Source organism: Marinobacter sp. EVN1 (assembly GCF_000475375.1).
Lineage (GTDB): Bacteria > Pseudomonadota > Gammaproteobacteria > Pseudomonadales > Oleiphilaceae > Marinobacter > Marinobacter nauticus.
On record NZ_AXCB01000045.1, the window covers coordinates 286970 to 399999 of the forward strand.

The following is a 113030-nucleotide window of genomic DNA, read 5'->3' on the forward strand; positions in this document are numbered from 1 at the left end:
GCTGGGATGTTGTCTACAGCCGGTCACGCCGGCACCGTGCTGGTTCCCGGGCCTGCCGGGGATGTTCCGGTGTCTGTCACCAGTTTTCAGAATCAGCGATTCTCGGCTGTGTTCCAGCAGGAATACGATTTCAGCTGTGGCTCGGCGGCACTGGCATCGCTGTTGTCTTTTCACTATGGCGATGAGGTCAGTGAGCAGGAAGTGTTTGAAGGTATGTGGACTCTGGCGGATCAGGACAAAGTCCGTCAGCAGGGCTTTTCCATGCTGGATATGAAACGTTATCTGGAGTCCGAAGGTTATCTGGCGGACGGATTTCGCATGCCGCTGGCCGGTCTCAGGGACCAGGTTCGCGTGCCGGTGATTGCCCTGGTAACGCTGGGTGGCTACCGGCATTTTGTGGTGATCAAGGGCATCAGTGATCAGGAAGTGCTGGTGGGCGATCCGGCCCGGGGGCTTAAAGCCTACAGTTGGGCAGAATTCCAGGAGCATTGGGATGGCTCCGCCTTCGTGATACGCAGCCATCTCGATATGGGGCGAGCCAGTTTTCTGGACCGGGACGACTGGCCGGGCCTGGCCCGGGCGCCTCTGTTCAAGGGCCTCGGCTCGCCGGCACTGGGCCATACGCTGCCATACTGGCCCAGCACACAGGAGTGGTAAGGCCATGGTTAAACGATACGCTTTTCTGATCTCCCTGAGTCTGCTAGCCGGGCCGGTTCACGCTGATCTGCGGTTACCGGTCACCAGTCTGGCGGATGCCGAGCTGGATCAGCTCCGGGGCGGCTTTGTGATGAACAATCTGGAGATCTCCATCGGCCTTGAGCAGGTACTGGCCGTGAACGGTCAGACCCTGGTGGTGAACCGCCTGACCATTCCGAATCTGAATGATCCCATGGCCGCAGACAGACTCAGTACCCAGTTGGCATCCATTCAGGGAGCCTGGGAGAGCGGAGCAGGGCAACTGGCGCTTGATACCGCAGTGGCCGGCACGGGCGGCTGGATGACGGTCATCCAGAACAGCCTGAACGGAACCACCATCCAGAACATCCGGCAACTGAATATTGAACTGAACAACCTCGGTGGCGCCTATCGGTTGCCTCGGGATTTCAGTCTGCCCATGTTGCCGTGATCAGCCTCAGAGATTGATCGGCAGCTTGAGGGTGATCTCGCTGTTTGGAGCATTGTCGGTGACTCCCACCGCCACGGTGAGGCTCATGGTGGTTGAGGGCGATAGCCGGTGCGACAGCCCAAAGGACAAGGAGCCCACCTGAATTCGGTCGAAGTTGGACGAGAACAGGTCGTTGCCATGTTCAAAGGTGGTTTTGCGAATGACCGAATGATCGTAGCCCAGGCTGAACGAAGTGCGTTCGTTAAATGCAAAGCCCATTCCGAAGCCGAATCGCACCACGTCACCGGGGTCGACGGTGCCGCCGTTTTCAAAGCCCTGCTCTTCCTTGATGGTCCAGGCGTAACTCAGGTTTCCGAACAGAACTGCCGGGTCGCTCGGGTAGATAAAGGAAAGTCCCGGTTCCACCGCCCAGAAGCCTGAACCGGTGGGGCGGTTGGCCAGCTCTACCCCGATGGGGTTGCCGCTGCTGTCGGTAATGATTCGCTGGTCGACATCGTAGGGGCCTTCGCCGGTGGGCGCCCGGGCCCGGAAAGTACCGATCAGATAAGGCCAGCCATCGAGGCCATCGTTGAGCTGGTAACGTATCGACAACTCGGCATCACCGATGCCATCACCGGACGATTCCCGCACGGTATCGACTGGCGTTCCCTGAAACACTTCCCGTTCCCGAAGGTCTTCCCGAATGCTCAGGTAGGGCACCCGCAGGCTACCTTCCAGCCGGCTGGTGAAACCGTATTTCAGGGACAGCGCGCTGACAAAGATATCGCGCTGGATCTCGGAGATATTGATCAAACCCACCAACAGGGCCGGAATGACTGTGTAACCCTCAACCGCCACGCGGGTGGCGTTGCTGTGGGCATGGGAAAACGATGGCTCGATGGTAAATCGCCCGGGCCGGGTGACGATACCCCGGTCTGCGGTAATGGAGGCAATCGTGGTTGCGCTGTCCTGGGCCGCCGCTTCCCTCTGCTCAGTGGTTCCGGCGGTGCGTTCATCCGGAGCAGGAGGTTCGGCCAGGGCAAGCGGGGTAAGGCATAGGCTGAAGCTGAACAGGGCCAGACGTTTCATGACAGATCTCCATGATCGCGTTTCTTGGGAAGGCCGTGGTTCGACGGTGGTTGCAGCTGGTGTTTTTCCAGCAGTCGGTAAAACGACACTCGGGAAATATTCAGTAGCCTCGCCGCCGCCGAGATGTTGTGATGCGTCAGGGCAAGGCTGGTCGCAATGGCTTCCTGGTCGGCTCGGGCGCGATAGGCCTCCAGGCTGAACTGGTCGATGTGTGTGGGTAATGTGGCCGGGGGCAAGCCCAGGTCTTCGGGTTGGATATTCAATTGCCGGGCAAGCAGGACGGCTTGCCGGAGTCGGTTCTGGAGCTCCCGCAGGTTGCCCGGCCAGGAATGTGCGGCCATGGCCAGCAAGGTGGCGTTGCCAAGCCGGTAGTGTTCTCCCTCCGATGCGCCCAGGGCCCGCCGGGCCAGATACGGCAGGTCTTCCAGACGTTCCCTGAGTGGTGGCAGGGTCACCGTGAGGTTACCAAGCCGGTAGAAAACGTCGCTTCTGAAACTGCCCTGGGTCACTTTCTGGTCGAGCTGGGTATTGCAGGTGGCGATTACCCGTACATCCACCTGCACGGCATGGTTCGAGCCCACGGGTTCGATAGTGCCTTCCTCAAGAAAACGCAGGATGGCCGATTGCTGCATAAGCCCCAGTTCGTCGGCACCCAGTAGCACCAGAGAGCCGCCATTGGCGGCTTCGATACGGCCTTTTCTGGATTTCAGAGCGTGCGTGAAGGCACCCCGCTCATGGCCGAACAGTTCGCTCTGGGTCAGGGACTCTGGTAACGCGGCGCAGTTGATGACAACCAGAGGCCCGTGATGGCGCGGAGAGTGTTCATGGATAAACCGGGCCGCTGCCTCCTTGCCGGTGCCATTCTCCCCGTAAACGATGACGGGTTCATGGGTCGCTGCAAAGCGTCGCAACAGGCTGCGAGCCTGACGAATGGCCGGCGATGGGCCATCCAGTACATAGTCCTGATAACTGAGCAGTTCCGGTCCTGTCAGGTGCGTACTCAGGGAATGCATGCCCCACATGTGGCCCAGACTGTTGATCAGTCGTTGGTGGTCCAGTGGGAGGGTATGGTAATCCTGGCAGTAGTCGCGGATCAGGCGACAGACCGCCGCGTCATTCAGTTGCCGTCGCCTGACCACGGCCAGCCAGGAGGTTTCCGGAAGCATCTCCAGCCAGCCTCTGATGGTCTCCAGGGCGGCCGGATCCTGGTCAGCCAGAAAACAGACCCCAACGGGTTTGCCAAGATAGTCGGGCATCGGCAGTACGGGGGCATGCCGACTACTGATGACGGTCAGATGCCACCCGGGAAGGCTTGGCTGCCTTGTATTTTCAGCATCAGAGGCCGCCGACAACCAGACAAGCGGTCGTTTCTGTTCCATAGCTTTGCTCCGGCAAAGGGACTGAACAACCGACAACGCTGTATTCAAAAACGAGAGGGCACTACTGCGGGAACTGCTATAGTCGACCACGACCCTGTGACCTGCCTGGGCTTCCATGCAGGTAATATCTCAGGTGATCGATAGCAGGTTTTGCACCAGAATCGGGTAATCCCGTTAATACAGATGCTTGCTGATGGTTCCGGAGCCAGCGCAGGCTCGATCTGTAAAACTTATTGACGGTTATGGAGGATGTCGAGGGGCATGGTAGCGGATCTCTGGATCGTGTTTGCCGTTCTGTTTGTCACCCTGGCTGCGTTTATCTGGAACCGGTTGCGGTTTGATGTTGTTGCCATGCTGGCGCTGCTGGCGGTGGCCATCGCGGGACTGGTGCCGGTTGACAGCGTATTCTCCGGTTTCGGGCACCCGGCCGTGATTACCGTGGCGGCGGTGCTGGTTATCAGCCAGGGGCTGGTGAACGGTGGTGTGGTGGACCAGGTGGCGCGGCTGCTGGCCCGGGCAGGGAACAACGCCATGATTCAGGTACTGACCCTGACCCTCGTGGTGGCCGTGTGCTCGGCATTTATCAATAATGTGGGGGCGCTGGCGCTTCTGATGCCGGTCGCCATCTGGATGTCCCGGGAAGCCGGGCGTTCGCCGTCACTGCTGCTCATGCCGCTGGCGTTCGGGTCGCTGCTGGGCGGCACCATTACGCTGATCGGTACCCCGCCCAACATCATCATCGCCAGCTATCGTGAGGCCGGAGCCTTCGGGCTGTTCGACTTTGCTCCCGTGGGGCTGGCAATTACTCTGGCGGGCATCGTCTTTATCGGGCTGATCGGCTGGCGCCTGACACCTAAGCGGGAGGATCCTGCCGCCGGCGACAAACTGTTCAGCGTGGGCGATTACCTGACTGAACTGAAACTGCCCGAAGGCTCTGACTTTGCAGGAGGAACCCTGCACAACCTCCTGACGGCCGGAGACAGCCAGAACAATCTGGTGGTGCTGTCTTTGATCCGCGATGACAAAACAACGCCGGCACCGTCAACCTTTACCATTCTTCGTGAAAATGATGTTCTGCTGGTGGAAGCCGATACCGAGAGTCTGGGCGAGTTTCTTGAGATCACCGGTCTGGCTCTGGCCTCGGGTGCTCCCGACGAGGAAACAGAAGAGAATGACACGGGGGACGAAGGGCGGCGACAGCAGGCGGAGAAAGAGCTGGTTGCCGGCGATGCCCGGTTGATCGAGGCGGTTGTGACGCCCGGTTCCCAACTGGTCGGCCGCACCGCAAACCGACTGAATCTTCGGGAGCGCTACAGTGTCAACGTGGTGGCCGTCGCCCGGCAGGGCCACCGTCTCAAACAGCGGCTGGCGGATATCCGTTTCCGTTCTGGTGATATCCTCCTGGTGCAGGGCTTCGAGGAGACGCTTCCGGGTAACCTGAGGACGCTGGGCTGCCTGCCGCTGGCTGAACGGGGGCTGGCGTTTGGCCGGGAAAAACGCCTTGGGCTGGCCGGCGGGCTGTTTGCAGTTGCCATCGTCAGTATTGTCGCCGGCTGGGTGACGCCTCCCGTTGCTCTGGTGGCCTGCGCCGTTGCCATGGTGCTGGCCGGACTGCTGGAGGCCAGTGATGCCTACAAGGCCATCGACTGGTCGGTGGTGGTATTGCTGGCGGCAATGATTCCGGTGGGGCAGGCTCTGGAAACCACCGGCGGAGCCGACCTTATTGCCAGTCAGATTCTGGCCATCAGTGAGGGGCAGGCGCCCTGGCTGGTGCTGTCCATTATTCTTGTCGGCACTATGTTGCTGTCCAATGTGGTGAACAATGCCGCGGCAGCGATTCTGGTCGCACCGATTGCGCTGGGCGTTGCCGGTCAGTTGGGGCTGTCGTCGGATGCCACACTGATGGCCGTCGCCATTGGCGCATCCTGCGCGTTTCTGACGCCGATAGGGCATCAATCCAATGCGCTGGTCATGGAACCCGCGGGTTACCGGTTCGGCGATTATTGGCGCCTGGGGTTGCCACTGTCTGTGGTGGTCACCGCCACGGCGGTGCCGGTTATTCTCTGGGTATGGGGCTGACTGGAGCTCAGGCTTCCGGCTCACCCAGCAGACCACTGAAAACGGTTTCCACCAGTATCGGTGCAACCTCGGCCAGCGGAAGGCGCTCAGGTTTGGCCAGCCAGTCGAAAAATAGTCCCAGCATCTGGGTATGCACCAGATAGCCCGCCAGTTCCGGGCTCAGGCCCGGACGCAGTTTTTTCGCGTTTTCAGGACTGCGGAAAATGTCGGTCACAAAGGCAATTCCCTCTTCCGCAAGCTCCCGGTGTTTGTTCAGCGCCTGATCAGATTCGTTGCGGTGGAAGAGGATGTAGTACACCCGGAAGTACTGTTCGTCTTCGGCCAGCTTGCTGAGAGCGATAACGCAGAGATGCTTCAGGTTGGTCAGGCTGTCCTGGCTGATGGCGGCTTCATCGAGCATTTCGCCGAGGGGCGCGCGAACCCGCTCCAGCATGGCATCCAGGATGTCCTGCTTGTTGCGGAAATGCCAGTACACCGCGCCCCGCGTAACACCGGCGGTACGGGCGATTTCCTCCAGCGACGCCCTGGCGACGCCTTTCTCCATGAATACGCTTTCGGCTGCATCGAGAAGGGATTCGCGGGTGGCTTCCGCCTCGGCTTTGGTCTTTCTCGCCATGATGAAGTCTTCCGGTGGTGTGTTGCGCCGGCTTGGTCCGGCCCCGTCAGGATATGAACCGTCTGCGGGGAAGTACGTAAGTATACCCGAAAGCAGTTTACATACATACATGGATGAATGTATCTTGCCTCATCTTCCCGATTGCCATTCCGGGCTGGCTTGCCCGGACACAAATACATAATTGATGACACGATCTGTTTCGGTGTTCAGGAGACCGCGCCATGCCCGTTGAAATGTATCATCGCCCTAATGCCCGCAAGGGGCTGCTTTTTGCTGGTTTGTCTACGTTGCTGATGCTAGCGGGGTGCAGCACTGAGGATGGCGAGGGCCAGCAGGCTGGGGCGGGCGGTATGCCACCGGCGGCGGTTGTGGTGCAACAGGTGGAGCCTGTTGACATCACCGTGCGACAGGATTATGCCGGTCGTGCCCGCGGTGCCCGGGAGGTGGAAGTCCGGGCCCGCATCAGCGGCATTCTGGAAGAACGGTTGTATGAGGAAGGCCAGATGGTGCGTGAAGGAGACGCCCTGTTCCGAATCGATCGAAAACCTGCCGCAGCGGCATTGCAGCGAGCCAGGGCTCAGCGCCAGGTGGCTGAGGCCGACGTTCAACAGGCCGAGCGTGAATGGAAGCGAATTTCCTCACTGTTCGAGCGCAATGCCGTCAGCGAACGGGATCGTGATTCGGCTCAGTCCGCACTGGAGCTGGCCCGGGCCAACCTGGCTGTGGCCAATGCGGGTGTGGCCCAGGCGGAACTGGATCTCGGGTACACCGATGTAACCGCACCGATCAGCGGTGTGACCAGTCTGGAGGATTTTCCGGAGGGCAGCCTGATTGATACCGGTACCCTGCTGACCACTATTGTTCAGCTGGATCCGGTCCACGTTCGCTTTGCGCTTCCGGAAAACGACGCCAACATTCGCCGTGCCGCCCGTGAGGGCATGGCGCGGGCAGACCAGGAACAGAATGTCTCGGCGCGTCTGATTCTGGCCGATGGCAGTGAATACGACCTTGATGGTCGCATCGATTTCACCGCTTCAACCCTCGATCCCCGTACCGGCACGGTGTCGGCCCGTGCCGTGTTCCCGAATCCGGAGCATGTGATTGTACCGGGACAGTTTGTCAGGGTGCGGGTGGAGCTGCAGAGTTTTGACGATGCGATTGCCGTGCCCGAGAAGGCGGTAACTCAGGGGCAGAATGGCCCCGTGGTCTATGTGGTTGATGGAGACAATAAGGCCTCGGTCCGGCAGGTGGAGCTTGGGCCGGTGAGTGATGGCCGGCAGATCCTCCTGAGCGGCCTGCAAGCGGGCGATCGCTTAATCGTCAGTGGCTTGGTGAACCTCCGTGATGGCGCCGCCGTCAACGTCACCAACCCGGATAGCCCGGAGGAGGCCAACTGATGCTGCGAACATTCATCGACCGGCCGATTTTCGCCTCGGTTATCTCGATCATCATTACCCTTGGTGGTGCGCTGGCCCTGCTGGGTTTGCCGGTAGAACAGTACCCCAACGTGGTGCCGCCTCAGGTGGTGGTGGACGGCCGCTTCCCGGGAGCCAGTGCCGATGTGATTTCCGATTCGGTGGTGGCGCCGCTTGAGCAGGAAATCAACGGCGTGGACGACATGATCTACATGGAATCCAGTGCGACCGACTCCGGCAGCTTTCGGGTGACGGTGTCGTTTGAAATCGGCACCGATCCGGACCAGGCTACGATCAACGTCAACAACCGTGTGCAGCAGGCTTTGGCCCGGTTGCCTCAGACCGTCCGGGACCAGGGTCTGAAGGTGGAATCCCGTTCCACCTCAATCCTGCAGGTGATTACCCTGTCCTCACCGGACAACTCCATGGATGTGGTGGAGATTTCCAACTACGCGTTGCTGAACGTGCTGGATGAGCTGGTGCGCCTGCCCGGCATCGGGGACGCCTCTTTGTTTGGCGCCCAGGATTACTCCATGCGTATCTGGCTGCGCCCGGACAAACTGGCCCAGTTCGAGCTGACACCCGCGGATGTGGCTGGCGCCCTTCGGGCCCAGAATGCCCAGTTTGCAGCTGGCCGGATCGGGGCAGAGCCGGCGCCGGAAGGCCAGGCGTTCACCTTCAGCGTGTCCGCTCCGGGCCGGCTCACCAGCCCGGAAGAATTTGGCGAAGTGATTCTTCGCAGTGATGATCAGGGCGCGTCGTTGCGCCTGAAAGATGTGGCACGGATAGAGCTGGGCGCCCAGAACTATGATTTCGCCGCCATCTATAACGGCGGAGCCACGGTGCCGATGGGTGTGTATCTGCAGCCGGGCGCCAATGCACTGGATGCTGCGGAAGCGGTGAACGAAGCCATGAAGGAAATTGCCGACCGTTTCCCGGAAGGCCTCGAATACAATGTACCCTACGACACCACCCGCTTCATTGATATCTCCATTCAGGAGGTGATCTCCACCTTCATCGTGGCGGTGCTGCTGGTGGTTGTGGTGACCTTCCTGTTCCTGCAGCATTTCAACGCCACGCTGATTCCGTTGATCGCCATTCCGGTGTCCCTGGTGGGCACCTTTGCCGGCATGCAGGCCATGGGGTTCTCGGTCAACCTGCTGACCCTGTTTGGCTTGATACTGGCCATCGGTGTGGTGGTGGATAACGCCATTATCATCATGGAAAACGCAGAACGGCTGATCAAGGAAGAGGGCATGTCGCCTTACAATGCCGCCGTGACTACGGTTAGCCAGGTATCCGGGGCCGTGGTGGCGTCCACGCTGGTGCTGGTGGCGGTGTTTGCACCGGTTGCGTTCCTGGGTGGGCTCAGTGGTGAACTCTATCGGCAGTTTGCTATCACCATTGCGGTATCTGTGGTGATCTCCGGTGTCGTCGCCCTGACGCTGACGCCTGCCATGTGCGCCCTGTTGCTCGGCCATGAAGGCAAACAGCTCACCGTATTCCGCTGGTTCGATACCGGTTTCGACAAGGTCACCAACGGTTTTTCGGCGGTTGTGGACTGGCTACTGCGCCACGCCGTGATCGGCGTACTGCTGTTCGCAGCCATGCTCGGTGGCACCGTTTTCCTGCTCAACAAGATGCCGTCCGGGCTGGTCCCCCAGGAGGACCAGGGCTTTGTGCTGACGGCTTATTCATTACCGGCTACCTCTTCCCTCAGCCGCACCGAAGCCACCCGGGACGAGCTGGCGCAGAACATGCTGCAGCTGCCTGAGGTGAAAGACGTTGTCGCCTTTGCCGGTTTTGACATTATTTCCAGTGCCTTGCGCACCAACAGCGGTGTCGCGTTCGTCACGCTGGAGGACTGGGCTGAGAGGGAAGGCGAAGGCCAGGGCGCGGCCGACATTGCCAACAAGATTATGGGTATCGGGTTTGGTATGCCCGAAGCCTTTGTCATTGCCTTTACCCCGCCACCGATCCAGGGGCTGTCGACCACCGGCGGTGTGGAAGGTTACATCCAGGCCCGTGGTGGCCGCACACCAGCCGAGATCAAGGCGATGGCGGACCGGTTTACCCAGGCTGCCAACCAGCGCCCGGAACTGACCAACGTCCGGGTGACCCTGGATACCGGTATTCCCCGCTATCAGGCGATTGTTGACCGGGAAAAGGCCCAGGCGGCAGGTGTGCCGGTGGATCAGATTTTCACCACCATGCAGAGCACGTTTGGCGGCCTGTATGTAAACGACTTTACCCTCCAGGGGCGAAACTGGCAGGTGACACTGCAGTCTGAAGGCGAATTCCGAAGCCACCCGGATGACCTGCGCAAGGTGTTTGTGCGTTCCTCCTATGGGGAGATGATTCCCCTGAGCTCACTCGTGGAGCTGGAGCGGGTGAGCGGACCGGACATCCTGAACCGCTTTAACGTCTACCCCGCGGCCAAACTGCTTGCGGACCCGACGCCGGGCCACACCACGGGCGAAGCCCTGACCGCGCTGCAGGAAGTTGCCAATCAGCAGTTTGACCGAAACACGTTGCTGGGTTGGACCGGTGAAGCCTATCAGCTGCAGGACTCTGCGGACTCCGGCACCCTCGCCTTTGGCATGGGGCTGCTGCTGGTGTTTCTGATCCTCGCCGCCCAATACGAGCGCTGGGGTCTGCCGGTGGCAGTGGCTACCGCGGTGCCCTTCGGGGTATTCGGGGCGGCACTGGCCTCGCTGTTGCGTGGCTTCCCCAACGACATCTACTTCCAGGTAGGGTTGCTGGTGCTGATTGGCCTGGCGGCGAAAAACGCGATTCTGATCGTTGAGTTCGCCGCCCAGAACCGGCAAACGGGCATGAGTTCGTTCGAGGCCGCCAGCACCGCAGCCCGTCAGCGCTTCCGGGCGATCATGATGACCGCGCTGACGTTCATCGTGGGTTCTTTGCCGCTGGCATTCAGTACCGGCGCGGGTGCCGTGAGCCGGCAGGAAATCGGTACCGTGGTGGTTGGCGGCATGCTGGTGGCCAGTACCCTGGCCCTGTTCTTCGTGCCCTTGTTCTACAAGCTGATCGAAGACCTGGCGGACTGGCGGCGCAAACGCAAAGCCGCCTGATCGCAGTTTTTGCGCCCTGCTTGCCACTTGCGAGTGAGCTGAATCGGGGCAGGCTATCGTCGTCATAAAGAGATAACCGTCGTCGGTGACTACCGGCGGCGGTTTTTTGTTTGATACTCTCGTCTATCTAAAGCGTATGAAGAGCAAGTTCCGAGAGGCTTTCCAAAAATTTGTGGAGCCATGGATGGCGGAACATAAGCGACACATGGATGTGCCGGCAGGAGCGCTTTTTGGAAAGCCTCTCGGAACTTGCTCCTGCACCGAGGTTTCAGGCTGAGAGAGATAAGGTCTAACCATGAACAAAAAAGAGCTTCTGGATGAACTGGAAAAGGCTCGCGTCCGCACCGAGAGCCTGATTGTGTCGTTACCGGAAGACAAGCTCGAGGTCCCGTATCATCCGGGGGTGAATCCGCCACTTTGGGAAATGGGCCACTCAGCGTTTTTCTACGAGGTCTTTGTCTTCAACCTGCTGGACGGAACACCGAGCTACGATCCCTCCATGGATGACCTGTGGGATTCATTCCATGTCGATCACAAAGATCGCTGGAGTCGGGATCTGTTTCCGGGCCGGGAGGAAACTCTCAAGTATTTCAACACCATCTACGACCGGGTTGCCGAACGCATCAAGGGTGGGGAGCTGAGCGACCAGGAGCTGTATCTCTACCGCTACGCCATTTATCACCAGAATATGCACATCGAGTCGCTGATCTGGTGTCGGCAGACAGTCGGCTATCCGGCGCCTTTGGATTACAAAGGTGATCGGCCTGCTCCGGGCGAGTCGATCAGCGGTGATGCTCAGATCCCGGCCGGTCGCTGGGTGATTGGCATGCCCGGTGAGTCGCAACAGTACGCGACCGAAGACTTTGCCTTTGATGCCGAGAAGCCCCGTTTTGAGGTAGAGCTGCCGGCGTTTGCCATCAGTCGCACGCTGGTGAGCAACGGGGAATTCCAGGCGTTTGTAGACGATGATGGTTACAGGCGCCCCGAACTCTGGTCGTTTGGCGGCCGCAAGTGGCTGGAATCGGAGCAGGACGTCAGCCTGGTCCATGGGGTTGGCGAGCCAATGATGCGGCTGCCCCGACATCCGCTGTATTGGCGGTGGCATGACGAACAGTGGCAGGTACGGGTGTTCGACCGCTGGCTGCCGTTGCAGCCAGACGCTCCGGTTACCCATGTCAGCTACTGGGAGGCGGAAGCCTTCTGTACCTGGGCCGGGCGGCGGTTGCCGACCGAGTATGAATGGGAAGTGGCGGCGCTGGGCAATAAACCCGGTAGCCCTTTTCGGCGTTTTCCGTGGGGTAATGAGTCACCGGATGCTGTGCGGGCGGATATGAATGCCCGGACCATGGCTCGTAACCCGGTGTCGGATTACCCGGCCGGCGATAGCCCGTTTGGCTGCCGGCAGATGGTTGGCTCGGTGTGGGAATGGACGAGCAACGAGTTCCTGCCCTATGACGGCTTCAAGGTAGATATGTACCCATTCATGTCGACCCTGCAGTTTGCCACGCACAAAGTCACCAAGGGCGGCAGCTGTGCCACCTCATCCAACCTGATCCGTGGCACCTACCGGCAGGCGTATCTGCCGTTTCGCAGTGATGTTTACACCGGGTTCCGCACCTGCGCCGCCTGAATTCCTGATTTGTCCATAAGGTGACTTGCCAGGGCCACACCGGTCTCACTCATCGTGAGGTAGGCATCATTGGCGCCGGCTTCGCGAATTTTTACGGCTTCATCGGCATACATGGTGTGCGCCACGATATAGCCCTCGAAGCCGAGCTTGCGCAGCATCCGCGCGGCGATAAGCTTGCCTTCGATGTCACTCATTGCCAGCACCACCGAGTTGAGTTCCGGCATGTGCAGACCTTCCCAAAAGGTGGTGTCTTCGGCGTCTGCAAAGACGACATTGCGCCCATCTTTCTGGTGTTTCTCGGTTTTGGCAGGGTCTGAGTCGATCCCCATGATTCGCGTTTCATGGGGCGCAAGCCAATCGTAAGCCGCAGTGCCTGTTCGCCCCATGCCCATCACCAGAACCCGTGTAGTACCCAGGGAGATAGGTTGCTCATCAGGATGACGTTTCTGACTCTCGAAACGAACCAGCTTGTGGGCAACATGCTCGTAAATACTGTGGGAAAACCGGTTGAGCGGCGCCGAAAATACAAACGACAGGGAAACCGATATCGCCAGCGGAACCAGCCATTCTGGCAGGGCAACACTGGCGACAATGAGCCCGAATTCACTGTAGTTTGTGAGTGACAATGAGGTGAGGAAGCTACTGCGAGCCCGCAGGCGGAAAGCCAGCAACAGGAAGTAGAACAGGATGCCTTTGAGTGGCAAGAGCAAGGCTGCTACTGCCGCAAAGATCAGAGCTTGCTGGTCTGGCAGGCCGTCAATGCCGATCTGCAGGAAAAAACCGACCAGGAAGATTTCTTTCACGCTCCAAAGGGACTTGGCCAGTTCCTGGGAACGGGGATGGTTGGCCAGCATGGCACCGAACACCAATGCACCCAGTTCCGAGCTCAGACCCACGGCCTCAAACCCAAGGCCACCAACCACCAGGGCCAGTAAAAGCCCGAGCAGTACCAGCAGTTCGTCGTGCCCGCTGGCATCCAGCAGCCTGTAGAGCAGCGGCCGGAGCAACGGAAGGCCGAATACAATGACGGCCCATTCTGAGGGGGTTTTGCCGGCCGCGAGACTCATCACCACCAGTGCAATCAGATCCTGCATGATCAATATGCCAATAGCGACCCTGCCGTGGAAGGCTCTGAGTTCCCGTTTGCTTTCCAGTACCTTGGCGGCCAGTACGGTGCTGGAAAAGGACAGGGCGATCGCCAGCATCAGGGCCGTTGTCCAGTCCAGGTCAAAAAGCAGGTAGAGGCCGGGGGCAAACACCACACAGGTAATCGCAAAGTGGAGCAGACTGCCGCCGATGACTTCCGGGCTGACAATGGAGCGTAGCTTCAGCTTCAGGCCGACTGTAAACAAGAGCAGCAAAACGCCAAGATGAGCAATGTGGGCCAGTACATCGGTGGGCTCTGCAGTGATGCTGGTAGTTGCGCTGAGGCCGCTGAGCACAAAGCCGGCGGCCAGATAGCCCACCAGCGGAGGCAAACCGATTCCCTTGACGAGAAGGCCGATAACAAAGGCAAAACTTATCCAGATGGCTTCAGGCATGGGCGAATCTTCTGACGACGGAATCCAAAGCTCTGAAGCCTACCTTTTTTTCGGGCCTAGCTGTAGTGGCGATTGGTTTCAGGGTTGCCGGTCGGCAAGAAAGTCCCGGAACAGGGCTGCCGATTCCTCCGGCGCCTCCACCATCGGCGCGTGGCCGATATCATCGAGAATGGCCTTGCGCGCGTTCGGGATAGCCTCAACAAAGACATCGGCATTGCGATAGTCAATTACCCGGTCGAGTTTGCCCCAGACCACCAGAACCGGCGCCTGGATGTTGGTTATGGCGTTGCGGAAATCCGGCTCGAAGCCGGTGTCTCGGATGGCCCGGAAAATGACTTCGTTGACTTCCCGGTTGGCGATGGCCTTTTCTTCCATCACGTCAAAGATCGGCCAGGGCACGAAAGGGCGTTTTTCCAGAGCGAAGTCCAGCAGGCGGTCGAAATCGCCTTCCCGTTTCGGGATGAGCGGGTTGTCGCCATCCATGACCAGGTCCACCAGCTCACTTTCATATTCGAAGATACCGGCAGGGTCGAACAGTACGGCTGTGTGAACCTGTTCTGGATGGGTGGCAGCGTAGAGGGCAGTGATGGCGCCGCCCATGGAGTTGCCCATCATGTGGAAGCGTTCCACCCCGAGCTCCTTCAGTATCTGGTGGACGTAATCTACCTGATCCTCAAAACGGTAGCCGATGTCCAGGGGTTTACTGCTGTCGCCATGGCCTGGCAGATCGAGGGCATAGATGTTGAACTCACCCTGGAACTCTTTGGCCAGACGGGTCCAGTTATCCTTGTTTGCGCCGAAGCCGTGAATCAGCACCAGGGTGTCGCCATCGACCGGTTCTTCACTGCGAAGGTAGGCAATGTCCAGATCGCCAACGGTGACTTGCGCGGCCTCCAGACCGGCGCTTGAGCGTTCCCAGCCTATGGCGTTTTCGTAGATGCTCTGGCGGGAGCAGGCGCTGACCAGCAGGGTAACGGTCAGCAGCAGGAACAGCTTCAGGTGAGTGCGGCGCACAGGGAACTCCTTTTCGTTATGGCTATTATTGAATGCCAACACTAACCCATAAAAAAGCCCGGTCAATGACCGGGCTGACGCTGTTACTCGGCGAGCCGGAGCCTCAGCTCTGCTCCCGGGCAATGGCCCGGTAGGCAATGTCGTTGCGGTAGAACATGCCGTTCCAGCTGATTTTCTTTGCCAGCTCATAGGCCCGTTGCTGGGCTTCGGTGACGGTGTTGCCCAGAGCGGTAGCGCAGAGCACGCGGCCCCCGGCAGTGACTACGTCGTCGCCGTTGAGTTTGGTGCCGGCGTGGAAGACCTTCTCACCTTCTGTTTCACCGTCCGGCAGGCCGGAGATGACATCGCCCTTGTCGTAGCTGGCGGGATAGCCACCGGCAGCGAGTACGATGCCGACAGAGGCGCGCTCATCCCACTCGGAATCGCACGCGTCCAGCTTGCCATCCACGGCGGCCTGGCACAGTTCCACCAGGTCGGACTTCATGCGCAGCATGATCGGCTGGGTTTCCGGATCGCCAAAGCGGCAGTTGAACTCAATGACCTTGGGGGCACCGCTGGTATCGATCATCAGGCCGGCGTACAGGAAACCCTTGTACGGATGGCCTTCCGCCGCCATGCCGTTGACCGTGGGGTAGATCACCTCGTCCATGATCCGCTGGTGCACATCGGCAGTGACCACCGGGGCGGGAGAATAAGCTCCCATGCCACCGGTGTTGGGGCCGGTGTCGCCGTCGCCTACGCGCTTGTGGTCCTGAGACGTGGCCATGGCCAGTACGTTCTTGCCGTCGACCATCACGATGAAGGAGGCTTCTTCGCCGTCCAGAAACTCTTCCACCACCACGCGGCTGCCGGCATCGCCAAAGGCGTTGCCTGCGAGCATGTCGCGGATGGCATCTTCGGCTTCTGCCAGGGTCATGGCGACGATTACACCTTTACCGGCAGCCAGGCCGTCGGCTTTAACCACGATGGGTGCGCCTTTTTCACGCACGTAGGCGAGGGCCTCGTCGACATCGGTGAAATTGGCGTAGTCGGCGGTGGGAATCTTCTGGCGGGCCAGGAAGTCCTTGGTGAAGGCCTTGGAGCCTTCCAGCTGGGCGGCGCCAGCGCTGGGACCGAAGATGCGCAGGCCGCGGGCTTCAAATTTGTCCACCACGCCGGCCACCAGCGGGGCTTCCGGGCCAACGATGGTCAAGCCGACGTTGTTCTGCTCGGCGAAGTTGGCCAGGCCGTCCAGGTCCATCACGTCCAGGTCGACGTTTTCCAGATTCGGTTCCCGGGCGGTGCCGGCGTTACCCGGTGCGACAAACACTTTATCCGCTTGCGGTGACTGGGCGGCTTTCCACGCCAGGGCGTGCTCACGTCCGCCACCGCCAATAACCAGAATGTTCATGTGTTACTCCTGAGTTCTTCGATCAGTGACGGAAATGGCGCATGCCGGTGAAGACCATGGCAATGCCATGCTCGTTGGCGGCATCGATCACTTCCTGGTCGCGCATGGAGCCGCCTGGCTGAATCACGGCGGTAATGCCGGCTTCGGCCGCGGCGTCGATGCCGTCACGGAACGGGAAGAATGCATCCGACGCCATGACGGAACCCTTCACTTCCAGGTTTTCGTCGGCGGCTTTGATGCCTGCAATCTTGGCGCTGTAGACGCGGCTCATCTGGCCGGCGCCGACGCCGATGGTGCGACCGGCTTTGGCATAGACAATAGCGTTGGATTTAACGTACTTGGCCACTTCCCAGGCGAACAGCAGGTCGTTTAGTTCCTGCTCGGTGGGCTGGCGTTCGGTGACCACTTTCACGTCTTCCATGGCCACCATGCCCAGGTCGCGATCCTGCACCAGCAGGCCGCCGGTGACGCGCTTGTAGTCCATGGTCTGGGCGCGTTCACCGTCGAATTCGCCGCAGGCCAGCAGGCGTACGTTCTTCTTGGCGGCAACAATCTCGACTGCTTCCGGCGCAACGCTCGGGGCGATAATCACTTCCACGAACTGGCGATCCACAATGGCCTTGGCGGTCACCGCATCCAGTTCACGGTTGAAGGCGATGATGCCGCCAAAGGCCGACGTCGGGTCGGTGGCAAAGGCCAGGTCGTAGGCCTGCAGTATGTCGGCACCGATGGCCACGCCACAGGGATTGGCGTGCTTGACGATGACGCAGGCCGGGTCGGCGAAGGGTTTGACGCACTCCAGCGCCGCATCGGTGTCGGCTACGTTGTTGTAGCTCAGTTCCTTGCCCTGAAGCTGTTTGGCGGTGGCGACACAGGCTTCCTTCGGGTGGCGTTCGGCGTAGAAGGCAGCGCGCTGATGCGGGTTTTCCCCATAGCGCATATCCTGAACTTTCACGAACTGGGCATTGAAGGTGCGGGGGAAGTCGGCGTTGTCGTTATCCGGGGTACGCCCGCCCAGATAGTTGGCAATAGCACCGTCGTAGCCGGCGGTGTGCTCGAAGGCCTTCACGGCCAGGTCGAAGCGGGTGCTGTAGGTCAGCTCGCCGTCGTTGTCCGCCAGTTCTTTCAGAACGCGGTTGTAGTCGGAGGCGTTCACGACAATGGCAACATCGTTGTGGTTCTTGGCGGCGGCACGAACCATGGTGGGGCCGCCAATGTCGATGTTTTCAATGGCTGTGGCCAGGTCGCAGTCCGGGTTGGCCACGGTGTCCTCGAACGGATACAGGTTCACCACCACCATGTCGATGGGATTGATTCCGTGCTCAGCCATGATGGCATCGTCGGTGCCACGCCGGCCCAGAATGCCGCCGTGGATTTTCGGGTGCAGGGTTTTGACCCGGCCATCCATCATTTCCGGGAAACCGGTGTAATCGGACACTTCGGTGACCGGTACGTTGTTTTCCTTGAGCAGGCGGAAGGTTCCGCCGGTGGAGAGCAGCTCGACGCCGCGTTCGGTGAGGGCACGGCCGAAATCGACGATGCCGGTTTTATCACTCACGCTGATCAGGGCGCGACGGACGGGGGTGTTTGCCTGGTTTGCCATGGGTCACTTTCTTCGCTGGTCAGATAAGCCGGATTGTAAGCCTGGGTGCAAATAACAAGGGCCTCGCGAACGCATCCGGGAGGCCCTTGTGGGGTCAGGTCTGATTATAGCAGACCGTATTGCTTGAGTTTCTTGCGCAGGGTGCCGCGATTCAGCCCGAGCATGGTGGAGGCCTTGGTCTGGTTGTTGCGGGTGTATTTCATCACCTGCTCCAGCAGCGGGGCTTCCACTTCTGACAGTACCAGTTGGTACACGTCGGTAACCGGCGCGCCATCGAGTTGCTCAAAGTAGTTCTTCAGGGCAACTTCTACGCTGTCACGCAGGGTGACGCTGTTGCCGCTGTGGTTTACCGTGTGCAACTGATGCAGATCATCGTTGGCCGGGGTGCTTAGGGATTGATTTGCCAAAGTCTCAGCGGTCATGCTGCGAATACCTCTCCATTTCGTAAGCCTGCAAAATACTGTGCGATGCTGTCTTTCTGCTCCAGCGCATCATCGATGGCGTTGAAGCGTTGTCGGAACTGTTTGCTGTCATCATGGGACTGCAGATACCAGCCCACGTGTTTTCTGGCGATACGCACGCCCATCAATTCGCCGTAGAAACGGTGCAGTTCTTCCAGGTGCCCGGCCAGAATGCGCTCTACTTCATCCATGGGCGGTTGGGGCAGGTGTTCTCCGGTTTCCAGATAATGAAGAATCTCCCGGAAAATCCAGGGCCGGCCCTGGGCACCCCGGCCAATCAGCAAGCCGTCGGCACCGGTATGGCTGAGTACCTGCCGGGCCTTCTCCGGCGTGGTAATGTCGCCGTTGGCGAACACCGGTATGCCAACGCTGGCCTTGACCTCTGCGATGGTGTCGTACTCCGCGTCGCCGTTGTATTTGTCTGCGCGGGTACGGCCGTGTACGGCCAGAGCCTGAATGCCGGCATCTTCCGCCATCCTGGCGATGACTGGAGCATTGCGGTTGTCTCTGTCCCAGCCGGTTCGCATTTTCAGGGTCACCGGCACATCCACCGCCTTCACCACGGCTTCCAGAATTTCCCGCACCAGCTTCTCGTCTTTCATCAGGGCCGAACCGGCGGCCTTGTTGCAGACTTTCTTGGCCGGACACCCCATGTTGATGTCGATGATCTGAGCACCGAATTCAGCGTTTTGCCGGGCTGCATCGGCCAGCATCTCGGGGTCGCCGCCGGCGATCTGGACCGATCTGGGCTCCGGTTCGCCTTCGTGATTCAGGCGAGTCCGGGATTTACGCGTATGCCAGAGCTTGCTGTCCGCTATGACCATTTCCGATACCGCCAGCCCGGCCCCCATTCGCCGGCATAAAAGCCGGAAAGGGCGATCGGTTACACCGGCCATGGGTGCAACAATCAGCGGGTTGGGCAGGGTGTACGGCCCGATTTTTGCCGTTGGCAGCATGATCTGAGTCCGTGTCACAGCGGGTTAAGCAAAATTCGGCTGGAGCGGTTGTTCAATTTCTGACCGCTCCGGTCTCCGAAGGGCGGTAATGATACCGCCGGGGGCAAGCTGATTGAAGGGGCGAAAGCGTTAAAAAATTGATTATTTTTCGCGCTTTCTGGTTGACTTTTGCGCTGTCAACTGTCGGCCCGAAGGCTATTGATTCGCATCAAGGCGCCCAGGGACGAAAGCTCAGGTTGTAGTTGACGGCATCCCGTCCGGGGTCGCGTATCCGGATGGCGATCCGCACCGGCGTCTCTACCGGCATGCTGGCAAGTTCTGCGGCCTCACCGGCCAGGTACTCTTCTGGCGTAAAGGTGCTTTGGGCCACCACATCGCCATTGAGGTTGGAGAAGGTCAGAGCTATCGCCGGGAACGGCTGCTCAAAGCCGGCGCGGTTGAGAATCACGGCATCGACAATGAGTTGATCCCGGTTCTCCGGGTCGGTACGCACCACCAGTTTACGGCTCTGGATAGCCTCGACATTCACCAGGGGTTTGAGTTCGCATCCGGCAATCTCGCAGCCCTTCTCGTAGAACGGTCGGAGCTGGGGGATGGCAGAAAGCCGGTCAAACTGGTACCAGGTAACCTGGGCAATCAGTACGCCCAGCAGGGCCAGCACCGCCAGTGCCCAGAATACGGTTCTGAGCCGGCCTCCGCCGTTACCGACGGATACAGGATCCCGTCGCAGGTCATGGTAGAGGGTGTCTGGCGCCGCTTGCTTGCGGGTACGGCTGACAATCGGGTCGCCCACTCGATCGTCATCCGCCAGGCTGAGGTCCGTGATATCCGGTTCCGTGGACGGCTCCGCTGAAGAGGTCTCCTTGGCGGGTAGGGTTGTTTCATCGGACTCGCTGTCATCACGGCGAAGCGGCTCAGGCCGTGTTTCGGCAGCAGGGGGCGTCTGAAGCGATGCCTGTTCCGGTTCGGGCTGCGGCTGGGCAGGACGCTGAGGCTTCGCTGATTCTGGCTGAGCCGATGGCTTGGCGGGCTCGTCGTCGTTGAGCATGGCCTCGGCCCAGCTCTCGTCGATATTCTGGTTTTCCGGCGTCAGGTCGTCGTCGCTGAAGCCGGATTCCTCGGGCTCGTCGAAATTGCGGAAGCTGTCGCTGAGCTCATCATCTGAGAACGTCAGTTTGCTGCCGGCATAGCGGCCTTCGGTGGCATCTTCCTCGGGGTTGTCCGCAAAGATCAGTTCCTCTTCATCGTCGAACCGGCCGGGCCTGGTTGCTCCGGTTTCAGAGCCAGATGACGAGGGCGACGGGCGGGCCCCGGCATTATCTTTGCCAGAGACCACCTGGTGTTCGACCGCATTGAAAATCTTCATGCAGTTCCCGCAGCGTACCTTGCCCCTGGCGACGCTCAGCTGTTCGTCTGTTACCCGGAAACGGGTCTCACAGTTGGGGCATTGGGTCTGCAGGCTGCTCTGGGTCATGCTTCGTTCCTGAAAGCTCGATCTCTGGTCGATCACTACGATGGAGGCAGTTTAGACATAAACGCCTGTGTCGTCATCCGTCCTTGCGCCGTCCTGTGAGGCGTATCCAGTCTTCTTTCTGTTCCGGTTCGTCCATGATGAACCAGGGCTCATAGGCTTCCATCACGCCACGGGCCTGATTGAACAGGATGCCGGACAGTACCAGATCCCCGCCGGACCTGGTCAGTTCGGCCAGTCTCGGTGCCAGGCCGATCAGCGGCTGGGCAAGGATATTGGCCAACATAATATCGGCTCGGGTGTCCGGATCGTTGCCGGGCAGGTACAAATCCAGGCGGTTATCTTCAACGCCATTCCGGCGGGCGTTGTCACGGCTGGCTTCCAGGGCTTGGGGATCGGTATCCACGCCAACGACATGTTCTGCCCCCAGTAACAGGGCGGCCAGGCCCAGAATGCCGGAGCCACAACCGTAGTCGGTCACTTGCTTGCCCGCGACATCCTGGCCGTCAAGCCATTCCAGGCACAGCGCGGTGGTCGGGTGGGTGCCGGTGCCGAAAGCCAGGCCCGGGTCGAGCAACAGGTTGGCGGCGTCCGGGGCTGGCGCCTCGTGCCAGCTGGGCACAATCCACAGGCGTTCACCGAACTGCAGCGGGTGGAAGTCGTCCATCCAGGCCCGCTCCCAGTCCTTGTCTTCCACCAGGGTAACGTCAATGTCGGCCAAAGACTGTTGGGTCTGCTGGTGCCAGGCGTCGCGAATCTCCGCCAGTAACTGTTCGATATTGCGATCAGACTGGAACAGGCCAGTGACGGTGGTCTGGCTCCAGAGGGGGGTAGTGCCCGGGTCGGGCTCGTACAGCGGCTGGTCGGCGGCGTCTTCCATGGAAACGGCATCGGCGCCCATTTCCATTAACAGATCTTCCAGCTGATCCGCAGTGTCCGGATCAGCTGGAATCTGGAGTTGTATCCAGGGCATGGTTAATCCCGCATCAGTTTCTCAAGGTAGTGGATGGTGAAGTCTACCTGTTTAAAGCCACCATCGCGTACCAGTTTTCGATGCAGGGGTTGGTTGGTCTTGATGCCCTCGACCAGCATTTCGTCCAGCGCATTCTTCATGCGCCGGCGGGCGATCTCCCGGTCGTCGCCCCAGGTGATCAGTTTGGCCACCAGGGAATCGTAGTACGGCGGTACGGTGTAGCCGCTGTACAGGTGAGAATCCACGCGGATGCCGTTGCCGCCAGGAGCGTGGAAATGACTGATCTTGCCAGGGCTGGGCACGAAGGTTTTCGGGTCTTCGGCGTTGATCCGGCATTCAATGGCATGGCCGGAAATGTGGATCTGGTCCTGGCTGTATTGCAGTGGAAGACCGCTGGCAATACGCAGCTGCTCGCGCACAATGTCCACACCAGTGACCATCTCAGAGACCGGATGCTCAACCTGTACCCGCGTGTTCATTTCAATGAAGTAGAACTCGCCGTCCTGATACAGGAATTCGAAGGTGCCGGCGCCGACGTAGCCGATTTCCTTGCAGGCATCCACGCACGCCTTAAGCGTTCGCTCGCGGGATTCCTGGTTGATGTTCGGTGCCGGTGCTTCTTCAATTACCTTCTGGTTGCGGCGCTGCATGGAGCAGTCCCGGTCACCCAGATGGATGACGTTGCCGTGCATGTCGGCCAGAACCTGGACTTCCACGTGGCGTGGGGTTTCCAGGAACTTCTCTAGATACACGGTGGGATCGCCGAAGGCATTCTTGGCTTCGCTCTGGGTGATCTGTACTGCTTTCAGCAGGGCGGCTTCAGAGTGCACCACCTGCATGCCTCGGCCACCACCACCAGAGGCCGCCTTGATCATCACCGGGTAGCCAATCTGTTTCGCCAGCTTGAGGGTGCGTTCGTCGTCGTCCGTCAGCGGGCCGTCGGAGCCGGGAACTGTGGGTACGCCGGCCTTTTTCATGGCTTCGATGGCGGACACCTTGTTACCCATCAGGCGGATGGTCTCTGCCCGGGGGCCGATAAAGCGGAAACCGCTTTTCTCGACCTGCTCGGCGAAGTCGGCATTCTCGGCCAGGAAACCGTAACCGGGGTGGATACCCACCGAATCGGTCACTTCAGCGGCACTGATGATGGTTGGGATATTGAGGTAGCTGTCTGTGGCACTGTTTGGGCCAATGCAGACAGATTCGTCGGCAAGGCGAACGTGCATCAGGTCGCGGTCTACCTGGGAATGTACCGCAACGGTCTTGATGCCCAGCTCCTTGCACGCGCGGAGAATACGCAGGGCGATTTCACCGCGGTTTGCGATCAGAACTTTTTCTAACATGGCCATGGTTAGCAATCACCGAATTCAGGAAATGACGACCAGGGGCTGGTCAAACTCAACCGGCTGGCCATTTTCGACCAGGATTTCGGTAACGGTACCGGCCTTGTCGGCTTCGATCTGGTTCATCATCTTCATGGCTTCAACAATACAGATCACGTCACCCACGTTAACTTTCTGGCCCACTTCAACAAAGGAGCTGGCGGTGGGGGACGGCGCACGGTAGAAGGTGCCAACCATCGGGGATTTCACGGCGTGGCCAGAGGGGGCTGCCGGAGCCGAGGATTCCGCAGCCGGGGCGGCATCAGCCGCGGGTGCCGGAGCCGGGGCAGCGGCCTGGGGGACTGGTGCCGCGTAATGGCTGACGTAATGTCCACCGGCGGCGGGCTCGCGACGGCGGGAAATGCGAACCGAATCGTCGCCTTCCTGGATCTCCAGTTCTTCGACGTCTGATTCCTCAAGGAGCTCAATGAGTTTCTTGATTTTGCGAATATCCATAACTGTTCCAGTCCCGTTTCTGTGTTCTATCGGTGAATTCGTTGCAGGGCCGCCTTCAGGGCGAGATCGTAGCCCTGGCTGCCCAGCCCGCAGATAACGCCTTCGGCGATATCTGAAAAATAAGAGTGATGGCGGAAAGGTTCCCGCGCATGCACGTTTGAAAGATGCACTTCAATAAAGGGAATGCCCGACGCCAGCATGGCATCCCGAAGGGCCACGCTGGTGTGGGTGAAGGCGGCGGGATTGATGATGATGAAATCCACCCCTTCAGCCCTGGCTTCATGCACTCTTTCTATCAATTCATATTCCGCGTTTGACTGCAGGTGTAACAGATGATGGCCTTTCTCAGCCGCCTTGCTGCGCAAGCGGTCGTCTATATCGGCCAGGGTCTCGTGGCCATAGACCTCGGGCTCTCGGGTTCCGAGCATATTCAGGTTCGGGCCGTGGAGCACAAGAATGGTCGACATGGTTCTGTCTGCCTTGATGGTTTTTTAACAGGATCGCCGAAGATGACGGCACGTTACCCCAATGGTGCGTGCTTGTTATCCCCAGATCAACACTTTTTGACAATCCTGCCGGTTGTCCATTGCTCTGAAAAGGTTACACAGCAACCTGCTGTCACGCGATGACATTTCGTTGATGACAATCATTGTTGATCATGGCGGTGAATGTCGGTATTCGACATTGGTTTCATGGGCCGGGCGATTGCCCGGCCCGGAAGGTCAGGTCTCGGCCAGGGTCACGCAGTTGCGGCCGTGCTCCTTGGACGTATACAGGGCGCGGTCTGCGCGCTCGCACAGGGCCTGGGCGGTTTCACCCTGCCAGTCGGCAATACCGCAACTGAAGGTGACATTGAATTCCCGGTCGCCGGCCTGCTGGGTCAGCTCGGAGAAGCGCTCACGAATTTCGTTGAGGACATTGCGGGCATCGCCCGGGCGGGTGTTCGGCAGGATGATGGCGAACTCTTCTCCACCGTAGCGGCCAATATGATCGGTCTTGCGCAGACGTTGCTTCAGGAACATGGACAGGCTGCGCAGAATCCGGTCGCCAATCGGGTGGCCAAAGGTGTCGTTTACCTTCTTGAAGAAGTCGATATCGATCATGGCAAAGCACATGGGCTGATCTTTCTGGCGCGCACGCACGATTTCCTGCTCCAGCAGATGCAGGGTGTGGGTGTGATTGAACAGGCCGGTCAGGCTGTCGCGGATCATCAGTGCCAGCAGTGAGCGGGCTCGCCGACCCCGGTTGTGCAGGGTCGCAATCAGGTGCTTGGGATCGATGGGCTTGGTCAGGAAGTCGTCACCACCCAGGCTCATGGCGTGCAGCTGTTTGCTGACGTCCTCTTCCGCCGACAGGTAAATGATGGGAACACTGTGGAAACGATCCTGCTGGCGGATGACACGGGCAATCTCCATGCCGGTGCAGCCGGGCATGTACATGTCCAGGATGATGATTTCCGGCGAGAACTCCTCCAGGGCATGAATGATTTGCATCGGGTCGGTGATGATGTGAGCGGTCATTCCCGCCTTTTTCAATACCGTTTCCATGTATTTGGCCTGGGCCCGGGAATCGTCCAGGACCAGCACCTTGTAGGGCTCGACAGTGTTGCCGTGGGTATAGGTTTCGATCTTTTCTATCAGTTGGCCGGGGTCCACCGCCGGGTAGAAGAACTCCTCCCCGCCGCAGCGGGAGGCGCGCAGCCGGGTTTCGATGCTGCCGTCCTCGTCGCTGACGAAAATGATGGGGATCGGAGTGTCGTGTTGCTCCTGTAACTGTTCCACGGTCGCAATGCCGTCATTATCTCTGCCGCCGAAGCTTACATCCATCAGGATGGTTTCCGGTTTGCTGAGCGCACAGGCCTCAATCAGGTCTGCTGATGCACTAAAGGCGGAAGCGCGAAAACCGAAAAATTCCAGTTGCCGGATCAGTCGTGAGGCCATCTCTTCGTTCGACAGGGCAATATAAACTGGCGTGCGACGATACTGCTGGGGGGCGCTGGAGGTGTCCTGGTCGGTGCGCCGCTGGGTGGACAGGCGCAGATTCTCGGTGGCATCTTCCAGTGCCTTGGCTTTGGCATCGTCCAGGGGGGTGTCCTGATGCCAGTCCGTCAACAGGGACAGGATCAACTCGCCGGCAGCCGCGTGGCTGTCCATCTCGAAACGCCGGGCATAACGAACGAGTTTGTCGGCTGCGGCAGTCAGATCGTCCCGGTGGGCTGGCGCCTGACTGCGGTCGTCGCGGATTTTCTGCCAGGTATCAAGCACCACCCGGGCCTGGGTGGTGACACGGCGGGCGAAATGCTGCCTGAGTTTCTCTTTCTGGCTTTCGTCGTTCATGGTGCTCCGGCCTGTCTGTCCAATTGTTGATCGCGATATTCGTCTGCGCGAATTTTTGCCATTTATGAGTTATACAGAGGCTTTATGGTCCTTGTGTAGAGTCTATAGTGTTTAATGTTGTGGGCGTAGGTTGCGCTATGTAAATGTTTGTCAACTCTGCGGCCCGGGTCACAGGTAACCTGATACTCGTTTCTCTGATGGAGCCCCGATGTGATGGCAGGGATGCTCGACAACTCTTATAACCGCAGGCAGCGAGGGGAAATTACCTTGCAGACCTTGCTGTTGCTATTCGCCGGCACTCTGCTGACGCTCACGCTGGTGGTTGCGTTCGTGACCAGCTATGGCTATTTCCGGGACTATGTTGCCGATCAACTGGCCGCTCACGCCCGCGATGGTGCCACCGCAACCGGGCTTTCGCTGTCCAATGCCATTGACGGTTCTGATCCGGTGGCCTCGGCGTCACTGATTGATGCGGTATTCGACAGTGGTCGTTACCTGGCTGTTGAGTATCTGGGGCACGATGGCGAGATGATTGCTGGTCGGCGCATGCCGCTGCAGGCTAACCGCGCGCCAGAGTGGTTTGTTTCCCTGGCGGCATTGCCCTTGCCGGTGGCGGAGGCGGAGGTGGTCAGGGGCTGGAGCCGGTTGGGCAAGGTGCGGGTGGTGAGTCATCCCGGGCGGGCCTACGACGACCTCTGGCATATTTCCCTGGGGCTGCTGCTATCCGCCCTGGTGATCGCCACTGGTGGCTTGCTGGGGCTGTTTCTGTTACTCCGGAGGACTTTGAGGCCCCTGAAAGAGGTCGAGGCCCAGGCCCGGGCGCTTGGCCAGCGGGATTTCCGGAAGCGAGTGAGTATTCGCTCCACCCGGGAGCTGAACCGGGTGACAGAGGCTATGAACCAGATGGCGGATGACCTGGGTCAGTTGTTCGAGGGGCAGGGCAAGCTTATCCAGCACTTGCGGCGCGTGAACAATGAAGATCCGGTGACGGGGCTGGCGAGCCGCAGCGCGTTTGACCAACGCATGAAGGTGGAAGTGGAATCGGAAGAGAAGTCGGCGCCTGGCGTTCTGATCATGCTGCAGCTGGCCTATTTTGCAGATTATAACCTGGCCTATGGCCGGGACGAGGGGGACCGGTTGTTGCGCCAGGTGGCCGGCGGCATCCGGGCGTTTGTCGCCCGACATGCCGAATCCTTTGCCGGGCGCAGAACCGGTGCAGAATTTGCGGTGTTTGTGCCCGGTGCCTCGGCAGCGGACGTGCGAATCTGGGCCGAGCAGCTGGTGCGGGAGCTGGATGGCATCTACTCTGACCTCTCCGCCCCGATGGACGCTCATGTTCATGCTGGCCTGGCGGTGGCCAGACCCGGTGATGGCATCAGGGTCTTGTTGGCCGCCGCCGATGAAGCTCTCAGGGCCGCCCAGCAAAGGGGGGACTCCTGCAGCCTGCTGCTACCCGATTCCGGTGTTGAGAGCCATCACAATATGGAGACCTGGCGCACGATCATTACCCAGGCGATTCGGGAAGATAAGCTGTCTCTCTGGCTCCAGCCCATGGTGCATGGTGAGGGGCAGACACTGGTCCATTATCAGGTGTTCTCCCGTATTGAGTCTGCAGAAGGGCCGCTGAAAGCCGGTTTGTTTGTGCCCATGGCCGAGCGATTGGGGCTGGTGAGCGATATCGACCGTATGCTGCTTACCCGGGCGCTGGAGTGTCTTGAACGCCACCCGGAACGACGGCTGGCGGTATCACTGGGTAGTAATTCGATCGCGTCTGATAGCTTCCGTGACGATCTGCTGACCATGGTTACCCGGGCGGGGCGCACAGCCGGGCGCTTGTGGGTCGGTATTGCCGAAGTGACCATTCAGCATCACCGCAAAGCCGTCAGCTCTCTGGTAAGAGAGTTGTCGCGGCTTGGTGTACCGGTGCTGGTTGACCGGTTCGGAGTGGGCGGCGTGCCATTCAGTTATCTCAAGCGGCTGCCGTTCAGGGCCGTTCGGATTGATCACAGCTTCATCCACAACCTGGACCGTCATGATGAAAACCGGTTCTGGCTGGAGTCGGTTGTGGGTATTGCCCACAGTCGGGGGGTGAAGGTGTACGCTACGGGAGTAGAAACTGCGGCGGAATACTCGGTACTCTGTAGGCTGGGTATTGACGGCGCCATGGGCTACCATCTTGGCAGACCATTTGCCGCAGACACGTAATCAACAGGAGATCAGGAGTCTTATGCCTGGCAAGATCAGACAGTACTTCAGGGACAAGAAAGACGATGTGCAGGATTACACCGGCGGTAGCGGTGTTATTGGCAAGTTGGTGGTTGCCTTGCTGGTGGTCTACCTGCTGATTGCGATGGTTCTGGGTATCTACTGGAGCAGTGAACCGGATACCTTTTCGGTACGTGATCACACCCGTACGCTGGCAAGCACCATGGATAGGGAGCCGGTGACCGGTTTTGCCACCACCGCCACCATGATCCGTATTGCCGAGACCCTGCTGGATAAGCCCGGCGGTTATATTTCCAACGATATCGCGCCTCCCGGTCTGTGGATGGACAATATGCCGAACTGGGAATATGGCGTGCTGGTCCAGTTGCGGGATCTTTCCCGGGCGATGCGTAAGGATATCAGTCGTTCCCAGAGCCAGTCAGCGGAAGACCCGGATCTGACCATTGCCGAGCCCCAGTTCCACTTCGACAGTGAAAGCTGGGCCATTCCATCGACCGAGAACGAGTACCGGCGTGGTATCAATGCGCTCAAGCGCTATCTGAATCGCCTGTCCGATCCGGCCCAGGCGGACGCCCAGTTTTTTGCCCGGGCGGATAACCTGAACAACTGGCTGGCGGATCTGGAAACCCGGTTGGGTAGCCTGTCCCGCACGCTCAGCGAAAGCGTGGGCAAGGCGTCGGTGTCGGATGCCGTCGCTAATCTGAATCCGGATGATCCTCTGGCGGAAGAGACCGGTGGCGAGGATGTCAAAACCTCGTGGACCAAAATTGATGATGTCTTTTACGAGGCGCGAGGCAGTGCCTGGGCGTTGCTGCATATTTTCCGGGCGGTGGAAGTGGATTTCCGGAAAGTGTTGCAGGACAAGAACGCCATGGCGAGCGTCAAGCAGATCATTATCGAACTGGAGGGCACTCAGGCCTCCATGTGGAGTCCGGTGATTCTCAATGGCAGTGGTTTCGGTGTGCTGGCCAACCATTCGTTGACCATGGCGGCTTATCTGTCACGGGCCAATGCCGCAATCAGTGATATGCGGGACCTGTTGTCGCGGGGCTGATAAGCGCCCTCGGCTGAGCTTTGGCTCAGGCACAAAAAAAGCCGGGCAGTCGTTAGACTGGCCCGGCTTTTTTATGGTCGAGGCGCAATCAGCCCTTGTAGGCGTTGATGGCGTCTTCGATAGCTTTCTTGGCGGCTGCAGCGTTGTCCCAGCCCTGCACTTTCACCCACTTGCCGGGCTCCAGAGTCTTGTAGTTCTCGAAGAAGTGACGGATCTGATCACGCAGCAGTTCCGGCAGGTCTTCGATTTCACGAACGTTGTGGTAGGTCTGGGTCAGCTTGTCGTGGGGCACGGCCACCAGTTTGGCATCACCACCGGCTTCGTCTTCCATGTTCAGTACGCCTACCGGGCGGCAACGAATTACCGAACCAGCCTGCACCGGGTAAGGGGTGACCACCAGGACGTCCAGTGGGTCGCCGTCGTCGGCCAGGGTGTGGGGGATGAAGCCGTAGTTGGCCGGGTAGAACATCGGAGTGGCCATGAAACGGTCAACCAGCAGGGCGCCCATGTCCTTGTCCAGTTCGTACTTGACCGGAGAGCTGTTGGCCGGGATTTCGATGGCAACGTAGATGTCTTCTGGCGGGTTCTTGCCAGCGGGAATGTTGTCGAATTGCATGTGCGATCCTTCCTGGTACGTTAGGGTTCGTTTAACTGCGTTTAAAAAGTGGGCGCAATTATACGGAAGTCTCTTGCCATTCGAAACTAAACCTTGGTCACAGCCTGATCTGTTTGGCAATCAGCTCCTTCATGATTTCCGTGGTGCCGCCGCCAATGGACAGAATCTTGGCATCCCTGTACAGCCGCTCCACCACTGACTCCCGCATATAGCCCATACCACCAAACAGCTGTACCGCCTCGCGGGTGACTTTTTCGCACACGTCCACGGCGAAGTTCTTGGCCATAGCCACCTGTTTAATGGGGTTTTTGCCGGCCTGCATCAGTGCGGCACAGCGGTAGGTGTATTCCCGGGCGATGTCGATCTGGGTGGCCATGTCAACGAGTTTGTGGCGGGTGACCTGAAAGCCGGCAACGGGGCGGCCGAAGGCCTGGCGTTGTCTGGTGTAATCCAGGGCGGCTTCGTAGGCGATCTGGGCGGTCATGTAGGCCATGATGGACAGGCTCAGGCGTTCAGCCAGGAAGTTGCTCATGATGGCGATAAAGCCGGCGTTTTCGGCGCCGATCAGGCGGTCGGCCGGTACCCGGCAGTCCTCGAAGAAGAGTTCGGCGGTGTCGCTGGCCCACCAGCCCATTTTCCGGAGTTTGTTGCCGGTGTTGAAGCCTGGTGTGCCTTTGTCTATCAGCAACAGGCTGATGCCGCCGTGGCCTTCGCCCCCGGTGCGCACGGCGACGGTGTAATGGTCGGCGCGGATGCCGCTGGTGATGAAGGTTTTGCTACCGTTGACGATGTAGTGGTCGCCGTCTTTTACGGCACGGGTTTTCAGGTTGGCGACGTCGGAGCCGCCACCGGGTTCGGTCACGGCCAGGGCGGCGATTTTGTCGCCGCGCAGGACGGGCGGCACGATCTGTTCCCGAATGTCTTGTTTGGCCCACTTGGCCACCGGCGGCAGGCCGATATCCAGGGAGCCGATACTGGCCACGAAGCCGCCGGAGGTGGATCGCATCAGCTCCTCGGAAACCGCGATTTTCATAAAAATATCGCCTTCACCGATGCCGCCCAGAGTTTCAGGGAAGCCGATGCCCAGGAGTCCGGCATCGCCGGCGAGTTTATATATTTCACGGGGGAATTCACCGGCCTCTTCCCAGTCGTCAATATGGGGCCGTACGTGGGTCTCAATGAATTTCCGGGCGGTTTGGCGCACCTGTTCATGGGTTTCGTTGAAGTAGTCAGACACGGATTGGCTCCCTGTGTTCTTGTTTTGCGATGAGGTGAGTGTCGCGCAATCCTGGCTACCAAGCAAGCGCTTGGTTTGGATTTGTTCAGGCAATAAAAAAGCTGGCCCGAATGGCCAGCTTGTCAGGCGGAGTGCCTTACAGGGATTTATGCACCGCGGGCGATGCTTTTCACTCCGTCACGGGTGCCGAGTAGCAGCAGATCGGCCGGGCGGCGAGCGAACAGTCCGTTGGTGACCACGCCGACAATGTTATTGAGCTTTTCTTCCACCACCAGCGGGCGGGAGATATCCATGTTGTGGATGTCGATGATGATGTTGCCGTTGTCGGTGATAAAACCATCCCGGTAAACCGGATCGCCCCCGAGTTTTACGATCTCGCGGCCGACATGGCTGCGGGCCATGGGGATGACTTCCACGGGCAGCGGGAATTCGCCCAGAATGCCGACTTTCTTGGATTCATCGGCGATGCAGATAAAGGTCTTGGCGACGGCGGCCACAATTTTTTCCCGGGTCAGGGCGCCGCCACCGCCTTTGATCAGTTCCAGGCTCTCGTTGGTTTCGTCGGCACCATCCACGTAAAACTCGATTTCGTTGACGGCGTTGAGGTCGTATACCGGGATGCCGTGCTTTTTCAGTCGTTCGGCGGTTGCCTCGGAGCTTGCGACGGCGCCGTCGAAGTCGTTGCGGTATTCCGCCAGATAGTCGATGAAAAAGTTGGCGGTGCTGCCGGTGCCCACCCCGACAATGCTGCTCGGTTCCAGGTGAGGGGCGATGTGATCCACTGCAGCTTTGGCAACGGCTTGTTTCAGTTCGTCCTGGGTCATGGGGGGGGCTCCCGGAGGTTTGCGTTGAATTTGGTAGCTATTATACGCCTGCAGCAACTCTGCTTATAGACGGCACGCGTGCAAACTTTCTACACTGTGGGTTTTTCCTGATCACTCACCAGCAACCGGAACCATCATGCCGCAACGCTATATCAAGAAGATACTCGATGCGCGCGTCTACGACGTGGCCATCGAAACACCCCTGACTGAAGCCCGTAGTCTTTCCAAGCGCTTTGGCAACAATATTATGCTCAAGCGTGAAGACCTTCAGCCGGTGTTTTCCTTCAAGATTCGCGGCGCCTACAACCGGATTGCTCAGCTGTCGGAAGAGCAAAAGGCCAAGGGAGTTATCTGCGCTTCCGCCGGCAATCATGCCCAGGGCGTGGCTCTGGCCGCAAAGAAGCTGGGCATCAAAGCCGTAATCGTGATGCCGCAGACGACGCCGGAGATCAAGGTACGCTCAGTTCGCGACCACGGTGCCAGAGTGGTTCTCAAGGGGGATGCTTTTGACGAGGCTGCGGCCCACGCACAGGAGCTGATCCAGAAGCACGGCTACACCTACATCCCTCCCTACGACGACCCGGATGTGATTGCCGGTCAGGGCACTGTAGCCATGGAAATCATGTGGCAGTTCAGCAAGCCGATTCATGCCATCTTCATCTGTGTCGGTGGCGGCGGGCTGATTGCCGGCATGGCAGCCTATATCAAGTATCTGCGCCCGGAAATCAAAGTGATTGGTGTGGAGCCGGAAGACTCCAACTGTCTGCAGGCGGCGATGAAGGCCGGTGAGCGTGTGGTGCTGGATGAGGTGGGCATCTTCGCCGATGGCGTGGCGGTCAAACAGATCGGTAAGTATCCCTGGGAAATCTGCAAGGATCACGTAGATGAAGTGATCACAGTGTCCACGGATGAGATCTGTGCGGCCATTAAGGATGTGTTTGAAGATACTCGCTCCATTGCCGAACCGGCAGGTGCTCTGGGTGTAGCGGGTATCAAGAAGTACATCGAGCGGGAAAAGATCGAGGATGAAAACCTGATCGCCACCCTCAGTGGTGCCAACATGAACTTCGACCGACTGCGCTATGTGTCCGAGCGCACCGAAGTGGGAGAGAGGCGCGAGGCGATTCTGGCGGTAACGATCCCGGAGAAACCGGGATCGTTCAAAACGTTCATCAATGCGCTGCACAAGCGCAGCATCACCGAGTTCAACTACCGCTATGCGGATGCTCAGAACGCCACCATTTTCGTGGGGATCCAGATTGCCGCTGGCGGACATGGCCGGGAAGAACTGGTGCAGGATCTTCGGGAAAGCGGGTACTCGGTGGTCGACCTTACCGACAGCGACCTGGCCAAGCAGCATATTCGCCATATGGTCGGGGGCCATGCGCCGACGATTACCAACGAAAAGGTGTTCCAGTTTGAATTCCCCGAGCGCCCGGGAGCTTTGTTGAAGTTTCTGATGTCGCTGGGAACGCGCTGGAATATTTCCATGTTCCACTACCGCAATCATGGTGCGGCCTACAGCCGGGTGCTACTGGGCGCTCAGGTTGAGGACAATGAGGTGGCGGACTTTGAGAGGATGCTCGACAAGGTTGGCTTTCGTTATGAAAACATGACTGACAATGAGGCTTATCGGCTGTTTTTGGGAGCAGGCAACGGGCGTTCCACCTGAGGGTGGAACGCCACAACTCTTACATAACGGTAATCTGTCAAAAATTGTAAAAATCAAGTTACGTGTTAGTCTTTCGTCTAATTCTGCGAATCAGTAATAGTTGTCTGATTTTCCTGCCAATTGAATGAAAGAATAACGGGAATCCAAGAAATGGGGAGCAAGCCTGACATCATTCGTGCCATTGTGCTCATCTTTGCTGTCGGCCTTGTGATTACGGGTTTTACGTCCATTCAGGCGTCTGAGGACAAGCGTGCCGACCGCGAAGCATCTGCAGTAGGTTATGTTCTGTCTGCCAATCAGGGCCTGAAACGGTAACAACGCCTATCCGTTACCACACCGTGCAAAGGCACATCCCAGGGCTCAACCGGCAACTGTTCCACGCGCTGAAAATCGTGGGCCAGGCCAACCAGTTTTGGTGCCATGCAGGGCCTGATCCGGCTGAACGCGAAGGTTCGGTCGTAGAAGCCGCCGCCCATACCCAGTCGCCCTCCGGTTTCGTCAAACCCCACCAATGGAAACAGCACCGCATCCAGTGCCCAGGCCGGCTTGCGCCTTGAACGCGGGAACGGGGGTTCTGGAATGCCGAAGCGGTTTGCCGTCAGTTGCACTCCATCATAATAGGGGCTGAAAACCAGCTTGCCCGGGTAGATCGGGTGCAGAATGGGCAGGTAGAACCGGATGCCTTTTTTGCGAGCCAGATCAATGTACAGGGACGGGTCAATTTCGCCGTCGTTGGCCAGGTAGATGCCAATGTGGCGTGCCCGGTGCAGGTCGGGGTGCCTCAGCAGGTTAAGGGCGAGACGTTCGGAAGCTTGCCGCTGTTCTTCAAACGACAGGCTTCTCCGTTTCTGGCGCAGAGATTGGCGGAGCTGGCGGCGTGAGGCCCGATCATTGCCGGAGTCCAACGTCCTTGCTTGATGATGCGGATTCAAGATGGCGATTACCTGCTGCAGCGTCGTGAATTCGGCCTATGTTGTATCACATCAATAACGCCCCGTTAAAATTCTGCTAGTCTGCAGTCCGTTGTTTTTTCAGAGGCTGTATTCTGCCATGGATTTCCCCCGATACGCTCGCCTGTTGCTTCCTGCGGTTTTGATTGTTGCTTTGTCTGGTTGCGCGACCGGATCCCCCGAGGTTTACCAGGTGGGTGTTCGTGCGTTGGCTTCTGCTGAATATTCCGGTGCCCGCCACCATCTCCAGAGTTACCTTGACGGTGAGACCGAGAGTTATGAAAACAGTCGGGCGCGCTATGAACTGGCTCGCTTGACGTATCTTGGCCTGGGCGGGCCAGCGGATGAGCGGGCAGCTGCCGAGTTGCTGGAGCGAGAGCTGCAGAAACAGTTTTCGGTCTATGAGCGCGAAGCGCGGCATTTGTTGGCCGAGATCTATCGGCGAGGACAGGCAGAGAACCGTGATGTGTCCAGGTCGTTAGTGCTTCTACGTGCGGCGGACTATCCGCGAGCCTTGATTGATCTCGCGATGATCTATTGGTCCGGGGAGCTGGTCGAGCAGGATCGCAAACAGGCGGTGGCGCTGATTCCCGAAATTGGTGAGGTAGATAGTGCTTCGAATCTGTTTCATCACCGGGCTCTGGCTGAATACTGCGGCCCCGACACCCGGGATAGGGTGCCCGCCTGGGCCTGTCTGGATGAGGGGGCCGAGTTTATTCTCCAGAGTGCAGACGAGGCATGGCGTGCAAGTCGTCCGGACACCGATGCAGGCACCATGCGCTTCCTGGCTACATTGTATCCGGCCCTGGTGGATCCCAGTGCGCAACGTCGGGTAGCGTGGTACCGGTATGCCGGAGATAAAGGTAGCGCCCGCGCTCAGTACATGATGGCCCAAATATACGGAGCGCCAGATTCACCTTGGTTTAACCCTGCCGAAGCAGAGCAATGGCTGCAACGGTCGGCCGATCAGAACTACCCGAAAGCATTACTGGCCCGAGGTGTGGCACTGGCTCGCGGACAGCAGCGTTCCGAGGCTGATTATCTTGAGGCGCTGGATCAACTGGAGCGTGCGGCCGACCTGGGCGAGAAAGAGGCGAATCTCTGGCTGGCTCACCTGTATCTGAATCCCGCAGACGGGCGCTCGAAGCGGGTCGGTCTGGCCGTTGCGCGTCTCGAACAGATAGAACGGGAAGACGATCGGGCCAAGCACTTGCTGGCTGATATCTATCTCTCGAGCCTGCCTGGTATGGCCGAAGAACAGCATCGCCGAGCCTTGGAACTGTTGGAAGGCATGGCTTACCGGGATGCGGAGGCGGCCTACAAACTTGGTGCGATCTACAGTCAGGGGCTGGCCAGTATTCCCCCCAGTCTGGTGGATGCTGTAGGTTGGTTGAGGCGCGCCGCTGATAAGGGCCACCTGCCCGCACAACTGCTTTTGGCGCGAGAGTTGTGGCAGGACGGCCGGGATGAGAGCGCTGCGAAAGCTCGCGAGCGGTTTGTGCTTATGCCGGTTGCCGATGTGCCGGAAAACCTGCGTCAAGCTGTCTCCAATGCGCGCTATCGACAGGCAATGTATTACGCCGGTCAGGCCGAGGTTCATACAGAAGAAATTCGAAAGCTTCTGGAGAGGGCGGCGGAGGAGGAGAACATGGCCGCCCTGGCGTACCTCGGGCTGATGTACTACCGGGGTGAGCAGGTGGCCCCGGATGATGAGCTGGCCTATCAGTACCTGGAACGCTGGGATTCGCTGTATCAGCAACGAAAGGATCAGGCCAGGTCGGACGACTCAGTGTGGTCTGGACTGTTGTTCGATGAGCGGTTCGGTAACCAGGAGGTTCAGGACGCTTTGCTGCGCTTGAGATTCAGGAAGTCGCAATCGGAGTAACGGTGAAAAGCTTCCCGGGCTGCCGTTATCGGATGTAGCCCTTGAACCCAGAAGTTCAAGGTCGGTGGCCGCTGTGACATATTAGGCTTTCCCCCTTGGGGGACATGCTCACAATGCCCTGAAGTAGCCACCTGGGTAATGCGCATCGGCTCGAGGACGTACCCGACCAGCGAACAGCCCAGGAAGTTGGTTCCATTATACGGGCAGGGCCGGGGAGGATTGCAACCCCGTTTCCGGATTCTTTCCGGATCAGTTGTCCGAAGGCTCTCCCAGCGCTTCATCAAGCCGGTTATCCATGGCACGCAGGATGCTGCTGGTGGCGTCTGACATGGTGTCGCGTTCCAGCAGTTCATGGGTGATGTTCAGGGCGGCCATCACGGCAATGCGCTCGGTACCGAATACCTTGCCGCTGGAGCGGATTTCACGCATTTTGGTGTCCAGATGCCGGGCCGCACGTAGAAGGGCTTCCTGCTCTTCCTGCGGACAGGCCACCAGGTATTCCTTGTCGAGAATCCTGACTTCCACGGTGGTTGGGGTCTGTGACATCAGTGGTGCTCCAGTGCCCGAAGACGGCCGATCATGGCTTCAATCTTGTTTTTGGCAAGATCGTTTTTGTGCATTAGCTGGGCCCGTTCCCGGTTCCAGTCGTCCTGCAGCTCCCTTAGCAGGGCGTTGTCTTTCTCCAGCTTGTCGCAGCGCTCGATCAGCTTGTCCAGCTTGTCCGCTAATGCCTGTACTTCGGACTGTTCCATGACCTGCCCAACATCGGTGATTTTGATGAGAGTTACTATAAGTGCGCGCGCCAGACCGGTCAATTTACCGCATTGTCATGGCGTGCTCGCCGTGAGGCCTGTCACCTTTTGCGTCAGTTCAGCTGGAATCCTGTGCCCCGAACCCCTGTTGTCGGCCTGCTCGCCAGGTGTTCAGTGCGGGGAGGGCGGATACTAGCAGGGCAGAAAGAGGCGCTGCCATCAGTAACAGCCACTCCTCCCGGGCCATCGGCCGAAGCCGGATTTGCAGTCCGTAGTGTTCCAGTAGCCAGGGGCTGAGGCCGGCGATGGCGGCAGCGCCGAGCAGCAGGGCGAACAGGCAACTGGCCAGGGCAAGCCCGACGCACTCCAGGCTGTACAGGCCGGCAATCAGCCCCGGTGAAGCTCCGGTCGCTCGCAAAACGGCAATCTCCCGTTGCCGCTGGGCTTGCAGGGTGAGCAAAACCGCAATCAGTCCCACCAGGCTGGTGATCACGACAAAGCCGCTGATGCCCAGCAGGGCTTTTTCAAATTGCCCCATCATCCGCCAGAGCTCGCTCAGGGCCACACCCGGCAGGATGGCCGACAGAGGTTCCTCGCGGGCCTGGTTCAGCTCCCGTTGAACCTGGAAGGTGAGGATCGGGCGGTCCAGGCCAATGAACACGGCGGTGATGGTGTCCGGTGTGTAGTCCCGGTTGCGTGCCTGGTCGGCCGACAGGGTCCGGCCCGGGATGGCCACGCCGGATTCCCAGCCCACATGCATGGCTTCCATGGCTTCAAGGCTGATGTAAACCGCCTGGTCGACGGGCGTGCCGGTTGGCGCGAGAATGCCGGATACCCGGAATGGCAGGTCCTTGTGATTCGAGAAGCTGGTGCGGCCACCGCCATGGGAAAGGACCAGGTCGTCGTTCAGTTTATGGTCAAGCTGCCGTGCCACGCCGGCGCCGATCACCACGTCAAACAGGTCAGAAAACCAGTCTCCGCTAGCCAGGGTCAGCGGTTGGTCGTTGCCATAGCGGAAGCGGGCCAGGAACTGCTCGTTGGTGCTGACAACCCGAAAGCCGCGGTAGCTGTCGCCCAGGGAAATAGGTATCAGCCAGTCGATGCGGCTGTCCTCAGTCATGGACTGATAGGTGGACCAGCGAATGTTGTTGGTGGCATCACCGATGTGGAACACCGTGTAAAGCAGCAGATTCAGCTGGCCACTGCGGGCCCCTACGATAAGGTCGGTGCCGCTGATGGTACTGGTGAATGATTGTCGGATTTCTGTGCGCAGGTACTGGATGCCAAGCAGCAGGGTTACGCTCAGCGTCAGGGTCAGGCAAACGAGAGCCAGTACACGGCGCCGGTACCACAGACTGGCGGCGGAGAGGAAGATGGTGAGCTTGAGCTTGTTCATGGCGCCACCTCCAGGGCCATGCGATGATGAAAGTGCCTGGCCAGTGACTGATCATGGCTGACAAATACAACCGAGCTGTTACTGCGCTCGGCCAGCGTTAGCAGTAGTTCAAGAAAGCGGTCCCGATTGTCGCTATCCAGAGCAGACGTGGGCTCATCTGCAAGAATGATCTCCGGAGCGCCGATCAGCGCGCGGGCGGCAGCCACCCTCTGCTGCTGGCCGATCGATAGCCGGGTCACTCCCTGGTGCCAGTGGCTTTGCGGAATGCCCAGTTGTGTCAGCAGGTGTTGGGCAGCTTCGGTGGCGGAGGGTATCGCACGCGAATGGCGCAGATTTGATAGCTGGCAAGGCAAAAGTGCATTGGTCACAGCGCTCAGATAGGGCACCAGGTTGAACTGCTGGAAGATGACGCCCATATGATCGGCGCGAAGTCGATCCCGGGTGCCGGCCTTCATGGTGGTCAGTTCCTGATTCAGCAGCTGAAGGCTGCCACGGCTGGGCGTGTGCATGCCTGCGAGCAGTCCCAACAGCGTACTTTTACCAGTACCACTGGGGCCGTGCAGGAACAGGTGTTCACCACGTGTCAGCTGAATATCGGGGAAGGCCAGTTCCCGAGCCTGGTTTTGCCATCGGAAGTGCAGATTCCGGGTTCGGATGGCCAGAGTGTCCGGGCGGGAACTGTCCGGCGGTTGTCGTGTCTCGCTGTTCATATCCGTATCGTGCTCGCCGTTGTATGATGGCGCCGGTTGCTGATCTGGTTTTTTGGAGAATCCGTGTTGATGTTCACTGATGTTCTGTTCCGCAAGTCGCTTGCCTGCCTTGGACTGGGCTTGTTGTTATTGGTTTCCCTGGCGGTCCGTGCCGAGCCCCGGGAGATCGACTGGCTTGAGTTAATGCCTGCGGAAGATCTGGCGCTGCTCGAGACTATGCCGGAAATCGAACATGAGGGCGATGGCCCGCCCCTGTTGCCGGACGAAATCATGACCGGGCGGGTGGTTCCGGAAATGGGCAACGTCCAGGGCCGGATTCCGGGCTTTGTGGTACCTCTGAAAACCACGGACGATATGCGCATCCTCGAGTTCTTCCTGGTGCCCTACTACGGCGCCTGCATCCATGTGCCGCCACCACCCCCAAACCAGATCATCCACGTAAAATACCATGAAGGGTTTACCCTGGAGGCTCTATACGACCCTGTCTGGATCGAGGGTGAACTGGTGATTGAGCGAACCGAGAATGATCTCGGCACTTCCTCCTATTCCATGGTGGCGCAGTCGGTAGAACCTTACACCGAGTAACGGTTCAGCGGCCAACCCGGAATTGCTGGTCGCCGGCTTCCAGTCTTGTGGCGCCTTGGCCTTCAGGGCCGATCCACTGAACATCCAGGTGTTCCAGTGCCGGAAAGTGCTTCACCATCGGTGTGGTCAGTGTCTGGTGATCGGCAAGTCCGTCACAGGCCAGTGATTGGGTAATCTCGATATCGCTGTGGTCGTTTGCTTGCCCGTCCTCGTGATCGTGGTCATGGTGTTTGTGCGCATGGTCACTGTGATGACGGGGCGCCTCGGGCCACGAGCTGTGAAAGCTGGCATCTTCCACGTTGCAGTTGCCATCCTCAGTGTTAATCAGAGGGGTCGACATCAGCCACTGCTCCAGATCCGCCAGTTGCTGATGCTGTTGCTCTGTGCGTGGCTCGTGCTCGAAGCCAAGCAGATTGTATGCGGGTGAGCGAAGGAAGACATCGGCGGTGTTGGTGTCTATGGCTACCTGGAGCTCCGCGTGGCCATGTTGATGGGCGCTGGGGTTGTTGGCCGCGCCCGCGGTCAGCGGAGCCAGTGCGGCGCTTGCCAGTGCCACGGTCATGAGGGGCATAACGTTTCTGCGCATCGGGTCATCCTGTCCATCTTTGATATGTTATAACATTTTTGTCTGGCGTGAAGATAAAAGCAACCCCGTCTGCCCGGGTATTCGTGCCAGGATTTCCCCAGAATGCTAGGATACGGTATTCGTCGGGGCACCACCCCGGCGCGTATCTGAACGTACACCACCGATATAAGGAAACGGCAGCTTCATGTCCGAAACCGATACCTCCGCCGCCCGTGCGGCTGAATTTGAACGCTGGGCCAACGTGTTTACCGCGCACAAGGCGTTCAGCCACCCCTCTGAGCTGCACGGTGTGCTCTGTGGCCGGCTGGCGGCAGGCTCCCGTATTGACGAGCCTGAGTGGCTGGCCATGGTTTGCGAACACATGGGGCTGGCTGATGAAGCGGCTGAAGAGTCGGATGACCTCGCCCCCTTTATGAACAGCGCCTACGGTAAAACGCTCAAGCAATTGCAGTCCACCGACATGAGTTTTCAGCCGTTGTTGCCAGATGACGACTATGCCATCGAACAACGACTGGAAGCCCTGGTGGCCTGGGTTCGAGGATTTCTGGAAGGCATGGCGCTGGCGGCCGGCGCTTCCCTTGGCCAGGCTCCGGATGAGATCCGGGAGCTGATCGAGGATATGGTGGCCATCAGCCAGCTGTCGGAGGACGAAGAATCCGACGACGAAAGTGAACAGCAACTGCTTGAAATTACCGAGTACGTGCGCCTTGGCGCGCTGGCGGTGTTCACCGAGTTCAATGAGCCGGAGAAGCCGGCAGGCGATTCGCCCACCCTGCACTGATCAGGAGCTATCATGGCTGTGACCATTCCCGTGAAAGAGTTTGCCGAGCGCCGTCGCAAGTTGATGGACCGGATGGCCCCGGACAGCATCGCCATTCTGCCTGCGGCGCCGGAGCGGGTGCGTAACCGCGATGTGTTACACCCGTTTCGTCAGGACAGCGATTTCCAGTATCTGACCGGCTTCGGCGAGCCCGAAGCGGTGTTGGCCCTGATTCCAGGCCGCGAGCATGGTGAAGCGGTTCTGTTCTGCAAGGAGCGGAACCCGGAGAAAGAGCTCTGGGATGGTTTTCTAGTGGGCCCTGAGGGCGCCATCGAACGTTACGGCTTCGACGATGCTTTCCCCATTGCGGATATCGACGATATTCTGCCCGGCATGATTGAAGGCCGAAGCCGGGTCTACTATCCGCTGGGCAAGGATCCGGCATTCGATAACCGGGTGATGGACTGGCTCAAGGTGATTCGCAGCAAGGTTCGTTCCGGAGCGCACCCCCCTGGGGAGCTGGTGGCGCTGGAGCACCTGCTGCATGATATGCGGCTGTACAAGAGTGCTGCCGAAATCAAGGTGATGGCAAAGGCCGGCCAGATCAGTGCCGAGGCCCACTGCCGGGCCATGAAGAGGGCTCGTCAGGGCGGGTATGAGTACAATCTTGAAGCTGAACTGATTCATACCTTTATGGAGCATGGTGCGCGCTCTACCGCTTATCCCTCCATCGTAGGTGGTGGTGCCAACGGCTGCATCCTGCACTACATCGAAAATGCGGCACCGCTGAAAGACGGCGACCTGGTACTGATAGACGCGGGTTGTGAGCTGGAATGCTACGCCTCGGACATCACCCGCACCTTCCCGGTCAGTGGCAAGTTCAGCCCGGAACAGAAGGCGCTTTACGAAGTGGTGTTGGCGGCCCAGTACGCGGCGATCGATGCGGTGAAGCCGGACAATCACTGGAACCAGCCCCATGAAGCGGCTCTGAGGGTGCTGACCCAGGGCCTGATCGATCTGGGCCTGCTCGCAGGCACGCTGGACGATGCTCTGGCCAACGAATCCTACAAACCTTTCTTTATGCACCGCACTGGCCACTGGCTGGGGCTGGATGTCCATGATGTTGGCGATTACAAGGTGGGCGATGCCTGGCGGGTACTGGAACCGGGGATGGCGTTGACCGTTGAGCCAGGGCTGTATATTGCGCCCGACAATACCGACGTAGAGCCGCGCTGGCGGGGTATTGGCATCCGTATTGAAGACGATGTGGTGGTCACCAAAGAGGGTTGCCGAAACCTGACCGAGGGCGTGCCGAAGACCATTGCCGATATTGAAGCTCTGATGGCGGACTGATTCAGTGAATACCGAGCGCGTGGATACTGACCTGATCATTGCCGGTGGCGGCCTGGCCGGGGCCACTCTGGCCCTGGCCCTGGCGCGCCTGGTGCCGGAACTGAAGGTAACGGTAGTTGAGGCGTTTCCGCTGTCACCAGAGGCGTTGCCGGAGGATTACCAGCCCAGCTATGACAGCCGGTCGACGGCACTGGCCTGGGGCTCCCGCCTGATCTTTGATCAGTTGGGGCTGTGGCGGCAGTTGTCTGAGCACGCCACCCCGATCCGCCACATTCATGTCTCTGACCGGGGTCGTTTTGGCGCTACCCGTCTGCATGCCAACGAACACGGTCAGGATGCCCTGGGTTATGTGGCAGACAACCGCTGGATGGGCCTGTGTCTGATGCGGGCTTTGCTGGACACCAGGGTAAGTTGGCAGGCGCCGGCTCAGGTGGAAGGCATGAAGCCCGTGGCTGGCGGTGTCCGGGTGGCCATCCGCAAGGATGGCGCACAGAAGGAACTGACCGCGCGTTGTCTGGTGATCGCCGATGGCGGGCGTTCCGGGCTGCGGGAGAAGCTGGGCTTTGTAACCCGCACCGAAGCCTATGGTCAGAACGCGCTGATAGCCAATGTCTCCACCAGCGACAGCCACCAGTTTACGGCTTATGAACGTTTTACTGAGGCCGGTCCCATGGCTTTGCTGCCCCATGGTTCCCCGAAGCGGCCGGGGCATCAATCGGCCCTGGTCTGGACCCTGGAAGACGAGGCTCTGGCCGAGATCCTGTCACTGTCGGATGAACAGAAATGTCAGAAACTGCAGGAACGGTTCGGTTGGCGTCTTGGGCGTTTTAGCCACATTGGCCAGTGCCATCATTATCCCCTGAACCTGACTACGGTAGATGAACCCGCCCGCCCGGGGGTTGTGCTGGTTGGTAATGCCGCTCATGCCCTGCACCCGGTGGCTGGCCAGGGCTTTAACCTGGCACTCAGGGGATTGATGACCCTGGTGGAACAGTTTCGTCGGGCGGTTGATGAAGGGATTTCTATTGGTGAACTTTCGGTACTGGGGCGTTACCAACAACTGCATCGGCAGGACTGGCAGCAGACGGTGCAGTTCTCCGATTCCCTGATCCGGATATTTGGGCAGCCGCTGGCGCCCGTTGCCGCCGCCCGGGATGCAGGGCTGGTGGGGCTGGATCTGTTGCCGGGGGCCAAACGCTGGTTCGCCCGCAAAGCCATGGGCACCGGTGGGCGCAAGCTGCTGGTAGGTTCCGGAGTGTCATCTTTCGAGGCGGAAAAACATGACAGGTGAGTCGGTGGGTGCGGCGTGTTTTGACATTCTGGTGGTTGGTGGCGGAATGGTCGGCTCGGCCCTGGCTCTGGGGTTGTCGCGGCAAGGCTGGAACACCGGACTGGTGGAAGGAGCCCGGGTTCAGGATCTGTTGGCCCCGGGAGAGACCGCCAGTCATACCGATGACTTCGAGCCCCGGGTCAGCGCCATCTCCCTGGCCAGTGAGCAGCTGCTGGAGCGTCTACGGGCCTGGCGCCATATCCAGGCCGGCAGGCATTGCGGCTATCGCGGCATGACGGTCTGGGATGCCGACGGCACCGGGCGAATTCACTTCGATGCGGCTGAACTCCATGCTGATACCCTGGGTACCATTGTTGAGAACCGGTCGATTGTCCGCGCTTTGTTTACCGAGCTAGCGGACAGTAACGTTACGGTGATGGATGGTGTGCGTGTGCAGGGCTGGAGTGCTGGAGCCGGCATCCAGTTGGACGATGGCCGAACGCTGTCCGCCAAACTGGTGGTCGGGGCCGATGGTGCCCAGTCGCGGCTGCGCCAGTGGTCGGGACTGGCTACCCGGGAATGGGATTACGATCAGCAAGCCATTGTGTGCACCGTCCGTACCCGGCAGCCGCACCAGTACACTGCGTGGCAGCGTTTTTCGCCCACCGGGCCGCTGGCGTTTTTGCCGTTGTTGACGGAGTCTGGAGACGAGCACTATTGCTCTATCGTCTGGTCACAGGATACGGCGGAAGCCCGCCGCCTGATGGCGTTGGAGACCGAGCAATTCCGGTTGGAGCTGGAGCGGGCGATTGAGCAGCAGCTCGGGGTTATCGAATCCGTTTCGCGCCGCTTTGCGTTTCCGCTGCGTCAGCGTCATGCCAAGGAGTATGTTGCCGACGGCCTGGCACTGGTTGGCGATGCTGCCCACACCATTCACCCGCTCGCCGGCCAGGGTGCAAACCTCGGCTATGGCGATGTGTCAGCCCTCCTGGACGAGCTGGGGCGGGCCAAAGAGCTCGCACTTTCGCCGGCAGACCAGACCGTATTGGCTCGTTATCAGCGCCGCCGTAAAGGCGAGAACCTGGCGATGATGGCGGCCATGGAGGGCTTCAAGCAGTTGTTTGCCCGGGATGAGCTGGCCATCCGGTGGTTGCGCAATACCGGTATGCGCTGGCTGGACAACCTGGCGCCGCTGAAGAACCGCATTGCCGCCGAGGCTATGGGTATAAAACGCTAACGGTTGTCCATTCTGAGTCGCCGGAACTGTTTTCCGGCGGCCTGTTTTCGTAAACTCCTCGCCTTCGTGTTCAATTTGCAAAGGAACTGTCTATGGCCGGCTCCAGCCTGCTCGTATTACTTGATGACATTGCTGCCGTACTGGATGACGTGGCGGTGATGACCAAAGCTGCTACCAAGAAAACCGCCGGTGTGCTGGGCGATGACCTGGCGTTGAATGCGCAGCAGGTCACCGGTGTTCGACCTGCCCGGGAAATCCCGGTGGTGTGGGCGGTCGCCAAGGGTTCGCTTATTAACAAGGCCATTCTGGTGCCGGCGGCACTGGCCATCAGCTTTTTTGTACCCTGGCTCATTACCCCGCTGTTGATGCTCGGTGGTGCCTTCCTTTGCTTTGAGGGGGCCGAGAAGCTGGTTCACAGGTTCCTGCACAAAGAGCAGGAAGAAAAGCACCGGCAAGAGCTGCGGGAGGCTCTGAAAAAGCCGGATGTGGACCTTAAAGCGGTTGAGAAAGACAAGATCAAGGGCGCTGTCAGGACCGACTTTATTCTCTCCGCCGAAATCATCGCCATCACGTTAGGAACCGTGGCCGACAAGAACTTCGGAATGCAGTTTGCGGTGCTGACCGTCGTGGCGTTGATGGTGACCGTCGGTGTGTATGGGCTGGTGGCGGGTATTGTGAAGCTGGACGACGCCGGCCTTTACCTGAGCCAGAAAGCCAGTGCCTTCGCCCAGAAGCTGGGGCAGGGCATTCTGTGGCTGGCGCCCTGGATGATGAAAACCCTGTCGGTACTGGGCACCATTGCAATGTTCCTGGTGGGCGGAGGTATTCTGACCCATGGTATACCGGCGGTGTACGGGGCCATTCACCATGTGGCCGGAATGATTTCTTCAGTGCCGGAAGTGCTGGTCACCACGGTCGGGGATGGCCTGTTTGGCCTGCTGGCCGGTGCTATTCTGGTTCTTGTTATTACGCCCGTTGCGAAGCTTTGGGAACGCCGGGCGGCGTAATCTATGGCGGAGCCGGCCCGATCACAGGCAGGCGTCAAACAGCCGGCTGATCAGCACCGGCACAGCGGTTTCAACCCGAAGAATCCTCGGGCCCAGATGCACGCTCTGGCAGCCGGCTTCCTCCAGCTTGCCGACTTCGTAATCGGTAAAGCCCCCTTCCGGACCAATGCACAGGGCGGCCGGCTCATTGAGGTGGGTGGGGCAGGGCGCCGCCATGCCCGGATGCGCCACCAGTGCCCGTTTGCCCTCTAGCAGTGTCGGTAGTTCATCCTCCACAAAGGGTTTAAACAGCTTGCGGATATGGACCTGAGGCATCAAAGTGTCTTTGGCCTGTTCAAGGCCCAGGGTCAGGTTCTCTCTCAGATGATCCTCGGTTAGCCAGGGCGTTTGCCAGAAACTCTTTTCCACCTTGTAGCTGTTGATCAGCCAGAGATCCTTCACACCCAGAGAGGCGCAGGTCTGCAGTACCCGCCGGAACATCTTGGGCCGGGGCATGGCCAGTATCAGCGTGAGCGGTAAGGGGGCAGGGGGTTGCTGATCCAGGGTTACCAGCAATTCGGCCTCGGTCTCTGTCATTGACAGCACTTCAGCATGGCCCATCAGGCCGTTTACCCGGCCAGCCGGTATGCGATGGCCGGTGCCGGCTTTGAGCACCGTTTTCAGGTGATCCAGCCGACGACCGCGGAGACGCACCCGGTCCGGGGCGACGAAGTCTTCCTCAAACAGCAGGGCCAGATTCATCAGGCTTCGGGCTCTTCTCCGTCGGCCTCTTCCCGTTCCCGGTAGGCGAGGCGACCAAAGATGATGCCGAACTCGAACAGAATCCACATGGGCACGGCCAGGAGCGTTTGGGAGATGATATCTGGTGGGGTCAGCAGCATGCCGATGATGAAACAGGCCACGACCACATAGGGGCGCTTGGCGGCCAGGTCTTGCGGCGTGGTGGCGCCGGTCAGAATCAGCAGTACCGTCGCAATGGGGATTTCAAACGCAATGCCGAAGGCAAAGAACATCTTGAGCACGAAGTTCAGATAACTGCTGATGTCAGGCAGTTCGACAATGCCCTCCGGGCCGATGGCGGTAAAGAAACCGAACACCAGCGGAAAGACCACGAAATAGGCGAAAGCCGCGCCAGCGTAGAACAACAGCACGGAAGTAAACAACAGCGGGAAGGCCAGGCGCTTTTCATGGGCATAGAGCCCGGGCGCCACAAAACTCCAGAGCTGGTAGAGAATGATCGGAATGGCGACAAATACCGCCAGAACCAGCGCCAGCTTCAGGGGCGCAAAGAAAGGCGAGGTGATGTCGGTGGCGATCATGGTCTGGCCGACCGGCAAAAGTTCGCGCAACGGCTGGGATAACAGCAGGTAGAGCTCGTTGGCAAATGGATAGATGACGGCGAAACAGATAATCACCGCCAACACCATTTTCAGTAGCCGGTTGCGTAGCTCGAGCAAATGCTCGATCAGGGGCATTTCCTGCTGTTCAGACGATGTCTGCTGGCCGTCTTGGGTGGCGCTCATGAATGCTTGTCCGAGGGGATGGTCGGTGAGGATTCACTGGGTTGATCGCTGGCCGCCGTCTCATCCCTGACGGGTTCATGCGGAGGTTCGGGCTGTTCGCCCGCCTCCGGAGACGGGGGCGTAACCCGCCGGGTTGCCGGTGCCGGCCTGGGCTTGCGGGTCTGATCGTCCGGCAGGATCATGTGCTCGTACTTTTTCGCCTCATCCAGGGCGCCGCGCACGGTCTTCTCCACATCGTCCAGGCCCACATCACCCGCCTTGCGCAGCTCCTCCCGGAGTTCTTCGGCCTTCAACTGCCGGTCCAGTTCACTGGTGAACTGGCTGACCATGCGCCGGGCGCCACCGATCCAGCGGCCAGCCGCCCGCGCCGCCGTCGGCAAACGCTCCGGGCCCAGCACGAGCAATGCAATCACGCCGCAGATCAGCAGCTCTAGAAAGCCGATGTCGAACATTCAGGGGGTGCTCAGCCTTGCTTTTCTTTGGGCTTGTCTTCCGCCTGGGCTTGTTGCTCGGCGTTCTGTTTTTCCAGCGGTTGCTGTTCGGCGTTCTTCTCTTCCTCGTCGCTCATGGATTTTTTGAATCCACGGATGGCGCCGCCGAGATCGCTGCCGATGTTCCGGAGTTTCTTGGTTCCGAATAACAGGATGACGATGCCAAGTACGATAAGAAGTTGCCAGATGCTGATACCCATGAGGGTTCCTCGTTCAAATGTTGCTGTTGCATGACATTGTACGCCAACCGCTACCCCTTGCGGAAATACCCCTTGGGGGTACTCCTTTACGGATTCCGGGAGGCTTTTTCTTCCAGGCCTGACAGGTCGAAGCGACTGGCCAGTTCATCCAGAACATCCTTCGGCCCCAGGCCTAACCGTGACAGCATCACCAGGCTGTGAAACCAGAGGTCGGCCGTCTCGTACACCAGGTCCCGGGTTTCGCCGGAATGCTCTGCATCCTTGGCGGCCAGCAGCGTCTCGGTGCACTCTTCGCCCACCTTCTCCAGTATCTTGTTCAGCCCCTTGGCATGCAGGCTGGCGACGTAGGACGTGTCGGGATCCGCGTCTTTGCGGGCTTCCAGTACCTGTGCCAGTCGTTCCAGTACATCACTCACGGTGTCTGCTCCTCAGTTGCTGCCGTAGATGGTATTCGGGTCTTTGAGAACCGGATCGGCGCTCACCCACTGACCATCTTTCAGGGTTCGGTAAAAACAGCTTCGCCGGCCAGTATGGCAGGCAATGCCGCCTTTTTGTTCCACTTTCAGCAGCACCACATCGGCATCGCAATCGAGCCTGATATCCCGGAGCACCTGCTGGTGCCCGGAGCTCTCGCCCTTGCGCCAGAGTTTGCCACGGGAACGGGACCAGTAAACCGCCTGACCTTCCTCAACCGTGAGCCGGAGAGATTCCCGGTTCATCCAGGCCATCATCAGGATATCGCCATTATTGGCGTCCTGGGCAATGGCCGGCACCAGGCCGTCTTCTGTCCATTGGATCTCGTCGAGCCAGTCAGGCTGTACGACGTTAGCGGGAGAATCTTGCATTTTTATGAATCCTGAATCTTTGATGGTTCAGCGACTGCCCCGGAGCATGACGCCTGCCGCTCCGGCAAGCAAGACCCAGCTCCAGACCGGCAGATCGGCCAGCCACTGCCCGGCGTGGGGCTGGCTGCCCACCAGAGCCGCGCCTGCCAGAACCAGGGCGATGAAGCCCCGGCGCCAACGGCGTTCGCTGCGCATTTGCTGCTCTTTCATCAGCGCCAGGGTTGCCCGGTTTTGCGATTCGGTGGGGCCGCTGGAGCGTATCTGTAGTAGTGCGTCGTGAACCAACTGGGGCATCTCTGGCGATTGTTCGAGCCATGATGGCAGGTGGTTCTGCAGAGACTTGATCAGGCCGGATGGACCGATGCGTTTACGCATCCAGTCTTCCAGAAACGGCTGGGCGGTACTCCACAGATCCAGGTCTGGATAGAGCTGGCGGCCAAGGCCTTCGACATTGAGTAGGGTTTTCTGTAACAGCACAAGTTGTGGCTGCACTTCCATGTTGAAGCGCCGAGCGGTCTGGAACAGGCGTAACAGGAAGTGACCAAAGGAAATATCCTTCAGGGGGCGCTCGAAGATGGGTTCGCACACCGTCCGAATGGCGGCCTCAAACTCGTTGACGCGGGTTTCCGGCGGCACCCAGCCAGACTGGATGTGCAGTTGTGCTACCTGGCGGTAATCCCGGCGGAAGAAGGCCAACAGGTTACGGGCGAGATAGCTCTGGTCGTCGGGGGCCAGAGTGCCGACGATACCGAAGTCGATGGCAATGTACTTCGGGTCGGCGGGATTGCTGACATCGACAAAGATATTGCCCGGATGCATGTCAGCATGGAAAAAGCTGTCACGGAATACCTGGGTAAAGAAGATCTCCACCCCTTTTTCCGCCAGTACCTTCATGTTGACGCCCGCCTTTTCAAGGGCGGGTACATCGGCAATGGGAATGCCATGAATGCGTTCCATCACCAGCACCGATTTGCGGGTGTAGTCCCAGTCGATAAAGGGGATGTAGATCAACGGGGAGTTCTCGAAATTCCGGCGCAACTGGCTGGCGTTGGCGGCTTCCCGTTGCAGATCCAGTTCGTCGTGGATGGTGGAGTCATAGTCTGCCACCACCTCCACGGGGTGCAGGCGCTTACCCTCAGACCAGTACTTTTCGAGCAGGCCGGCCATCAGGTACATCAGGCCCAGATCCTGGCGGATGACTTTTTCGATGCCGGGGCGCAAAACCTTGACCACCACCTTCTGGCCGTTGGGTAGGGTTGCGGCGTGCACTTGAGCCACCGACGCCGAGGCCATGGGATCTGGACTGAACTCGGCAAACAGTTCCGAGACGGGCGCAGCCAACGATTTCTCGATAATGCCTCGGGCCTGTTCACTGGGGAACGGTGGAACCCGATCCTGTAGCTGTTTCAGGGATTCGGCCATGTCATCCGGCAATAGATCCCGGCGGGTAGAGAGAATCTGTCCGAACTTAACGAAAACCGGGCCCAGCTCTTCCAGGGCCAGACGCAGGCGGTCACCCCGGCTCAGTTTTGGCTGTGGGAACAGGTGCCAGGGTGCCAGCAGAAAAAAGATTTTCAGCGGTGTGGGCAGTTCAGACAAAGGCAGAAACGTGTCCAGCCGGTAGCGGCAGAATACCCAGGCAATTCGGAACAGGCGTTGCAGGCGGGTCACAGGGTCTCCGTATTGTTATCGCTGCCGGGTGCTTGCAGTTGCTTCAGCCGAGCCTCCAGGCGTTCGGTGCGCAGGCTCAGCTCATCGATATCCTGAAATGTGGCCTCCAGCTCCCGCCGGCCGGGCAGAGTGCGGCTCTCTTCGTGGACATACTCCTCCACATTGGCGTTCATGGTGCTGAAAGCCTGGCGGCTCCACTTGACTGCCTGGCGGATGCGTTTGCCGATGAAATGGGCCGGCACATCGCCCAGGTGGTTTGCCATAGCCGCTTCCCAATCCGGTTGCAGCTGGTTCAGAGCGAGCTGCAACTGGTGGGCCAGGGCCGTGTCGCCCTCCACCGTCAGGCGTTCGTCGGCAAATACCCGGTCATCGCCCAGTGCCAGGGCGGCAAAGGCGACCGGCCGCCCGGTGATGATTAACACCGGTTGCGGATCCGGCTGACTGCGAACCTGTACCCGTTCGCCAACGCGATTCAGGGTCCAGTGCATGGTGACCGGGGCTGTAATGGTGAACTGAACCGGCCCGCCCAAGGCGCCCAGCAAGGCACGCTGGCCCGCCGGGTCCAGTGCCAGCGCCCGGTTCAGGGCGCCCTCAATAATGGCGCCTGTCGCAGACAGCAGGGTCGGGCCGGGGAACATCAGGGTTTGATTCCCACGTGCAGGGCCACGATGCCGCCGGTCATGTTGTAGTACTTGCAGTTCACCAGGCCGGCAGTTTCCATCATGCCCTTCAGGGTTTCCTGATCCGGATGCATGCGGATGGACTCGGCCAGGTACTTATAGCTCTCGCTGTCCCCGGCAATCAGCTGGCCCATCAGGGGCAGGGCGGTGAAGGAATACGTGTCGTAGGCCTTGCTCAGCAGCGGGTTGGTGGGCTTGGAGAATTCCAGCACCATCAGCTTGCCGCCCGGCTTAAGTACCCGGGCCATATCCCGCAGGGCCTGATCCTTGTCGGTCACATTGCGTAGGCCGAAAGCAATAGACACCGCCTGGAAACTGTTGTCCGGGAACGGCAGGTGTTCGGCATCGGCCTGTACGTATTCGATGTTGCCGGCGTAACCCCGGTCGGTCAGGCGGCTGCGACCCACCTGCAGCATGGAGGCATTGATATCGGCCAGCACCACTTTGCCGGACGGGCCCACCAGATCGGAAAACTTCATGGTCAGGTCGCCGGTACCGCCGGCAATGTCCAACACCTGATGGCCCGGGCGTACGCCGCTCAATTCAATAGTAAAGCGCTTCCACAGGCGATGAATGCCCATGGACATCAGGTCGTTCATGAGGTCGTACTTGCCGGCGACACTGTGGAAAACCTGGGCCACCTGACCGGCCTTCTGGCTTTTCGGCACATTGCGAAAGCCGAAGTGGGTAACGTCGTCCTGGCCGTTGCCTTGGGTGCCCGGTGCTTGCTGCTCGCTCATGGAAGTTGGTCCTGTCAGAATCTAAGCCCTGTATTCTAACCTTTGAGGGGTTGGCTACAAGTTTATTGCCGGCTTACACTGTAAAACCGTTTCCAACTCACTGAGAAAACTGATTCATGTCTGTTATCGATATCCATCGCGCCCATTCCCTGGATAAGGAGCACGCCCGCGAGGCGGCCGAAACCCTGGCCAAGGATTTGTCCAAACAATTCGATGTCAATTACCAGTGGGAAGGCGATCTGCTGAAGTTCAAACGCAGCGGTGTCAAAGGGCAGCTGGATATTTCCGAGAACGACCTGCATATCCGGCTGGAGCTGGGGTTGATGCTGCGGCCGTTCAAGTCCCGCATTGAGCAGGAGATTCACTCCCAGCTGGACCAGATCATCCAGGCCTGAACCCCGCTACAGGTCACCCGGCAGGCAGAAAGGGGTCGGGTGGCCCGCCAGAATGTTGTCCATCACTCGTTGTTCCCGGCTGAGCAGGCGATCAATCAGCAGGTCGACCCGATCCATTTTTCGAAAGGCGCTGTAACCCCGGTGCAGAAAGCTGTGCAGATCACCCAGGTCGGCCATCTCGGCCGGACCGCGGGTCATGGACAGTAGCCAACCGAGGGTGCGGTTGCGAACGTAGCGATCCAGTTCCTGTCCGGTTTCCGCTACCAGAGCCAGTTGTCGCTCGCGAATTGCAAGCTGTTTGCTGGCGCGATAAGCCTCGCAGTAACGCTCATCAACAAGACCTGTTGCCGAAAAGCCCTGCTGCGCCAGTATCTCTGCCAGCTCAAGATCGAGGCTCTGGGTAATCAGGTTGAGCTCGACCAGGCCGGCAAAGGTGGCCAGCAGGTGGTCGGGAAGCCATTTCACCATTTTCGGGAACACCCGGTCGATGTTGTCATCACGGCGGGTCATGCCGGCAGGGGCATAGAGGTCGGTCAGCAGAAATTCCAGGCCGGTGTGGTAGCCCGGGTGACGGTATAAATCCTGGTGCGTATTTTTCAGCCGCTCTGCCTGCCAGTCTGCCACTTGGTGGGCCTCGTCCCGCAGGGGGTGCCCGGCCTTGTGTTGGCGGAAATCGTGGTATTCCAGCAGCAGGCGTTTCAGGCGGTGGGCGTTCTCCGTGTGCACATCCGTGGCAACCAGCCGCTCACGATACATTAAAGGCTCCAATCAACCGGGCAGAAAAGCGCCAGTTTAACGAAGCCTTGGGTGTGACGCACCTGCCCGTTTGCGTTGAATTCAGCCTTGGGCCGCAGCCTCGAGGGTTTCCAGGCCCGGCACCCATTCCTTGCTGTCCAGCGTGATGAAGTGGCTGGGGGCTTCGGTTTCGACAATGCGCATGGTGGTGGGGCTGGTGCGAGCGCTGGCCAGCATGGCCTGGCGATCCAGTATTCGGTCGGTGGCCGGTATCAGGAAAGTCCCATGGCGCACATGGCGATACACCGAGGTGTCGGTACGCGCCATCCACTCCATGATGTTCTCGATGTTGCGAACAATGGTCAGGTGGTCTTTGGTGGCGTAGAACAGTTTGCTCAACAATTGGCGTTTGCGCGGATTCATCTTGCCAAAGAAGGTCTGACCATAGGCCGACTGGGGGGCGCTGTTGATCAGACGAATCAACCAGGGCCACATGCCATGGCTGACCGGCTCCAGCAATGTGGTTACCAGCGCATGCAGTTTGCCCTGGGGTAAAACCGGCGCTTCCAGTACCACTTCCACGTTTTCGTAAAGCTCCGGCCACTGCCGGATGGCCTCCAGAATAACCGCGCCACCCCGGGAGTGGCCATGGATCCGGATATTCTCGGTGCTGGGCAGGTTCTGCAACGACTGATTCAGGATACAGGCATCGTATTCGATGGTGCCTTCCAGGTGCTTGATGGGCACTTCCCAGGCCGGATTCTCAGGTGTCACACCGTTCACCGGGATGTGATAGTTGCTGCAGGTGAGCAGAATCAGTTCTGTGGTGGGGCCATCGTAGGCCTGGGTGAAGTAACAGTGATTTTCAAGAAAACCATGTACGCCAATCACGGTGTGCGCTGCTGTGCCACTGTGATTTCGAACAGACACCGCACCCCGGCCCACGCGGTAAACCCGGCCGGAGAACATTTCGGAATAGGCGCTTTCGATCGGTTTGATCAGCTTGCGAACATGACTGGCTTTCATGATTCTTCTCCCTCCGGCCGCTTTTCGTTGTGTTATTGGTTTTGCTGAGCCGGTATGACATTTGTACCGTGAATGCCGAACGGGTTTAGTGGCGCCAGTGCCTTAAAAAATGGTGTGTTGAGGCCAATTGGCCGATCCGGGACACGGTTTTACAACCATCGCACCGGACCATATAACCAGTATAGGACTGAACAGTTACTCACGTGTAATTTTTTGTAACTGTGCGCATGGTATCCGAGGATGGAGCCGGTATCCGGACTCTGGCACAATGCCGGATTGGTTTTCTTTCATACAGGCACGCTATTGATCGGGGATAATCGGGTTTGAGCCAGGAGCAATCGCATCTCATGCTGCCTTCGGATTCAGCCTGGCTGGCTCTGGAACGGCCCGAAAACCCGATGACCATCACCATTATGCTGAGGGTCGACGGGCTGACGCCGACCCGTTTCCGGGAGTTTCTGGAGGTATACTGGCTGGCCTGGGAGCGGTTCCGTTGCCGCCCGGTATGGCGTGCGCCCGCCTGGTATTGGGAAAAAGACCTGACCTTCTCCGCGCCCCAGCATCTTGACGTGGCGCTGGACCGGTTCGAGCCGGAACAGTTGCAGGACTGGGTCTCGGAGCGCCTGAACGAGCCCTTACCGCTGTATCGTCCACGCTGGAAATTCTGGTTGGCCCCCAACGCCAGGGGCGGTGCGGCATTGTTGCTTCGTCTGCACCATTGTTATGCCGACGGTCTGTCATTATTGGGCATATTTGATCATCTGTGTCCGCCTTCACCGCGTCAGTATCCCGCTATCTATGGTGCACCAGAGGAGCCGCGTGCCGGCCGCTGGATGAACGCAGCGCAGACCTGGCTGGAAGGCCGGATTACAGAACTGATGCCAGTGCCCGGGCCCCGGGAAGCCCCCGGAGCTACTCAGAAGCAGGGCGAGAGCGGAGTTCTGGGCAAGGGGGTTCGGCTTGTACACGAACTCAGTGAGTTTCTGGCGACACCGGAGGACTCTCCGTCTGACCTTAAGCGTCCATTACTGGGGCGGCGCCTTTGTCGGTGGTCGACGCCGGTTCCTCTGGCCCGCTTCCGGGAGATCGCCAGGCTTACCAGCACCACCATCAATGATGTCTTGCTTGCCTGCGTGGCCGCTGCGGTCAGACCGCGCCTTGGCCTGTGCGAAGAGGCCCTCGACGAAGCGGTGATGCATGCGGCTGTGCCTGTGGATATCCGGGCGCGTTTACCGGAAGGCATTCGGCCGGGCGTGCTGGAACCGGGTAATTGTTTCGGCACGGTGTTTGTTCCCCTGCCTGTCGATGGTGAAAGTGCTCTGGAACGATTGTTCCGGATCAAGCATGAAACCCGGAAGCTGAAACGAAGCTGGCAACCGGGCCTCGCGTGGGGGCTGACCGCCTCGGCTGCGCTTCTGCCCGAGCCCGGACGTCGTCCTCTGGCCGATCTGTTTTTCAGGAAGGCTTCGGCCGTGGTCTCGAACGTTCCCGGCACGCCAGAGCGTCGTTACCTCGCTGGTTGCGCCATCACGGAACAGATGTTCTGGGTACCCCAGGCGGGCGATATTGGCCTGGGCGTAAGCATCGTCAGCTATGCTGGCCAGGTGCAATTCGGTGTGGTCGCGGATGAAGCCCTCATGGCCGATCCCGCAGATTTCCTCCATGACTGCCTGCAGGAACTCGGACATTTTCCGAGCCAGTCTTAGTCCTAAAGTCCGATCTCTGATGCCTCCTAAATGAGCAGGGAATCTGCTCTCACGACCAATACTCCCCTTCCGGTCATTCACTGACCATGAACCTCAGGCGCCTTATCGCGCCATGGAGCCGGTGCTGATGCCGGCTCTTTCATCCCAGATTTCGAACAATAAACCGGGGGAAGTATGAACAACAACAAACTGAAACAGTCGGGGTTGGCCATTGCCGTGGCTGCGATGATGGGGGCCAGCGCCAGTGCCCAGGCAGCGGTTGAAGTATACAGTCAGGACGGAACCAGTTTTTCGGTGGATGGCTACTTCAACGCGTTTTACGTGAACCGTGACGACAGCGTCAACGATGTTCGTAATTCTGACGTCAAGATGGGTTTCCTGCCTAACACCATCGGATTCAACTTCAGCAAGGACATGGGCGAACTTACGCTGGGTGGTCGTTCTTCATTCTGGACCACCATCAACGACAGCCTCCAGTCGCCTACGGATACCAGCATTGATGTCCGACAGCTGTATGCCACAGTGGACGGAAGCTTTGGTCAGGTGCTGATCGGGAAAGATTTCGGGTTGTATGCCCGATCCAACATCTTCCTGGACGAGTTGCTGATGGGCTTTGGATCACCGGGTGCGGCCACCGGGGTCTCTTTTGGCAACATCCGCACAGGGTATCCGTACCCGAATCCCTCTGCGCAGATTACCTATCGCTCGCCAGATATGTCAGGCCTGAACGTGGCTGTGGGTATTTTCGAGCCGGCCAATACAACGCCCGGCGCTGAGTCCGAGCAATCCGCTCCGCGGCTTGAAGCAGAGTTGACCTACGCGACGGAGCTGCAGGGCGTCTCGCTGACAGGCTGGCTCAATGGGCGTCATCAAAGCTCAGAGAATGCCACCACAGAGATCGACAGTCAGGGTATTGGCTACGGGGTCAAGGCCTCGATGGCCGGTCTTTCCCTGACCGCCTCCGGCTTTACTTCCGAGGGAGATGTTCCGGTTCTGATCACCGATGCGGCCCTCGCCTCAGAAGAGGATGCGGATGGTTATCTGATTCAGGGTTCCTACACCCTTGGGGCAAACCGGTTCGTGTTGTCGTACGGGGAAACGGACTCTGACCAGGGAGACTTTGAAACCGAGAACACCTCCGTTGCCGTGTTTCATGATGTGAACAGCAACTTCAAACTCGTTGCGGAATACAACATGTTTGAGCAGGACGTGAAATCTTCGGGCGCTGAAGTGGCGGATACAGACACCCTCGCCATTGGCGCGATTGTCATGTTCTGATCCCACCCCGATGCCACTGCAGGACCAGGGTGCTTTCCGGTCCTGCAGTGGCTGTCTCAGACTAAAGTGCCGGTTTCTTGCGGCAAAAATCGCGCATCATCGCTGGCCATTGATTCGGGAGTTTTATAATCAATGAGTTACGCCGAATTCGGAACGCCGATAAAAAGCACCGAAGTCGAATTTTCCTCTACCAGCATCGGCGTAGAATCGGCAGGGATGTCGAAGCTTCCGAGAGCTGTTTCCATGAATCCAGATGCGTCCGCAGTAGCGGTCCGGGTTGCCAGTGCCACCGTCCGAGACCCGGAACTGGCCGCGGCCGAACTCGCCCGGCAATTGCAGCACGAGCATCTGGGTTGTGTTCTGTTCTTCTGTTCGGTGGAGTTCGATCTGGAAAAACTGGGGCCAGCGCTGCAGGCTGCCTTTCCGCAAACCCGGATTTACGGCTGTACCTCGGCCGGGGAGATTACCGAACAGGGATACGGACGCGGGTGCATCAGTGCTTTGGGGTTCGATGCCCGTTTTTTCGCGATTGACTGCGCCCTGATCAGTGAGCTGGAGCGTTTCACTTTGCAGGATGCCCAGCAGGTGATTGACGGTTTGCTGTCCACCTGTCGGGAGGCCCGGCTTGCGCCGGTGAAAGGCAACACCTTCGCGATAACGATGCTGGATGGCCTTTCGAGCCGGGAGGAGTTGGTGCTGGCTACCCTGAATGCCGCGTTGGGTACCATTCCTCAGTTCGGCGGCTCTGCCGGGGACGATGAGCGCCTGGCTGATACCCATGTATTCTTTGATGGCCGCTTCCACAGCGCTGCGGCCACCGTGATGCTGGTTAATACGCCTCTTGATTTCCGGGTGTTCTCAACACATCACATGCAGGCTCAGGATGAAAAGCTGGTGGTGACGATGGCCTGTCCCGAAAGCCGCACCGTTTATGAGCTGAATGCTGAACCCGCCGCCGAAGTTTATGCCCGGACGGTAGGTGTGCCGCTGGCAGAGCTGGATCGAGGTGTGTTTGCCCTTCATCCTCTCGGCGTTCGGGTCGGGGGTAACCATTTTGTCCGCTCCATCCAGAGGGTAAACCCTGATGGCAGCCTCACCTTCTACTGCGCAGTTGAAACCGGCATTGTGATGGTGGCGATGAATCCCGGGTCGTTATTGGAGAGCGTTCGGACTCAGATTGAAGCGTCTGAGCGAGTGGTGGGTAAACCTCTGGTCACTCTGGCCTGCGACTGCTTCCTGCGGAGACTGGAGGCCGAGCTGACCGGGCAACTGGATGCGGTTTCCGAATTCCTGACCGAGCACCGGGTGGTGGGCTTTAACACCTACGGTGAGCAGTTCAATGGCATGCACATCAATCAGACCTTCACGGGGGTGGTCATTGGCCAGCCTGAATGCAGTATCGAGTGACTCCACTCTGCACTCATCGTCCGAGAAAGACGCCAGAATTGCACAACTGGAGGATGAGAATCGTCGGCTCCGAAGCATTCGCGACGCATTGATTGACCGCGTGGAGTCCGGTGCCAGCCACAAGCCAGCACCCTACGCAGCGTTTGAGCACTCGGTTATTCTCGCCGAGCAGGTCCGTGAACGGACCGAGGCGCTGAATCTCGCCATGGAAGAACTCAAGGTCAGCAACAAGGCGTTGAACCGCGCAAGGGAGGAAGCGGAGACCTCCCGGCAGCGCCTGAGCGATGCCATTGAGAGTATTGCGGACGGCTTTGTGCTGTTCGATCGGGAACACCGCCTGATTCAGACCAACAGCCGTTTTCGGAGTTACTGGCGGCACGCTGGTGTGCCTGTCCCGGTGCCAGGTACCCATATTCAGGCGGTGAAAAGGTTGGCGCTGAGCTCGGGGTTGATTGTTGAGGAGCACAGTCACGAGGAGGCCGAGGGCACCGTTTTTCTGTTATCCAACGGCCGCTGGGTTCAAATGACTGAGCGCTCTACCCGGGAGGGCGGCCAGGTTGTGCTCTACTCGGACATTACGGACGTCAAGAACAGTGAGATGGCACGGCGGATCAAGGCGCTGGAAGAGAGTGAGCGCTGGATTCGAGTCGTCACGGATCATGTGCCGGCGCTGATTGCCTATGTCGGCGCGGATCTGACGGTCCAGTTCTGTAACAAGGTCTATCAGTCCTGGTACGGCCGCAACGGCGTTTCGCCGTTGGGTAAACACCTGGAAGAGGTGCACTCCGAAGATTTTTACCAGCGTCTGCTGCCTCAGATACTGGAAGTCCTGGACGGCCATAGCGTTAACTTTGAGTTTGAAGAAACCGGCGAGCACGGTGACCAGCGTTATATGCTGCGATCCTACGTGCCGAATCGCGATGAGACCGGTGAAGTAACTGGTTTTTTTGTACTGATTCGCGATATCACCGAGCGTCGCAAAACGGCGATTGCGCTGGAGCGGGCCTATGACGATCTGGAACACCGGGTGCGGGAGCGCACGGCCGCACTGACCGGCCTGAACGAGCAGTTGCGCCAGGAGATATCCGAGCGTTCCGCTGCCGAGTCCAGGCTCCGAGAGGCCAAGCGTGAAGCGGAGCAGGCGAACCTGTCGAAAACCAAATTTCTGGCCGCGGTCAGTCACGATCTGTTGCAGCCTCTTAATGCGGCTCGTCTCTTCACCAGTGCTTTGCTGGAACAGAGTTTCGGGCCGAAGGCCGAAGGTCTGGTGAGATCCGTCAGTACCTCGCTCGACGATGTCGAAAACCTGTTGGGCACGTTGGTCGACATCTCCAAGCTGGACGCGGGAGTGATCACACCCGATGTGACCGCCTTTGATCTCAGAGACCTGCTCAATAATATCGCCAGGGAGTTCCGGCAAATGGCGTTGGCTGAGGGGTTACGCCTTGATTTCGTACCCTCATCAGCGATTGTTCACTCTGATTCCCAGTTGCTGGCCCGAATCCTGCGGAATTTCCTGACCAACGCCATCCGCTACACGGAACAGGGGCGAATTGTCCTCGGTTGCCGCCGTCAAGCGAACCATGTGCTCCTGCAGGTGTGGGATACCGGGGCGGGTATTCCCGGTGACAAGCTCACCGAGATCTTTCAGGAGTTCAAACGCATCCGACCGATGGGCGGCCAGGGCGATAAGGGCCTGGGGCTCGGGCTGGCGATCGTGGACAAGATTGCGCGAATGCTGGGGCATGAGGTTTCGGTCTCTTCGGAGGAGGGCCGGGGGTCAGTGTTCAGCGTCCGTGTGCCGCTCGGAAAGCTTCGGCCAGCCCCGCCGGCCCCCAGAGATACCGGGGTCGTGTCAGCAGATCATGGGCTGTCCGGTGCCCGGGTGTGGGTGATTGATAACGATCTGGCCATTTGCCAGGGTATGAAAACCCTGCTTGAAGGGTGGGATTGTCAGGTGGTTACGGCCATCTCTGCGGATGACCTGGCGGCCAAGGTCGATGTCGTCAACGCTCGGGTCGATTTAATCCTGGCGGATTATCACCTGGACAATGACGAGAATGGTGTGGATGCCGTAGCCATCATCAACCGTCAGCGCCACCGGCCAGCTCCAGTTCTGATGATCACCGCGAATTACACCAATGAACTCAAGCAACATATCAGGGAGCTCGGCTATCTGCTGATGAACAAGCCGGTGAAACCGCTCAAGCTGCGCAGTGTGCTGACTCACGTGATCCGGACCTGAGGAGCCGCTGGTTCATCCGGAAAGCGCGCCCGGCCGGCTGTCCAGGCGTCGGTTTCAGCGCTTCAGGTATTGATTGAAATCGACATCGCCTGCCGACAGGATGGCCTGGACCCGGTTGTGCACGCCGAGTTTGCGGAGTATTGCAGATACATGAGCCTTGACCGTGGTCTCGGCAATGTTCAGGTTGTAGGCGATCTGCTTGTTGGATTCGCCCTTCGCCATCCGCTCCAGTACCAGAAGCTGTCGCCGGGTAAGGGAGTTCAGCAATTCCGGCGAGATCGGGTTTTCATCGCTCCGAACCCGTCGCTGGCTGCTCTCTTTCCCGGTGCGAATGATATCGGACGGAAGATAGACGTTGCCGTTCAGGATCTGCTGGATGGCATCGGTCATCTGCGCTCGTGGTGAAGACTTGGTGATAAAGCCGCAAGCTCCGTAGGTGATGGCCTGGAGAACGACCTGTTTGTCTTCCTCCGCTGAAACGATCACGACCGGGATGGTTGGGGCCTCGTTTCTCAACGAAATCAGTCCGTTCAGGCCATGCATACCCGGCATGTTCAGATCCAGCAGAATCAGGTCGAGATCGTCGTTCTCCCGGGTTATCTCCAGGGCGCTGTCAAGATCATCGGTTTCCAGAATTTCAGTGCCGGCAAAGCCTGAGGCGATGACGCTACTGATGGCTTCGCGGAACAGAGGGTGGTCGTCAGCGATCAGGATCTTGTAGACCGGGTCCATGGGTGCGTCCGCCTGTTGTTGATCATTGTCGGGGGTAGATTCCGGATCATCATAGCGGTTTTCGGAAGAGAGTGCGGCATCGAGCTCGTTCAGCATGGCGGCCTCCTGTGGAGAGAATCGCCGGCTTCCGGTTCGATTCCCTACTTATTATTGTGATTCTCTCATTACACGCGATCTGCGCCAGAGGTTGAATGCGACCATCGCACCAAAAAACAGGCACCAAAGTACTATTCTTGCGCCGGGGTGCGGTTCGTATCGTTGAGTCATGAACGCGCCAATACATACAACACGCTCTCCCGGCCACCCTGTCGGTCGCCACTGGTTGCTTACCGCCCTCACAGCGCTGTTGTTGCTCGTGAGGTGCCCGGTGGTGATCGCGGCGGGCGATGACGATGGGAGTGATCTACCGATTTTATCCCTGAGTGTTCTCCAGTTTGGCACCGCCCATTGGGAACTGGATCATCTGCAGTATCGGGGCCTCGACAGGGCCAACGGATTCCGGCTTGAATTGTTGCCGGTGGCGAATCTGCCGGCCTCGAGGCTGGCAGTGACAGCGGGGTCCGTCAACGGTGCCGTCGCCGATCTGCTCTGGACTCAGTTCCGGTATCAGGCGGGGGCCTCCTACCTGTATTTGCCGTTTTCTTCCCGGATTGGCGAGATACTGGTGGCCGAGACGTCTGATATATCCGCACTGGCAGACCTGCCGGGCAAACGCATTGGTGTCGCTGGCGGACCTGACAGCAAAGGCTGGGTTCTGCTGAATCGTGTAGCCGCCCGACAAGGGATAGATTTGTCGGCGTCTGCGTCAGTCCAGTTTGCCGCACCTCCGTTGCTCAGCCAGTCCCTCAAGCGGGGGCAGTTGGATGTCATCGTGACCTATTGGCATTTTGCGGCACGAATGCAGGGGGAGGGTGGATGGCGGTCGGCGTTCAGTATGGCCGAGTTGCTGTCAGAGCTTGGCCTTGAGCGCCAACTGCCGGTGCTCGGTTATGTGTTCCCCGAAGACTGGGCCCGGCAGCATGCTGATCTCATTGATCGGTTTGCCGTCGCCCTGGCTGGCACGAAAGCCGAACTGGCCCGCGAAGCGGGGCACTGGGACCGTCTCCGGCCATTAATGGGACACCCTGCGGATGGTGTATTCGAGGCGCTCAGGCGGGGATTTGTGCAGGGCGTTCCCGGATCTCAGACCGACCAGCGCATCGCTGATATGAAACAGTTGCTGATTCTGACCGGCGCCGACCCGTCACAGTTAATGCCCGACGACCTGTTCTATCGGTGGCAGCCATGAACGTGGGGACGCACCGCCCGCCGGTCTGGAGCTACTGGATTGTGCTGCCTGGACTGATGGTTTTGTGGGCGATGACTGCAGGATATCTGGGTTCCCCGTTGTTGCCGGGTCCGATGGAGGTACTGGAAACCCTTGTCAGAGAGTCCTCCTCAGGCCAGCTCTGGATGCACCTGGGAGCAACTTTGTCCCGCGTTATCGTGGCGTTTTCCCTGGCGATGCTGCTCGGTACCGCTATTGGCCTGGCGTTGGGGCGATCACGCACCTTCAATGCGCTTTTCGATCCTCTGCTGGTGCTCATGCTTAACCTGCCTGCTCTGGTGACCATCATTCTGATGTACGTCTGGTTCGGACTGGTGGAAGCTGCGGCTGTGATGGCCGTCGTTGTAAACAAGATACCCAATGTCGCAGTGACGGTGAGGGAAGGAGCCCGGAGCCTTGATTACCGGCTTGAGCAAATGGCCAGCGTGTACCGATTCTCCCTATGGCAGCGGTTGCGTGACGTCTGGATGCCCCAGCTTTTCCCCTACCTGATGGTGGCGACCAGAGGAGGTTTGGCGCTGATCTGGAAGATTGTCCTGGTCGTCGAGTTGCTCGGCCGGTCGAATGGAGTCGGATTTCAGTTGCACATGGCGTTCCAGGTGTTCGATGTGTCCGCCATCCTGGCATACAGTCTGGCGTTTATCGCCGTGGTGCAACTGATCGAGCTCGCGATACTGCAGCCACTTGAAAACCGTTCCAGCAGATGGCGCCAACCGGAGTCGGTCCATGCTTGAGTTGCGGATCGCCGGTCGGGATTTCGGTCAGCCGGTGCTGGGTGAGATCTTTGTGGGTATTGAACGGGGCGACCGTATCTGTCTGATGGGCCCTTCGGGCATTGGCAAGACCACACTGCTGAATGCCATTGCCGGTCTTGATAAATCGATTCCGGAATCGGCCGTGCTGGGGCGTGAGGTGCTTCGGGTGGGGTACCTGTTTCAGGAGCATCGCCTGCTGCCCTGGAAGAGCCTGATGTCGAACCTCAGGCTGGTTGGCGCCAGCAAACGGGAAGCCGAGGAATTGCTGATGCAGGTTGGCCTCGCCGGTTACGGGGCCTATCTGCCAGACCAGTTATCCCTGGGAATGGCCAGGCGAGCGGCCTTGGCGCGATGCCTGGCTGTTAAACCGGACCTGCTGTTGCTGGACGAGCCGTTTGCCTCGCTGGATCCGATCATGGTCGCCGAACTCAAAGCGCTGGTCTCCGGGATTCTGGACGCGCAGCCGGATATGGCGATGATCTGTGTGACTCACGATGACAAAGATGTCGTGAGTCTGGCTAACCGTCTGTGGTACCTGAATGGGAAGCCGGCCAGTTTGCAATGGACCGACACGGTGGGCGATCCCCAACGATTGGAAAAACTGCTGGGAAGGTTGCGACATGGGTAGTCGCGTCGCGCTCGTGGTGTCAGGTTTCGTCGAACTCCGGCAAACCTTGGGTCATCGCGAGCTCTGACCGGCTTGCGGCATGTTCCATGACCGTCCTTTGTTCACGGAGTTTTCTCTTGAAGGATGCAATCTCCGTTTCCGGAATGGCTGCGGCGGTCGGGATGTCGGCCGTTAGGGGATCAACCGGGCGACCATTGATGTGGAACTCAAAATGAAGGTGGGGGCCGGTGCTGCGCCCGGTATTTCCTGACAAGGCAATTTTCTGTCCGCGCTCTATCGCAGCGCCTTTACGAACCAGGATCTTATGGAGATGCAGGTACCGTGTGGTGTGCATCCCCCCATGCTCGATGTCGATGTATTTGCCGGCGTAGGGGTGGTTTCCAACGCGGGTCACGATGCCGTCTCCGGTACTGAGTACCGGGGTGCCCGTTGGTGTCGCCAGATCCACCCCGTTGTGAGGTGCGGTACGCCCTGACACGGGGTGTAATCGCCTGGGGTTGAAACGTGAGCTCACACGGTATTGCTTCCGGGTGGGCAGGCGCAGAAAGGCGGGCGTCACACTCTCGCCCTTCTCATCGTAATAATTACCGTCCTCATAAAGAAAGGCGTAATGGGTTCTGGCACTGCGTTCCAGAGACAGGGCTTCGATGCGGGTCTTGCCGGTGCTTTGGGTGCCCGTCATTTCGTGGCCAATGATGATGGAGAACCGGTCGCCGGCCCTGAGATCCCTCCGGAAATTGAGTTGGCTACCCAGAAGCTGGTCGATGAGAAGGATCTGCGCCTGCGTTACGCCCGCTTGCATAGCTGAGGCGTAAAAATTGCCATTGATCGTGCCCCTGAGCACCTCGGAGACCCAAAACGTCTCTTCCTCAAAAGCCTGATGCACGAAGGTGCCATCGGTTTGGCGCGAGTAGGTCACATGGCGTGCCGGGTCGAGAAACAGAACCAGTTCTGAAAACTGCCCTTGCTCATTGAAGTCCAGTACGAGTCGGGTTCCGGGCTTCAGGGTTTCCAGATGCAGATACTCGGCGTCTGCTGCCAGAACCTCCTGGAGGTCCTCCAAAGGCGCGTTGTTTGCGCGGAAAATCCGGCTTAACGTGTCTCCAGTTTCCACACGCCAATCAACGGTTATCCCCTTAGGGCGCTCCGCCGCCTGCCGGTCCTCCGTGCCGGCTGGTCCAACGGCCTCTGCCGGAGCTGAAGCTGTTTGGTTCCCGAGCTCCGGCGTTTCCGATGGCACAGCGGCCATTGCCGGCGACGATTTGAGTGGCAACAGGTTTGCCGTCAACAGAATGGCGGCCGCCAGGGCAAGCGCAATTTTCTGGAGGGTTGAAAACATTGAGAAGATCTTCATTTTCTGAGTCTCTATGCCACGTTCTGACCGTTCGACAATTGACGGTTCGTCCGACGGAATACGGCGTTTACTACATTCAAGGCCACGAACAGGAAGGCGACAACGCACACAATGGTTGGCCCGGTTGGCGAATCGAAGTGATAGGATAACGCCAGACCTGCAATATTGGCGCAAACACCAATTATGGCAGCCATGACCGCCATGGCTTCCGGCGTCCGGCTGAATCGACGCGCGGTGGCTGCGGGGATGATGAGCATGGCGGCGATCAGCAGAACACCGACCACCTTGATTGCCACTGCCACCACAATCGCAAGAGCGATCGTCAGCACCAGCTGCTCCCGGCGCGGCGATATTCCGCTGGCAAGTGCCAGGTCAGGACTCAGGGTTGATAATAGCAGAGCAGACCATCGATATCCGATCATAACAAGAACCAGGGCAGCACCGCCCCAGATAACGGCCAGATCTGTTTTGCCCACGGCAAGGATATCTCCGAACAGGTAGGCCATCAGATCGATTCTTACTCCCGACAGAAACGAGACGGCGACCAGCCCTACCGCCAGCGCAGAGTGAGCCATAACGCCGAGCAAGGTGTCCATGGCATATCCCCGGCCGCTCAGTGTCGAGACGGTCACCGCCATCAGGAGCGATATCATCAGCACGCCGGCGAAAATCGGTGTGGAGAGAGTCAGTGACAGGGCGACACCCAGCATCGCCGCGTGTGCGGTGGCATCGCCAAAATACGCCATGCGCCGCCACACGATAAAGCAGCCCAGAGGCGCCGCGGCCAGAGATACACCAACGCCTGCCAGTGCGGCCCTCATCAGGAAATCGTCAAGCATCAGCCCGCCTCCCGTATGTCGCCACTTCCTTGGTAATGCCCCCTGTGGCTATAGAGCGCCAGCGATTCATCATCCTCGTCGAAGCCGAACAGCACGCGATACTCCGCGGAGCTACTGACAAGTTCCGGTTTACCTTCGCAGCAGACGTGCCCGTTCAGGCAGATCACCCACTCGGACCGGCGCATGACGACTTGAAGGTCGTGGCTGACCATGATCACGCCACAGTTCAGGGACTGCCGAATTTGCTCGATCTGTCGATAGAAGTCCGCCGTACCACGGCGGTCAAGCCCCTGGGTCGGCTCATCAAGTAGCAGAAGATCGGGTTTTTCAAGCAGCGCCCGTGCCAGCAATACTCGCTGAAGCTGGCCTCCCGACAGAGACATCAACTGTTGGCGCAGAAGTTCTGGCAAACCGGCCTGTGCCATGGTCTCCCGGATCGCATCCGTTGAGGCACGGTTCGGGAGTTGCAGAAAGCGTTGCACGGTCATCGGCAGGGTTTCATCAATGTGGAGTCGCTGCGGTACATAGCCGATTGAAAGACCGGGTGCGCGGATGATCTCGCCTTCTGAAGGTTGCAGTGCGCCAATGAGCATTTTCAGCAGGGTGGACTTGCCGGATCCGTTAGGACCAATGACGGTGACGATCTGGCCGCGATCAACCTGCAGGTCGATATTTTTCAATATCCGGTTTTTGCCGATCTGTACCGACAGGTTGTGAGCTTGAATCAGCATCGATGAATCCTTGTGGGCGTGTTTTCCCAGTTTCGCTGTCTGCATAATAAGTAGAGTGTTGGCGCGCTGTGAGTTTTCAATCCAAAAGATATGTTATAACATAACATTTTCCGCCTTCTGCAAATTGATTGCAACCAACCTCAAGCTGTCCAGGAGATTTCAATGATACGACCGATAATTCTAGCTGGCGCCGCGCTCAGTTTCCTGCCCTTCAACAGTTGGGCATCCGCTCCCAGAGTCGCGGTCGATATCGCCCCGCTGCACTCCGTTGTGACTCAAGTGATGAAAGGGGTCGGAGAACCAGAGCTGCTGATTCAGCCTGAGGCGTCACCTCACAGTTATTCCCTCCGTCCATCAGAGGCCGAAGCACTTGCCGAAGCGCAGGTGGTTTTCTGGATCAGTGGTGAGCTGACGCCCTGGCTGGAGAACTCTCTGGAGAACCTGGCAGGTTCAGCAACCAGGGTCGAAATGCTGGAGTTGTCCGAGACGGTCAAATACGGGTTCCGGGAAGGGGCAACGTTCGAAGCGCACGCTCATGGTGAACATGGTGCAGAAGGCGGCCACGATTCGCACGGCGAGGGGCAGGATGGTCACGATCAGCACCATGATGAGCATGATGAACACCAAGATGCGCATGATGAACATCAAGATGAGCATCACGAGGACCACCACGCCGAGCATGACGGCCACCACCATGGAGAGCATGACCCTCACGCCTGGCTGGATCCGATGAATGCGAAAATCTGGTCCGCTAAAATTGCCCAGGCCCTCTCGGAAGTTGATCCGGCGAATGCCAGCGTCTATCAGAACAACGCCAAGGATTTTGCCCAGTCGATGGACAACTTGATCGCTTCATTGCAAGAGCGGGCAGATCGAATCGAGGGGATCCGTTTTATCGTTTTTCATGATGCCTATCAGTATTTCGAGCGTCGCTTCGGGTTGCTGGCAGCTGGTGCAATTTCGGTGTCCGATGCGTCAGATCCCAGTCCGGCTCGAATCCGTGAGATTCAGTCGATGGTCTCTGAGCTTGGCGTGACCTGCGCGTTTACCGAGCCACAGTACGACCCCGGACTTGTGAAAACGGTTTTCGAGGGTTCTAAAGTGAAAACCGTCGGGGTTATGGATCCGTTGGGTGCTGACCTCCAAATTGGTGGCGGTCAGTATTCGCTACTGCTTGAGGCGTTGATGAACAGCCTTGAGAAATGCCGATAAAAGCGATGAACGGTTTCCAGCAATTCAGTCAGAGCTTCTCGGACGGTTAACCCAATGGACAAGCTGACCGCAAATCAAAGAAGGGTCTTGGAAGTCCTGCAGCAGGCGGATGCCCCGTTGGGTGCTTACGCCATTTTAAAGGAGACAGGCTTTCGCGGTGCAACCCAGGTCTATCGGGCATTGGACCGGCTTGGCGATCTCGGATTTGTCAGGAAGCTGGAAAGCCTTAACTCCTTCATTGCGTGCTCGGATCGAGGCAAGGCCTCCCCCGCCGCCTTCTTGATTTGTGATCAGTGCGGATGGATCCGGGAATTCGTCGATGCCCGGGAGATTGCGGAGTTGCAGGCATCTCTCGGCCAATCGGACTTTCAGGTTGTTCGAGCGGTTGTGGAATTACACGGTATATGTTCTTCGTGTGCCGGCCGGAAAACTCACGCTGAAAAAGTATCAACCTCTAACAGATCGAGACAGGTTTAGCATGAATCAGGATTTACCCGATGTCGCCAGTAATGAAACCTCAGCTATCCGTGCGCCGCTAGAGTGGGTGGGAATGAGCCGGATAGACATACCGGTTCAACTGGACGAGCCCGGGTGTCCGGGAACCATTCATGCTGTTGCGGATCTTCAGGTCAATCTGCCGGCGTTGACGGTGAAAGGCATCCACATGTCCCGCTTGTATCGGATGCTGGACGAGCTAACCCGAGTGGAGGGATTGGCGCCCGGAGACCTGAGAGAGCTTCTCCAACAGATGGTAGCAAGTCACAAAGACTGTTACACAGATGGCGCGCGGGTGGCGCTGGACTTCAGTCTTCTCGCCAGACGACCGGCGCTTCGGACGCCGGAATTGGCCGGCTGGAAGTCTTATCCGGTCCGGCTTGAGGCCACACTGGACCATACCTGGTTCGCGCTTAAAGCGTCGGTTCAGGTGCAGTATTCATCGACGTGTCCGTGCTCGGCGGCACTGGCTCGTCAGCTGGTGGCTGACGGTTTCAGAGAACACTTTCCAGACCGGTCCGGGCTGACGAGCGAAGAAGTGGCCGCCTGGCTGCAACAGAATGCTACGCTCGCTACGCCTCACAGCCAGCGGAGCGAAGCAACGGTGAGTGTAGAAATCTCTGACTCGTCAAAAAGCTTTGGCCTGATGGCGCTTATTGATCAGATCGAGGCAGTCTTGGCAACGCCCGTCCAGACCGCCGTCAAGCGGGCCGATGAGCAGGCCTTTGCGTGGTTGAACGGTCAAAACCTGATGTATGTCGAGGATGCGGCACGGCGGATCCAGAGTGCTTTATCCGGGCGTTACGATAATCTGCGCACCCATGTTCGGCATCTGGAGAGCCTGCATTCACACGATGCCGTTGCATCGGCCAGCGGGGATTTTCAGGGGGTGATCTGATGGGCGCCGATGGAATCCAGCTTTTCAATACGCTGGCGGGCCAGAAAGAGCCACTGAGCACGGAGCTCCCCGGGCGAGTGACCATGTACGTGTGTGGGCCCACGGTCTACAACTATGCGCATATCGGTAACGCGCGGCCGGCGGTGATCTTCGATGTACTGGCCCGGCTGCTGCGCCACGACTATCCCTGTGTGCTCTATGCCCGCAACTTCACGGATGTTGATGACAAGATCAATGCCGCGGCGGCTGCCGAAGGGGTGAGCATCAAGACACTTACGGATCGGTATATTGATGCCTACCATGAGGATCTCGAAACCCTGGGAGTTGAAGCTCCGGATTTGGAGCCCCGAGTCACAGAGCATATTCCGGACATCATAGAGTTGATTCAGGCTCTCATGGTTCGGGGGCACGCCTATGAAGCATCGGGGCACGTGCTTTTCCATGTGCCTTCCTATTCCGACTATGGGGCCTTGTCCAGACGCAAACCCGAAGACATGCTTGCCGGTGCCCGGGTTGGGGTCGCCCCCTACAAACGTAGCCCTCTGGATTTCGTGCTCTGGAAACCATCAACCGGCGATCAGCCCGGCTGGGCAAGCCCCTGGGGCCGCGGCAGGCCCGGATGGCACGTTGAATGCTCGGCGATGATCGGCAAGCACCTCGGCACAACGATCGACATTCATGGTGGTGGGCAGGATCTGATATTCCCGCACCATGAAAACGAAATTGCCCAGGGTACCTGTGCCAATGGCACCCTCTATTGTCGAAGCTGGGTTCACAACTCGTTTGTTACCGTGGATGGGCAGAAGATGTCCAAGTCACAGGGCAATGTGCTATTGATTCGCGACCTGCTTGCCAAGGCTCCCGGTGAAGCCATTCGCCTGGCTCTGCTGTCGACCCATTATCGCAATCCCCTCGACTGGAATGAGCGCCGCCTGACTCAGTCGATCGGAATCCTGGCCCGTTGGTACGGCTCTCTGGCCGACGCGGAGGATGACACGCCGCTGCAGGTCGGTGCCGAGAGCGAGCCAGACGCGGAAGTTCTGGCCGCTCTTCGCGATGATCTTAACGTGTCCCGGGCGTTGAAACGGCTGCATGAGCTGTGTCACCAGGTGCAGCAGGCCGATACACGCGAGCGGGCGAGGGAAGCGGCGCGGACCTTCCGTGCCTCGGCCGGCATGCTAGGCCTTCTTCGCTCGCCTAGCGAGCTGGCGCTTGCTGATTTGCTTGGCTTGGAATCGAGCAGTAGTCGTGAGGAATTGCCACCCGAATGCATTGAGGCAATGTTCCGTGAACGTCAGGAAGCCCGTGATCAGAAGGATTTCGCGCGTTCCGACGTGATCAGGGAGCAACTGAGGCAAGAGGGAGTGGTGATTGAGGATACGGCTCAGGGCTCGCATTGGCGTTGGGGAAAAGAGCGTTGACACCTTCTCGTCGAGAGAGATGTGTTTCCTTACTCTTCAGGTGCTTCATCGCCATAAGGTGCTGAATTCAAGCTGGAGGAAAGTCGCATGACTGTAGAGGGCTACCACCCTGAAAAATACGCGGATCTGTTGGTTGTTGGTGGCACCGTGCTCACGCCCAATGGTTCCGAACAGGCGGATTTAGCCTGTCGTGACGGTCGAATTGTCGCCCTCGGATGTTTGCAGGGGCAGTGGGACGCTGTTTCGACCATTGATGCCCGGGGGCTGCATATCTTGCCCGGTGTGATCGACAGTCAGGTGCACTTCCGCGAGCCCGGGCTGACACATAAGGAAGATCTTGAAACCGGGACTCGCGGCGCGGTGCTGGGTGGGGTGACCGGCGTTTTTGAAATGCCGAACACCAATCCACTGACCCTCTGGCATGAGGATTTACAGGCGAAGCTGGATGCGGCTCAAGGTCGGGCCTGGTGTGATTATGCCTTTTACATCGGAGGCTCGGGCGTCAATGCCAAACAACTTCAGATTCTTGAAACTCTGCCGGGCTGTGCGGGTGTGAAGGTATTTATGGGCAGTTCGTTTGGCGACCTGCTGGCGGACGATGACACCGTGCTACGAAACATTCTGCGCCATGGGCGCCGACGGATGGCGGTCCATGCCGAGGACGAGGCCCGCTTGCGCCAGCGCAAGTCGATTGTCGAGGCCAGTGGGGATGTTTGCCAGCATCCGGACTGGCGCGATATGGAGTCTGCGCTTCTGGCGACGAAGCGGATCGTAGCCATGGCGGAGGAAGCGGGGCGTCGGCTGCACGTCCTGCACGTTTCCACAGCTGAGGAAATGCGATACCTGGCCGGACATAAACGGCGCGTGACTGTGGAAGTGACGCCGCATCACCTCACCATGGCGGCCCCCGAGTGTTATCAGCGCCTGGGAAGTCTGGCCCAAATGAACCCGCCGGTCCGCGAACAGCGCCATCAGGACGCTTTGTGGCAGGCGATCCGAGAGGGCACCGTGGATGTGATTGGCAGCGACCACGCTCCGCATACCCTTGAAGAAAAAGCGAAACCTTACCCGCAATCGCCCAGCGGTATGACCGGGGTGCAGACGCTTTTGCCGGTGATGCTGGACCACGTACATAACGGGCGCCTCACGTTGCAGCGGTTGGTGGATCTGACCAGTGCTGGCCCTGCGCGGATCTTTGGCCTGGAGGGTAAGGGGCGCATCGCACTCGGATACGATGCCGACCTGACAATCGTTGATCTTTCTGCGCAGCGCACGATAACGAACGATTGGATAGCCAGCCGCAGCGGATGGACGCCATACGATGGCAAGAAGATAACCGGCTGGCCAATCCACACTGTGATTCGGGGTCATGTGGTTGTGCGTGAGGAACAACTTGAGGGCGCTCCCCGGGGCAAGACTATTCAATTTCTCGAAACATTCGGGGCAATCTCTGCCTCCGATTGAATTAATTTGATCAGAAAGGAACGATATATCATGACGACCGATTCCGGTAACACCAGAGATTCCGGCCCAGGCACTGTCGGGCTCGCTGCCAGAACCTCAATCGAGCAGGTGGAAGAAGGGGCGGAGTTGGCGCCCAAGTTCGACGCTGATGGCTTGATTACCTGCGTAACCACAGATGCAGAAAGTGGGGAAGTGCTTATGCTGGGGTATATGAACGCCGATGCATTGGCGAGAACCATTACCACCGGTGAAGCCCATTACTGGAGCCGTAGCCGTGAAGTTCTATGGCACAAAGGCGCTACCAGTGGGCTGGTTCAGGAGGTGGTTGAAATGCGCATCGATGACGACCAGGACGCGGTCTGGTTAAGGGTTCGCGTGGCTGGCTCGGGTGCCAGCTGCCATGTCGGTTACCGCTCCTGTTTCTATCGCAAGGTGCCGGTTGCGGCAGAACGAAACAACGGCAGTGATCTGGTGTTTGTTGAGCATGAAAAACAGTTTGATCCCATGGACGTGTACGGTGATGCGCCCAACCCTACTAGACTCTAAGGAGGAATGGGCGATTGCATGCTCAGTCGGCCAGCGTCGGCCATGCGGCAATTTAACGTATCGGCAGGCGTGCTTATTGTCGGTAATTGAGCTCCTTTCGCTCGTTCAGGGTTTTAACCTCTGCGCACAGTTCTGCTGTCGGGCGTGCCAGTAACCGGGGAATCCCGATGGGTTCCCCGGATTCCCGGCAGTAGCCGTAATCACCGTTTAATATTCGCTTGATCGCAGCCTCGATTTTCGGGAGCAGGCGTCGTTCCCGGTCGACAATGCGCAGCGCCAGTCTCGATTCCTCTTCGTAAGCGGCGCGATCCGCCTCGTCGTTCATTTCCGGCGGGCTCGCCAGCTGCCGTTTGGCAGACTCAATGCTGTCCATCGTTTCGGTGCGCAAATCTTCAAGCAATTTTCGAAAGAATGCCAGTTGCGCCTCGTTCATGTAGTCGTCGGCCGGTGCCTGCAGAATCTCATCTCGCGTCATTGTCATGATGGCTTATCTCCAGGCGGGAAAGGGGTCATTGAGGGTCTGCCAGAATTCCTTGCCCGCGAGCAACTGCTCGTCATCCAGCAGGCATGCATCCAGCTGGCGGGTTATGACGTCGCGATCCAGGTTCTGGCCAATGAACACCAGCTCCTGGCGCATGTCGCCGAAGGGTTCCTCCCAGCTTTCCATAATGGCCGTTCGGTATTCCGGGTCTTCTGGCCAGTTACTTTCCGGCACGGCTTTCCAGAACATGCCGGCAAAACCATAGCGGGCAATACCGCCGGCCTGACTCCAACTGCCTGCGAATTCGGGGCGGGTTGCGAGCCAGAAATAACCCTTGGAGCGGATCAGTTTGCCTTTCGAAGTCCCCTCGTGCAGGAAATCGTAGAATTTAGCGGGATGGAAAGGTCGGCGTGCGCGATACACGAAGCTCGAAATGCCATACTCTTCGGTTTCAGGAATGTGCTCGCCGCGCATTTCCTTGAGCCATCCGGGTGCCTGCTGAGCACGCTCGAAACTGAAACGGCCGGTCTCCAGCACCTTGTCGAGCGGCACTGCGCCCTGGGAGATCGGAATAATTTCCGCTTCTGTGTTTAGGCTGCGAAGTACTCCTTTGAGTCGTTCCAGATCTTCCGGGCTGGCCAGGTCGGTCTTGCTGATCAGCAGGATGTCACTGAACTCGATCTGGTCAACCAGCAAATCCGCAACGCTGCGCTCGTCTTCCTCGCCAAGGCTCTCGCCGGTTTCCTGGAGTGACTGGGCCTCGTCATAGTCCTTCAGGAAGTTCACCGCATCCACCACCGTCACCATGGTGTCCAGGCGTGCGATATCAGACAGGCTAACGCCGTCTTCGTCGGCAAAGGTAAACGTCTCCGCCACCGGCAGGGGTTCTGAAATACCGGTGGACTCGATCACCAGGCAGTCAAAGCGCCCTTCGGATGCCAGTTTCCGGACCTCGACCAGCAGATCCTCCCGGAGCGTGCAGCAGATGCATCCATTGCTCATCTCCACCAGTTTCTCTTCCGAACGGTTGAGCGTGACCTCCTGCTGGACCTGAGCGGCATCGATGTTGACCTCGCTCATGTCGTTCACGATCACCGCCACGCGTTTGCCCGCGCGGTTATTGAGAATATGGTTGAGAACCGTGGTTTTGCCGGCGCCCAGAAAGCCGGACAGCACCGTAACCGGTAACCGCGAGTCAGATTGCTTCATTCGTAAACTCCTGCGTTTTTCCGCTACGCGCCGCGTCCACGGCGCTTTACTTTAGATATGTTATAACATAACATTCCCGGCCCTGAAACGTTACCTGTTTTTAAGTTCGTTCCGATAGCCTGCAGGCACGGAGGTTGTCCATGACAGTAGAGTCCAATGCAGTGTCCGGTCCTGTGGCTGTTCACGGGAGCAAGCCTGAATGTCTGACAGAGATATTCCGGGATGAGGTCAATCTCGCGGTCTGGCGCCGGGAACCGCGCACGGAATGCCTTGAGTTTGCCCGCCATTTCGCCTCAGAGATGTCCAGCTTCGAGCGCTTTGTGGCGCAGGAGAAAGACGAACCTGTTGATGAGATTCTTCCCGGCTGGGCACTGGAGCTGTCTGGCGCCCGGGCGTGGCTGGCGGATGTCAGGGAACTGATCGCCATGTATCGATGCCTGTTCGAGCCTGCTGCCGTGGGGATTCGGGTTCATGTGCTGGCTGACACCATGTGTCCCCGGTTTCACACCGACCGGGTTCCAGCCCGATTGCTGGTGACCTATTCGGGACGCGGGACCGAGTGGCTTGCAGAGCCGGATGTTCTGCGCGCGGAAAACCCGGGGCCGTTGCCGGAACAGCCAGCAGCGGAACACTGCATCCAGGTCATGCCAACCGGCTCGGTTGCGATCCTCAAGGGAGAAGCCTGGATTGGCAACGAAGGTCGCGGCCTTGTTCATCGCTCGCCCGCGCCGGGTGATACCCCAAGGCTGGTTCTGGGACTGGACTGGCTTTCCTGAAGCAATAAAAGCAATGTTATAACATTAACTAAGGAGTTTTTGATGTCTGATCAATTCCGCCAATTTCCCTTCAGCCTGCGACCGATTGCTACCTCTGCGCTGCTGGTTTCGGCTGCAATGCTGACGGCCTGTGGCGGTAGCAGCAGCTCTGAGGATGAGCACGAGCACACGGAGATCGACACCGCCGGTCGTCTGGCCCTGTTCGATTCCGACGCTTCGCAGCTCAAGGTGCTGGACCTCGACAGCAGTGAAGTGCTTGCCTCCATGGCCATGAATGGTGAAGCGCCGCGCCTCTATGCCTCACCCGGCAATCGGTATGCGGTCGCTATCCAGCGGGGCGACGATCTGGTGTCGTTTGTTGACGGTGGGCTGTATACCGAGGACCACGGCGATCACATGCATGATTACGCAGAGACGCCGAGCATGCTGACCCTCACCCTGAACGATCACAAACCGACGCACTATTCTTCGGGTGAATCGGAAGGTGTCGTTTTCTTCGACGGTGGTGAGGCCGCAAGCTCGAAAGTGACCGTGTTTTCCGATGCAACTCTGGGAAGTGGCACCACCGTGGCCAGCCTTCAGCTGGAGAACAACATGCACGGTGTTGCCAAGATGATCGATGGCCACCTGTTCGTAACCTATCGGGACAGCTCAATCACGGACACCACGCTGCCAGCGGCGGTTGAGCGTTACCATCTGGACGGTAGCAGCTTCGAATTCGAAGAACGCTACAGCCAGGCTTGCCCGAGGCTTCACGGTACTGCCGCCAATGCCCACAGCCTGGGCTTTGGTTGCAGCGATGGCGTTCTGGTGATTGATCTGCAGGAAACCGGTTACCCGGCCACCAAGCTGGCGAACCCCGAAGGCCTGGCGGAGGGCGCTCGCATTGGAACCGTGGTTGCCAATCACGATGTTGAGGAGCTGGTTGGCATTGCCGGTGACCGTCTGTTCGCGATCCATCCGGAATCAACTGCTGAGGTCTACCACGAGCTTGAACTCGGGGAGGGCGTTGGCCGCCTGGCCCAGGGCTTCACGACCCATGGCGAAGTGTTTTATGTGCTCGGCGATGATGGCGGTCTGCGGCTTTTTGATCCCGCCCATGGTTGGGAGCTGCTCACCACGGTTGAGTTGATGGCCGCGCCGGGTGAAGAGGACACGATGGCCGTGACCACGTCTGCCGCCCAGGAGCGACTGTTCGTGCTGCACAACCAGTCTGTGATCGAAGTGGATACCACCGATGGCGATATCGTTCGGACCATCGACCTCGGTTTCAGTGCCTCTGCCATCGCCTGGCTGGGTCTGGCCGAAGCGGGCCACGACCACGATCACGACGACGAGCATTCCCACTAATCTGCTTTCAATCCCGCGGGGCGCGTCGACGCGCCCTGCTGCTTTATATCCGGAGTCCCTATGTTTAAACGTTTTGCTCCTTTTGCCATTTTTCCATTGGCCATGACGGCGGGCTGGGCAACCGCCAAAGAACTCAATCCGGAGGTCAGTGTGACGCTGGACGGATACTACAAACAGAACGAGACCGCTCTGTCCCATCGCGAGCAGGGCTTCGGCCTCGGCCACACAGAACTGTCCCTGTCTTCCCCGATTGATGACCTGTTCTCCGGCCGACTCACCGCTGTATTCGAAGAGCACGACGGTGAGAGTGAGGTACTGATTGAAGAGGCGTATCTGCAAACGAACGGGTTACCGTACGCACTGAACGTTCGGGCAGGGCGGTTCCTGTCGCAGGTGGGCTATCTGAATGGGCGCCATATGCATGAGGACGACTTTGTCGAGCGCCCGGCCGCCTATCGCGCGATGCTTGGCAGCCACTATTACGACACCGGGGCACGCCTGAACGTGTTGTTGCCAACGCCTTTTTTTTGGCAGGTCGGTGCGGAAGCCTTTGCTGGTGACCAGCTGACTGAGGGTGAGGAAGACATTGGTGTTTACACCGTCAATACCCGGCTTGGTGGTGATATCAGTCTGTCACAAAGCTGGCAGTTGGGGCTCTCCTGGCTGCGGAACCGCCATGCGAAATCGGCGGAAACCGGGGACGGCAGCCACGATCACGATCATGAGGAAGGGCACGACCACAGCCACGGTGCGGCCTACACCGGCGAAAACCTCTATATCGCCGATCTGGTCTGGAAGTGGTCTCCCAACGGCAACAACCGCGAGCAACAGCTGACGCTCAGCGGCGAATACCTCTATGCGGATGAGCTGAACCAGTTTGCGGCGTCTGACGATACCAATGAAGGCTGGTACGTTTCCGGCGTTTACCAGTTTGCGCCCCAGTGGTCGGCGGGCGTTCGTTACGGTGAGGTGGATCTTCAGGAAGCCCATGGCGATCACTTCCACAATCAAACCCTGGAAGAGACCGACGTGATGCTATCCTGGTCCCGTTCTCACTTCTCCACGGTACGGCTGCAGTACACCCATCAGGAAGCGACCGGGTTCAGCAACGCCGACAATACCGTGATGGTGCAGTACGTCATGTCCCTCGGTGCCCACGGCGCCCATGGGTACTGATATGACACTTCGTAACGCCGTTGCGGCAATGTTGTTGATCGTGACAGCCGTGCCGGCCCAGGCCCAGCTTCGGGTGTTCGCCTGTGAACCGGAATGGGCGGCCCTGGTTCGGGTGCTGGTGCCGGATGCTGAGCTCACCACCGCCACCAGTCACCTTCAGGATCCTCACTACATCGAGGCTCGGCCAAGCCTGATTGCGGCGGTGCGGCGCGCGGATATTGCTGTCTGCACCGGTGCCTCGCTGGAAGCCGGCTGGTTGCCCATGCTGCTTCAACGGGCCTCGAACCCGGACATTCAGGCCGGACGCGCCGGACTGTTTTTTGCCGCCGACCATGCCCAGCTGCACGCCCCCCACGATCACGTGGATCGGAGCATGGGCGATGTGCACCCCGAAGGTAATCCTCATGTGCACCTGTCGCCGGATCAGTTGCCAGAGATTGCCCGTGCCCTGGCAAAGCGCCTGGGAGAGATTGAACCGCAGAGGGCTGCCGCCATACAGGGCCGCTACATTCGCTGGCGGGGCGACTGGAATGGCCTGCGTGCCGAGTGGCAGGCCAGGGCAGAGGCACTCAGAGGACAATCTTTGGTGGTTCAGCACTCCAATTTCGGCTATCTGTTGCGATGGCTGGGTGTGGAAAAGGCAGCGGATCTGGAACCGAAACCGGGGTTGCCTCCCAGCGCCAGCCATTTAAGCAATTTGCTGGCTAATCAAGAACTGGAGGATGCCAACGCCATCCTGATTGCCAGCTACCAGGATCCGCAGCCGGCAGAATGGCTGGCGGAGCAAACCGGGCTGCCCGTTGTGGTGGTGCCGGGGACGGTGACGGGCGAAGCGCCGGCGGACACCCTGAGCGGGCTGATCAGCGAGATCATCCGCCAGGTTGAGTCGGCTGCAGCCGGAGCCTCCCATGACGGAGTATGAATGGCTGCTCCTGCCAGTAGCAGGCAGCGCCATGCTTTGCCTGCTACTGGTCCCGTTGGGTTACCAGGTGATTGCTCGAGGCGTGATCTTTGCGGATCTGGCCATTGCTCAGTGGGCGGCATTGGGCACCCTGGCCGGCGTGTATTTTCTGCCTAACCACACCCTGGCTGGCGCACCGGTCAGCAGCCTGATGTTTGCGCTACTGGCGGCCGTGGCGGTTCACCTGATCTTCCGTCGTCTGGCGCAAGCGAAGGAGGCGTGGATCGGTATCCTCTACGTGGTCGGGGCGAGTCTCGCGGTGCTGCTGGTCAGTGGCGATCCGCACGGCGCCCAGGCGCTCCAGAGAGCCGCGTCGGGTGACCTGCTATGGGCCAGTTGGCCTGCGGTGCTTGCCGTTGGCATGCTCTCCGCGCTGGTCTGGTTGCTAAGCCTGTGGGCCCCTGGCTGGATGATGGGTGCGGTTTTCATGCCGGTGTTCGCGGTGGCGGTGACCTATTCGGTCTCCCTGGCCGGCATCTACGTGGTGTTTGCGACCTTGATTATGACACCGCTGATCCTCGGCTCCCTTGTCGGTAAAGGGCCTTTCCTGGCCGCTTGCTGTGGCATTGCCGGGCACCTGTGTGCGGTGGTGGTTTCCGTAATGTTCGATGTACCGGTCGGCCCGGCCATCGTGGTGGCGACCCTCGCCATGTCACTGCTCTGGTTGGTCGTCCTGCGCGGGCTTGCTGCCCAGAACCCGGGTGCGCTGCGGCCGGAAGCCGGCCGTGGCCAGTAACACCAGCACCGCCGTCACGCCCGCGGTAATACCGAAAGCCATCGGGTTCCACTCCAGGTAAAGGGAAAACCGGATGGCTTCCACCGCATGGGTGAAGGGATTGAACTGGCAAATCCAGTAAAGCCAGGGGCTGGCCTCATTCATGCGCCAGAGCGGGTAGAGCGCCGAGGACATGAAGAACATCGGGAAGATGACGAAATTCATTACCCCGGCAAAGTTCTCCAGTTGCTTTATCCAGGTGGCGATCAGCAGGCCCAGAGCGCCCAGCATGAGGCTGGTCAGAATCAACGCCGGCAGCACAGCCAGGTAACCCCACAATGGCGGCTCGACATCCACCAGCAGGGCCAACAGCAGGAATACATACACCTGGCCGATGGAGACCACGCCCATGGCCAACAGTTTGGTAACCAGCAGGAAGGGGCGAGGCAGAGGGCTCATGAGGAGCACCCGCATGCTGCCCAGCTCCCGGTCATACACCATGGACAGGGCGCCCTGCATGCTGTTGAACAGGATGATCATGCCGCACAGACCGGGCGCGATGTAGGTTTCATAGGTGATGTAGGTGTCGTAGGGCGGAATAATGGAAATGCCCAGCACAGCCCGGAAACCGGCGGCGAAGACCACCAGCCAGAGCAGTGGCCGGACCAGAGCGCTGGCAAAGCGAGTGCGCTGCTGCCAGAACCGGAGCCATTCCCGTGTCTGGATACCTACAAAACAATGCCAGTAGTGAGCTGCTTTCATATCAGCCGGCTCCGGTCAGGGCGTGGAAGGTTTCGGCCAGATCGAGGGTGCCTTCGGCGTCGCAGATGGCCTGGCCATTGCCGTCGGCCAGCAACTGGCCCTGGTGCAGGATCAGCACCCGGTCCTCTTCACGGACTTCTTCGATCAGGTGAGTGGCCCAGAGCACGGTCAGGCCGTCCTCTTCGCACAGGGTACGCACGTGCTCGTTGAGCGCCTTGCGGCTTGCAACGTCCAGGCCCACCGTGGGTTCGTCGAGCAACAGCAGCGTGGGCTCATGCAGGAGAGCCCGGGCGATTTCCACTCGCCGGCGATGGCCACCGTTAAGCTGGCGGACGGCATCGTTGGCGCGCTCCAGCAGGTTGAAGCGTTCCAGTTCCCGATCACCCCTGGCTCTGGCTTCTTTGCGGGACAACCCGTGCAGAGCGGCGTGGTATTGCAGGTTCTGGCGAACGGTCAGGTCCAGATCCAGCGCGTTCTGCTGGAACACCACGCCGATCTGGCGCATGGCCTCGGCCGGCTGCTTTTTCAGGGATCGGCCGCCCAGGCGAATATCGCCCTGCTGCAAGGCCAGCAGACGAGTGAGCAAGCCAAACAGGGTGGATTTCCCCGCGCCGTTGGGCCCGAGCAGGGCATGAAAACGGCCAGAGGTCAGCGCAAAGCTGACCTCCCGGAGCACCGGCTTGTCGCCGTAACGAAAGCTGAGGTTGCTCGCTTCAATGGTCATGACGTCGGGTCGATGACCACACCCCAGGGGTAGCGGCCTACCTTGATGGATTTAATCACCTTCAGGTCTTCCACGTCGATCACGGAGACATCGCCGGACACGCCGTTGGTGGTGTAGAGATGTTTTTCGTCCTTGTCGAGATCCAGCTGCCACACCCGGGCGCCAACCAGCAGATAGTCCAGAACCTCATAGGTCTGGGCGTCTACGACGGCCACGTGGTTGGAGGGCCCCAGTGCCACGAACGCGTATTTGCCATCGGAGGTCAGTTCAATACCCACCGGCTGGACCCGATCCTGGTTTACGCCGGGCACCTTGAAGGACATCTCATGGATCTGCTCCAGGTTGTCGACGTCGATGATGTGCACGGTGCCGCCGATTTCCGCGGAGGCCCAGGCAATCTTGCTGTCTTTGGAGAACTCCACGTGGCGCGGGCGCTGGCCCACGACGATGTTCTTCTCGATCTCGAAAGTCTCGGTGTTGATCCAGTGCAGCATGCTGGTGGTTTCGGAGGTGTTCACCGCCCACTTGCCGTCCGGGCTCACCGCCATGCCTTCCGGTTCGATACCCACATCGATCTGGGCCAGAACATCCTTGGTGTCCACATCCACCACCGTCACGATGGCGTCGTCTTCGTTGGCGATGTACAGGTGCCTGTTGTTCGGGTGCAGCGCAAACTGCTCGGGATCTTCGCCCGAGGGCAGGGTGTCCACGATTTTTCGGGTGGCCAGGTCCAGTACCTGCACCGTGTCGTCGTCACTGGCGCAAATGTACAGCTTGGTGTAGTCCTTGGAGAGCAGGATGCCCCGGGGCCGCTGGCCAACATCGATGGTTTCGATCACTTCCCGGGTTTCGGTATCAATCACCGACAGGGTGTTGTCTTTCTCGTTGGAGACATAGGCCACGCTGGCCAGAGCCGGTGTCGACAGGCCGATCATCGCCGCAAGGGCTGTGCGCTTGAACAGGGTTTTCATGGTGTAACTCCTTCTTGTTTTGAAAGTTGGCAACCGATGGTTCAGCCGTTGCTCCGACATTCGCTCTCGGGCCGGTCGAAGCCGAGGGTATCCAGTTCGGTATTCGGGTGAAGAAAGCCTTCGAACGGGGCGGTGGCCACCAGCCCTCTGGGGTGAACCATCGGAATGGGTTGACGCATCTGGCCATTCCAGTCCCGAAAGGTCACTTTTCGGCCCTTGAAAGCCGCCAACTGAAACTTGTCGCTGAACAGAAAATTCCGGATCTCGGTGGCATTGGCTGAGTTCAGGTCGGACACGGCAGTGCCAATGGCGCGAATGGCGGCCCAGGCGGCGTAGTCTTCGCTGTTCATGTCGCGATTGGCCAGTTCGCGGAACCGGTTCTGTAGTTGGGCAGCCCCCCAACTCTCCACCACCCGGTGCCAGGTGACCGGCGACATGCCCTGGGTGCCCACCACCGGGCGTGGCAGCCAGGTGTTGAACGGCACGTACTCGCCAAAATCGCCCCGCACATCGGCCACCACCACCGCGTCGTAATCTCTGGCCTGAGTGAACAGGGGCAGCTCTTTGGAGGCCGTGCGGCGGAGATCAGCGTCAAAGGTCCAGGGCTTGTCCTCGACAATCTCGAGCCCGAAGCGCCTGGCAGAGCGGCGGAAGGCATTGGCCCAGTTCCTATCCGCCTCGGTGGGGCCTGTAATCAGAAAGACTTCATCCCACCGCCGCTGGTTCAGCCACTGGCCGAGCGCATCGGTGAGCATGGAATAGCTGGGTATGGTGTGTAGCAGGTTCACGTGGCACTGGCCGGTGCGCAGGGCATCGTCTTCGGCGCCGGCATTGAAAATCAGGGTGTTGTCGCCGGCCTTCTCAGTGAGGGCCTTTAAGGTCGAGGCTGGCGCGTTTACGACAAACAGATCCAGCCCGTTCTCGCGCATGGCATCAAAGGCCGCAATGGCCGCCTCTTCCGAATCCGCCACATCACTCTGCAAGGAGTAGGTCTGGCCCAGGAATTTGCCTGTAGTGCTGTTGTCGTTGATGGCTAGCTCGGCGCCCCGCAGGCCGGCGTCCTCGGGTTCCGGGATTACATTGGAAAGCACGGGCCCCTGGTCTGGCAGCCACTGCAGATAGCCAATCCGCACGTCCAACGATTCCGCTTTCAGCGGGGTTGCTGCTGCCAGGGCGATCAGTAATGGAGTCACGGTCCGGGCGAGAAAAGACATGGGATTCTCCGGTTTGTTGTTGTACTTCCAGCTTATGAAAGGGGGAGAAGCCCGGAAATATTCAGAAAGTAGGAAAGTGGCGGTACTAAAGAACTATTCCGGTGGAAACTGTTGGCTTTAGCATGGGGTAGAGAAGGTGTTTTCTCGCAACGGATAAAAACAATGACCGTATATCGGAAGATTTCCCTGTTGATGCTGGCGGTTTTCCTTCTTGTTTATTTGCTTGGAGCGCTGTTCTACACCCAGCAAGCCCGCCATGACGTTCAGCGGGAGCTCGAAGGCGCTGCCGGGCTCGCCGGGAGTCTTGTGAGTCCCACTACTCTTCCAGAATCCGTTGTCGGCACTCTTCGTCACCTGACGCCTGTAGATGACACAGGCGGAAGCAGGGGTGGAGAGGTGCCGACATGGTTCTCTGCACTGATCGCCGGGGAATCGTCTCCGCCTGTGGTTAACGGCTGGCAGGTGAATCCCAAAGACGAAGTTGAGGAGATCTGGGAAGGCTTCCTGCTGATTTCGGGCGCCTATGCCATTGGTATGGGCCTGTGTTTTCTTGCCTTGTTCTTCATTGTTCGGCGCGGCATGCGCACACTGACCAGTCTGTCTGAGGCCATGGGTGCAGTTTCGGCAGGTCAAATGACATCCCGCCTACCGCGTCAGGGTGAACAGGAACTGGATGCGCTGGTTTGCCGGTTCAATTCCATGGCCGTGGCACTCGAGTCAGAACAGCAAACGGTGAGCCGCCTGCTTAACGAACTCCTGCAGTTGCAGGATCGGGAACGCGAGCACATCGCCCGGGTGTTGCACGACGATCTTGGCCAATACCTGACGGGCATTCGGGCCCAGGCACGCAGCCTGCTCTACGACCCGGATCTCAGCGATCGCCAGAAGCAGCAGGCCAGAGATCTGGCGGAACACTGCGAGACCATCCAGAAGCACTTTCGGCATTTGTTGCAGGAGCTGCATCCGCTGGTGATGGAGCAACTGGGGCTGGGCAGTGCCATTCGCCATCTGACCGAGCAATGGCAACAGCTCAGCGGCCTGGAATGCCGCCTGGCGATGGACGAGCGCCTGCCCGATTTTACCGGGGAGCAGCAAACCCATCTGTATCGGTTCCTTCAGGAAGCCCTGAACAATGTTTCCCGTCATGCCAACGCTTCCTGCGCCACGCTGGCGGTTGCCCGCAACGATAACGAGTTGAGCGTAGAGGTGGGTGATGATGGTGTGGGCAATGATCAATTGCCAGGCAATGCCGGCCTGGGCGTGCGTTCGATGTGTGAGCGAGCCCGCTGCCTGGGTGGCGAGGTAAGGTTTCTGAGCCGGTTGGGCGAGGGAACGCGAATCCGGCTGGCCGTGCCACTGACTCCAGGTACCGGAGGTGTTGCATGAAACTGATGATTGTGGATGACCACCAGGTAGTCCGACAGGGCATCGCCAACCTGCTGCGATCCATGTTGCCGGCGGTAGCCATCACCGAGGTCGATAACGGTCAGGATGCGGTGGCCCGCTATGGCGAGCTGCGGCCCGATGTGGTGCTGCTGGATATGGGGTTGCCCGATATCTCCGGGCTGGAGGTTGGGCGACGACTGCGTCAGCGCTGGCGGGGAGCGGCGATTCTGTTCTTCACCATGCACGATGAGCTGCCCATGGTGCGTCAGGCTCTGGATGTGGGAGGGCTCGGTTTTGTCTCCAAGAGCTGCGCACCCGAGGAGCTTGCGGAGGCCGTAAAGCGGGTAGCGTCAGGCCAGCCCTATATTGAGCACCCGATTGCCACACGTCTGGCCATGAATCAGGAGCGGCCGGTCGATCACCGCCTGCGGGATATGACCCAGCGGGAGATGGAAGTGTTGCTGATGTACGCCAGAGGAGAGAGTCTGGGCGGAATCGCCGAACGCTTGTGTGTCAGCAGCAAGACCGTGTCCAACCACCTGGCCGGACTGAAAAACAAGCTGCAGGTTTCTTCCTCCGTAGAGCTGATTCACCTGGCCGTGGATGCCGGTCTGATTCGCTATGGCCAGTTGGAGCAAGCCAGGCGGGTCTGAGCCCGCCCCGGCTCACCAGTCAAAGGGGCAGGCCTTGCAGCCCTCCATGTAGGTGCCCTCGAAGGTGGCATAGTGGATGCGGCTTCCGGTGAGGTCCGCGCCTGCCAGATTGGCCAGCCCCAGCTTGGCTTCCTGAAGGTTTGCGCCCCTGAGGTTGGCCCCCTCCAGATTCGCCTTGGGCATCCAGGAAATCTCGAAACTGCTGAATGGCATGGTGGCGTTTACCAGGGTAGCCCCGGAAAAACGGGAGAAGTCGAAGTTGGCGCCGGTCAGATTGGCGCCGCTGAAGTCTGCACCCTGGGCGAACAGGTATTGGCCTTGTATTCCCTGCAATTCGGCATCCTTTAGCGATGCCCCCCTCATGCTGGCCCGGTAGACCTGAAGACGATATCCGGTGACGTTGTCGAGGTTCGCCCCGTCGAGGTTGGCGCCTCGCAGACTGGTGTGGCTCAGGTTGGCGCCCGACAGGTTGGCACCACGAAAGTTGGCAGAGCGTAGATCCATATTGGACAGATTCGCGCCCTGAAGGTCCGCTCCGGGGCAACTGGTTTCACGTTCAAGTTTGCAGCCGTTGATGAGCGGAACTGGCTCAATATCGGCCATATAGTCACCGCCGAAAACGGGGGTGAACGCGAAAAGAAGAACGGCTGTTGCGGTGGCTCTCATGGATTCACTCCTGAATCAATCGTAAAAAGGGGCCTGGCAAGACGCCAGGCCCGAACCGGAGGAAGATTATCGGGAGGCCTGTGCCCAGGAAGGCATCTTGAAGACCCAGAAGGACCCGCCCTGGGAAATGGGCTTGGTCAGCTCCGCCATGTCGCCACCCCACAATGGAACGGCCCCGCCATAGCCAGAGGCCACACCGATGTATTGTTCTCCGTCCATTTCCCAGGTGATCGGCGACGAGATGATTCCCGAGCCGGTCTGGAACTTCCAGAGTTCTTCGCCGGTCTCGGCATCGAAGGCCTTGAGATATCCGTCACCGGTTCCGGTGAAGACGAGGCCACCCTTGGTGGTCAGAACGCCCGCCCACAATGGCATTCTTTCCTTGTGCTCCCACTCAATGTCACCGGTGATCGGATTCATGGCTCGAAGTATGCCTACGTGGTCGTCGTACATCCGCTTGATCCGGAAGCCCTGACCCAGGTAAGCCGCACCTTTTTTGTAGGTAACTTCCTCTGTCCAGTAATCCTCTTTCCAATGGTTGGCTGGAACATAGAACAGGCCGGTGTCCTGGCTGTAGGCCATCGGGTTCCAGTTTTTACCGCCCAGGAAAGGGGGCGAGACTTCAATAGACTTGCCTCGGGTTTCTCCTTCAGCAACCGCTGGCGGCCGCTGGCCTTCTACCTCGACCGGGCGGCCGGATTCCAGGTCGATGTGCGTGGCCCAGGTGATATTGTCGACAAAAGGAAACGCATTCTTCAATTTACCGTTTTCACGGTTGACCACGTAGAAAAATCCATTGCGGTCGGCGTGGGCCGTAGCTTTTACCGTGTCCCCGTCTTCATCATATTCGAACAGCACGAGTTCGTTGTTACCGGAGAAATCCCAGGCGTCGTTTGGCGTGTGCTGATAGAACCATTTGACCTCTCCCGTGGTTGGATCGACGCCAACCTGGCCGGAGGTGTAGAGGTTGTCGTAGTCAGCGGGGTCGCCTCCGGGCGAAGTACGTTTCCAGGTATTCCAGGGGGCCGGGTTGCCAGCGCCGATGATAATGGTGTTGGTTTCTGAATCGAAGCTGGCGCTTTGCCAGGGTGCGCCGCCGCCATGGCTCCAGGCCTCAACTTTTCCGGTTTCAGTATTCGGATCATCAGGCCAGCTGGGTGCCCGAGGATCTCCCGTTGGCGTACTTTTTTCGCCGTTGAGCCGACCGAAGTGGCCTTCAACGAACGGGCGCATCCAGATTTCTTCGCCGGTATCCGGGTCGCGGGCAAACAGTTTGCCGACGACGCCGAATTCGTCACCGGAAGAACCATGAATCAGCAGGACTTTTCCGGTTTTCTGGTCTTTCACCAGCACCGGGGCTCCGGTCATGGTGTAGCCCGCCTCGTGATCGGCGAACTTCTCGCGCCAGACCACTTTTCCGGTGTCTTTATTCAACGCGACGATGCCGGCATCGAGGGTACCGAAGAACACCTTGTCACCAAAGATCGCGGCGCCCCGGTTGACCACGTCGCAACAGGGACGAATACCCTCGGGCAGGCGGTGACTGTATTCCCACAACCGCTCCCCGGTCCTGGCATCCAGCGCGAACAAACGGGAGTATGAGCCGGTGACGTAGATCACGCCGTCATGGACCAAGGCCTGGGATTCCTGACCGCGCTGCTTTTCATCACCGAAGGAGAAGGACCAGGCGGGAACCAGGCGCTCCACGTTATCGCGGTTGATGGTTGTCATCGGGCTGTAACGCTGGGCTTTGGGGCCGATGCCGTATCCCAGCACGTTTTCGGGGCTGCGGGCGTCATTGGCAATGTCATCCCAGGTAACCTCTTTGGCCTGGAGTTGGCCGGCCAGACCGGCCGTGGTCCCCAGCGCCAGTGCCAGACTGATACCCCGCAACAGCGGGTGCTTGCGTGTTCTGATGCTCATATTCTTTCCCCTTGGTTTTTGTTGTCGCCATCGTCTTGCCCATGGCATCGACGTCTCGAGTATTGGCAGTGACCGGGGAATCTGGCGACGGAAATCCGCCTTTCAGTACCGGGAAAACGTCAGGGAAAACCGGGAAATGTTCCCGAACGGGCGCTTTTTAACTGAAATGCATCGAATTTCACCGGAGGAATTCGGGCCCTCATGCTTTGGCCTTCGCTCTCTGCGTCTACTACCAAGGAACTACGCCAAAACCCCCAAAGTGGCATTCGGAATGCCCCGGTGGATTCCTAGACTGGAAGTCAGCACGTTGGCGACTGATAAATCCAATAGCCAACCACTGGGAATCCAATAACAGAGGTAGCAACAATGGCAATGTCCTTTTCACTCAAAGCACTGGTGACTGCGTCCCTGCTTGGCCTGGCGGGCCTGGTCTTTGCGCACGGCAACGTCACACCACAGGAAGTGGATACGGGCAACCTGCCGACACTCGGCGATGAAATCCGGATGGAAAACCCGTTCCGGGAAGGTAACGAGTACGGCGATATGAACGCCCAGGCGGTCAAGATTGGCGAGAGCGCTTACGCCGGCAATTGCGCGGGCTGCCATGGAATTCGAGCGATGTCCGGAGGCCTTACGCCTGATCTGCGGGAACTGACGGAATGGGATGACGAGTATTTTATCAACCGCGTGCGCAATGGCACCGACCGGGGCATGCCGTCATGGAAGAAAACCCTGGACCAGAACGCAATGTGGGCCATTCGGAGTTATGTGGAGTCTCTGCCCAAGCCGGAGTAACGGAAGTTGCTTCGATTCGCTCAAGGTTAAAACCGGGTCGGCCCACTGCCGGCCCGTCGTCGTTGGGAGAATACAATGAAAATACTGGCGCCCATTCTTGCCTTACTGTTCTTCACCCAGGCCACCCTGGCTCAGGAAATCGATGATGGTGACAAGCTGCTGAACCGTCCCGCGGAGCGTAACTACGACGTCATCCTTGAATCCGGCTACCTGAAGGTTGGGTTGTATCAGAATTTCCCGCCGTATTCCTATCAGGTGGATGGTGAACCGAAAGGGATCGATGTTGAACTCGGGCGTCGGATCGCCCGTGAAATGGGCGTGGAGTTCAAAGTGCACTGGATTGTGCCGGATGAGAATCTGGGTGACGATCTGCGCAACAATGTGTGGAAGGGCCATTACCTGGCCAAGCGCCGGCTCGCCGACGTGATGCTTCGGGTGCCTTATGACAAGACCTACGCGTACATGCAGGATTCCACCGGCGAGTACATCAACGAACAGGTTGTACTGTTTGGTCCTTACCAGCAGGAAACCTGGCAGATTGCCTTTGATCCGGCCAGGCTCGACAGCGTTGAGACGGTCGCTGTGTTTCAGTATCACCCCATCGGCGTGGAGATCGATACCCTTCCTGATTTTTACCTGACCTCGGCGTTTGCTGGCCGTATGCGAGAGAAGGTTCGCCATTATGGAAACGTCGCGGAGGCTTTCGGTGCGATGCGCTCTGGCGAGGTGAGTGCGGTGATGGGGATGCGAGCGGAAATCGACCATGAGCTTTCCAAGCCCGAAAACGCGCAATTCAAAGCTGCGAGTAACGGTTTTCCCGGTATTGGCAAGCAGGTCTGGGATGTTGGTATGGCGATCAAACACACCCATCGGCAGCTTGGCTATGCGCTCGAAGCCATTGTAGACAGGTTAGTGAGATCCGGTGAGATGAACGAGCTGATGTCCGGCCAGCAGCTCCGATACAGTGTGCCCGGATACTATCGGGATTTTCTTGATGAGGCCTCTTTGGTCCGCGCCGAGGGACGTCATTAGTGAGAAAGGCTCGCCATCGGCGAGCTTTCTTTTGGGGGTATTACTACCAAGTGATGAGAAAACCTGTTCCCCGGGGCAATTGTTGGTTTTGGTGTCAGCGCGAAGAATCGTACCAGAGGCGGGAAAAGTTCCCGGTTCGCTGAAACGACGACAAGAGAACCGAAAACAAGAGACTTGGAGAGCGCAACCATGAGAACCAACAAGTTCGGGATTCGCATTGCGGCCAGCGCCCTGGCGATGGCAGTTTCGTATGGCGCCCATGCGGTAACCGACGACGAGATTATCAACGATCACAAGAGCCCCGAGGATGTAGTCAGCTATGGCATGGGTACGCAGGGCCAGCGCTACAGCCCGGTGGCGGACCTGAACACCAGCAACGTTCAATACCTGCAGCCGGCGTGGGCTTTTTCGTTTGGCAGTGAAAAAATGCGGGGGCAGGAATCCCAGCCGCTGGTAAAAGATGGGGTGATGTACGTTACCGCCTCCTATTCAAGAATGTACGCCATTGATGCCCGGACAGGCGAGGAACTCTGGCAGTACGATGCGCGCCTGCCGGATGGCATCATGCCCTGTTGTGACGTGGTAAACCGCGGCGCTGCCATCTATGGTGACAAAGTGATTTTTGGAACTCTGGACGCCAAACTGGTGGCACTCAATAAAGAGACCGGCAAGCCCGTCTGGATCAAGAAAGTGGCGGACTATCAGGCCGGTTATGCCATCACGGCCGCTCCGATGATCGTCAAAGGCAAGGTCATTACCGGGGTCTCCGGCGGTGAGTTCGGTATTGTCGGCAAGGTTGAAGCCTACGACGCCAACACGGGTGATCTGGTCTGGACCCGCCCGACCGTAGAAGGCCACATGGGCTATGTCTACAAGGATGGCAAAAAAATTGAGAATGGTATTTCTGGCGGCAAGGCCGGAGTGACCTGGCCCGGTGAAATGTGGAAGAACGGTGGTGCCGCCACCTGGCTGGGCGGGACCTATGACCCCGATACCGATTCCCTCTTCTTCGGCACAGGTAACCCCGCCCCGTGGAACTCTCACCTGCGCCCGGGTGACAACCTGTTCTCGTCTTCCCGTCTGGCGATCGATCCGGATGATGGCAGCATCAAATGGCATTTCCAGACCACGCCGAACGATGGTTGGGATTACGACGGGGTGAACGAGCTGATCTCCTTTGACTACGAGGAAAACGGCAAAATCGTCAAGGCCGCCGCAACGGCAGACCGAAACGGTTTCTTCTATGTTCTGAACCGTGAGAACGGCGATTTCATCCGTGGCTTCCCGTTTGTAGACAAGATTACCTGGGCCGAGGGGCTGGACCCCGACACCGGTCGTCCAATCTACACCGAGGGCGGTCGTCCGGGTAATCCTGCCGATATGGACGGTAGCAAAGGTGAGACGGTGCTGGCCCAGCCCGCGTTCCTTGGTGGCAAGAACTGGATGCCGATGGCCTACAGCCAACAGACGGAACTGTTTTATGTACCGTCTAATGAATGGGCCATGGATATCTGGAACGAGCCGGTTTCCTATAAAAAGGGTGCGGCGTTCCTGGGCGCTGGATTCACTATCAAGCCGGCCAACGATGACTACATCGGCGTTCTGCGGGCTATGGATCCAAAGACCGGTGAAGAGGTTTGGCGCTACGAGAATACGGCACCCCTGTGGGGTGGTGTGATGACGACGGCGGGCGGTCTGGTCTTCACCGGCACGCCGGAAGGGCATCTGAAGGCGTTTGATGCCAAGACTGGCGAAGAGCTCTACCGCTTCAACACAGGCTCTGGTGTGGTTGGCACTCCGATCACCTGGACCATGGACGGTGAGCAGTATGTGTCCGTGGCCTCTGGCTGGGGTGGTGCGGTTCCGCTCTGGGGAGGAGAAGTTGCCAAGGTGGTGAAAAACTTCAACCAGGGGGGCATGGTGTGGACGTTCAAGTTACCCAAAGACCGGATCGCCAGTAAGTGATCTGAACGATAAAAAAGGTCGCTCCCGGGCGACCTTTTTTATTCCCCTGCCGGAGACAGGCCTATTCTATGGCCGATTCGCCACTCTTTGCCGGGAGGCCTGAAGGGCTTAACCAGACCGGCGCTTTTCTGTGCGGCGCAAGGCGCCTGGGGTGTAATCCCAAGCCGTGCTCTTTGCGCCACTGGCGTGGGCTGGTTCCATACCAGCGTTGAAATGCCCGGGAGAATGAGGCCAGGTCTGAGTAACCGAGAATGCCTGCCAGTTGGGTCAGACTCACGGTCGATTCCTGCAGATATCGTTCTGCCAGGTTCTTGCGTGTGGCGTTAAGCAATGTCTGGAACGAGGTCTTTTCCTGGGCCAGGTACCGTTGCAGGGACCGGGGGCTTAGCATCAGGTAGTCTGCGACAAGCTCGATGCTTGCGTTGCCGGCGGGCAGGCAGGTTCGAATCAGGCGCTGGACATAGTCTGGCAGTTCCCGCACCGAGAGCGCGTCCATTTTCTCCAGATGTTCCCGCATAAGCGCATGCAACCCCGGGTCAGAGTCACTCAGGGGCAGGCTGAGCAAAGACGCATCGAACACCCAGCCGTTGCTGATACTGTTAAATTGCGGTGTCACGCCGAGCAGGCGGGCATAGGTTTTGGTGGAGCTTCCTGCTCCGTGTCTGAAATGCACCCCGGCCGGCTTCCAGGCAGGCCCCATGAGCATCCTCATCAGCGATAACCCGACGCCGATGGCCAGTTCCACGATCTGTCGGCTCGGTGTGCTCTCCTGCAGCGCTGGTTCGTAACAGAGGAAGGCCATTCCTTCCTGGACCGAGGTGGTCACCTCGGCAGCACTGGAATGCAAGTGGTAGTACCGGGTGAGCTCGCTGAGCGAGTCCCCTACGGTATTGGCGTTCTTGAACAGGTATAGAAGCCTGCCAAAGACGGCGGTGCCCTGAAAAATGCCGTATTCAAGACCAAACAGGGGATGTCCGGAGGCCCTGGCGCAGTTTTCAAGGAGCTGTGTAAAGCGCGTGTAGGCGATGAGGCTGTCTGGTTGCTGCAGAGTGTCCTCGGGCAGACCGGCGCTGGCGAGCATGTCCCGGTAGTCGAGGGTATGTTTACGACAAAACTCGTCGAGCCGGGCCAATGACGAGGCGCGGGAAAGGTCAGTCAGGGGCATGGCGGCATCTTGTTGTTCCGTGGGCGGTGAGAGGGAGTCTTCCTGATGTGGCGCAAATTATCAAATTTTTGGCGCGTATTATCAGGTTTGTATCAAGTCGGTGCGCGAGGATTTGGAAGGGTCTTCCCGGACCTATGGCATAACAACTTATAAAACCCAACAGGAATAAACATGAAACCCTGGCTTGATTCTTACCCCAGCGACGTTCCCCATACCGTTGACGTGGATGCCTATGATTCCGTTCTCGGCCTGTTCAGGGATGCGATAGCCAAGTTCCCCGATCACGTAGCCATTGAGTGTTTTGGCGCATCCCTGACCTTTCGGGAGCTGGACAATGAGTCTGATGCCCTGGCCCACGCGCTGCAAAGCCGGTATGGCGTGGCGAAGGGGGATCGGATTGCGGTAATGCTGCCAAACATCTTTGCCTATCCGATTGCGCTGCTGGCAGTGCTGAAAACCGGTGCCGTGCAGGTAAACGTCAATCCGCTCTATACTCCGAGGGAACTTGAGCACCAGCTTAACGATTCGGGCGCTGAGACCATTCTTGTCTATTCCGGGTCGGCACCGTCACTGGCTGCCATCCGACACCAGACGTCGATCACGCGGGTCATCACCGTTAATCCCGGGGACGGCACCGCTCTCTCGATCCCGGGCTCGGACATTCCCGAAGATCTTGGGGATTACACCCCATTGGCGAATCTGCTGGCGGAACACGCTGGCAAGCGACCGCAAGCCGTACCCCTGGCGGGTGACGATGTGCTGTTTCTTCAGTATACCGGGGGCACCACCGGCCCCTCCAAGGGTGCGACGCTCAGTCACCGTAATCTGATTGCCAATACCCTGCAGTTCCGCAGCTTTATACCCGCGGCCAATGAACCGGGAGCGGAAGTGGTGGTGCTGGCGCTGCCCATGTACCACATTTTCGGTCTGATGATCTTTGTTGCCTACGCGGCCATCGGTTCAAAGGCGATACTGATACCTAATCCCCGGGACATGGACGCCTACCTGGCCGCGATCAAGGACGCCGGATTCAGTGTTATTGGTGGTGTCAACACCCTGTATGCCGGCATGACCAAGCATCCTTTGTTCAAACAGGTGGACCTGTCTCGCTACAAGGTGGCATTTGGGGGCGGCTCGAAGATCTTCCCGAGTACCTCTGAAGCATGGAAAGCCCATACCGGCGCTCACATCGTTGAAGGTTTTGGTTTGTCTGAGACGGCTCCCATTCTGACGTTGAACCTGATGGGGCAGGACCGTTTCAGTGGGACTGTGGGATATCCGGTACCTTCGACCGATGTCAAAGTCGTTGATGACAATGAACAGGAGGTGCCGATAGGGACCCCGGGCGAATTGTGTGCCAGCGGTCCCCAGGTGATGAGAGGGTATTGGAACCGGATCCAGGAGACTGAAGCCGCCTTCACCCGAGATGGCTACTTCAAGACCGGTGATGTGGCAGTGATGCATCCGGACGGCCAGTTCGAGATTGTTGACCGCAAGAAAGACATGATTCTGGTTTCCGGATTCAATGTGTACCCGAACGAAATTGAAGCGGTGGCAGCAGAGTTGCCCGAAGTCGCGGAAGCGGCCTGTATCGGTATACCGGACGAGAAAACCGGGGAGCGGATCCGGCTGTTTGTGGCGCCCGTTGCCGGTGCCGATGTTGATGAGGAGGCGCTGATCAGTCATTGCCGCCAAAGCCTTGCCAGTTACAAAGTTCCAAAGGAAGTGACAGTTCTGGAGGAATTGCCCAAATCCAATGTGGGAAAAATCCTGCGTAAAGATCTCCGGGATCTCTAACCCCCATCGCTGATTGACGCAGACGCGGGCCCTGCCGAAGGGCCGCGTCTGAGCGCCTGCGTGCACGTCCTGCAATCTACTACCAAGGGATGAGTTTTTCGCCCCCTTGGGATCATTCACCAATCCTGGTTTCACGACTACATTGAATAGGTAAACGCGAAGGCCGCGTTGGCAAGCGACAAACACAACAATGAGGTCAATGTCATGATCTACGCACAACCAGGAAAGGACGGTTCCGTTGTTTCTTTCAAATCCCGCTACGAGAACTACATTGGCGGTGAATGGGTAGCACCGGTTAAAGGCCAGTATTTCGAGAACATCACTCCCGTTACCGGCGAGGCGTTCTGTGAGATCCCGCGCTCGACGGCAGAGGACATTGAGCTTGCCCTGGATGCCGCCCATAAAGCAGCTCCAGCCTGGGGCAAAACCTCCCCAACCGAACGTTCCAATATTCTGCTCAAAATCGCGGACCGAATTGAAGCCAACCTCGAAAAGCTGGCCGTTGCTGAAACCTGGGATAACGGTAAAGCGGTGCGCGAGACCCTGAACGCAGACATTCCGTTGGCGGCTGATCATTTCCGCTACTTCGCGGGCTGTATTCGTGCTCAGGAAGGCCATATGGGCGAAATTGACCACAACACTGTGGCGTACCATTTCCATGAGCCCCTCGGTGTGGTTGGTCAGATCATTCCCTGGAACTTCCCGCTTCTGATGGCGGCCTGGAAGCTGGGCCCCTGTCTGGCAGCGGGTAACTGCACGGTGCTCAAACCTGCCGAGCAGACTCCTGCCAGTATTCTGGTTCTGATGGAAATCATCGGCGACCTGTTGCCGCCGGGTGTACTCAACATCGTTAACGGTTACGGTATTGAGGCCGGTCAGGCGCTCGCCACCAGCAAACGTATCGCCAAGATCGCGTTTACCGGCTCTACCCCGGTTGGCTCCCACATTCTGAAGTGTGCGGCTGAAAACATCATTCCTTCCACCGTCGAGTTGGGTGGCAAATCGCCGAACATCTACTTCTCCGATGTCATGAAGGCTGAGCCTGAGTTCATCGACAAGTGTGTTGAAGGTCTGGTGTTGGCGTTCTTCAACCAGGGCGAAGTGTGCACCTGCCCCTCCCGGGCTCTGGTTCAGGAAGACATGTTTGAGGAATTCATGCAAAAGGTCGTCGAGCGCACCAAGGCGATCAAGCGCGGTAATCCGTTGGACACCGAAGTGCAGGTAGGTGCCCAGGCCTCGAAAGAACAGTTCGACAAGATTATGTCGTATATGGAAATCGGCAAGCAGGAAGGGGCGGTTGTCCTGACCGGCGGTGACCGTGAACATCTCGACGATGAATTCAACAACGGTTTTTACATCCAGCCGACCCTGTTCAAGGGTGACAACAAGATGCGAGTGTTCCAGGAGGAGATCTTTGGGCCGGTTGTTGGGGTGACCACCTTCAAGACCGAAGAAGAAGCACTGGCTATCGCGAACGACACCGAATTTGGTCTGGGAGCGGGCGTCTGGACCCGTGACACCAATCGGGCTTACCGCATGGGGCGTGCCATTCAGGCTGGCCGGGTGTGGATGAACTGCTACCACGCCTACCCCGCCCACGCGGCATTTGGCGGTTACAAGCGCTCGGGTGTTGGTCGTGAGACCCACAAGATGGCGCTTGATCATTACCAGCAAACCAAAAACCTGCTGGTGAGCTACGACACCAACCCGCTGGGATTCTTCTGATCCGGATGCGTCGGGGCTGTCTGCATCGGCCCCTTTTTCGTGTGACCGCACAAGGACGGTGCTTTTGTTGAGCCCGGCGTCTGCCGGGTGGCTCCTGCTGGAGCCCGGGATGTTTTACCACTCTCCTTAGGCCCTTCCCAGGGCCTTTTTTTATGGCATTTGTTTTTTGTAGACGACTGGTCTAAAGTGTTCTCAGGTTTTTGTAGACGAGCGGTCTAAAGTAAGCGTAATGGCAGAATCCAAGACACCCCCACGCAGGCGCGGCAGGCCACCCAAGAGCCAGAACGTCAGCTATCAGGATACCCGGCAGGCGTTGATTGAATTCGGGCTGGCAGTGCTGACCGAGAAGGGCTATTCCTATACCGGTATCGACGAAATCCTGAGGTTGGCCGGCGTACCCAAGGGGTCGTTTTATCACTACTTCGACAACAAAGAAGCGTTCGGCCGGGCGCTGATCGAAGCCTACGGTGACTTCTTTGCCCGTAAACTGGAGCGATCCTTCGCTGACGATTCCCGGCCACCGCTGTCGAGGCTGGAGGCATTTGTTCAGGACGCCAAAGCGGGCATGAAGAAATACGACTACCGGCGAGGGTGCCTGATCGGCAATCTGGGGCAGGAAATGGCGGCCCTCCCGGAAAGTTTCCGCGAGCTTTTGAGCGATACTTTTCGGGATTGGGAAGCCCGGGTTGCCCGAGTTCTTCAGCAGGCCCGACAAGCGGGTGATATCCCGCAAAGCGCGTGCTGCGAGTCGTTAGCGCAGTTTTTCTGGATTGGCTGGGAGGGCGCTGTGCTCAGGGCTAAACTGGAGCAGTCAGCTCAGCCGCTGGACCGGTTTGCCCAAGGGTTCATGGCGCTTGTACAAAGAGCCTGAGAGCTCGATACGCAAGTTCACTGATTAAACGGAGAGCGGGAGGCAACATGTTCAAAGCAATTCTGATTGAAGGCAGTCGGGGTGATCAGCAGGTGGCCCTGAAGTCTGTTGACGAGACCCAGTTGCCGGAAGGCGACGTCACGGTTGAAGTGGCTTACAGCACCCTGAACTATAAGGATGCGCTGGCGATTACCGGCAAGGCGCCGATTGCCAAAACCTATCCCATGGTGCCTGGTATTGACCTCGCCGGGGTTGTGACGGAATCCGACAATCGGGATTTCAAGCCCGGCGACCAGGTCGTGCTGAACGGTTGGGGTGTGGGCGAAAAACACTGGGGCGGGCTGGCTGAGAAGGCACGCCTCTCCGGAGACTGGTTGATTCCGTTGCAAGCACCGTTTACCCCGCGCCAGGCCATGGCTATTGGCACCGCGGGCTACACCGCCATGTTATGCGTTATCGCCCTGGAGAAGCAGGGCGTCAAGCCGGATTCAGGTGACATCCTGGTAACCGGAGCAACCGGAGGTGTTGGGAGTGTGGCGGTAGCGATCCTGGCTAAACTCGGATACTCGGTGACTGCGGTAACCGGCCGGCCCGAAGAGGAAGGGTATCTTAAGTCCCTGGGGGCGAAGCAGATTCTGGATCGGGCTGAATTGACGGCGCCCGGCAAGCCGTTGGCCCGTGAAACCTGGGCGGGGGCTATTGATGTGGCCGGCGGACAAGTGTTGGCGAATGTCTGTGCGGCCATGAAGTATCGAGGTGTTGTTGCTGCCTGCGGTCTGGCGGCAGGGATGGACTTCCCGGCTACAGTCGCTCCGTTCATTCTTCGAGGCGTGACCCTTTGCGGTGTTGATAGTGTTATGGCTCCGAAAGCTGATCGTCTGTACGCCTGGAAGCGTCTGGCCGAGGACCTGTCCCCGGAGCTTCTGGACAGCATGATTACCGAGGTGTCCTTTGACGATGCTATCGGTGCCGCCGGACAGTTGCTCGAGGGCAAGTTGCGGGGCCGCGTGGTGATTCCGGTCGCCGGTTAACCGGCGTTTTGAACAGACTGAAAACAACAGAGGATGCAGAATGTCGGACCCAAAAGAACAACCGATCAGCCGGTTTCCGGTGCCAGAGATGGGCTCGTTGCCCAGCGATATCCGTGACCGGATTCTGAAAGTGCAAGAGAAGTCGGGGTTCATTCCTAACGTCTTCCTGGCGCTGGCACATCGCCCCGACGAGTTCAGAGCGTTCTTCGATTACCACGATGCTCTGATGGAGAAGGAGAGCAACCTGACCAAGGCTGAACGCGAGATGATTGTGGTGGCGACCAGCAACCTGAATCAGTGCCAGTACTGCGTGGTAGCTCATGGCGCAATCTTGCGGATCCGGGAGAAAAACCCACTGATTGCCGATCAGGTGGCGGTGAATTATCGCAAAGCGGATATTTCCGAGCGCCAGAAGGCGATGCTGGATTTTGCCGTGAAAGTGTCGCAGTCGGCCTATGCCGTGAATGAGGACGACTTTGCCACATTGCGCGCGCACGGGTTTACCGATGAGGACGCCTGGGATATTGCAGGCATCACGGCCTTCTTCGGTCTGTCCAACCGCATGGCCAATGTCACCAGCATGCGGGCCAACCCGGAATTCTATTCGCTGGGGCGCTGAGTGCAGGGGCGTTTACGCCCCTGCTGCATCTGTGGCCAGAATCCGCGCCTGTTTCTGCCGCTGTTTGGCCTGAACAATGGCGTCTACGCACTGATTCTGGTCCCGCAGAATCACAACGCACTCCAGGCACTGGATGCACTCGTCGTAGTCCACCCGGCCATCCTTGCGGATAGCGTTGATACCGCATTCGTTTTTGCAATGCTGGCAAGGCTGGCCACAGCGTTTGACCCTCTCCAGCCAACTGAACACTCGCAGTCGCCCCAGCACCGCCAGTCCTGCTCCCAGCGGGCACAGATAACGGCAGTAGAACTTGTGAACGAACAGGCCGATCGCCAGTAAGGCGAGGGCGTACATTACAAATGGCCAGTGCCTGATGAAATACAGAGTAATGCTGGTTTTGAACGGCTCCACTTCAGCCAGTTGCTCGGCCAGGGTCAGTGAAAAGAACGCGGTGGTCACAAGCCCGGCCAGTATCGGGTATTTCAACAGGATGAGCCGGCGGTGCCAGCGCTCAGGTATTTTTATCTGCCGCAATCCGAGGCGCTGACCTATCCACGCGACCAGTTCCTGAAGTGCGCCAAACGGGCAGAGCCAGCCGCAAAAAAGCCCGCGCCCCCAGATAAACAGGGTGACAAAGGTGTAGGTCCATAGAATGAATATCACCGGGTCCAGCAGAAATACGTTCAGGGAGAAGCCATCCCAGAGAGCCAGCAACAAGGTATAGATGTTCACGACCGAGAGCTGCCCCTGGGCATAAAAGCCAATAAAGAAGAGCGTGAAGAGCAGAAAGCCCCAGCGGAAGCCGTGCACCAGCCGGGGATAGCGTGTCAGGGTTTTCTGGCGCGCAAAGAACACCGTCAGTATGGTCAGGCCAGCGACCAGCAGGCTGATCTGCCACCATCGTTCTTTCCAGAGCCCAATCCAAACCGGTTGCTGGCCTTCATTAAAGTCTGGTGCCACCTCGACCGGTTCAAACAGGTCCGGGGAAAAAGTCACGGGCAGCGTGAAGCGTGCGTGGTCGGTGATCAGGTGATTTCGTGGCGCAGTGATGTCCAGATGGAACGATGCCTCGGAACCCGGGTTGAAGCCCGCATTGCCGCCGACCCGGAACAGGTTCATGGCGGCCATATCGGGTGCGCCCGGAGCCATGATCTGTTGATTCGGTTCGAGCCAGTTCAGATCCCTCATCTCGATGGCCAGCTCATTCTGATTGAGACCGATTCGGCTGGGCGTACTGCCGGGCACAAAGGCTTCGCTGACATGAGGATATACGCCTTGTGACATCACCATAATGACTTTGCCTCGATCATTCAGGCGTTCCTGAAACGCTTTGTAGCCTTGGTCGCCAAGCAGGTTTCGCCCCACCATGGGTGAATTCACATAGGCAAAATAGATCTCTGTAAATGCCTCGCCGGATGGAGGCGACAGGTCGGTTGGGTAGTCCGTCAGCGGGCGGCCCAGCTTCGCCTCCACCTCCTGCGCTGAGAGTGTCCGCTTCTGGACGTAGCCGCGGTCCAGCAGTTGTTGCCAGGTCAGAGGCTCATAATAATCTTGTCGGGCCCTTGTGGGGGCCGCCTGGGCGAACCCTTCCAGCTTGCTTCTGGCAACTTGTAAGGCGGAGGAGAGTATCGTGTCATTGATGATCAGTACAGAAACCGTGGCCTTGCTCACACCATCAAAGTAGACCTGTTGGCCACCTGTGTCGCGACTGGAACGACTGGATGCCTGAACGATGATCTGGTCTTTCAGGGACCGCCCTTCATACTGCGCCACAAATTCGTTCAGAGGTGCTTCGCCCAGGCCATGCAGAAAGACAGGCTCGTGATGGTGAAGCACCTCGACGCCCGTGAATCGGCCTTTGGTGTCCAGGCCGATCATCATGGTGATCGGCTTGCCCGCGAATCCCTGCAAGGTAACAAAATCGGTTGAGACATAGGCGTACCCCAGCAGTTCCTGGAGCTGGTACACGGGGTAGACGGGAAAGTCCGGCAACTTGCCCTCAATGACGGTTGCTGATGGAAACAGAGACTGAATGACGGCCCTGGGCTCCGGTGGCGGCTCAGCCGCGTAGGCAGAGGCTGTGAACACCAGTGAGAGCAAGAGCATCAGGCGCCCCACCATGAGAAGTCTCCTGTGATTGTTATTGTTTCTCTCATGGTAGGGCACGGCTGGTGGGGCTCAATTCAACCTCCGGGCCAAAGGTCTGCTACTTTCAGGCGGGCAAAAACGGTCCCAAAGTACCATATGGCGTGGCAGGCACTGTGATTAGCATGAAAGTGATCGTGGGCGCTTGCCTGCGGTGCCCATAAATGCCAAGCACTAACAATCATGACAAGAGGTGAGCATCATGTGGACCAAGCCAGCTTATGAAGACCTTCGCATCGGTTTTGAAGTGACTATGTACTTCGCTAACCGCTGAGCCACGAATAGCCAGCCCCCGGGCTGGCTATTTGCGTTCTGCTCGGGAGGTTGCCATGCAGATTCGAATTCTGGGTTCAGGGGCCGGGGGCGGTTTTCCCCAGTGGAACTGTAACTGCCGGAACTGTGCCGGTTTTCGGGCCGGTACCCTGAATGCCCGTGCCCGGACCCAGTCATCCATTGCCATCAGCGACGATGGAGAGCGTTGGATTCTTTTCAATGCCTCACCGGATATCCGGGCCCAGCTTGCGGACTTTCCAGCCATGCAGCCGGGGCGTTCGCTACGCGACACCGGAATCTCTGCCATCGTCCTGATGGACAGTCAGGTTGATCACACCACCGGATTGCTGTCACTGCGGGAAGGGCTGCCGCTGGACGTTTGGTGTACATCGCAGGTGCACAGTGATCTGTCCACCGGCTTCCCGCTGTTCGAGATGCTCCGGCACTGGAATGGCGGCCTGAATTGGCAAGCCATTGAGCCGAACGAAGATACGGCGTTCACGATACCGTGCGCGCCAACTCTGGCGCTAACGGCTATTCCGCTCCTGAGTAACGCTCCGCCGTATTCTCCAAGGCGAGACCAGCCGCACCCTGGCGACAATATTGGCCTATTCATTGAAGACTCCGTCAGTGGTCAGAGCGTTCTATACGCGCCCGGCCTGGGGCAGCCGGATGACCGGATCAAAGCCTGGATGGCCCGAGCTGACGTGCTGTTGGTGGATGGTACCGTTTGGCATGATGATGAAATGATCCGCCAGGAAGTCGGCACCAAAACCGGTCAACAGATGGGGCATCTCGCGCAGGCCGGGCCGGGTGGCATGATTGAGCTGCTGGACACATTGCCGGGCGCGCGCAAGATCCTCATTCACATCAACAATACCAATCCCATCCTTGATGAGGCCTCGCCAGAGCGCGCTGAGCTTGCGGCGCATGGTATCGAGGTGGCGTGGGATGGCATGCACATACACCTGTGAGGTCCGCCATGAACGCACAAGCTACGCCTGCCCTGCATCGGGACGATTTCGAGGCCGCGCTGCGTGCCAAGGGCGGCTACTACCACATCCATCATCCATTCCACCGGGCCATGTACAGCGGTGGGTGCACGCCTGCCCAGATCCGGGGGTGGGTGGCAAATCGTTATTACTATCAGATCAACATCCCCCAGAAGGATGCGGCCATCATGGCGAATTGCCCGGATGCCAGCGTCCGTCGTCTGTGGTTGCAGCGTATTCTGGATCACGACGGTCATGATGACGATGCCGGAGGCATTGAGGCCTGGTTGCTTCTGGCCGAAGCTGTGGGCCTGACGCGAGAGGAGGTGATTGATCAGCGGCACGTGTTACCGGGTGTCCGCTTTGCGGTCGATGCCTACCTCAACTTTGCCCGTCGGGCCACATGGCAGGAGGCTGCCTGTTCCTCGCTGACCGAGCTGTTCGCGCCGGAAATTCATCAGTCCCGTCTGGACAGCTGGCCAGATCATTATCCCTGGATTGAGGCCGAGGGTTACCGGTATTTCCGCAAACGCCTCTCTGAAGCGCGCCGGGATGTGGAGCATGGTCTGAGTATTACGCTGGATCATTTTGTCTCGGCCGCGGATCAGCAGCGAGCGTTCGAGATCCTGCAATTCAAACTCGATATTCTCTGGACCATGCTGGATGCCATGACCATGGCGTATGTTCACGAGACACCGCCCTATCATACAGTGACAGATCAGCCGGTGTGGCATCGTGGTCTGTAAGGAGGTAGCCATGGCTCAGGTTCCCCGCTTGCGTCGAGGTTTCCGGTTTCAGTGGGAGCCGGCACAGCAAAGTCACGTTCTGTTGTATCCGGAGGGCATGGTCAAGCTTAATGGCAGCGCCGGTGCCATACTGGCGGAAGTGAACGGTTCTCGCACCAGTACCGAGATTGTCGAACTTCTGGAGCGGGCGTTTCCGGAGGCTGGTCCCCTGTCAGCCGACGTCGAGGACTTTCTCGCCGAGGCAACCCGCCAACACTGGATTGAATGGCTATGAGTGGTGAACACGAAACGGTTGGTCACCCGCTCTGGCTGCTTGCTGAGTTGACCTACCGCTGCCCGCTCCAATGTCCCTATTGTTCCAATCCGCTGGATTATGCCGATCAGGCGCATGAGCTTTCGACGCGCCAGTGGCTGGAAGTGCTGAAGCAAGGCCGGGCAATGGGAGCTGCCCAGCTGGGCTTTTCCGGTGGCGAGCCCCTGGTGCGGCAAGACCTGCCGGAGTTGATCGCCGGCGCCCGGGGCATGGGTTACTACACCAACCTGATCACATCGGGCCTGGGACTGACGGAGGCGAAGGTTCAGGATTTTGCCGAGGCAGGGCTGGATCATATTCAGGTCAGCTTTCAGGCATCGGATCCTGAGCTCAACAATGCGCTGGCTGGCTCCAGAAAGGCCTTTGATCAGAAGCTGGCCATGGCGAGGGCGGTCAAGGCGGCGGGCTATCCGATGGTGCTCAACTTTGTGATCCATCGTCACAACATTCATCAGATGCCTGACATTCTTGCGTTGTGTGAGAAGCTGGGAGCCGATTATGTTGAGCTGGCCACTTGCCAATACTACGGGTGGGCGTTTGCCAACCGGGAAGGGCTGATGCCCTCGAGAGATCAATTGGTAACGGCTGAGGCCACCGTGAATCGCTACCGCACTGATCTGCTTGGGCGGGATCATCCGATGAAGGTGATCTTCGTAACCCCAGATTACTACGAAGAACGTCCAAAAGCCTGTATGAATGGCTGGGGCAGCCTGTTCCTGACCGTTGCCCCTGACGGAACGGCGCTGCCTTGTCACAGCGCCCGGCTTCTGCCGATCGAGTTTCCCAATGTGACCGAGCAGTCGCTGGAGGATATCTGGTATCGCAGTCCCGGGTTCAATCATTACCGTGGTGACCTCTGGATGCCGGAACCCTGCCGTTCCTGTGACGAAAAAGGCAAGGATTTCGGGGGGTGCCGCTGTCAGGCTTACCTGTTGACCGGGAACGCCGACAATGCCGATCCGGTTTGCGGAAAGTCACCACATCACGACCGGATCCTGGCCGCCCGAACGGCGGCCGATCACGCGACGGCTGGTCTGGAGGATCTGATCTACCGAAACGCCCGGAATTCCCGTGTCATTTGCCGGGGATGAAATCCTGTCGGCCCGCACGGCGTGTCTTGAAACTCAGCAGTTTTCGGAACTGAAAGCCGACGGCGGGCTACTGTTCTGGCTGGCTTCTGAACCCGGCTCCGGGCGTGTAAACCTGTGGCGCTTTGACGGCGAGCGAACACGAAGAATCGAGACCGGTAACGGTGTCGGCAGTCGCCTGAACGGATACGGTGGCGGTGCCTTTGCGGTGATGGGGCGATTCATATGCTGGGTGGCAGAGGATCAGAGTCTCTGGCAGCTGGATCTTGGAACGGGCGTTCGGCTCAGCCTGGCCGCTCCCTCAGGGGCACGGTGGGGAGGGCTGGTGGCAGACCCCCACCGGCAGCGCTGGTTGGCTGTACGAGAATGCGGCGATCAACAGGCCCTGGTGGCGATTGACTCGTCTGGACAGATTACGGTGCTCGACGACCGTTTTGACTTCTACAGCGCGGCGGCGCTCAGTCCGGACGGCAAGGCCTTGGCCTGGGTCAGTTGGCAGCTCCCGGACATGCCTTGGGATAGGTCCATGTTGTGTCTGGCGCGGCTTGGTGCCAACGGCGATGTGCGGGATGCGCTCGTTGCGGAACCGCCGGGAGGCGGATCTGTCCAGCAGCCCCAGTTCGATGATAGCCAGCTCTGGGTTCAGTCGGATCACCTTGGCTGGTGGCAGCCGTTTAGGGTGGATCGAAATCACCACTCGCTGTGTTGGACCGCAGGAGCTGAGGTCATGGCCGATCACGCCAATGCGCCCTGGCAGCTCGGGGAGCAGCATAGTTGCCCCCTGTCTGGCGGGGGGTGGGGACAGGTCCGTTATGTCAGGGGGTGGGCCGAACTCTGGATTGATCGAGACGGCAGGCGTCGCCGGGTGGCATCGTCTTACTCGGATTTCCGGTGGCTGTGTGCGTGGAATAATAGCCTCGTTTGTCTGGCCCGCCGACCGGATAGCACGGATCACATTCTCAGGATTGATCCGGACACCGGAAGGGAGGAGGTATTGAGTGCGGCCTCTTCACCGATCACAGAACGCGACTGGGTCTGGCCGGAGACTCTGTGCCTGCCTCCAGATGACCAGTTTTCGTTCGAGCTGCAAAGCTTTCTGTACCGGCCGGCAAAGCCAGCCAAGGCCTCACCGCTCATCATCCTGGCCCATGGCGGACCGACCTCGGCTGCCTACGCTACCTTCAATGCCCAGATACAGTTCTGGTGTCAGCACGGGTTTGCGGTAGCGGACGTGAATTACACCGGCAGCACCGGTTTTGGTCGGGCATATCGTCAGGCGCTGGCTGGCAACTGGGGACGAGCCGATGTTGCCGATGTTGTAAGGGTGAAACATGCGCTTGGCGCCAGCCGCGGGATAGACCCTGAGCGGGTGTTTATCCAGGGGCGCAGTTCCGGTGGCTATACCGCGCTGATGGCAGCCATGCAGCCGGGACAGTTATTTCGTGGTCTCGGCAGTGTGTTTGGCGTGACCGAACCGTTGAAGCTGAAGGCAGCCACCCATCGGTTTGAGTCGGGCTATCTTGACTGGTTGTTGGGCCCACCGGGTTCTCGAGGTGTTAACTGGCGTTCCCGGACACCGGCCCTCCAGGCAGGCCGGATTGCCTGTCCGGCGCTGTTTTTTCAGGGCGGAAAGGACCGGGTGGTGGTGCCGGAGCAAACCCGGGAAATGGTGGCGGCTCTCAGAGCGGCAGGCCAGTGCGCCGAATTGGTCTGGTTTGATGAAGAGGGGCACGGTTTCCGCTCTCCGGAGAATCAGGTCACGATGCTGGATACACTATGGCGCTTCTATCGCAGACTGGCAGAGTGAGCCGGCCTTAGCCAAAAGGTCGATGAAGCGCTCGCCAAGTTGCGTTAATATGTCAGTTACTCCTATAACAACAACCGTACGCGTCAGGCCCCATGAGTTACGACATTTCTGCTTTGCGAAAGTTTGTCTCTCCGGAGATTGTGTTCGGCGCGGGATCACGCCGATCGGTGGCCAATTTTGCCAGCAATTTCGGGGCGCGCCACGTGTTTCTTGTCTCGGACCTCGGTGTCCAGGCTGCCGGGTGGGTTGGTGAGATTGAAACGCTCCTGAAAGAAGCCGGCCTGGCCTGCACCACTTACACTGCAGTTTCCCCCAATCCCAAAGTGGATGAGGTGATGGCGGGTGCCGAGCAGTACCGGTCGAATGACTGTGACGTTATCGTCGCCATTGGTGGTGGCAGCCCGATGGACTGTGCCAAGGGCATCGGTATTGTCGCCACGCACGGTCGGAGCATTCTGGAGTTCGAAGGGGTGGATACCATCACCAATCCCCCTCCGCCCTTGATACTGATTCCGACGACGGCGGGAACCTCTGCCGACGTATCCCAGTTTGCGATCATTTCGGACCCCAATCGGCGCTTCAAGTTTTCCATTATCAGCAAGGCGGTCGTGCCGGATGTCTCTCTGATTGATCCGGAAGTCACGGAAACCATGGGTGCTTATCTGACCGCCTGCACCGGGGTGGATGCGCTGGTTCACGCCATTGAAGCATTTGTGTCTACCGGCAGCGGACCGCTCACCGACACGCACGCTCTCGAAGCCATCCGACTGATCAACCGGAACCTGGAGCCATTGGTTGCCAACCCGGCAGATCCGGTATTGCGCGAGCAGATCATGCTGGCCTCCATGCAGGCGGGCCTGGCCTTTTCAAATGCCATTCTTGGGGCAGTACACGCCATGTCGCATAGCCTTGGGGGCTTCCTGGACCTGCCCCACGGATTGTGCAACGCGCTATTGCTGGAGCACGTGGTGGCCTACAACTTCCCGTTTGCCGAAGACCGCTTCCGGCGTGTGGCGGAGGCCATGGATATTGATACCCGGGGAATGAGTAATGCCCAGGTCAAAAAACACCTGATGGCCCGTATTGTTGCGCTCAAGAAAACCGTCGGCCTCGAAGCCCGGTTGAAAGAGCTGGGTGTGACGACATCGGATATCCCCTATCTTTCAGGCTATGCATTAAAGGACCCCTGCATACTGACCAACCCAAGGAAGTCGTCGCTTCGGGATGTTCAGGTGGTTTATGAAGAAGCCCTCTGAATCGCCTGACAGTGGATTTGGCGTTGGCGATCTGCTGGGACTTGGCAGTCAGTCGGTGCGTAAGAATTATTATCCGGCCTTGCAGGAACGTATTGAGGAGCTGGAGCGGGAACGCAACCGTTACAAATGGCTGTTCGAAAACGCGCTGCATGGCATTTTTCAGGCCAATCTGCGGGGTGGTTTTCTGGCCTGCAACCCGGCGATGGCGCGGATTTGCGGATACGACAGCCCTGAACAGCTTCAGCACCGGATGATCCGGCTTCGCGAACAGCTTTTTTTCAGCGCCGCGGAGTTTGATGTCATTCGCCAGGAATTGCTGGATTACGGCAGCCTTAGCGCGCGGGAGGCCCGTTTTCGTCGGGCCGACCAGTCGGCCGTCCATGTCGCCGTGACCATGCTGCGGCGGCCAGACCTCGGGCCTGAAGTGGTGGAAGCCTTTGTTGCTGATATCACTGACCGTGTTCAGGCCCGGGAAAAGCTCGAACAGCTCAACGCCGAACTTGAGCGCCGGGTGGAGGAACGCACTGAAGCGTTGCAGAACGCCAACGTGGACCTCCGCTATCAGATTGAAGAGCGCGAGAAAGTTGAGCAGGAGTTGGTGATTGCTGTCGATGCCGCCAAAGATGCAAACCGGAGTAAAGACAAGTACCTGGCCGCCGCGAGTCACGATTTACTCCAGCCGTTGAATGCCGCCCGGCTCATGATCTCGGCGTTGCAGGACAGCACCCTGCCCGATGCCGAACGCCGGATGGTGCACCAGGCCCACCGTGCTCTGGAAGGCGCAGAGGATCTTCTGGCCGATTTGCTGGACATCTCCAAGCTGGATCAGCAGGCGATGAAGCCCGATCTGGTGTATACCGACGTCGATGAGCTGGCGCGCAGTCTCGGCAGCGAGTTTGAGGCCGTGGCGGCCAACGCAGGGCTTGGTTTTCGGGTCCGTTCTTCACCGGCCATGGTGCGCACGGATCAACGTATGCTCACCCGTATTCTTCGAAACCTGCTCAGCAATGCCTTCCGTTACACGCGGTCCGGTGGTGTGATGCTGGCGGTGCGTGTGCGCGATGATGACGTTCGGCTCGAAGTCTGGGATACCGGCGTCGGAATTGATGCCGCCAAGCTCGATGAAATCTTTACCGAGTTTCATCAGATCCTGCCGCAGGGGAGCGGTGGCAGGCAAGGGGTTGGCCTTGGGCTGGCCATTGTCGAGCGAATGGTTCGGGTTCTGGGCTATCGGATTGACGTGGCGTCAAGACCCGGGCTTGGCTCTCGCTTCACCGTAACGCTGCCACGCGTTCCCGTGCCAACGTTGCAGGCCTTTGCGAAGCCTGCCCCGGCCGTGTCGACAGACCGCGGTTTTGAGGGAGCTCCGGTTCTGGTCATTGATAACGAGCCAGCCGTTCTTGAGAGCATGGCGATGCTTCTCAGTCGATGGGGGTGTGTCGTGATTACGGCCGGTGGCCGGGACCATGCCCTGGCCCGACTGGATGAATCCGGCTTGACTCCGAGAGCCGTGCTTGCGGATTACCATCTCGATGATGGCCAGACCGGTTTTGATGCCATTCACTCGGTGCGGCGACATCTGGCGATGGACCTGCCCGGGGCCATCATTACGGCTGATCGCAGTGACGAGACGCGAGCCTTGTTACGAGCCCAGTATCTTCCTGTATTGAATAAACCGGTCAAGCCCAACCGACTGCGGGCATTGCTGACCAGCCTGATTGCCTCGTCGTCGTTCTGACGCTGTAAGACCGTCTTACAGACTCCCGTGCATTCCAGCCGCAATACTTCCTAAAGCCGGTTTTCCCCCGGCCACGATAGACAATCTTCAGGGAGTGCTTCATGACAACAACAGGATTCAGAACATCGTGGGGGCGCTGCCGCTGGCTAATGGCAGGCATGGCGTTGGTGGTGCTGCAGGGCTGCGGGGGCGGAGGCTCGGATTCTTCTGATCCCTCAGACTTCGATGCTCCGGTTGAGCCGGTCAACATTGGTGGCGATGGCGACCTTTACGCCCCGGATCGGATAATGGCCGTGGACATTCGTATGTCCGCTGATGATTTCGAAAAGCTGCGTGCCGAGGGGCGTACCCTGGCGAGCACGGATCGCGAGTGTATACCGCCGTTTGAATACACGGAATTTACCGCGCGTGTGTCGATTGATGGCGATCGGATGGACAACGTCATTGTTCGCAAAAAGGGTTATATGGGTTCTCTCAGCCCAAGCATTCCCTCTCTCAAGCTGGATTTCAACGACCTGCAGAAAGGCCGGACCTACCAGAACTCCTCGCGGATGACCCTGAACAACAATCGCCAGGATCCTTCCAATGCCAGGCAATGCATGGCGTATGACCAGTTCCGTGAAGCCGGCATTGCGGCGCCAAGATGCAACTACGCCAGGGTAACCGTGAACGGCGAAACACTCGGCGTGTTTACCAATGTAGAGCCTCTTAAAAAGCCTTTCCTGACCCGTGCGTTCGGCAACGATGAGGGCAATCAGTATGAGGCGCAGACTGCCGATTTTGGTACCTGGCTGAGCCAGCGATTCGAGAAGAAGACCAACGAAAAGGAAAACGACCGAAGCGATCTGCAAGCCGTTGCAGAAGCTCTGGCGTTGCCAGATGAGCAGATGCTGAACGTGTTGCCGCAGTTGGTCGATGTGGACGAGTTCATCCGCTTCTGGGCGGTGGAAACCTTGCTCGGCGCCTGGGATTCTGCCACCGGTAATGCCAACAACTTCCATATTTACCGTAACCCGGAGGACGGACTGTTCCATTTCATTCCCTGGGGGGCGGACACGGCTTTTCGCGGGGACCATCCGCTCAAGCCGCTAACCGGTGTTTTCTATCGCAACTTCCGGCTCGCAGATCGTCTGTTCCAGATACCCGAATACCGGGCAGCCTATTATGCGGAGCTGGAGAACCTGTTGGAAACCCAGTGGGATGAGAATGCCTTGACCGACCGTCTGGCGCGCATTCGTCAATTGACCGGAACCACCGAGGAGGCGGCGGCCAGCCTGCAACGCTTTATCATCGGCAACGGTGAGCCGGGCGACGATGATTACGAGCCCGCCCGCAGGGCTGTTCTGGAACAGGCGATGGCGGCGGAGACGCCGACTGGCGAAGTCTCGCTTCTGGCAGACAAGGAGCCGGATTGCAGCGCGCCCACCACGACGGCTTTGACGGGCAACATCACATCCCAGAGCGGAAATGACCGAGGTGCATTCAATTTCACCTTGCCGGACGGGCGCAACGTCAGTGCCAGCCTGACCTACGCCGCCTTTGAAGTGGACAGCCTGGTGTATTCCGTGGACCGGGAAACCAAACCGGCGGTCGTTAGCCTCCTGATGATCGGCGTGGATGCCGGAGACAGCTTCAAACCCTATGTGCTTCAGCTGTTTATTGAATCGTCGGACTACGTACCGGGTAGCCATCGCTTCCATGGCTTTGCCACCAATGCGCTGCTGTTTGAGGTGGATGAGAGCCTGCCAGGAGATGTCCGGACGATTGCTCTGGGAGCTCAAGGGCAGATTACCCTGACCAGTGTTGGCACCGGGGAGCAGGCCGGGGACGTGGCAATCACCCTGGATGCCACCCTGGAGTACGTGGCCGACGTGCCATGAACATGGCCGTTGGTAGCCCGGTGGCGAGATTTGCCGGGCATTCCCTTGAGGCGCAGTCAAGAGCGCTCCTGATGAACCGTGTGGACACCAAGTTCATGATTCCGGCTCATGAGCTAGACCAGTGTCTTCAGGGCCTGGAGCGCGAGTATTCGATGCTTGAGATTGAGGCGGCTCGGCGTTTTACCTACGACACCCTGTATCTGGATACGCCGGACAGCCAGCTGTATCTGGATCATCACAACGGCAAGCTTAATCGTTTCAAGCTGCGGATTCGTCACTACCGGCAAAGCGGAGAGAGCTTTCTTGAAGTCAAGAAGAAGAGCAACCGGCAACGCACCATCAAAACCCGGATGTCGTTAACCGGAGACGGTCGGGACCCGCACGTCATCAATGATTTCCTTTCCGGGCAATTCGGCCTTCCGGCTGCAGGGATGCGGCCGGCACTTTTTGTCCGGTATGAACGGATGACTTTGCTCCGGCGGGACGGCCATGAGCGGGTGACGGTGGATACCGGGCTCTCCTTCCAGACGCCTGATCGAAAGCATTCCGTTGCGCTCCCGGGTCTTGCCATTTTCGAAATCAAATATGACCGGAAAGCCTCTGGCTCGCCTTTGATGGCGCGTCTGGCCGCGCTCGGATACAGGCCGGTGACTTTCAGCAAGTACTGCGTTGGTCGGGTTTTTCTGGACGGAGACAACCTGAAAACCAATCGATTCAAACCGTTGTTAAGGAGCGTTCATGGAATCTGCAGTTGACCTCCATTTTGTTATCCGGCTGTTGATTAACGCGGCCTCGGTATTGGTATTGATTCGCTGTTATTACCGCTATTCCCGTCACCGGGAGAATGCCGCCTCGTTCATTCTCTTCGGCGTTGGCGTGTTTCTGGTGACGGCGCTGCTGCATTCGGTGACGGTTACGATGGGCTTTGCCTTTGGCCTGTTTGCCGTGTTTTCCATGCTGCGTTATCGCACCGAAGCCCTGGGTATCAAGGAGATGACCTACCTGTTCCTGGTGATCGCCATGGCCCTGCTGGCCGCAGTCGGGACCATGCACCACCTGGAGTTGATCATGCTGAATGGCCTGGTCATCGCCCTGGCGGTTGTGCTCGAAACCTGCATCCTGTTACCGCGACACGGTGAGAAGGAGGTGGAATACGAAAAGATCGAGAACGTGCACCGGCAACAACAGGCAGCCTTGATTGCCGATCTCAGGGAACGCACCGGGCTGGACGTGTTCCGGGTTGATGTGGTGTCTGTCAGCTACCTGAGAGACACCGCGATGCTTCGAATGCACTATCACCTGGAGGCGGGACATGAATGAGCAAGCGGGCAAACTGCTGGCCTTTGCGCTGCTGCCGATGATTGGTTCAGACG

The 113030-nt window shown here is 58.7% G+C and carries 107 protein-coding genes and 1 other RNA gene (1 of these 108 cut by a window edge); 58 read left to right on the plus strand and 50 right to left on the minus strand.

Features of this window, described 5'->3' with window-relative positions:
- The first annotated feature begins 6 nt into the window (after positions 1-6).
- The gene (locus Q674_RS36055; protein ID WP_227501244.1) at positions 7-657 is read left to right on the plus strand and encodes a C39 family peptidase; all 651 of its coding nucleotides are present in this window, start codon (positions 7-9) and stop codon (positions 655-657) included.
- A gap of 4 nt (positions 658-661) precedes the next feature.
- Positions 662-1126, plus strand: coding sequence for a hypothetical protein (locus tag Q674_RS36060; protein WP_011786873.1), 465 nt, complete (start codon positions 662-664; stop codon positions 1124-1126).
- Between the two features lie 6 nt (positions 1127-1132).
- Here Q674_RS36060 and Q674_RS36065 read toward each other — a convergent pair whose 3' ends face one another.
- Positions 1133-2194, minus strand: a complete 1062-nt coding sequence (locus Q674_RS36065) for a transporter (protein ID WP_011786872.1) — start codon at positions 2192-2194, stop codon at positions 1133-1135.
- On the minus strand, positions 2191-3573 hold the full coding sequence (locus Q674_RS36070) for a sigma-54 dependent transcriptional regulator (RefSeq protein ID WP_011786871.1): 1383 nt from the start codon (positions 3571-3573) through the stop codon (positions 2191-2193). The genes Q674_RS36065 and Q674_RS36070 overlap by 4 nt, the downstream gene beginning before the upstream one ends.
- A gap of 261 nt (positions 3574-3834) precedes the next feature.
- Here Q674_RS36070 and Q674_RS36075 point away from each other — a divergent pair, with 261 nt between their 5' ends.
- Positions 3835-5652, plus strand: a complete 1818-nt coding sequence (locus tag Q674_RS36075) for an SLC13 family permease (protein ID WP_011786870.1) — start codon at positions 3835-3837, stop codon at positions 5650-5652.
- Positions 5653-5659: 7 nt separating this feature from the next.
- Here the strand turns inward: Q674_RS36075 and Q674_RS36080 are convergent, their stop codons facing one another.
- Positions 5660-6268 carry a TetR family transcriptional regulator gene (locus Q674_RS36080; protein ID WP_023009578.1) on the minus strand — a complete coding sequence of 203 codons (609 nt, stop codon included), beginning with the start codon at positions 6266-6268 and terminating at the stop codon, positions 5660-5662.
- Between the two features lie 221 nt (positions 6269-6489).
- Between Q674_RS36080 and Q674_RS36085 the strand changes: the two genes are divergently transcribed.
- From Q674_RS36085 to senA, 3 genes are all read left to right on the plus strand, one after another.
- The gene (locus Q674_RS36085; RefSeq protein ID WP_023009579.1) at positions 6490-7665 is read left to right on the plus strand and encodes an efflux RND transporter periplasmic adaptor subunit; all 1176 of its coding nucleotides are present in this window, start codon (positions 6490-6492) and stop codon (positions 7663-7665) included.
- On the plus strand, positions 7665-10775 hold the full coding sequence (locus Q674_RS36090; protein WP_023009580.1) for an efflux RND transporter permease subunit: 3111 nt from the start codon (positions 7665-7667) through the stop codon (positions 10773-10775). Before Q674_RS36085 ends, Q674_RS36090 begins: the two co-directional genes overlap by 1 nt.
- A gap of 295 nt (positions 10776-11070) precedes the next feature.
- Entirely contained in the window at positions 11071-12405 is a 1335-nt protein-coding gene (senA, locus tag Q674_RS36095; RefSeq protein WP_023009581.1) for a selenoneine synthase SenA, read from the plus strand.
- Here senA and Q674_RS36100 read toward each other — a convergent pair.
- The 12 genes from Q674_RS36100 to Q674_RS36155 all read right to left on the minus strand — a co-directional run bounded on the left by Q674_RS36100 (position 12375) and on the right by Q674_RS36155 (position 25988).
- A complete protein-coding gene (locus Q674_RS36100; protein ID WP_023009582.1) occupies positions 12375-13946 on the minus strand; it encodes a cation:proton antiporter family protein in 1572 nt (523 codons plus the stop codon). The genes senA and Q674_RS36100 overlap by 31 nt on opposite strands.
- Before the next feature lie 78 nt (positions 13947-14024).
- Complete coding sequence (locus tag Q674_RS36105) at positions 14025-14960, minus strand: alpha/beta fold hydrolase (protein WP_023009583.1); 936 nt, start codon at positions 14958-14960, stop codon at positions 14025-14027.
- Between the two features lie 103 nt (positions 14961-15063).
- On the minus strand, positions 15064-16350 hold the full coding sequence (gene purD, locus Q674_RS36110; RefSeq protein WP_023009584.1) for a phosphoribosylamine--glycine ligase: 1287 nt from the start codon (positions 16348-16350) through the stop codon (positions 15064-15066).
- Positions 16351-16372: 22 nt separating this feature from the next.
- Positions 16373-17953, minus strand: a complete 1581-nt coding sequence (gene purH / locus Q674_RS36115) for a bifunctional phosphoribosylaminoimidazolecarboxamide formyltransferase/IMP cyclohydrolase (RefSeq protein ID WP_023009585.1) — start codon at positions 17951-17953, stop codon at positions 16373-16375.
- A gap of 104 nt (positions 17954-18057) precedes the next feature.
- Positions 18058-18375, minus strand: a complete 318-nt coding sequence (gene fis, locus Q674_RS36120) for a DNA-binding transcriptional regulator Fis (protein WP_011786861.1) — start codon at positions 18373-18375, stop codon at positions 18058-18060.
- Positions 18372-19370, minus strand: a complete 999-nt coding sequence (dusB, locus tag Q674_RS36125; protein WP_011786860.1) for a tRNA dihydrouridine synthase DusB — start codon at positions 19368-19370, stop codon at positions 18372-18374. The genes fis and dusB overlap by 4 nt, the downstream gene beginning before the upstream one ends.
- Before the next feature lie 208 nt (positions 19371-19578).
- Positions 19579-20844 (minus strand): DUF3426 domain-containing protein, encoded by a 1266-nt coding sequence (locus tag Q674_RS36130; protein ID WP_023009586.1) that lies wholly within the window; start codon positions 20842-20844, stop codon positions 19579-19581.
- A gap of 73 nt (positions 20845-20917) precedes the next feature.
- On the minus strand, positions 20918-21814 hold the full coding sequence (gene prmA / locus Q674_RS36135; RefSeq protein WP_023009587.1) for a 50S ribosomal protein L11 methyltransferase: 897 nt from the start codon (positions 21812-21814) through the stop codon (positions 20918-20920).
- Between the two features lie 2 nt (positions 21815-21816).
- Positions 21817-23163 carry an acetyl-CoA carboxylase biotin carboxylase subunit gene (accC, locus tag Q674_RS36140; RefSeq protein WP_011786857.1) on the minus strand — a complete coding sequence of 449 codons (1347 nt, stop codon included), beginning with the start codon at positions 23161-23163 and terminating at the stop codon, positions 21817-21819.
- Between the two features lie 18 nt (positions 23164-23181).
- On the minus strand, positions 23182-23652 hold the full coding sequence (gene accB / locus Q674_RS36145; RefSeq protein ID WP_023009588.1) for an acetyl-CoA carboxylase biotin carboxyl carrier protein: 471 nt from the start codon (positions 23650-23652) through the stop codon (positions 23182-23184).
- 26 nt (positions 23653-23678) lie between these two features.
- Positions 23679-24119 carry a type II 3-dehydroquinate dehydratase gene (gene aroQ, locus Q674_RS36150; RefSeq protein WP_011786855.1) on the minus strand — a complete coding sequence of 147 codons (441 nt, stop codon included), beginning with the start codon at positions 24117-24119 and terminating at the stop codon, positions 23679-23681.
- A 255-nt stretch (positions 24120-24374) separates the two neighbouring features.
- Positions 24375-25988 (minus strand): diguanylate cyclase, encoded by a 1614-nt coding sequence (locus Q674_RS36155; RefSeq protein ID WP_023009589.1) that lies wholly within the window; start codon positions 25986-25988, stop codon positions 24375-24377.
- Positions 25989-26201: 213 nt separating this feature from the next.
- Between Q674_RS36155 and Q674_RS36160 the strand changes: the two genes are divergently transcribed.
- Entirely contained in the window at positions 26202-28193 is a 1992-nt protein-coding gene (locus Q674_RS36160; RefSeq protein WP_023009590.1) for an EAL domain-containing protein, read from the plus strand.
- 22 nt (positions 28194-28215) lie between these two features.
- Positions 28216-29268, plus strand: coding sequence for a DUF2333 family protein (locus tag Q674_RS36165; RefSeq protein ID WP_011786852.1), 1053 nt, complete (start codon positions 28216-28218; stop codon positions 29266-29268).
- Positions 29269-29356: 88 nt separating this feature from the next.
- Here Q674_RS36165 and ppa read toward each other — a convergent pair whose 3' ends face one another.
- From ppa to rpiA, 3 genes are all read right to left on the minus strand, one after another.
- On the minus strand, positions 29357-29884 hold the full coding sequence (gene ppa / locus Q674_RS36170) for an inorganic diphosphatase (RefSeq protein ID WP_014422707.1): 528 nt from the start codon (positions 29882-29884) through the stop codon (positions 29357-29359).
- A 97-nt stretch (positions 29885-29981) separates the two neighbouring features.
- Entirely contained in the window at positions 29982-31121 is a 1140-nt protein-coding gene (locus tag Q674_RS36175; RefSeq protein ID WP_023009591.1) for an acyl-CoA dehydrogenase family protein, read from the minus strand.
- Positions 31122-31267: 146 nt separating this feature from the next.
- Positions 31268-31945, minus strand: coding sequence for a ribose-5-phosphate isomerase RpiA (rpiA, locus tag Q674_RS36180; protein ID WP_023009592.1), 678 nt, complete (start codon positions 31943-31945; stop codon positions 31268-31270).
- A 136-nt stretch (positions 31946-32081) separates the two neighbouring features.
- Here rpiA and ilvA point away from each other — a divergent pair, with 136 nt between their 5' ends.
- Both ilvA and Q674_RS41360 read left to right on the plus strand, forming a co-directional pair.
- Complete coding sequence (gene ilvA / locus Q674_RS36185; protein ID WP_023009593.1) at positions 32082-33617, plus strand: threonine ammonia-lyase, biosynthetic; 1536 nt, start codon at positions 32082-32084, stop codon at positions 33615-33617.
- A 150-nt stretch (positions 33618-33767) separates the two neighbouring features.
- Entirely contained in the window at positions 33768-33932 is a 165-nt protein-coding gene (locus Q674_RS41360; protein ID WP_022993092.1) for a hypothetical protein, read from the plus strand.
- On the opposite strand, the gene Q674_RS36190 is transcribed toward Q674_RS41360, so the two are convergent.
- Complete coding sequence (locus tag Q674_RS36190) at positions 33914-34549, minus strand: 5-formyltetrahydrofolate cyclo-ligase (protein ID WP_051993057.1); 636 nt, start codon at positions 34547-34549, stop codon at positions 33914-33916. The genes Q674_RS41360 and Q674_RS36190 overlap by 19 nt on opposite strands.
- Before the next feature lie 118 nt (positions 34550-34667).
- Between Q674_RS36190 and Q674_RS36195 the strand changes: the two genes are divergently transcribed.
- Entirely contained in the window at positions 34668-36452 is a 1785-nt protein-coding gene (locus Q674_RS36195; protein WP_023009595.1) for a tetratricopeptide repeat protein, read from the plus strand.
- Positions 36453-36459: 7 nt separating this feature from the next.
- On the opposite strand, the gene ssrS is transcribed toward Q674_RS36195, so the two are convergent.
- From ssrS to Q674_RS36210, 5 genes are all read right to left on the minus strand, one after another.
- Positions 36460-36640: non-coding RNA, 6S RNA (gene ssrS / locus Q674_RS40965), on the minus strand.
- A gap of 61 nt (positions 36641-36701) precedes the next feature.
- The gene (locus Q674_RS36200) at positions 36702-36998 is read right to left on the minus strand and encodes a cell division protein ZapA (RefSeq protein WP_023009596.1); all 297 of its coding nucleotides are present in this window, start codon (positions 36996-36998) and stop codon (positions 36702-36704) included.
- Positions 36998-37204, minus strand: coding sequence for a TIGR02449 family protein (locus Q674_RS0120910; RefSeq protein ID WP_011786845.1), 207 nt, complete (start codon positions 37202-37204; stop codon positions 36998-37000). The genes Q674_RS36200 and Q674_RS0120910 overlap by 1 nt, the downstream gene beginning before the upstream one ends.
- Positions 37205-37322: 118 nt before the next feature.
- Positions 37323-38600, minus strand: coding sequence for an ABC transporter permease (locus Q674_RS36205; RefSeq protein WP_023009597.1), 1278 nt, complete (start codon positions 38598-38600; stop codon positions 37323-37325).
- The gene (locus tag Q674_RS36210) at positions 38597-39310 is read right to left on the minus strand and encodes an ABC transporter ATP-binding protein (RefSeq protein ID WP_023009598.1); all 714 of its coding nucleotides are present in this window, start codon (positions 39308-39310) and stop codon (positions 38597-38599) included. The genes Q674_RS36205 and Q674_RS36210 overlap by 4 nt, the downstream gene beginning before the upstream one ends.
- A gap of 69 nt (positions 39311-39379) precedes the next feature.
- Between Q674_RS36210 and Q674_RS36215 the strand changes: the two genes are divergently transcribed.
- A complete protein-coding gene (locus Q674_RS36215; protein WP_031210328.1) occupies positions 39380-39895 on the plus strand; it encodes a DUF3299 domain-containing protein in 516 nt (171 codons plus the stop codon).
- A 4-nt stretch (positions 39896-39899) separates the two neighbouring features.
- Here Q674_RS36215 and Q674_RS36220 read toward each other — a convergent pair whose 3' ends face one another.
- Positions 39900-40481 carry a ZrgA family zinc uptake protein gene (locus Q674_RS36220; protein WP_023009600.1) on the minus strand — a complete coding sequence of 194 codons (582 nt, stop codon included), beginning with the start codon at positions 40479-40481 and terminating at the stop codon, positions 39900-39902.
- Between the two features lie 184 nt (positions 40482-40665).
- On the opposite strand from Q674_RS36220, the gene Q674_RS36225 reads away from it, so the two are divergent.
- From Q674_RS36225 to Q674_RS36245, 5 genes are all read left to right on the plus strand, one after another.
- On the plus strand, positions 40666-41262 hold the full coding sequence (locus Q674_RS36225; RefSeq protein ID WP_011786840.1) for a UPF0149 family protein: 597 nt from the start codon (positions 40666-40668) through the stop codon (positions 41260-41262).
- 12 nt (positions 41263-41274) lie between these two features.
- On the plus strand, positions 41275-42594 hold the full coding sequence (gene pepP, locus Q674_RS36230; RefSeq protein WP_023009601.1) for a Xaa-Pro aminopeptidase: 1320 nt from the start codon (positions 41275-41277) through the stop codon (positions 42592-42594).
- Between the two features lie 4 nt (positions 42595-42598).
- A complete protein-coding gene (gene ubiH, locus Q674_RS36235; protein ID WP_023009602.1) occupies positions 42599-43885 on the plus strand; it encodes a 2-octaprenyl-6-methoxyphenyl hydroxylase in 1287 nt (428 codons plus the stop codon).
- Positions 43875-45101: a UbiH/UbiF/VisC/COQ6 family ubiquinone biosynthesis hydroxylase gene (locus Q674_RS36240; protein WP_023009603.1), complete on the plus strand. Its 1227-nt coding sequence runs from the start codon at positions 43875-43877 to the stop codon at positions 45099-45101. Before ubiH ends, Q674_RS36240 begins: the two co-directional genes overlap by 11 nt.
- A gap of 92 nt (positions 45102-45193) precedes the next feature.
- Positions 45194-46108, plus strand: coding sequence for a DUF808 domain-containing protein (locus Q674_RS36245; protein ID WP_023009604.1), 915 nt, complete (start codon positions 45194-45196; stop codon positions 46106-46108).
- A gap of 21 nt (positions 46109-46129) precedes the next feature.
- Here the strand turns inward: Q674_RS36245 and Q674_RS36250 are convergent, their stop codons facing one another.
- The 9 genes from Q674_RS36250 to ubiE form a co-directional block, all read right to left on the minus strand.
- Entirely contained in the window at positions 46130-46849 is a 720-nt protein-coding gene (locus Q674_RS36250; protein WP_023009605.1) for a 16S rRNA (uracil(1498)-N(3))-methyltransferase, read from the minus strand.
- The gene (tatC, locus tag Q674_RS36255; protein ID WP_023009606.1) at positions 46849-47631 is read right to left on the minus strand and encodes a twin-arginine translocase subunit TatC; all 783 of its coding nucleotides are present in this window, start codon (positions 47629-47631) and stop codon (positions 46849-46851) included. Before tatC ends, Q674_RS36250 begins: the two co-directional genes overlap by 1 nt.
- The gene (tatB, locus tag Q674_RS36260) at positions 47628-48083 is read right to left on the minus strand and encodes a Sec-independent protein translocase protein TatB (protein WP_023009607.1); all 456 of its coding nucleotides are present in this window, start codon (positions 48081-48083) and stop codon (positions 47628-47630) included. Before tatB ends, tatC begins: the two co-directional genes overlap by 4 nt.
- A gap of 11 nt (positions 48084-48094) precedes the next feature.
- A complete protein-coding gene (gene tatA / locus Q674_RS36265; RefSeq protein ID WP_011786832.1) occupies positions 48095-48322 on the minus strand; it encodes a Sec-independent protein translocase subunit TatA in 228 nt (75 codons plus the stop codon).
- A gap of 86 nt (positions 48323-48408) precedes the next feature.
- Positions 48409-48738, minus strand: coding sequence for a phosphoribosyl-ATP diphosphatase (locus tag Q674_RS36270; RefSeq protein WP_011786831.1), 330 nt, complete (start codon positions 48736-48738; stop codon positions 48409-48411).
- A gap of 12 nt (positions 48739-48750) precedes the next feature.
- Positions 48751-49167, minus strand: a complete 417-nt coding sequence (hisI, locus tag Q674_RS36275) for a phosphoribosyl-AMP cyclohydrolase (RefSeq protein ID WP_023009608.1) — start codon at positions 49165-49167, stop codon at positions 48751-48753.
- Between the two features lie 27 nt (positions 49168-49194).
- On the minus strand, positions 49195-50838 hold the full coding sequence (gene ubiB, locus Q674_RS36280) for a ubiquinone biosynthesis regulatory protein kinase UbiB (RefSeq protein WP_023009609.1): 1644 nt from the start codon (positions 50836-50838) through the stop codon (positions 49195-49197).
- Entirely contained in the window at positions 50835-51476 is a 642-nt protein-coding gene (locus Q674_RS36285) for an SCP2 domain-containing protein (RefSeq protein ID WP_023009610.1), read from the minus strand. The genes ubiB and Q674_RS36285 overlap by 4 nt, the downstream gene beginning before the upstream one ends.
- Complete coding sequence (ubiE, locus tag Q674_RS36290; RefSeq protein ID WP_014422685.1) at positions 51476-52258, minus strand: bifunctional demethylmenaquinone methyltransferase/2-methoxy-6-polyprenyl-1,4-benzoquinol methylase UbiE; 783 nt, start codon at positions 52256-52258, stop codon at positions 51476-51478. The genes Q674_RS36285 and ubiE overlap by 1 nt, the downstream gene beginning before the upstream one ends.
- Before the next feature lie 116 nt (positions 52259-52374).
- On the opposite strand from ubiE, the gene Q674_RS36295 reads away from it, so the two are divergent.
- Positions 52375-52653: a polyhydroxyalkanoic acid system family protein gene (locus Q674_RS36295; protein WP_011786826.1), complete on the plus strand. Its 279-nt coding sequence runs from the start codon at positions 52375-52377 to the stop codon at positions 52651-52653.
- A 6-nt stretch (positions 52654-52659) separates the two neighbouring features.
- Here Q674_RS36295 and Q674_RS36300 read toward each other — a convergent pair whose 3' ends face one another.
- The gene (locus tag Q674_RS36300) at positions 52660-53409 is read right to left on the minus strand and encodes an FFLEELY motif protein (protein WP_023009611.1); all 750 of its coding nucleotides are present in this window, start codon (positions 53407-53409) and stop codon (positions 52660-52662) included.
- Between the two features lie 81 nt (positions 53410-53490).
- Positions 53491-54414: a hypothetical protein gene (locus Q674_RS36305; RefSeq protein ID WP_011786824.1), complete on the minus strand. Its 924-nt coding sequence runs from the start codon at positions 54412-54414 to the stop codon at positions 53491-53493.
- 347 nt (positions 54415-54761) lie between these two features.
- Between Q674_RS36305 and Q674_RS36310 the strand changes: the two genes are divergently transcribed.
- From Q674_RS36310 to Q674_RS36325, 4 genes are all read left to right on the plus strand, one after another.
- Positions 54762-56120: a WS/DGAT domain-containing protein gene (locus Q674_RS36310; RefSeq protein ID WP_023009612.1), complete on the plus strand. Its 1359-nt coding sequence runs from the start codon at positions 54762-54764 to the stop codon at positions 56118-56120.
- Positions 56121-56294: 174 nt separating this feature from the next.
- Complete coding sequence (locus Q674_RS36315; RefSeq protein ID WP_023009613.1) at positions 56295-57398, plus strand: porin; 1104 nt, start codon at positions 56295-56297, stop codon at positions 57396-57398.
- 243 nt (positions 57399-57641) lie between these two features.
- Complete coding sequence (nosP, locus tag Q674_RS36320; RefSeq protein WP_023009614.1) at positions 57642-58805, plus strand: nitric oxide-sensing protein NosP; 1164 nt, start codon at positions 57642-57644, stop codon at positions 58803-58805.
- A complete protein-coding gene (locus tag Q674_RS36325) occupies positions 58777-61050 on the plus strand; it encodes a NahK/ErcS family hybrid sensor histidine kinase/response regulator (RefSeq protein ID WP_023009615.1) in 2274 nt (757 codons plus the stop codon). Before nosP ends, Q674_RS36325 begins: the two co-directional genes overlap by 29 nt.
- Positions 61051-61104: 54 nt before the next feature.
- On the opposite strand, the gene Q674_RS36330 is transcribed toward Q674_RS36325, so the two are convergent.
- Complete coding sequence (locus Q674_RS36330; RefSeq protein WP_031210333.1) at positions 61105-61782, minus strand: response regulator; 678 nt, start codon at positions 61780-61782, stop codon at positions 61105-61107.
- Positions 61783-62047: 265 nt separating this feature from the next.
- Here Q674_RS36330 and Q674_RS36335 point away from each other — a divergent pair, with 265 nt between their 5' ends.
- Genes Q674_RS36335 through Q674_RS36345 form a run of 3 tightly spaced genes read left to right on the plus strand, consistent with a single transcriptional unit; the run spans position 62048 to position 64492 of the window.
- Positions 62048-63070, plus strand: a complete 1023-nt coding sequence (locus Q674_RS36335) for an ABC transporter substrate-binding protein (RefSeq protein WP_227501247.1) — start codon at positions 62048-62050, stop codon at positions 63068-63070.
- Positions 63067-63843, plus strand: a complete 777-nt coding sequence (locus tag Q674_RS36340) for an ABC transporter permease (protein ID WP_031210335.1) — start codon at positions 63067-63069, stop codon at positions 63841-63843. Before Q674_RS36335 ends, Q674_RS36340 begins: the two co-directional genes overlap by 4 nt.
- On the plus strand, positions 63836-64492 hold the full coding sequence (locus tag Q674_RS36345; RefSeq protein ID WP_014422676.1) for an ATP-binding cassette domain-containing protein: 657 nt from the start codon (positions 63836-63838) through the stop codon (positions 64490-64492). The genes Q674_RS36340 and Q674_RS36345 overlap by 8 nt, the downstream gene beginning before the upstream one ends.
- A 19-nt stretch (positions 64493-64511) precedes the next feature.
- Here Q674_RS36345 and Q674_RS36350 read toward each other — a convergent pair whose 3' ends face one another.
- The 3 genes from Q674_RS36350 to Q674_RS36360 are packed head-to-tail and all read right to left on the minus strand — an operon-like array spanning position 64512 to position 67416.
- Positions 64512-65831, minus strand: coding sequence for a peptidoglycan DD-metalloendopeptidase family protein (locus Q674_RS36350; protein ID WP_023009618.1), 1320 nt, complete (start codon positions 65829-65831; stop codon positions 64512-64514).
- 26 nt (positions 65832-65857) lie between these two features.
- Entirely contained in the window at positions 65858-66685 is an 828-nt protein-coding gene (locus Q674_RS36355; protein ID WP_023009619.1) for a metal ABC transporter permease, read from the minus strand.
- A complete protein-coding gene (locus Q674_RS36360; protein ID WP_023009620.1) occupies positions 66685-67416 on the minus strand; it encodes a metal ABC transporter ATP-binding protein in 732 nt (243 codons plus the stop codon). Before Q674_RS36360 ends, Q674_RS36355 begins: the two co-directional genes overlap by 1 nt.
- Positions 67417-67578: 162 nt before the next feature.
- On the opposite strand from Q674_RS36360, the gene Q674_RS36365 reads away from it, so the two are divergent.
- From Q674_RS36365 to hisI (Q674_RS36390), 6 genes are all read left to right on the plus strand, one after another.
- Complete coding sequence (locus tag Q674_RS36365; RefSeq protein ID WP_023009621.1) at positions 67579-68628, plus strand: zinc ABC transporter substrate-binding protein; 1050 nt, start codon at positions 67579-67581, stop codon at positions 68626-68628.
- A gap of 54 nt (positions 68629-68682) precedes the next feature.
- On the plus strand, positions 68683-69105 hold the full coding sequence (locus Q674_RS36370) for a Fur family transcriptional regulator (RefSeq protein WP_023009622.1): 423 nt from the start codon (positions 68683-68685) through the stop codon (positions 69103-69105).
- A gap of 1 nt (position 69106) precedes the next feature.
- Entirely contained in the window at positions 69107-70021 is a 915-nt protein-coding gene (gene folE2, locus Q674_RS36375) for a GTP cyclohydrolase FolE2 (RefSeq protein WP_023009623.1), read from the plus strand.
- On the plus strand, positions 70021-71442 hold the full coding sequence (cysS, locus tag Q674_RS36380; protein WP_023009624.1) for a cysteine--tRNA ligase: 1422 nt from the start codon (positions 70021-70023) through the stop codon (positions 71440-71442). Before folE2 ends, cysS begins: the two co-directional genes overlap by 1 nt.
- 87 nt (positions 71443-71529) lie before the next feature.
- Positions 71530-72906, plus strand: coding sequence for a dihydroorotase (locus Q674_RS36385; RefSeq protein ID WP_023009625.1), 1377 nt, complete (start codon positions 71530-71532; stop codon positions 72904-72906).
- Positions 72907-72936: 30 nt separating this feature from the next.
- A complete protein-coding gene (hisI, locus tag Q674_RS36390; protein WP_023009626.1) occupies positions 72937-73452 on the plus strand; it encodes a phosphoribosyl-AMP cyclohydrolase in 516 nt (171 codons plus the stop codon).
- A gap of 73 nt (positions 73453-73525) precedes the next feature.
- Here hisI (Q674_RS36390) and dksA read toward each other — a convergent pair whose 3' ends face one another.
- On the minus strand, positions 73526-73933 hold the full coding sequence (gene dksA / locus Q674_RS36395; RefSeq protein ID WP_023009627.1) for an RNA polymerase-binding protein DksA: 408 nt from the start codon (positions 73931-73933) through the stop codon (positions 73526-73528).
- Between the two features lie 6 nt (positions 73934-73939).
- Positions 73940-75142 carry a zinc metallochaperone GTPase ZigA gene (zigA, locus tag Q674_RS36400; protein WP_023009628.1) on the minus strand — a complete coding sequence of 401 codons (1203 nt, stop codon included), beginning with the start codon at positions 75140-75142 and terminating at the stop codon, positions 73940-73942.
- A 140-nt stretch (positions 75143-75282) separates the two neighbouring features.
- On the opposite strand from zigA, the gene Q674_RS36405 reads away from it, so the two are divergent.
- The 5 genes from Q674_RS36405 to Q674_RS36425 are packed head-to-tail and all read left to right on the plus strand — an operon-like array spanning position 75283 to position 80141.
- The gene (locus Q674_RS36405) at positions 75283-75918 is read left to right on the plus strand and encodes a DUF1826 domain-containing protein (protein ID WP_023009629.1); all 636 of its coding nucleotides are present in this window, start codon (positions 75283-75285) and stop codon (positions 75916-75918) included.
- Between the two features lie 42 nt (positions 75919-75960).
- A complete protein-coding gene (locus tag Q674_RS36410) occupies positions 75961-77268 on the plus strand; it encodes a hypothetical protein (protein ID WP_023009630.1) in 1308 nt (435 codons plus the stop codon).
- Between the two features lie 60 nt (positions 77269-77328).
- Positions 77329-78444, plus strand: a complete 1116-nt coding sequence (locus Q674_RS36415) for a hypothetical protein (protein ID WP_023009631.1) — start codon at positions 77329-77331, stop codon at positions 78442-78444.
- 1 nt (position 78445) lies between these two features.
- Complete coding sequence (locus Q674_RS36420) at positions 78446-79366, plus strand: metal ABC transporter solute-binding protein, Zn/Mn family (protein ID WP_031210340.1); 921 nt, start codon at positions 78446-78448, stop codon at positions 79364-79366.
- Entirely contained in the window at positions 79353-80141 is a 789-nt protein-coding gene (locus tag Q674_RS36425) for a metal ABC transporter permease (protein WP_023009633.1), read from the plus strand. The genes Q674_RS36420 and Q674_RS36425 overlap by 14 nt, the downstream gene beginning before the upstream one ends.
- Here Q674_RS36425 and Q674_RS36430 read toward each other — a convergent pair.
- From Q674_RS36430 to Q674_RS36445, 4 genes are read right to left on the minus strand one after another with little or no spacing between them, the layout of a single operon-like run.
- Positions 80058-80882, minus strand: a complete 825-nt coding sequence (locus tag Q674_RS36430; protein ID WP_023009634.1) for an ABC transporter permease — start codon at positions 80880-80882, stop codon at positions 80058-80060. The genes Q674_RS36425 and Q674_RS36430 overlap by 84 nt on opposite strands.
- 1 nt (position 80883) lies before the next feature.
- A complete protein-coding gene (locus Q674_RS36435; protein WP_023009635.1) occupies positions 80884-81606 on the minus strand; it encodes an ABC transporter ATP-binding protein in 723 nt (240 codons plus the stop codon).
- On the minus strand, positions 81603-82577 hold the full coding sequence (locus Q674_RS36440; protein WP_023009636.1) for a YVTN family beta-propeller repeat protein: 975 nt from the start codon (positions 82575-82577) through the stop codon (positions 81603-81605). Before Q674_RS36440 ends, Q674_RS36435 begins: the two co-directional genes overlap by 4 nt.
- Positions 82578-82618: 41 nt before the next feature.
- Positions 82619-83791, minus strand: a complete 1173-nt coding sequence (locus tag Q674_RS36445; RefSeq protein WP_023009637.1) for an ABC transporter substrate-binding protein — start codon at positions 83789-83791, stop codon at positions 82619-82621.
- Between the two features lie 162 nt (positions 83792-83953).
- Here Q674_RS36445 and Q674_RS36450 point away from each other — a divergent pair, with 162 nt between their 5' ends.
- Together Q674_RS36450 and Q674_RS36455 are read left to right on the plus strand one after the other, a co-directional pair.
- Positions 83954-85177 (plus strand): sensor histidine kinase, encoded by a 1224-nt coding sequence (locus Q674_RS36450; protein WP_023009638.1) that lies wholly within the window; start codon positions 83954-83956, stop codon positions 85175-85177.
- Positions 85174-85830 (plus strand): response regulator transcription factor, encoded by a 657-nt coding sequence (locus tag Q674_RS36455; protein ID WP_014422663.1) that lies wholly within the window; start codon positions 85174-85176, stop codon positions 85828-85830. Before Q674_RS36450 ends, Q674_RS36455 begins: the two co-directional genes overlap by 4 nt.
- A gap of 12 nt (positions 85831-85842) precedes the next feature.
- Here the strand turns inward: Q674_RS36455 and Q674_RS36460 are convergent, their stop codons facing one another.
- Positions 85843-86496 carry a pentapeptide repeat-containing protein gene (locus Q674_RS36460; RefSeq protein ID WP_023009639.1) on the minus strand — a complete coding sequence of 218 codons (654 nt, stop codon included), beginning with the start codon at positions 86494-86496 and terminating at the stop codon, positions 85843-85845.
- Positions 86497-86562: 66 nt separating this feature from the next.
- On the minus strand, positions 86563-88419 hold the full coding sequence (locus Q674_RS36465) for a PQQ-dependent methanol/ethanol family dehydrogenase (RefSeq protein ID WP_023009640.1): 1857 nt from the start codon (positions 88417-88419) through the stop codon (positions 86563-86565).
- A gap of 366 nt (positions 88420-88785) precedes the next feature.
- On the opposite strand from Q674_RS36465, the gene pedF reads away from it, so the two are divergent.
- From pedF to Q674_RS36480, 3 genes are all read left to right on the plus strand, one after another.
- Positions 88786-89214 (plus strand): cytochrome c-550 PedF, encoded by a 429-nt coding sequence (gene pedF / locus Q674_RS36470; protein WP_014422660.1) that lies wholly within the window; start codon positions 88786-88788, stop codon positions 89212-89214.
- 75 nt (positions 89215-89289) lie between these two features.
- Positions 89290-90246 (plus strand): substrate-binding periplasmic protein, encoded by a 957-nt coding sequence (locus Q674_RS36475; protein ID WP_023009641.1) that lies wholly within the window; start codon positions 89290-89292, stop codon positions 90244-90246.
- Between the two features lie 189 nt (positions 90247-90435).
- Positions 90436-92211: a PQQ-dependent methanol/ethanol family dehydrogenase gene (locus Q674_RS36480; protein ID WP_014422658.1), complete on the plus strand. Its 1776-nt coding sequence runs from the start codon at positions 90436-90438 to the stop codon at positions 92209-92211.
- 61 nt (positions 92212-92272) lie between these two features.
- On the opposite strand, the gene Q674_RS36485 is transcribed toward Q674_RS36480, so the two are convergent.
- Positions 92273-93376 (minus strand): AraC family transcriptional regulator, encoded by a 1104-nt coding sequence (locus Q674_RS36485; protein ID WP_014422657.1) that lies wholly within the window; start codon positions 93374-93376, stop codon positions 92273-92275.
- A gap of 171 nt (positions 93377-93547) precedes the next feature.
- Between Q674_RS36485 and Q674_RS36490 the strand changes: the two genes are divergently transcribed.
- From Q674_RS36490 to Q674_RS36510, 5 genes are all read left to right on the plus strand, one after another.
- Positions 93548-95173 carry an AMP-binding protein gene (locus tag Q674_RS36490; RefSeq protein ID WP_023009642.1) on the plus strand — a complete coding sequence of 542 codons (1626 nt, stop codon included), beginning with the start codon at positions 93548-93550 and terminating at the stop codon, positions 95171-95173.
- Between the two features lie 204 nt (positions 95174-95377).
- Positions 95378-96898 carry an aldehyde dehydrogenase family protein gene (locus Q674_RS36495; RefSeq protein WP_014422655.1) on the plus strand — a complete coding sequence of 507 codons (1521 nt, stop codon included), beginning with the start codon at positions 95378-95380 and terminating at the stop codon, positions 96896-96898.
- A 229-nt stretch (positions 96899-97127) separates the two neighbouring features.
- Complete coding sequence (locus tag Q674_RS36500; RefSeq protein ID WP_023009643.1) at positions 97128-97769, plus strand: TetR/AcrR family transcriptional regulator; 642 nt, start codon at positions 97128-97130, stop codon at positions 97767-97769.
- A 47-nt stretch (positions 97770-97816) separates the two neighbouring features.
- A complete protein-coding gene (locus Q674_RS36505) occupies positions 97817-98800 on the plus strand; it encodes an MDR family oxidoreductase (RefSeq protein ID WP_023009644.1) in 984 nt (327 codons plus the stop codon).
- A 40-nt stretch (positions 98801-98840) separates the two neighbouring features.
- The gene (locus Q674_RS36510) at positions 98841-99419 is read left to right on the plus strand and encodes a peroxidase-related enzyme (RefSeq protein WP_023009645.1); all 579 of its coding nucleotides are present in this window, start codon (positions 98841-98843) and stop codon (positions 99417-99419) included.
- Positions 99420-99431: 12 nt separating this feature from the next.
- Here Q674_RS36510 and Q674_RS36515 read toward each other — a convergent pair whose 3' ends face one another.
- A complete protein-coding gene (locus tag Q674_RS36515) occupies positions 99432-101540 on the minus strand; it encodes a NosR/NirI family protein (RefSeq protein WP_023009646.1) in 2109 nt (702 codons plus the stop codon).
- A gap of 226 nt (positions 101541-101766) precedes the next feature.
- Here Q674_RS36515 and pqqA point away from each other — a divergent pair, with 226 nt between their 5' ends.
- The 12 genes from pqqA to Q674_RS36570 form a co-directional block, all read left to right on the plus strand.
- Positions 101767-101838, plus strand: a complete 72-nt coding sequence (gene pqqA / locus Q674_RS40970; RefSeq protein ID WP_007153157.1) for a pyrroloquinoline quinone precursor peptide PqqA — start codon at positions 101767-101769, stop codon at positions 101836-101838.
- A 55-nt stretch (positions 101839-101893) separates the two neighbouring features.
- Complete coding sequence (gene pqqB, locus Q674_RS36520; protein ID WP_023009647.1) at positions 101894-102811, plus strand: pyrroloquinoline quinone biosynthesis protein PqqB; 918 nt, start codon at positions 101894-101896, stop codon at positions 102809-102811.
- Between the two features lie 8 nt (positions 102812-102819).
- On the plus strand, positions 102820-103575 hold the full coding sequence (pqqC, locus tag Q674_RS36525; RefSeq protein WP_023009648.1) for a pyrroloquinoline-quinone synthase PqqC: 756 nt from the start codon (positions 102820-102822) through the stop codon (positions 103573-103575).
- A gap of 10 nt (positions 103576-103585) precedes the next feature.
- Positions 103586-103849 (plus strand): pyrroloquinoline quinone biosynthesis peptide chaperone PqqD, encoded by a 264-nt coding sequence (gene pqqD / locus Q674_RS36530; RefSeq protein ID WP_023009649.1) that lies wholly within the window; start codon positions 103586-103588, stop codon positions 103847-103849.
- On the plus strand, positions 103846-104979 hold the full coding sequence (gene pqqE, locus Q674_RS36535; RefSeq protein ID WP_023009650.1) for a pyrroloquinoline quinone biosynthesis protein PqqE: 1134 nt from the start codon (positions 103846-103848) through the stop codon (positions 104977-104979). The genes pqqD and pqqE overlap by 4 nt, the downstream gene beginning before the upstream one ends.
- Entirely contained in the window at positions 104960-106783 is a 1824-nt protein-coding gene (locus Q674_RS36540; protein WP_023009651.1) for a prolyl oligopeptidase family serine peptidase, read from the plus strand. Before pqqE ends, Q674_RS36540 begins: the two co-directional genes overlap by 20 nt.
- A gap of 92 nt (positions 106784-106875) precedes the next feature.
- Positions 106876-108039 (plus strand): alcohol dehydrogenase-like regulatory protein ErcA, encoded by a 1164-nt coding sequence (gene ercA, locus Q674_RS36545; protein ID WP_023009652.1) that lies wholly within the window; start codon positions 106876-106878, stop codon positions 108037-108039.
- On the plus strand, positions 108023-109777 hold the full coding sequence (locus Q674_RS36550; RefSeq protein ID WP_023009653.1) for a PAS domain-containing sensor histidine kinase: 1755 nt from the start codon (positions 108023-108025) through the stop codon (positions 109775-109777). The genes ercA and Q674_RS36550 overlap by 17 nt, the downstream gene beginning before the upstream one ends.
- 101 nt (positions 109778-109878) lie before the next feature.
- The gene (locus Q674_RS36555) at positions 109879-111657 is read left to right on the plus strand and encodes a CotH kinase family protein (RefSeq protein WP_227501248.1); all 1779 of its coding nucleotides are present in this window, start codon (positions 109879-109881) and stop codon (positions 111655-111657) included.
- A gap of 71 nt (positions 111658-111728) precedes the next feature.
- Positions 111729-112412, plus strand: a complete 684-nt coding sequence (locus Q674_RS36560) for a polyphosphate polymerase domain-containing protein (protein WP_023009655.1) — start codon at positions 111729-111731, stop codon at positions 112410-112412.
- Complete coding sequence (locus Q674_RS36565; RefSeq protein ID WP_023009656.1) at positions 112396-112977, plus strand: DUF4956 domain-containing protein; 582 nt, start codon at positions 112396-112398, stop codon at positions 112975-112977. Before Q674_RS36560 ends, Q674_RS36565 begins: the two co-directional genes overlap by 17 nt.
- Positions 112970-113030 carry the start of an OprO/OprP family phosphate-selective porin gene (locus Q674_RS36570; RefSeq protein WP_023009657.1) on the plus strand. It continues 1064 nt past the right edge of the window, so the window shows 61 of its 1125 coding nt (coding positions 1-61); its start codon is at positions 112970-112972; its stop codon lies beyond the right edge, outside the window. The genes Q674_RS36565 and Q674_RS36570 overlap by 8 nt, the downstream gene beginning before the upstream one ends.

What these genes read in the sequence shown, in the direction of transcription:
- Q674_RS36055 (WP_227501244.1), top strand. Translation starts at nt 7, where the DNA reads ATGTTGTCTACAGCCGGTCACGCCGGCACCGTGCTGGTTCCCGGGCCT.
- Q674_RS36060 (WP_011786873.1), top strand. Translation starts at nt 662, where the DNA reads ATGGTTAAACGATACGCTTTTCTGATCTCCCTGAGTCTGCTAGCCGGG.
- Q674_RS36065 (WP_011786872.1), bottom strand. Translation starts at nt 2,194, where the DNA reads ATGAAACGTCTGGCCCTGTTCAGCTTCAGCCTATGCCTTACCCCGCTT.
- Q674_RS36070 (WP_011786871.1), bottom strand. Translation starts at nt 3,573, where the DNA reads ATGGAACAGAAACGACCGCTTGTCTGGTTGTCGGCGGCCTCTGATGCT.
- Q674_RS36075 (WP_011786870.1), top strand. Translation starts at nt 3,835, where the DNA reads ATGGTAGCGGATCTCTGGATCGTGTTTGCCGTTCTGTTTGTCACCCTG.
- Q674_RS36080 (WP_023009578.1), bottom strand. Translation starts at nt 6,268, where the DNA reads ATGGCGAGAAAGACCAAAGCCGAGGCGGAAGCCACCCGCGAATCCCTT.
- Q674_RS36085 (WP_023009579.1), top strand. Translation starts at nt 6,490, where the DNA reads ATGCCCGTTGAAATGTATCATCGCCCTAATGCCCGCAAGGGGCTGCTT.
- Q674_RS36090 (WP_023009580.1), top strand. Translation starts at nt 7,665, where the DNA reads ATGCTGCGAACATTCATCGACCGGCCGATTTTCGCCTCGGTTATCTCG.
- senA (WP_023009581.1), top strand. Translation starts at nt 11,071, where the DNA reads ATGAACAAAAAAGAGCTTCTGGATGAACTGGAAAAGGCTCGCGTCCGC.
- Q674_RS36100 (WP_023009582.1), bottom strand. Translation starts at nt 13,946, where the DNA reads ATGCCTGAAGCCATCTGGATAAGTTTTGCCTTTGTTATCGGCCTTCTC.
- purD (WP_023009584.1), bottom strand. Translation starts at nt 16,350, where the DNA reads ATGAACATTCTGGTTATTGGCGGTGGCGGACGTGAGCACGCCCTGGCG.
- purH (WP_023009585.1), bottom strand. Translation starts at nt 17,953, where the DNA reads ATGGCAAACCAGGCAAACACCCCCGTCCGTCGCGCCCTGATCAGCGTG.
- fis (WP_011786861.1), bottom strand. Translation starts at nt 18,375, where the DNA reads ATGACCGCTGAGACTTTGGCAAATCAATCCCTAAGCACCCCGGCCAAC.
- dusB (WP_011786860.1), bottom strand. Translation starts at nt 19,370, where the DNA reads ATGCTGCCAACGGCAAAAATCGGGCCGTACACCCTGCCCAACCCGCTG.
- Q674_RS36130 (WP_023009586.1), bottom strand. Translation starts at nt 20,844, where the DNA reads ATGACCCAGAGCAGCCTGCAGACCCAATGCCCCAACTGTGAGACCCGT.
- prmA (WP_023009587.1), bottom strand. Translation starts at nt 21,814, where the DNA reads ATGCCCTGGATACAACTCCAGATTCCAGCTGATCCGGACACTGCGGAT.
- accC (WP_011786857.1), bottom strand. Translation starts at nt 23,163, where the DNA reads ATGGCCATGTTAGAAAAAGTTCTGATCGCAAACCGCGGTGAAATCGCC.
- accB (WP_023009588.1), bottom strand. Translation starts at nt 23,652, where the DNA reads ATGGATATTCGCAAAATCAAGAAACTCATTGAGCTCCTTGAGGAATCA.
- aroQ (WP_011786855.1), bottom strand. Translation starts at nt 24,119, where the DNA reads ATGTCGACCATTCTTGTGCTCCACGGCCCGAACCTGAATATGCTCGGA.
- Q674_RS36155 (WP_023009589.1), bottom strand. Translation starts at nt 25,988, where the DNA reads ATGAACGACGAAAGCCAGAAAGAGAAACTCAGGCAGCATTTCGCCCGC.
- Q674_RS36160 (WP_023009590.1), top strand. Translation starts at nt 26,202, where the DNA reads ATGGCAGGGATGCTCGACAACTCTTATAACCGCAGGCAGCGAGGGGAA.
- Q674_RS36165 (WP_011786852.1), top strand. Translation starts at nt 28,216, where the DNA reads ATGCCTGGCAAGATCAGACAGTACTTCAGGGACAAGAAAGACGATGTG.
- ppa (WP_014422707.1), bottom strand. Translation starts at nt 29,884, where the DNA reads ATGCAATTCGACAACATTCCCGCTGGCAAGAACCCGCCAGAAGACATC.
- rpiA (WP_023009592.1), bottom strand. Translation starts at nt 31,945, where the DNA reads ATGACCCAGGACGAACTGAAACAAGCCGTTGCCAAAGCTGCAGTGGAT.
- ilvA (WP_023009593.1), top strand. Translation starts at nt 32,082, where the DNA reads ATGCCGCAACGCTATATCAAGAAGATACTCGATGCGCGCGTCTACGAC.
- Q674_RS41360 (WP_022993092.1), top strand. Translation starts at nt 33,768, where the DNA reads ATGGGGAGCAAGCCTGACATCATTCGTGCCATTGTGCTCATCTTTGCT.
- Q674_RS36195 (WP_023009595.1), top strand. Translation starts at nt 34,668, where the DNA reads ATGGATTTCCCCCGATACGCTCGCCTGTTGCTTCCTGCGGTTTTGATT.
- Q674_RS36200 (WP_023009596.1), bottom strand. Translation starts at nt 36,998, where the DNA reads ATGTCACAGACCCCAACCACCGTGGAAGTCAGGATTCTCGACAAGGAA.
- Q674_RS0120910 (WP_011786845.1), bottom strand. Translation starts at nt 37,204, where the DNA reads ATGGAACAGTCCGAAGTACAGGCATTAGCGGACAAGCTGGACAAGCTG.
- Q674_RS36205 (WP_023009597.1), bottom strand. Translation starts at nt 38,600, where the DNA reads ATGAACAAGCTCAAGCTCACCATCTTCCTCTCCGCCGCCAGTCTGTGG.
- Q674_RS36210 (WP_023009598.1), bottom strand. Translation starts at nt 39,310, where the DNA reads ATGAACAGCGAGACACGACAACCGCCGGACAGTTCCCGCCCGGACACT.
- Q674_RS36215 (WP_031210328.1), top strand. Translation starts at nt 39,380, where the DNA reads ATGTTCACTGATGTTCTGTTCCGCAAGTCGCTTGCCTGCCTTGGACTG.
- Q674_RS36220 (WP_023009600.1), bottom strand. Translation starts at nt 40,481, where the DNA reads ATGCGCAGAAACGTTATGCCCCTCATGACCGTGGCACTGGCAAGCGCC.
- Q674_RS36225 (WP_011786840.1), top strand. Translation starts at nt 40,666, where the DNA reads ATGTCCGAAACCGATACCTCCGCCGCCCGTGCGGCTGAATTTGAACGC.
- pepP (WP_023009601.1), top strand. Translation starts at nt 41,275, where the DNA reads ATGGCTGTGACCATTCCCGTGAAAGAGTTTGCCGAGCGCCGTCGCAAG.
- Q674_RS36240 (WP_023009603.1), top strand. Translation starts at nt 43,875, where the DNA reads ATGACAGGTGAGTCGGTGGGTGCGGCGTGTTTTGACATTCTGGTGGTT.
- Q674_RS36245 (WP_023009604.1), top strand. Translation starts at nt 45,194, where the DNA reads ATGGCCGGCTCCAGCCTGCTCGTATTACTTGATGACATTGCTGCCGTA.
- Q674_RS36250 (WP_023009605.1), bottom strand. Translation starts at nt 46,849, where the DNA reads ATGAATCTGGCCCTGCTGTTTGAGGAAGACTTCGTCGCCCCGGACCGG.
- tatC (WP_023009606.1), bottom strand. Translation starts at nt 47,631, where the DNA reads ATGAGCGCCACCCAAGACGGCCAGCAGACATCGTCTGAACAGCAGGAA.
- tatB (WP_023009607.1), bottom strand. Translation starts at nt 48,083, where the DNA reads ATGTTCGACATCGGCTTTCTAGAGCTGCTGATCTGCGGCGTGATTGCA.
- tatA (WP_011786832.1), bottom strand. Translation starts at nt 48,322, where the DNA reads ATGGGTATCAGCATCTGGCAACTTCTTATCGTACTTGGCATCGTCATC.
- hisI (WP_023009608.1), bottom strand. Translation starts at nt 49,167, where the DNA reads ATGCAAGATTCTCCCGCTAACGTCGTACAGCCTGACTGGCTCGACGAG.
- Q674_RS36285 (WP_023009610.1), bottom strand. Translation starts at nt 51,476, where the DNA reads ATGTTCCCCGGCCCGACCCTGCTGTCTGCGACAGGCGCCATTATTGAG.
- ubiE (WP_014422685.1), bottom strand. Translation starts at nt 52,258, where the DNA reads ATGAGCGAGCAGCAAGCACCGGGCACCCAAGGCAACGGCCAGGACGAC.
- Q674_RS36295 (WP_011786826.1), top strand. Translation starts at nt 52,375, where the DNA reads ATGTCTGTTATCGATATCCATCGCGCCCATTCCCTGGATAAGGAGCAC.
- Q674_RS36300 (WP_023009611.1), bottom strand. Translation starts at nt 53,409, where the DNA reads ATGTATCGTGAGCGGCTGGTTGCCACGGATGTGCACACGGAGAACGCC.
- Q674_RS36305 (WP_011786824.1), bottom strand. Translation starts at nt 54,414, where the DNA reads ATGAAAGCCAGTCATGTTCGCAAGCTGATCAAACCGATCGAAAGCGCC.
- Q674_RS36310 (WP_023009612.1), top strand. Translation starts at nt 54,762, where the DNA reads ATGCTGCCTTCGGATTCAGCCTGGCTGGCTCTGGAACGGCCCGAAAAC.
- Q674_RS36315 (WP_023009613.1), top strand. Translation starts at nt 56,295, where the DNA reads ATGAACAACAACAAACTGAAACAGTCGGGGTTGGCCATTGCCGTGGCT.
- nosP (WP_023009614.1), top strand. Translation starts at nt 57,642, where the DNA reads ATGAATCCAGATGCGTCCGCAGTAGCGGTCCGGGTTGCCAGTGCCACC.
- Q674_RS36330 (WP_031210333.1), bottom strand. Translation starts at nt 61,782, where the DNA reads ATGGACCCGGTCTACAAGATCCTGATCGCTGACGACCACCCTCTGTTC.
- Q674_RS36335 (WP_227501247.1), top strand. Translation starts at nt 62,048, where the DNA reads ATGAACGCGCCAATACATACAACACGCTCTCCCGGCCACCCTGTCGGT.
- Q674_RS36340 (WP_031210335.1), top strand. Translation starts at nt 63,067, where the DNA reads ATGAACGTGGGGACGCACCGCCCGCCGGTCTGGAGCTACTGGATTGTG.
- Q674_RS36345 (WP_014422676.1), top strand. Translation starts at nt 63,836, where the DNA reads ATGCTTGAGTTGCGGATCGCCGGTCGGGATTTCGGTCAGCCGGTGCTG.
- Q674_RS36350 (WP_023009618.1), bottom strand. Translation starts at nt 65,831, where the DNA reads ATGTTTTCAACCCTCCAGAAAATTGCGCTTGCCCTGGCGGCCGCCATT.
- Q674_RS36355 (WP_023009619.1), bottom strand. Translation starts at nt 66,685, where the DNA reads ATGCTTGACGATTTCCTGATGAGGGCCGCACTGGCAGGCGTTGGTGTA.
- Q674_RS36360 (WP_023009620.1), bottom strand. Translation starts at nt 67,416, where the DNA reads ATGCTGATTCAAGCTCACAACCTGTCGGTACAGATCGGCAAAAACCGG.
- Q674_RS36365 (WP_023009621.1), top strand. Translation starts at nt 67,579, where the DNA reads ATGATACGACCGATAATTCTAGCTGGCGCCGCGCTCAGTTTCCTGCCC.
- Q674_RS36370 (WP_023009622.1), top strand. Translation starts at nt 68,683, where the DNA reads ATGGACAAGCTGACCGCAAATCAAAGAAGGGTCTTGGAAGTCCTGCAG.
- folE2 (WP_023009623.1), top strand. Translation starts at nt 69,107, where the DNA reads ATGAATCAGGATTTACCCGATGTCGCCAGTAATGAAACCTCAGCTATC.
- cysS (WP_023009624.1), top strand. Translation starts at nt 70,021, where the DNA reads ATGGGCGCCGATGGAATCCAGCTTTTCAATACGCTGGCGGGCCAGAAA.
- Q674_RS36385 (WP_023009625.1), top strand. Translation starts at nt 71,530, where the DNA reads ATGACTGTAGAGGGCTACCACCCTGAAAAATACGCGGATCTGTTGGTT.
- hisI (WP_023009626.1), top strand. Translation starts at nt 72,937, where the DNA reads ATGACGACCGATTCCGGTAACACCAGAGATTCCGGCCCAGGCACTGTC.
- dksA (WP_023009627.1), bottom strand. Translation starts at nt 73,933, where the DNA reads ATGACAATGACGCGAGATGAGATTCTGCAGGCACCGGCCGACGACTAC.
- zigA (WP_023009628.1), bottom strand. Translation starts at nt 75,142, where the DNA reads ATGAAGCAATCTGACTCGCGGTTACCGGTTACGGTGCTGTCCGGCTTT.
- Q674_RS36405 (WP_023009629.1), top strand. Translation starts at nt 75,283, where the DNA reads ATGACAGTAGAGTCCAATGCAGTGTCCGGTCCTGTGGCTGTTCACGGG.
- Q674_RS36410 (WP_023009630.1), top strand. Translation starts at nt 75,961, where the DNA reads ATGTCTGATCAATTCCGCCAATTTCCCTTCAGCCTGCGACCGATTGCT.
- Q674_RS36415 (WP_023009631.1), top strand. Translation starts at nt 77,329, where the DNA reads ATGTTTAAACGTTTTGCTCCTTTTGCCATTTTTCCATTGGCCATGACG.
- Q674_RS36420 (WP_031210340.1), top strand. Translation starts at nt 78,446, where the DNA reads ATGACACTTCGTAACGCCGTTGCGGCAATGTTGTTGATCGTGACAGCC.
- Q674_RS36425 (WP_023009633.1), top strand. Translation starts at nt 79,353, where the DNA reads ATGACGGAGTATGAATGGCTGCTCCTGCCAGTAGCAGGCAGCGCCATG.
- Q674_RS36430 (WP_023009634.1), bottom strand. Translation starts at nt 80,882, where the DNA reads ATGAAAGCAGCTCACTACTGGCATTGTTTTGTAGGTATCCAGACACGG.
- Q674_RS36435 (WP_023009635.1), bottom strand. Translation starts at nt 81,606, where the DNA reads ATGACCATTGAAGCGAGCAACCTCAGCTTTCGTTACGGCGACAAGCCG.
- Q674_RS36440 (WP_023009636.1), bottom strand. Translation starts at nt 82,577, where the DNA reads ATGAAAACCCTGTTCAAGCGCACAGCCCTTGCGGCGATGATCGGCCTG.
- Q674_RS36445 (WP_023009637.1), bottom strand. Translation starts at nt 83,791, where the DNA reads ATGTCTTTTCTCGCCCGGACCGTGACTCCATTACTGATCGCCCTGGCA.
- Q674_RS36450 (WP_023009638.1), top strand. Translation starts at nt 83,954, where the DNA reads ATGACCGTATATCGGAAGATTTCCCTGTTGATGCTGGCGGTTTTCCTT.
- Q674_RS36455 (WP_014422663.1), top strand. Translation starts at nt 85,174, where the DNA reads ATGAAACTGATGATTGTGGATGACCACCAGGTAGTCCGACAGGGCATC.
- Q674_RS36460 (WP_023009639.1), bottom strand. Translation starts at nt 86,496, where the DNA reads ATGAGAGCCACCGCAACAGCCGTTCTTCTTTTCGCGTTCACCCCCGTT.
- Q674_RS36465 (WP_023009640.1), bottom strand. Translation starts at nt 88,419, where the DNA reads ATGAGCATCAGAACACGCAAGCACCCGCTGTTGCGGGGTATCAGTCTG.
- pedF (WP_014422660.1), top strand. Translation starts at nt 88,786, where the DNA reads ATGGCAATGTCCTTTTCACTCAAAGCACTGGTGACTGCGTCCCTGCTT.
- Q674_RS36475 (WP_023009641.1), top strand. Translation starts at nt 89,290, where the DNA reads ATGAAAATACTGGCGCCCATTCTTGCCTTACTGTTCTTCACCCAGGCC.
- Q674_RS36480 (WP_014422658.1), top strand. Translation starts at nt 90,436, where the DNA reads ATGAGAACCAACAAGTTCGGGATTCGCATTGCGGCCAGCGCCCTGGCG.
- Q674_RS36485 (WP_014422657.1), bottom strand. Translation starts at nt 93,376, where the DNA reads ATGCCCCTGACTGACCTTTCCCGCGCCTCGTCATTGGCCCGGCTCGAC.
- Q674_RS36490 (WP_023009642.1), top strand. Translation starts at nt 93,548, where the DNA reads ATGAAACCCTGGCTTGATTCTTACCCCAGCGACGTTCCCCATACCGTT.
- Q674_RS36495 (WP_014422655.1), top strand. Translation starts at nt 95,378, where the DNA reads ATGATCTACGCACAACCAGGAAAGGACGGTTCCGTTGTTTCTTTCAAA.
- Q674_RS36500 (WP_023009643.1), top strand. Translation starts at nt 97,128, where the DNA reads ATGGCAGAATCCAAGACACCCCCACGCAGGCGCGGCAGGCCACCCAAG.
- Q674_RS36505 (WP_023009644.1), top strand. Translation starts at nt 97,817, where the DNA reads ATGTTCAAAGCAATTCTGATTGAAGGCAGTCGGGGTGATCAGCAGGTG.
- Q674_RS36510 (WP_023009645.1), top strand. Translation starts at nt 98,841, where the DNA reads ATGTCGGACCCAAAAGAACAACCGATCAGCCGGTTTCCGGTGCCAGAG.
- Q674_RS36515 (WP_023009646.1), bottom strand. Translation starts at nt 101,540, where the DNA reads ATGGTGGGGCGCCTGATGCTCTTGCTCTCACTGGTGTTCACAGCCTCT.
- pqqB (WP_023009647.1), top strand. Translation starts at nt 101,894, where the DNA reads ATGCAGATTCGAATTCTGGGTTCAGGGGCCGGGGGCGGTTTTCCCCAG.
- pqqC (WP_023009648.1), top strand. Translation starts at nt 102,820, where the DNA reads ATGAACGCACAAGCTACGCCTGCCCTGCATCGGGACGATTTCGAGGCC.
- pqqD (WP_023009649.1), top strand. Translation starts at nt 103,586, where the DNA reads ATGGCTCAGGTTCCCCGCTTGCGTCGAGGTTTCCGGTTTCAGTGGGAG.
- pqqE (WP_023009650.1), top strand. Translation starts at nt 103,846, where the DNA reads ATGAGTGGTGAACACGAAACGGTTGGTCACCCGCTCTGGCTGCTTGCT.
- ercA (WP_023009652.1), top strand. Translation starts at nt 106,876, where the DNA reads ATGAGTTACGACATTTCTGCTTTGCGAAAGTTTGTCTCTCCGGAGATT.
- Q674_RS36550 (WP_023009653.1), top strand. Translation starts at nt 108,023, where the DNA reads ATGAAGAAGCCCTCTGAATCGCCTGACAGTGGATTTGGCGTTGGCGAT.
- Q674_RS36555 (WP_227501248.1), top strand. Translation starts at nt 109,879, where the DNA reads ATGACAACAACAGGATTCAGAACATCGTGGGGGCGCTGCCGCTGGCTA.
- Q674_RS36560 (WP_023009655.1), top strand. Translation starts at nt 111,729, where the DNA reads ATGAACCGTGTGGACACCAAGTTCATGATTCCGGCTCATGAGCTAGAC.
- Q674_RS36565 (WP_023009656.1), top strand. Translation starts at nt 112,396, where the DNA reads ATGGAATCTGCAGTTGACCTCCATTTTGTTATCCGGCTGTTGATTAAC.